This is a genomic window from Arthrobacter nitrophenolicus, assembly GCF_045833485.1.
Classification (GTDB): domain Bacteria; phylum Actinomycetota; class Actinomycetes; order Actinomycetales; family Micrococcaceae; genus Arthrobacter; species Arthrobacter nitrophenolicus.
In genome coordinates this window covers 1-113970 of sequence record NZ_CP174504.1, presented here as the reverse complement: position 1 = coordinate 113970, position 113970 = coordinate 1, and the positions used below count along the sequence as shown (strand labels likewise).

Annotated in this window: 107 protein-coding genes, 1 tRNA gene, 1 other RNA gene and 1 riboswitch (1 of these 110 only partly in view); of the genes, 74 read left to right on the top strand and 35 right to left on the bottom strand. The window is 66.6% G+C overall.

Going from position 1 to position 113970, the window contains the following annotated elements; translation table 11 throughout:
- A protein-coding gene (locus tag ACJJV6_RS00545) for a GH25 family lysozyme (RefSeq protein ID WP_407709671.1) crosses the window boundary here: on the bottom strand, positions 1–2082 show its 5' portion. Its footprint begins 819 nt before the window's first position; the window shows 2082 of its 2901 coding nt (coding positions 1–2082); the start codon lies at positions 2080–2082; its stop codon lies off the left edge, out of view.
- A gap of 286 nt (positions 2083–2368) precedes the next feature.
- On the opposite strand from ACJJV6_RS00545, the gene ACJJV6_RS00540 reads away from it, so the two are divergent.
- The 14 genes from ACJJV6_RS00540 (at position 2369) to ACJJV6_RS00475 (ending at position 13771) form a co-directional block, all read left to right on the top strand.
- Positions 2369–3592 (top strand): CpaF family protein, encoded by a 1224-nt coding sequence (locus ACJJV6_RS00540; RefSeq protein ID WP_407709670.1) that lies wholly within the window; start codon positions 2369–2371, stop codon positions 3590–3592.
- A complete protein-coding gene (locus tag ACJJV6_RS00535; protein ID WP_407709669.1) occupies positions 3589–4446 on the top strand; it encodes a type II secretion system F family protein in 858 nt (285 codons plus the stop codon). Before ACJJV6_RS00540 ends, ACJJV6_RS00535 begins: the two co-directional genes overlap by 4 nt.
- Entirely contained in the window at positions 4443–5384 is a 942-nt protein-coding gene (locus ACJJV6_RS00530) for a type II secretion system F family protein (protein ID WP_407709668.1), read from the top strand. Before ACJJV6_RS00535 ends, ACJJV6_RS00530 begins: the two co-directional genes overlap by 4 nt.
- A 78-nt stretch (positions 5385–5462) precedes the next feature.
- Positions 5463–5672, top strand: a complete 210-nt coding sequence (locus ACJJV6_RS00525; protein ID WP_009356857.1) for a hypothetical protein — start codon at positions 5463–5465, stop codon at positions 5670–5672.
- A 5-nt stretch (positions 5673–5677) separates the two neighbouring features.
- Entirely contained in the window at positions 5678–6094 is a 417-nt protein-coding gene (locus ACJJV6_RS00520) for a TadE/TadG family type IV pilus assembly protein (RefSeq protein ID WP_009356858.1), read from the top strand.
- A gap of 145 nt (positions 6095–6239) precedes the next feature.
- Positions 6240–6569, top strand: coding sequence for a hypothetical protein (locus ACJJV6_RS00515; protein WP_407709667.1), 330 nt, complete (start codon positions 6240–6242; stop codon positions 6567–6569).
- 29 nt (positions 6570–6598) lie between these two features.
- Positions 6599–7012: a pilus assembly protein TadG-related protein gene (locus ACJJV6_RS00510; protein ID WP_407710445.1), complete on the top strand. Its 414-nt coding sequence runs from the start codon at positions 6599–6601 to the stop codon at positions 7010–7012.
- 87 nt (positions 7013–7099) lie between these two features.
- Positions 7100–8215, top strand: a complete 1116-nt coding sequence (gene prfB / locus ACJJV6_RS00505) for a peptide chain release factor 2 (RefSeq protein WP_133346183.1) — start codon at positions 7100–7102, stop codon at positions 8213–8215.
- A 184-nt stretch (positions 8216–8399) separates the two neighbouring features.
- Entirely contained in the window at positions 8400–9188 is a 789-nt protein-coding gene (ftsE, locus tag ACJJV6_RS00500) for a cell division ATP-binding protein FtsE (protein WP_133346185.1), read from the top strand.
- Positions 9185–10099 (top strand): permease-like cell division protein FtsX, encoded by a 915-nt coding sequence (ftsX, locus tag ACJJV6_RS00495; RefSeq protein WP_009356863.1) that lies wholly within the window; start codon positions 9185–9187, stop codon positions 10097–10099. Before ftsE ends, ftsX begins: the two co-directional genes overlap by 4 nt.
- A gap of 26 nt (positions 10100–10125) precedes the next feature.
- The gene (locus tag ACJJV6_RS00490; RefSeq protein ID WP_407709666.1) at positions 10126–11550 is read left to right on the top strand and encodes a peptidoglycan DD-metalloendopeptidase family protein; all 1425 of its coding nucleotides are present in this window, start codon (positions 10126–10128) and stop codon (positions 11548–11550) included.
- An 88-nt stretch (positions 11551–11638) separates the two neighbouring features.
- Positions 11639–12112, top strand: coding sequence for an SsrA-binding protein SmpB (gene smpB / locus ACJJV6_RS00485; RefSeq protein ID WP_009356865.1), 474 nt, complete (start codon positions 11639–11641; stop codon positions 12110–12112).
- Positions 12113–12185: 73 nt separating this feature from the next.
- Positions 12186–12554, top strand: a transfer-messenger RNA (tmRNA) gene (gene ssrA, locus ACJJV6_RS00480).
- Positions 12555–12787: 233 nt separating this feature from the next.
- Positions 12788–13771: a S1C family serine protease gene (locus ACJJV6_RS00475; RefSeq protein ID WP_407709665.1), complete on the top strand. Its 984-nt coding sequence runs from the start codon at positions 12788–12790 to the stop codon at positions 13769–13771.
- 30 nt (positions 13772–13801) lie between these two features.
- On the opposite strand, the gene ACJJV6_RS00470 is transcribed toward ACJJV6_RS00475, so the two are convergent.
- From ACJJV6_RS00470 to ACJJV6_RS00425, 10 genes are all read right to left on the bottom strand, one after another.
- Positions 13802–14179, bottom strand: a complete 378-nt coding sequence (locus ACJJV6_RS00470; protein ID WP_133346193.1) for a hypothetical protein — start codon at positions 14177–14179, stop codon at positions 13802–13804.
- A 76-nt stretch (positions 14180–14255) separates the two neighbouring features.
- A complete protein-coding gene (locus ACJJV6_RS00465) occupies positions 14256–14657 on the bottom strand; it encodes a fluoride efflux transporter FluC (protein ID WP_407709664.1) in 402 nt (133 codons plus the stop codon).
- Complete coding sequence (locus tag ACJJV6_RS00460; protein ID WP_407709663.1) at positions 14654–15082, bottom strand: fluoride efflux transporter FluC; 429 nt, start codon at positions 15080–15082, stop codon at positions 14654–14656. The genes ACJJV6_RS00465 and ACJJV6_RS00460 overlap by 4 nt, the downstream gene beginning before the upstream one ends.
- A 1-nt stretch (position 15083) precedes the next feature.
- Positions 15084–15797 (bottom strand): metal-dependent transcriptional regulator, encoded by a 714-nt coding sequence (locus ACJJV6_RS00455; RefSeq protein ID WP_009356870.1) that lies wholly within the window; start codon positions 15795–15797, stop codon positions 15084–15086.
- A 43-nt stretch (positions 15798–15840) separates the two neighbouring features.
- Positions 15841–16599 carry a class I SAM-dependent methyltransferase gene (locus ACJJV6_RS00450; RefSeq protein ID WP_407709662.1) on the bottom strand — a complete coding sequence of 253 codons (759 nt, stop codon included), beginning with the start codon at positions 16597–16599 and terminating at the stop codon, positions 15841–15843.
- A 63-nt stretch (positions 16600–16662) separates the two neighbouring features.
- Positions 16663–18081, bottom strand: a complete 1419-nt coding sequence (locus tag ACJJV6_RS00445) for an aminotransferase class V-fold PLP-dependent enzyme (RefSeq protein ID WP_407709661.1) — start codon at positions 18079–18081, stop codon at positions 16663–16665.
- Positions 18082–18119: 38 nt separating this feature from the next.
- Positions 18120–18233, bottom strand: a riboswitch (SAM riboswitch).
- A 161-nt stretch (positions 18234–18394) separates the two neighbouring features.
- Positions 18395–19207: a histidinol-phosphatase gene (gene hisN, locus ACJJV6_RS00440; protein ID WP_009356872.1), complete on the bottom strand. Its 813-nt coding sequence runs from the start codon at positions 19205–19207 to the stop codon at positions 18395–18397.
- Positions 19208–19255: 48 nt separating this feature from the next.
- The gene (locus ACJJV6_RS00435) at positions 19256–20371 is read right to left on the bottom strand and encodes a ribosome small subunit-dependent GTPase A (RefSeq protein ID WP_009356873.1); all 1116 of its coding nucleotides are present in this window, start codon (positions 20369–20371) and stop codon (positions 19256–19258) included.
- 2 nt (positions 20372–20373) lie between these two features.
- Entirely contained in the window at positions 20374–21753 is a 1380-nt protein-coding gene (gene aroA, locus ACJJV6_RS00430; protein WP_407709660.1) for a 3-phosphoshikimate 1-carboxyvinyltransferase, read from the bottom strand.
- A 6-nt stretch (positions 21754–21759) separates the two neighbouring features.
- On the bottom strand, positions 21760–22308 hold the full coding sequence (locus tag ACJJV6_RS00425) for a DoxX family protein (RefSeq protein ID WP_407709659.1): 549 nt from the start codon (positions 22306–22308) through the stop codon (positions 21760–21762).
- A 294-nt stretch (positions 22309–22602) separates the two neighbouring features.
- Between ACJJV6_RS00425 and ACJJV6_RS00420 the strand changes: the two genes are divergently transcribed.
- Entirely contained in the window at positions 22603–23367 is a 765-nt protein-coding gene (locus ACJJV6_RS00420; protein ID WP_407709658.1) for a sigma-70 family RNA polymerase sigma factor, read from the top strand.
- Positions 23364–23624, top strand: a complete 261-nt coding sequence (gene rsrA, locus ACJJV6_RS00415) for a mycothiol system anti-sigma-R factor (protein ID WP_009356877.1) — start codon at positions 23364–23366, stop codon at positions 23622–23624. The genes ACJJV6_RS00420 and rsrA overlap by 4 nt, the downstream gene beginning before the upstream one ends.
- Positions 23625–23728: 104 nt before the next feature.
- On the opposite strand, the gene ACJJV6_RS00410 is transcribed toward rsrA, so the two are convergent.
- The 5 genes from ACJJV6_RS00410 to ACJJV6_RS00390 all read right to left on the bottom strand — a co-directional run bounded on the left by ACJJV6_RS00410 (position 23729) and on the right by ACJJV6_RS00390 (position 29977).
- A complete protein-coding gene (locus ACJJV6_RS00410) occupies positions 23729–23803 on the bottom strand; it encodes a 50S ribosomal protein bL37 (protein ID WP_369299106.1) in 75 nt (24 codons plus the stop codon).
- A 119-nt stretch (positions 23804–23922) separates the two neighbouring features.
- Complete coding sequence (locus ACJJV6_RS00405) at positions 23923–24537, bottom strand: PadR family transcriptional regulator (protein WP_009356878.1); 615 nt, start codon at positions 24535–24537, stop codon at positions 23923–23925.
- The gene (locus ACJJV6_RS00400; RefSeq protein ID WP_407709657.1) at positions 24537–25364 is read right to left on the bottom strand and encodes a DUF4097 family beta strand repeat-containing protein; all 828 of its coding nucleotides are present in this window, start codon (positions 25362–25364) and stop codon (positions 24537–24539) included. The genes ACJJV6_RS00405 and ACJJV6_RS00400 overlap by 1 nt, the downstream gene beginning before the upstream one ends.
- A gap of 80 nt (positions 25365–25444) precedes the next feature.
- Complete coding sequence (locus ACJJV6_RS00395; RefSeq protein WP_009356880.1) at positions 25445–26044, bottom strand: GDSL-type esterase/lipase family protein; 600 nt, start codon at positions 26042–26044, stop codon at positions 25445–25447.
- 129 nt (positions 26045–26173) lie between these two features.
- The gene (locus ACJJV6_RS00390) at positions 26174–29977 is read right to left on the bottom strand and encodes a multifunctional oxoglutarate decarboxylase/oxoglutarate dehydrogenase thiamine pyrophosphate-binding subunit/dihydrolipoyllysine-residue succinyltransferase subunit (RefSeq protein WP_354175335.1); all 3804 of its coding nucleotides are present in this window, start codon (positions 29975–29977) and stop codon (positions 26174–26176) included.
- A gap of 524 nt (positions 29978–30501) precedes the next feature.
- Here ACJJV6_RS00390 and ACJJV6_RS00385 point away from each other — a divergent pair.
- The 5 genes from ACJJV6_RS00385 (at position 30502) to ACJJV6_RS00365 (ending at position 35707) form a co-directional block, all read left to right on the top strand.
- Positions 30502–31839, top strand: coding sequence for a hemolysin family protein (locus ACJJV6_RS00385; RefSeq protein WP_407709656.1), 1338 nt, complete (start codon positions 30502–30504; stop codon positions 31837–31839).
- Positions 31836–32906, top strand: coding sequence for a hemolysin family protein (locus ACJJV6_RS00380; protein WP_133346220.1), 1071 nt, complete (start codon positions 31836–31838; stop codon positions 32904–32906). The genes ACJJV6_RS00385 and ACJJV6_RS00380 overlap by 4 nt, the downstream gene beginning before the upstream one ends.
- 129 nt (positions 32907–33035) lie before the next feature.
- Positions 33036–34016 (top strand): metal ABC transporter solute-binding protein, Zn/Mn family, encoded by a 981-nt coding sequence (locus ACJJV6_RS00375; protein WP_407709655.1) that lies wholly within the window; start codon positions 33036–33038, stop codon positions 34014–34016.
- Positions 34017–34832 (top strand): metal ABC transporter ATP-binding protein, encoded by an 816-nt coding sequence (locus tag ACJJV6_RS00370; protein ID WP_407709654.1) that lies wholly within the window; start codon positions 34017–34019, stop codon positions 34830–34832.
- On the top strand, positions 34832–35707 hold the full coding sequence (locus ACJJV6_RS00365; RefSeq protein ID WP_133346226.1) for a metal ABC transporter permease: 876 nt from the start codon (positions 34832–34834) through the stop codon (positions 35705–35707). The genes ACJJV6_RS00370 and ACJJV6_RS00365 overlap by 1 nt, the downstream gene beginning before the upstream one ends.
- A gap of 19 nt (positions 35708–35726) precedes the next feature.
- Here ACJJV6_RS00365 and ACJJV6_RS00360 read toward each other — a convergent pair whose 3' ends face one another.
- Complete coding sequence (locus ACJJV6_RS00360) at positions 35727–36188, bottom strand: Fur family transcriptional regulator (protein ID WP_009356885.1); 462 nt, start codon at positions 36186–36188, stop codon at positions 35727–35729.
- Between the two features lie 95 nt (positions 36189–36283).
- Here ACJJV6_RS00360 and ACJJV6_RS00355 point away from each other — a divergent pair, with 95 nt between their 5' ends.
- The gene (locus tag ACJJV6_RS00355) at positions 36284–36940 is read left to right on the top strand and encodes an MBL fold metallo-hydrolase (RefSeq protein ID WP_407709653.1); all 657 of its coding nucleotides are present in this window, start codon (positions 36284–36286) and stop codon (positions 36938–36940) included.
- Here ACJJV6_RS00355 and ACJJV6_RS00350 read toward each other — a convergent pair.
- Positions 36937–37983: a PLP-dependent cysteine synthase family protein gene (locus ACJJV6_RS00350; protein ID WP_354175380.1), complete on the bottom strand. Its 1047-nt coding sequence runs from the start codon at positions 37981–37983 to the stop codon at positions 36937–36939. The genes ACJJV6_RS00355 and ACJJV6_RS00350 overlap by 4 nt on opposite strands.
- Before the next feature lie 175 nt (positions 37984–38158).
- On the opposite strand from ACJJV6_RS00350, the gene ACJJV6_RS00345 reads away from it, so the two are divergent.
- Genes ACJJV6_RS00345 through ACJJV6_RS00335 form a run of 3 tightly spaced genes read left to right on the top strand, consistent with a single transcriptional unit; the run spans position 38159 to position 40610 of the window.
- Positions 38159–39043: a sulfurtransferase gene (locus ACJJV6_RS00345; RefSeq protein WP_407709652.1), complete on the top strand. Its 885-nt coding sequence runs from the start codon at positions 38159–38161 to the stop codon at positions 39041–39043.
- Between the two features lie 2 nt (positions 39044–39045).
- Positions 39046–40185 (top strand): NAD(P)-dependent alcohol dehydrogenase, encoded by a 1140-nt coding sequence (locus ACJJV6_RS00340; protein ID WP_407709651.1) that lies wholly within the window; start codon positions 39046–39048, stop codon positions 40183–40185.
- The gene (locus ACJJV6_RS00335; RefSeq protein WP_009356889.1) at positions 40182–40610 is read left to right on the top strand and encodes an HIT family protein; all 429 of its coding nucleotides are present in this window, start codon (positions 40182–40184) and stop codon (positions 40608–40610) included. Before ACJJV6_RS00340 ends, ACJJV6_RS00335 begins: the two co-directional genes overlap by 4 nt.
- Positions 40611–40659: 49 nt before the next feature.
- On the opposite strand, the gene hrpA is transcribed toward ACJJV6_RS00335, so the two are convergent.
- Positions 40660–44667 (bottom strand): ATP-dependent RNA helicase HrpA, encoded by a 4008-nt coding sequence (hrpA, locus tag ACJJV6_RS00330; RefSeq protein ID WP_407709650.1) that lies wholly within the window; start codon positions 44665–44667, stop codon positions 40660–40662.
- Positions 44668–44746: 79 nt separating this feature from the next.
- Positions 44747–44914: a hypothetical protein gene (locus ACJJV6_RS00325; RefSeq protein WP_009356890.1), complete on the bottom strand. Its 168-nt coding sequence runs from the start codon at positions 44912–44914 to the stop codon at positions 44747–44749.
- 81 nt (positions 44915–44995) lie between these two features.
- Here ACJJV6_RS00325 and ACJJV6_RS00320 point away from each other — a divergent pair, with 81 nt between their 5' ends.
- Positions 44996–45964: a GlxA family transcriptional regulator gene (locus tag ACJJV6_RS00320; protein WP_009356891.1), complete on the top strand. Its 969-nt coding sequence runs from the start codon at positions 44996–44998 to the stop codon at positions 45962–45964.
- A 50-nt stretch (positions 45965–46014) separates the two neighbouring features.
- On the opposite strand, the gene ACJJV6_RS00315 is transcribed toward ACJJV6_RS00320, so the two are convergent.
- Together ACJJV6_RS00315 and ACJJV6_RS00310 are read right to left on the bottom strand one after the other, a co-directional pair.
- The gene (locus tag ACJJV6_RS00315) at positions 46015–46350 is read right to left on the bottom strand and encodes a protealysin inhibitor emfourin (RefSeq protein WP_009356892.1); all 336 of its coding nucleotides are present in this window, start codon (positions 46348–46350) and stop codon (positions 46015–46017) included.
- A gap of 60 nt (positions 46351–46410) precedes the next feature.
- Positions 46411–47463 (bottom strand): M4 family metallopeptidase, encoded by a 1053-nt coding sequence (locus ACJJV6_RS00310; RefSeq protein ID WP_407709649.1) that lies wholly within the window; start codon positions 47461–47463, stop codon positions 46411–46413.
- A gap of 444 nt (positions 47464–47907) precedes the next feature.
- On the opposite strand from ACJJV6_RS00310, the gene ACJJV6_RS00305 reads away from it, so the two are divergent.
- Positions 47908–50037 (top strand): DUF222 domain-containing protein, encoded by a 2130-nt coding sequence (locus ACJJV6_RS00305; protein WP_407709648.1) that lies wholly within the window; start codon positions 47908–47910, stop codon positions 50035–50037.
- Positions 50038–50203: 166 nt separating this feature from the next.
- On the opposite strand, the gene ACJJV6_RS00300 is transcribed toward ACJJV6_RS00305, so the two are convergent.
- The 4 genes from ACJJV6_RS00300 to ACJJV6_RS00285 all read right to left on the bottom strand — a co-directional run bounded on the left by ACJJV6_RS00300 (position 50204) and on the right by ACJJV6_RS00285 (position 53292).
- A tRNA-Arg gene (locus tag ACJJV6_RS00300) sits at positions 50204–50279 on the bottom strand.
- Between the two features lie 122 nt (positions 50280–50401).
- A complete protein-coding gene (locus tag ACJJV6_RS00295; RefSeq protein ID WP_407709647.1) occupies positions 50402–51946 on the bottom strand; it encodes a ferredoxin--NADP reductase in 1545 nt (514 codons plus the stop codon).
- Positions 51943–52815: an FAD:protein FMN transferase gene (locus tag ACJJV6_RS00290; RefSeq protein WP_407709646.1), complete on the bottom strand. Its 873-nt coding sequence runs from the start codon at positions 52813–52815 to the stop codon at positions 51943–51945. The genes ACJJV6_RS00295 and ACJJV6_RS00290 overlap by 4 nt, the downstream gene beginning before the upstream one ends.
- A 3-nt stretch (positions 52816–52818) precedes the next feature.
- Entirely contained in the window at positions 52819–53292 is a 474-nt protein-coding gene (locus ACJJV6_RS00285; RefSeq protein ID WP_407709645.1) for a hypothetical protein, read from the bottom strand.
- A gap of 190 nt (positions 53293–53482) precedes the next feature.
- Here ACJJV6_RS00285 and argS point away from each other — a divergent pair, with 190 nt between their 5' ends.
- The 10 genes from argS (at position 53483) to ACJJV6_RS00235 (ending at position 66346) form a co-directional block, all read left to right on the top strand.
- Positions 53483–55147, top strand: coding sequence for an arginine--tRNA ligase (gene argS / locus ACJJV6_RS00280; protein ID WP_407709644.1), 1665 nt, complete (start codon positions 53483–53485; stop codon positions 55145–55147).
- 5 nt (positions 55148–55152) lie between these two features.
- A complete protein-coding gene (gene lysA / locus ACJJV6_RS00275; RefSeq protein ID WP_354175349.1) occupies positions 55153–56646 on the top strand; it encodes a diaminopimelate decarboxylase in 1494 nt (497 codons plus the stop codon).
- 1 nt (position 56647) lies between these two features.
- Complete coding sequence (locus ACJJV6_RS00270) at positions 56648–57964, top strand: homoserine dehydrogenase (RefSeq protein ID WP_407709643.1); 1317 nt, start codon at positions 56648–56650, stop codon at positions 57962–57964.
- Positions 57965–59071, top strand: a complete 1107-nt coding sequence (gene thrC / locus ACJJV6_RS00265) for a threonine synthase (RefSeq protein WP_009359560.1) — start codon at positions 57965–57967, stop codon at positions 59069–59071.
- Between the two features lie 2 nt (positions 59072–59073).
- Positions 59074–60048: a homoserine kinase gene (thrB, locus tag ACJJV6_RS00260; RefSeq protein WP_407709642.1), complete on the top strand. Its 975-nt coding sequence runs from the start codon at positions 59074–59076 to the stop codon at positions 60046–60048.
- Positions 60049–60342: 294 nt separating this feature from the next.
- Complete coding sequence (gene rho, locus ACJJV6_RS00255; RefSeq protein WP_407709641.1) at positions 60343–62472, top strand: transcription termination factor Rho; 2130 nt, start codon at positions 60343–60345, stop codon at positions 62470–62472.
- 254 nt (positions 62473–62726) lie between these two features.
- Positions 62727–63800 carry a peptide chain release factor 1 gene (gene prfA / locus ACJJV6_RS00250; protein ID WP_009356475.1) on the top strand — a complete coding sequence of 358 codons (1074 nt, stop codon included), beginning with the start codon at positions 62727–62729 and terminating at the stop codon, positions 63798–63800.
- Positions 63801–63812: 12 nt separating this feature from the next.
- A complete protein-coding gene (gene prmC, locus ACJJV6_RS00245) occupies positions 63813–64685 on the top strand; it encodes a peptide chain release factor N(5)-glutamine methyltransferase (protein WP_407709640.1) in 873 nt (290 codons plus the stop codon).
- 12 nt (positions 64686–64697) lie between these two features.
- On the top strand, positions 64698–65591 hold the full coding sequence (locus ACJJV6_RS00240) for an L-threonylcarbamoyladenylate synthase (protein ID WP_407709639.1): 894 nt from the start codon (positions 64698–64700) through the stop codon (positions 65589–65591).
- Positions 65588–66346, top strand: a complete 759-nt coding sequence (locus ACJJV6_RS00235; RefSeq protein WP_407709638.1) for a WecB/TagA/CpsF family glycosyltransferase — start codon at positions 65588–65590, stop codon at positions 66344–66346. Before ACJJV6_RS00240 ends, ACJJV6_RS00235 begins: the two co-directional genes overlap by 4 nt.
- A 38-nt stretch (positions 66347–66384) precedes the next feature.
- Here ACJJV6_RS00235 and ACJJV6_RS00230 read toward each other — a convergent pair whose 3' ends face one another.
- Positions 66385–67281, bottom strand: a complete 897-nt coding sequence (locus tag ACJJV6_RS00230) for a glycosyltransferase (protein WP_407709637.1) — start codon at positions 67279–67281, stop codon at positions 66385–66387.
- Positions 67282–67567: 286 nt separating this feature from the next.
- On the opposite strand from ACJJV6_RS00230, the gene ACJJV6_RS00225 reads away from it, so the two are divergent.
- The 14 genes from ACJJV6_RS00225 to ACJJV6_RS00160 all read left to right on the top strand — a co-directional run bounded on the left by ACJJV6_RS00225 (position 67568) and on the right by ACJJV6_RS00160 (position 81023).
- The gene (locus ACJJV6_RS00225) at positions 67568–68680 is read left to right on the top strand and encodes an MraY family glycosyltransferase (protein ID WP_009356480.1); all 1113 of its coding nucleotides are present in this window, start codon (positions 67568–67570) and stop codon (positions 68678–68680) included.
- A gap of 109 nt (positions 68681–68789) precedes the next feature.
- Positions 68790–69272 (top strand): hypothetical protein, encoded by a 483-nt coding sequence (locus tag ACJJV6_RS00220; RefSeq protein ID WP_133346265.1) that lies wholly within the window; start codon positions 68790–68792, stop codon positions 69270–69272.
- The gene (locus tag ACJJV6_RS00215) at positions 69265–69603 is read left to right on the top strand and encodes an AtpZ/AtpI family protein (protein ID WP_009356482.1); all 339 of its coding nucleotides are present in this window, start codon (positions 69265–69267) and stop codon (positions 69601–69603) included. The genes ACJJV6_RS00220 and ACJJV6_RS00215 overlap by 8 nt, the downstream gene beginning before the upstream one ends.
- 81 nt (positions 69604–69684) lie before the next feature.
- Positions 69685–70485 carry a F0F1 ATP synthase subunit A gene (gene atpB / locus ACJJV6_RS00210; protein WP_035751787.1) on the top strand — a complete coding sequence of 267 codons (801 nt, stop codon included), beginning with the start codon at positions 69685–69687 and terminating at the stop codon, positions 70483–70485.
- Between the two features lie 107 nt (positions 70486–70592).
- Positions 70593–70796, top strand: a complete 204-nt coding sequence (gene atpE, locus ACJJV6_RS00205; RefSeq protein WP_009356484.1) for an ATP synthase F0 subunit C — start codon at positions 70593–70595, stop codon at positions 70794–70796.
- Between the two features lie 52 nt (positions 70797–70848).
- Positions 70849–71400 (top strand): F0F1 ATP synthase subunit B, encoded by a 552-nt coding sequence (locus ACJJV6_RS00200; protein WP_009356485.1) that lies wholly within the window; start codon positions 70849–70851, stop codon positions 71398–71400.
- On the top strand, positions 71400–72227 hold the full coding sequence (locus ACJJV6_RS00195) for a F0F1 ATP synthase subunit delta (RefSeq protein ID WP_407709636.1): 828 nt from the start codon (positions 71400–71402) through the stop codon (positions 72225–72227). The genes ACJJV6_RS00200 and ACJJV6_RS00195 overlap by 1 nt, the downstream gene beginning before the upstream one ends.
- A gap of 78 nt (positions 72228–72305) precedes the next feature.
- The gene (atpA, locus tag ACJJV6_RS00190) at positions 72306–73943 is read left to right on the top strand and encodes a F0F1 ATP synthase subunit alpha (RefSeq protein ID WP_407709635.1); all 1638 of its coding nucleotides are present in this window, start codon (positions 72306–72308) and stop codon (positions 73941–73943) included.
- Positions 73944–74015: 72 nt separating this feature from the next.
- On the top strand, positions 74016–74906 hold the full coding sequence (locus ACJJV6_RS00185) for a F0F1 ATP synthase subunit gamma (protein WP_009356488.1): 891 nt from the start codon (positions 74016–74018) through the stop codon (positions 74904–74906).
- 78 nt (positions 74907–74984) lie between these two features.
- Entirely contained in the window at positions 74985–76439 is a 1455-nt protein-coding gene (gene atpD / locus ACJJV6_RS00180; protein WP_407709634.1) for a F0F1 ATP synthase subunit beta, read from the top strand.
- Position 76440: 1 nt separating this feature from the next.
- Positions 76441–76725, top strand: coding sequence for a F0F1 ATP synthase subunit epsilon (locus ACJJV6_RS00175; protein ID WP_407709633.1), 285 nt, complete (start codon positions 76441–76443; stop codon positions 76723–76725).
- Between the two features lie 10 nt (positions 76726–76735).
- Entirely contained in the window at positions 76736–77167 is a 432-nt protein-coding gene (locus ACJJV6_RS00170; protein WP_009356491.1) for a DUF2550 domain-containing protein, read from the top strand.
- Between the two features lie 5 nt (positions 77168–77172).
- Entirely contained in the window at positions 77173–78486 is a 1314-nt protein-coding gene (locus ACJJV6_RS00165) for an alpha/beta hydrolase (RefSeq protein ID WP_407709632.1), read from the top strand.
- Positions 78468–81023, top strand: a complete 2556-nt coding sequence (locus ACJJV6_RS00160; protein WP_407709631.1) for a bifunctional lysylphosphatidylglycerol flippase/synthetase MprF — start codon at positions 78468–78470, stop codon at positions 81021–81023. Before ACJJV6_RS00165 ends, ACJJV6_RS00160 begins: the two co-directional genes overlap by 19 nt.
- 154 nt (positions 81024–81177) lie before the next feature.
- Here the strand turns inward: ACJJV6_RS00160 and ACJJV6_RS00155 are convergent, their stop codons facing one another.
- Positions 81178–81381 (bottom strand): cold-shock protein, encoded by a 204-nt coding sequence (locus tag ACJJV6_RS00155; protein WP_133346276.1) that lies wholly within the window; start codon positions 81379–81381, stop codon positions 81178–81180.
- Positions 81382–81679: 298 nt separating this feature from the next.
- Entirely contained in the window at positions 81680–82375 is a 696-nt protein-coding gene (gene nucS, locus ACJJV6_RS00150; RefSeq protein ID WP_407709630.1) for an endonuclease NucS, read from the bottom strand.
- A gap of 105 nt (positions 82376–82480) precedes the next feature.
- On the opposite strand from nucS, the gene ACJJV6_RS00145 reads away from it, so the two are divergent.
- Together ACJJV6_RS00145 and ACJJV6_RS00140 are read left to right on the top strand one after the other, a co-directional pair.
- On the top strand, positions 82481–82837 hold the full coding sequence (locus ACJJV6_RS00145; protein WP_009356496.1) for a hypothetical protein: 357 nt from the start codon (positions 82481–82483) through the stop codon (positions 82835–82837).
- Between the two features lie 44 nt (positions 82838–82881).
- On the top strand, positions 82882–83682 hold the full coding sequence (locus ACJJV6_RS00140; protein ID WP_354175361.1) for an alpha/beta fold hydrolase: 801 nt from the start codon (positions 82882–82884) through the stop codon (positions 83680–83682).
- A 52-nt stretch (positions 83683–83734) separates the two neighbouring features.
- On the opposite strand, the gene ACJJV6_RS00135 is transcribed toward ACJJV6_RS00140, so the two are convergent.
- Entirely contained in the window at positions 83735–85048 is a 1314-nt protein-coding gene (locus ACJJV6_RS00135) for an AI-2E family transporter (protein ID WP_354175363.1), read from the bottom strand.
- 191 nt (positions 85049–85239) lie between these two features.
- On the opposite strand from ACJJV6_RS00135, the gene ACJJV6_RS00130 reads away from it, so the two are divergent.
- From ACJJV6_RS00130 to ACJJV6_RS00090, 9 genes are all read left to right on the top strand, one after another.
- Entirely contained in the window at positions 85240–86952 is a 1713-nt protein-coding gene (locus tag ACJJV6_RS00130) for a hypothetical protein (RefSeq protein ID WP_052013997.1), read from the top strand.
- A gap of 52 nt (positions 86953–87004) precedes the next feature.
- Positions 87005–87997, top strand: coding sequence for a tetratricopeptide repeat protein (locus tag ACJJV6_RS00125; protein ID WP_133346284.1), 993 nt, complete (start codon positions 87005–87007; stop codon positions 87995–87997).
- Positions 87997–89094: an NADH:flavin oxidoreductase/NADH oxidase gene (locus ACJJV6_RS00120; protein WP_407709629.1), complete on the top strand. Its 1098-nt coding sequence runs from the start codon at positions 87997–87999 to the stop codon at positions 89092–89094. The genes ACJJV6_RS00125 and ACJJV6_RS00120 overlap by 1 nt, the downstream gene beginning before the upstream one ends.
- Before the next feature lie 14 nt (positions 89095–89108).
- Positions 89109–89375, top strand: a complete 267-nt coding sequence (locus tag ACJJV6_RS00115; RefSeq protein WP_407709628.1) for a DUF3253 domain-containing protein — start codon at positions 89109–89111, stop codon at positions 89373–89375.
- Positions 89376–89476: 101 nt separating this feature from the next.
- On the top strand, positions 89477–90316 hold the full coding sequence (locus ACJJV6_RS00110; protein WP_009356502.1) for an ABC transporter ATP-binding protein: 840 nt from the start codon (positions 89477–89479) through the stop codon (positions 90314–90316).
- The gene (locus tag ACJJV6_RS00105; protein ID WP_407709627.1) at positions 90298–91869 is read left to right on the top strand and encodes a transporter; all 1572 of its coding nucleotides are present in this window, start codon (positions 90298–90300) and stop codon (positions 91867–91869) included. The genes ACJJV6_RS00110 and ACJJV6_RS00105 overlap by 19 nt, the downstream gene beginning before the upstream one ends.
- A gap of 26 nt (positions 91870–91895) precedes the next feature.
- Complete coding sequence (nagB, locus tag ACJJV6_RS00100) at positions 91896–92675, top strand: glucosamine-6-phosphate deaminase (protein ID WP_407709626.1); 780 nt, start codon at positions 91896–91898, stop codon at positions 92673–92675.
- A 119-nt stretch (positions 92676–92794) separates the two neighbouring features.
- Positions 92795–93136: a DUF3039 domain-containing protein gene (locus ACJJV6_RS00095; RefSeq protein WP_133346554.1), complete on the top strand. Its 342-nt coding sequence runs from the start codon at positions 92795–92797 to the stop codon at positions 93134–93136.
- Positions 93136–94914: a DEAD/DEAH box helicase gene (locus ACJJV6_RS00090; protein ID WP_009356507.1), complete on the top strand. Its 1779-nt coding sequence runs from the start codon at positions 93136–93138 to the stop codon at positions 94912–94914. Before ACJJV6_RS00095 ends, ACJJV6_RS00090 begins: the two co-directional genes overlap by 1 nt.
- 59 nt (positions 94915–94973) lie before the next feature.
- Here ACJJV6_RS00090 and ACJJV6_RS00085 read toward each other — a convergent pair whose 3' ends face one another.
- On the bottom strand, positions 94974–95600 hold the full coding sequence (locus ACJJV6_RS00085) for an isochorismatase family protein (RefSeq protein WP_407709625.1): 627 nt from the start codon (positions 95598–95600) through the stop codon (positions 94974–94976).
- Complete coding sequence (locus tag ACJJV6_RS00080; protein ID WP_407709624.1) at positions 95600–96928, bottom strand: nicotinate phosphoribosyltransferase; 1329 nt, start codon at positions 96926–96928, stop codon at positions 95600–95602. The genes ACJJV6_RS00085 and ACJJV6_RS00080 overlap by 1 nt, the downstream gene beginning before the upstream one ends.
- Positions 96929–97085: 157 nt before the next feature.
- Between ACJJV6_RS00080 and clpS the strand changes: the two genes are divergently transcribed.
- The 6 genes from clpS (at position 97086) to rdgB (ending at position 101430) form a co-directional block, all read left to right on the top strand.
- The gene (clpS, locus tag ACJJV6_RS00075; RefSeq protein ID WP_407709623.1) at positions 97086–97469 is read left to right on the top strand and encodes an ATP-dependent Clp protease adapter ClpS; all 384 of its coding nucleotides are present in this window, start codon (positions 97086–97088) and stop codon (positions 97467–97469) included.
- A complete protein-coding gene (locus ACJJV6_RS00070) occupies positions 97462–98028 on the top strand; it encodes a DUF2017 domain-containing protein (protein WP_133346298.1) in 567 nt (188 codons plus the stop codon). Before clpS ends, ACJJV6_RS00070 begins: the two co-directional genes overlap by 8 nt.
- A gap of 105 nt (positions 98029–98133) precedes the next feature.
- Positions 98134–99159, top strand: a complete 1026-nt coding sequence (gene murI, locus ACJJV6_RS00065) for a glutamate racemase (RefSeq protein WP_407709622.1) — start codon at positions 98134–98136, stop codon at positions 99157–99159.
- Positions 99156–99953, top strand: coding sequence for an MBL fold metallo-hydrolase (locus ACJJV6_RS00060; RefSeq protein WP_009356512.1), 798 nt, complete (start codon positions 99156–99158; stop codon positions 99951–99953). The genes murI and ACJJV6_RS00060 overlap by 4 nt, the downstream gene beginning before the upstream one ends.
- Positions 99954–100018: 65 nt before the next feature.
- The gene (gene rph / locus ACJJV6_RS00055) at positions 100019–100777 is read left to right on the top strand and encodes a ribonuclease PH (protein ID WP_354176731.1); all 759 of its coding nucleotides are present in this window, start codon (positions 100019–100021) and stop codon (positions 100775–100777) included.
- Positions 100774–101430, top strand: a complete 657-nt coding sequence (rdgB, locus tag ACJJV6_RS00050) for an RdgB/HAM1 family non-canonical purine NTP pyrophosphatase (protein ID WP_407709621.1) — start codon at positions 100774–100776, stop codon at positions 101428–101430. Before rph ends, rdgB begins: the two co-directional genes overlap by 4 nt.
- Before the next feature lie 86 nt (positions 101431–101516).
- Here the strand turns inward: rdgB and ACJJV6_RS00045 are convergent, their stop codons facing one another.
- Positions 101517–102293 carry a VTT domain-containing protein gene (locus ACJJV6_RS00045; RefSeq protein WP_407710528.1) on the bottom strand — a complete coding sequence of 259 codons (777 nt, stop codon included), beginning with the start codon at positions 102291–102293 and terminating at the stop codon, positions 101517–101519.
- An 83-nt stretch (positions 102294–102376) separates the two neighbouring features.
- Here ACJJV6_RS00045 and ACJJV6_RS00040 point away from each other — a divergent pair, with 83 nt between their 5' ends.
- Positions 102377–103399: an exonuclease domain-containing protein gene (locus ACJJV6_RS00040; protein ID WP_407709620.1), complete on the top strand. Its 1023-nt coding sequence runs from the start codon at positions 102377–102379 to the stop codon at positions 103397–103399.
- Between the two features lie 34 nt (positions 103400–103433).
- Here ACJJV6_RS00040 and ACJJV6_RS00035 read toward each other — a convergent pair whose 3' ends face one another.
- Positions 103434–104525, bottom strand: a complete 1092-nt coding sequence (locus tag ACJJV6_RS00035) for an ADP-ribosylglycohydrolase family protein (RefSeq protein WP_354176734.1) — start codon at positions 104523–104525, stop codon at positions 103434–103436.
- A 146-nt stretch (positions 104526–104671) separates the two neighbouring features.
- On the opposite strand from ACJJV6_RS00035, the gene ACJJV6_RS00030 reads away from it, so the two are divergent.
- From ACJJV6_RS00030 to ACJJV6_RS00015, 4 genes are all read left to right on the top strand, one after another.
- Entirely contained in the window at positions 104672–105637 is a 966-nt protein-coding gene (locus tag ACJJV6_RS00030; protein WP_407709619.1) for an aquaporin, read from the top strand.
- Between the two features lie 57 nt (positions 105638–105694).
- Positions 105695–106873 (top strand): exonuclease SbcCD subunit D, encoded by a 1179-nt coding sequence (locus ACJJV6_RS00025; protein ID WP_407709618.1) that lies wholly within the window; start codon positions 105695–105697, stop codon positions 106871–106873.
- Positions 106870–109965, top strand: a complete 3096-nt coding sequence (locus ACJJV6_RS00020; RefSeq protein ID WP_407709617.1) for an AAA family ATPase — start codon at positions 106870–106872, stop codon at positions 109963–109965. The genes ACJJV6_RS00025 and ACJJV6_RS00020 overlap by 4 nt, the downstream gene beginning before the upstream one ends.
- Positions 109966–110099: 134 nt before the next feature.
- Positions 110100–111431, top strand: a complete 1332-nt coding sequence (locus ACJJV6_RS00015; protein WP_407709616.1) for an MFS transporter — start codon at positions 110100–110102, stop codon at positions 111429–111431.
- A 9-nt stretch (positions 111432–111440) separates the two neighbouring features.
- Here ACJJV6_RS00015 and ACJJV6_RS00010 read toward each other — a convergent pair whose 3' ends face one another.
- Complete coding sequence (locus tag ACJJV6_RS00010; RefSeq protein ID WP_009356517.1) at positions 111441–112175, bottom strand: IclR family transcriptional regulator; 735 nt, start codon at positions 112173–112175, stop codon at positions 111441–111443.
- Between the two features lie 252 nt (positions 112176–112427).
- On the opposite strand from ACJJV6_RS00010, the gene ACJJV6_RS00005 reads away from it, so the two are divergent.
- Positions 112428–113759: an MFS transporter gene (locus ACJJV6_RS00005; RefSeq protein WP_009356518.1), complete on the top strand. Its 1332-nt coding sequence runs from the start codon at positions 112428–112430 to the stop codon at positions 113757–113759.
- The last annotated feature ends 211 nt before the right edge of the window (positions 113760–113970 follow it).

Genomic DNA, 113970 nt, shown 5'->3' with positions numbered 1-113970 from the left:
CATCGGTCCTGCCGCAACAGTTTCGGTAGGGGTGGCAGCTGAATAGGCGGCCACGCCTTGCTCAAATGACTGACGGCATTCGGTCTGGACGGCCCCGCAACTGGCGGGACCGGTCGGATAGCCGAGGCGGCCATTCTCGAATCCGGACTTCTGCCAGTAATCAAGGATCCGGCCGGTCAGTGTAAACGCCCCGGTAGTGGGGGAGAACAGCAGGGCGCCGCCCTGGAACAACTGGTAGCAGCCGCCCCCGCGCAGCCCGCACACCTCTCCCGCGACCGGGAAACCAATGGGCTCTCCCTTTGTACGGGAGGCTTTCCAGGTTTCACCCATGCCCATGAACACCGGCCAGGCGCCTGTGGTGGAGGTCCAGGCTACTACGCCGCCGCTGAAATTCTGGGTGCAGGAGGTACTGGTGCAGACGGCTTCCGCGCTCGGGTAGCCGAGCAACCCGTTCTCGAAGCCCGCCCGTCCCCACGCATCCAGCACCGGGCCGGTCTTGACCAGGCGTGCACCCGTCGCCGGGCTCCACATGACGGAACCGGCCTGGAAGAGCTGGAAGCATCCGCCGTTCTTGAGGCCACAGACCTGGTCGCTCAGCGGGTAGCCAAGGCTCCCGTTTTCGTAGCCCTGCGCCGCCCAATACTCACGGATAGCTCCGAATGGCACCAGCGCCGCTCCCGTTGCGGGTGACCACATGATGGACCCGCCCTGGTAATTCTGGAAGCAGCCGCCGTTCTTCAGTCCGCAAATGACCCCGGATACCGGATACCCCATCTGGCCGTTTTCGTATCCCTTGCGGGCCCAGGCATCGCGGATGGGTCCGGCGAGGCTGGGTTGCGCTCCCGCAGTGGGCGACCACATGACGATTCCGGTCTCGTATCCGCGGAAGCATCCGCCGTCGCGAAGCCCGCACACTGTGGATGAGATGGCAGCGCCCAAGGACGGCATGGACGCCCGAAGTGCGTCGATGGCCCGGGTGGCAGCCGGCGGCACCCCACTTGAGGCGAACGCCTTCAGCCCTGCGTAGTCGCCATTCCAGACATTCGAGTCACCGGCAAAGGGGCCTGTGCTGCTGTACTGCCAGATGCTGTATGTACCCCAGCTGGCCGAGGGGACCGGTCCTGCGTTGTTGGTGGGGGAGCTGGGGTAGGCGGCGACCCAGAGCGGGTAGTCGCCAAAGCCTGCCGGGTTGCCGAGGCACTGGTTCCACCAGTTTGTGTTGGTATAGATGACCGGCAGCCTGCCGGTCAGCGACTGCATTGTGGTGCCGAAGTCCCGCACCCAGGTTTGCAGCTGGGCGGGAGACATGTTGTAGCAGGTGTTGCCGAAGTAGAAGCCGTTGATGGTCCGGCCTTCGTAGGGGTTGAACTCAAAGTCCAGCACCGGCGGCATGGTGTATCCGTCGCTTGACCAACCACCGCCGTTCTGCACAAAGTACCGTGCCTGGTCCGCACCCGAGGACCAGTTGGGAATCGCGAAGTGGTAGGCGCCGCGGATCATGCCGACATTCCGCGAGCCCTGGAACTGGGAGCCGTAGTAGGGGTTCGTGTAGTAGTTGCCCTCCGTGGCCTTGACGTAGGCGAAACGCGCCCCCATGTTCCACTGGTGCTGCCAGTCCACGCTTGGCTGGTGCCCGCTGACGTCCAGTCCCTGCACCCCAAAGGTCGGCATCCAGGTGCCTTCGCTGGCCAGCGGTTCCGCGCTGAGTTTCGTCAGTGAGTCCGAGCGGCCAGAGGTTACCCGGGCGGACCGTTGCCCCATTTCCGCCCCGCCCACGCCGACCGCATCTGCCATCGACTGCGCCGTCTCGGGTGATGGAGTCGGGGCCGGAGGTTCGCTGGCTTGCGGGCTGGTTGCAGCCGGGGATGTGGCGCTTGCCTCCGGGGTCGACGTCGGAACCGGCGCCGGTGCCGAAGGCTCGGCAGTACCCGGCGCAGGCGAAGACGTGGCAGGGGCCGGAGCGGGTTCCACCGCCAAGGCAACACCCGAGACGCCTGGGCCGGTGACCAGGGCGGCCAACAGCAGTGCTATGCCCAGCGGTCTTCTGGCGGGGTGACGGGACTGAGACAGGTTCCGTTTCATTATGGCTCCGGAGACAATGAGGCGCTCCATGAGCCCTCATGCGGGTTGCTGTTCCGGCCGATCCCCCAGGAACAAACCGGACAGGTTTCTGATAATTAACGCGCTCACCATAGCACCGTGTTGCTGGTGTAAACAGTGGTACTGATGATGCATTTGATGATCTTGTGACTATCCTGCGCTTATCCACAGCTGATACTGAACACTTGTTGCAATGCTTTGGGCTCCTTAGGCTTTACCCAATCGCACTGCCGTCCGCTGGGGGAGGCAGTCATCTGGGGGAACACTTATGGATGCTCTGGCAATTGTCGAGGATGAAGTCCGCGAGCTCATCCGGCGCAGGGGACTCGATCCGTTGAGGCAGGCAGGCGAGGTCCGCAGGCTGGTAGAGGCCGCCGTCGTTGACTACGACGAGCGGGCGCTAACGGGACCACTGCCGCCACTTGGCCCCCTGGACACGGCCCGCCGGTTCCTCTTCGATGCAGTGGCCGGCTTTGGAATCCTGCAGCCACTCCTCGACGATCCCTCCATTGAAGAGATATGGCTCAACGCCCCCAACGAAATCTTTGTCGCCAGGAACGGCGAGTCCGAACTGACGTCCCTGAGCCTGTCCGACCAGCAAGTGCGGGACCTGGTGGAACGGATGCTCAAGAGCTCCGGCCGCCGCCTGGACATGTCCTCCCCGTTCGTTGATGCGGCTTTGCCGGACGGCTCCCGGCTGCATGTGGTGATTCCCGATGTCACGCGCCGGCACTGGGCCGTGAACATCAGGAAATTCGTCGTCAAAGCCAGCCGGCTCGAACATCTCGTCGAACTGGGCACCCTGACTCCGCAATCAGCGCGGTTCCTTGGCGCTGCTGTTTCAAGCGGGCTCAACATCCTGGTGTCCGGGGCCACGCAGGCGGGCAAAACCACCATGCTGAATTGCCTTGCCGCGGGTATTGGCAGCAGGGAGCGGGTTATCACGGTTGAGGAGATCTTCGAGCTGCAGCTTCCGCTGCGCGACGTTGTGGGGCTTCAGTGCCGGCAGCCGAACCTCGAAGGAGAAGGCGAGATTCCACTCCGCCGCCTGGTGAAGGAAGCCCTGCGCATGCGGCCGGACCGCCTGGTTGTTGGAGAAGTCCGCGAAGCGGAGAGCCTGGACATGCTCATTGCGCTCAACTCCGGCCTCCCTGGTATGTGCACCGTGCACGCCAACTCCGCCCACGACGCCGTGACAAAGATCTGCACCCTTCCCCTGCTGGCGGGGGAAAACATCTCGTCAGCCTTCGTTGTGCCCACGGTCGCCTCGTGCATCGACCTTGTGGTGCACTGCAGCCGGCAGCCAAACGGACGCCGGGAGGTTACCGAAATACTGTCCCTGGGCCGCCGGGTGGAAAACGGCGTCATCGAGTCATCACTTGTTTTCGCCATGGCGGACGGGGTCCTGCAGCCCCGCGCTAACAGCATGCCGGCCGCGGAGAAATTCTCGCGTGCAGGCTTCGACGTCGCCGCACTGTTGGATCCGCGATGATTTCCGCTTTACTGGGGGTTACAACAGGAACGGGACTATTCCTGATCTGGTGGTCGTTGTGGGAATCCCCGCAGGTGGGGCGCCGAATCCGTAAACCAAGCCGGGTCGCCGATCTCCTGGTTGCAGCCGGGGTGGACAAGGTATCCGTGAGCGGGCTGCTGGGCACCTGCGTGGGCCTTGGACTGTTTGTGGTCCTGGTCTTCTTCGCGGTCAGCCGCTCCTGGCCAATCGCGGCCTGCTTCGGGCTGTTTGCAGGGTGGCTTCCCGTCACTATCCTGCGCTGGCGTGCCAAAAAGAGGACGGCCATGCTCCGTCAGCTGTGGCCCGACGTTGTGGACCATCTGCGGTCCGCCATTCGGGCGGGACTGCCGCTGCCCGAGGCGCTGATCCAGCTTGGTGACAAGGGCCCCGAAGAACTGCGGCCGGTATTCCGTGAATTCGGCGCCGACTACCGTGCCGGCGGACAGTTCGACGGATCGCTCAACAAGCTCAAGCACAGGCTTGCCGATCCCGTCGCGGACCGGATTGTCGAAGCCCTGCGCCTGACACGGGAAGTGGGTGGCTCAGACCTCGGCAAACTGCTGGGCACCCTGGGCGAGTTCCTGCGCGAAAGCGCCCGCACCCGCAGCGAACTGGAAGCTCGGCAGTCCTGGACCATCAACGCGGCCCGGCTGGCTGTAGCGGCGCCATGGATCGTCATGATCCTGCTGGCTACCCGGCCGGAGGCGGTGCAGGCGTACAACACGCCTGCAGGAGCCGCGGTACTGCTCGGCGGCCTCGTCGTTTCCCTGGTCTGCTACTCCATCATGCTGAAAATAGGAGCCCTTCCCCAGGAAGAGCGGGTGCTCCGATGACTGCTCCCTCTCCCGCCGCCATCATCTGCGGAGCACTCCTGGGCATTGGCCTGTGGCTCGTCATCTTCAGGTCGCCGTATATGCGGGCAACGACGTTCGCCGAAAGGATCGAGCCCCAGCTCAAGTCCCAGAACCTGGAGTCGCGGCTGCTGCATACCGGAGAGCACACAGTTACTCCCTTCGGCCCGCTGGAAAGGATTCTGCGCCCCGTCATACGCGACTTGCTGACTGCGCTCGGAAGATTGAATCCCTCCCCGGGGGCCACGGTCCGGCGGCTTGCGCAAGCAGGACTCAGCAAGTCGCCCATCGATTTCAGGGCAGAACAACTTCTTTGGGCAGCAGCCGGCTTTGCCGCTGCCCTGGGTTTGACGTTTGTCGGTGCTGCCGCAGGCCGGTTCAACCCGCTGTTCGCAGCGGTGGCCGTCCTCGGCAGTGCCATCGGCGGTTTCATGCTGCGTGACTATTGGCTGGGGGTCCAGGTCCGGCGCCGGGAGGCCAGGATGATGGCTGAATTCCCCAGCCTGGCAGAACTCATGGCGCTGGCAGTGGGTGCGGGGGAGAGTGCGAGCGGCGCCCTGGATAGGGTCTCCCGGAGCGCACAGGGCGAACTGGCAAAGGAGTTTTCCAGGATCCTCGCAGAGACGAGGGCCGGCAAGCCACTCGTCCTCGCGCTGCAGGAGTTCTCGGCACGAACCGACCTGGCCGCACTGGGCAGATTCGTGGACGGCATCGTTGTGGCGGTTGAACGCGGCACGCCTTTGGCCGATGTGCTTCGTGCCCAGGCACAGGACGTGCGCGATACAGCCAAACGCGACTTGATGGAAACTGCCGGCAAGAAGGAAATCGCCATGATGGTGCCGCTCGTCTTCGGCGTGCTTCCGCTGACAGTGGTCTTCGCCGTCTTCCCCGGCATCGCGGCCATCAGCCTGGGCTTCTAGCGCGCGGAGAAACGCGGTGCCTTGGCAAATCCAGTGACATTGAAAAACCGGACTATCAAACAAGGAAGAGGAAGAAGGATGAAGAACCTGGGAATGCGCTGCGGGATGCTGCTTCTGGCGCTCGCCGCCGCGCGCCGCCCTGCCACCGACCACCCCGAGCGGGGCGACGTACCTGGCTGGGTGATGATCACACTGATGTCCGCCGTCCTTGTTGCCGCCCTCCTGGCGCTCGCGGGACCGGCACTGGAAACGATGTTTAACCAGGCGATGGACAAGGTGGGCAGCTAAAGCTCATGAGGAAGTCCGGCCGCCGGCGCCTGACGGCCCACCACGTACCTGCGCCGAGGGAACAGGGCTCGGCCGTGGTGGACTTTGTCCTGGTGGGCGGGCTGCTCACGATGTTTTTCCTCGCGGTCATTCAGCTGGCATTGGTTCTGCACGTCCGCAACACCCTCATTGATGCCGCAGCCTCCGGGGCCCGCTACGGGACCCTTGCTGACCGCACCGCCGCCGACGCTGAAGAGCGCAGCCGTGCCCTCATTGCCACGGCGCTGAACCCGGGCTTTGCCGAACAGGTCAGCACCAGCGAAGTGACTGTCCAAGGTATGCGGACGCTGGAAGTGACAGTGCGGGCGCCCATGCCGGTCATTGGCCTGATAGGTCCGCGGGACCTGCTGGAGGTGAAAGGCCATGCGGCCCTGCAGCCCTGACGCGATGCACCGTGTCCAAGGGCGTCTCCGGGATGCACTGTGCCTGGGGCCAAAGAAGGACAGGAGCGAGCAGGGGAGTGCCGTGGTTGAGTTCACTTTCCTTGCCCTTCTGCTGATGGTCCCGCTGGTGTAATTCATCATCACCGTGGGGCAGGTCCAGGGCGGTTCGTTTGCCGTCGTCGGCGCGGCGGACCAGGCCGCCAAAGTCTACGTAGCCCAGCCCGACGCATCCACTGCCCAAGCCGCCGCGGAACAGGCCGCGGCCCTGGCGCTTGCCGACTTTGGGCATGGCACGGAACAGGCCCAGGTTGCCATCAGCTGCAGCCCCGACGATTGCCAGGCCCCGGGAACCGCGGTCACCACAACCGTCAGTCTCTCCATCCCCCTGCCGTTCATCCCCTTCGGCGACGGCCTCCGGCTGTCCGCCACTGAGGTGGAAGCATCGGCGACCCAACTGGTGGGCCGGTTCCGGTGAGAAAAAGCAGGCCCAATGACGACGGCCAGATGATGGTGATGATCCTTGGATTCGTTGCGGTGGCCCTGCTGGTCGCAACGGTCATGATCGGCATCACCGCGGTCTACCTGGAGCACAAACGGCTGCTTTCACTCGCGGATGGCGCCTCCCTCGCGGCAGCAGACAGCTTCACGCTCGGCGAAGTCGAGTCCCACGGAGGAAGCCCGTCTGCCGTCCTCATTCCTGCCCGCGTCCGGAACGTGGCTGCCGACTTTGTTGCCAGGAGCCCGGCAGCGGAACGTTTTGATGCCCTTGCTGTAGCCGGGGCGACGGGATCGCCCGACGGTTCCACCGCCGTCGTGGTTCTCACCGCCGCCGTGCACCCGCCCGTGGTGAACTTCCTGGTCCCCGGCGGCATTCCAATCGAAGCGACGTCGACGGCGCGCTCCCGGCTGACTCGCTGACCGTTACCAGGGCAGAACCACGGGGCAGAGGGGCCGTACCACCATAGGACAAGGGCCAGGGGACGGATAGCGTAGGCTTAAACGACCATGGCCAATATTGATTTTTCCGCTGAAATCCGCGCGCTCCGCGCCACTTACGCTTCCATCGAACGCGTCACTGACGTTGAGGCACTCAAGGAAGACATCGCCGAACTGAGCGAGCGGGCAGGGGAGCCGGACCTGTGGGACGACCCCTCGGCGGCGCAGAAAATCACCTCGAGGCTCTCGCACCGGCAGTCGGAACTGGAGCGCCTCACCAGCCTGGAATCCCGTATCGACGACCTCGAGGTGCTGGTGGAACTGGGCCAGGACGAGGACGACGCCGACTCCATGGGAGAAGCGGCCACCGAACTGGAGTCCATCCGCAAGGCCCTCAAGGAACTCGAAGTCGTGACACTGCTGTCCGGCGAATATGACGAGCGCGAGGCCGTGGTTTCAATCCGCGCGGGAGCCGGCGGCGTGGATGCTGCCGACTTTGCCGAAATGCTGCTCCGGATGTATCTCCGCTGGGCCGAACGCCACGGATATCCCACCACGGTCATGGACACGTCCTACGCCGAAGAAGCCGGACTGAAGTCGGCCACCTTCGAAGTAAAGGCGCCCTATGCCTACGGCACACTCAGCGTCGAGGCCGGAACGCACCGCCTGGTCCGGATCAGCCCGTTCGACAACCAGGGCCGGCGGCAGACCTCGTTTGCCGCCGTGGAGGTCATCCCGCTGATCGAGCAGACTGACTCCATCGAAATTCCGGACAACGAAATCCGCGTTGACGTCTTCCGGTCATCCGGCCCGGGCGGCCAGTCCGTGAACACCACGGACTCGGCGGTGCGCCTCACGCACATCCCCACGGGCACCGTGGTGTCCATGCAGAACGAAAAGTCGCAGCTTCAGAACCGTGCTGCGGCCATGCGCGTCCTGCAGTCCAGGCTCCTCCTCCTCAAGAAGGAACAGGAAGACGCCGAAAAGAAGGCGCTCGCCGGCGACGTCAAGGCCTCCTGGGGTGACCAGATGCGCTCCTACGTCCTCAACCCGTACCAGATGGTCAAGGACCTGCGCACGGAGCACGAAGTCGGCAACACATCCGCTGTGTTTGACGGTGAGATCGACGACTTCATCGACGCCGGAATTCGCTGGCGGACGGACAACCGCAACGCCGAAAAGTAGGAGCCTTGCGGGCCCCGGCCCGCGGATCCGGCGACACGCCCCGTGAAAACGATGTAATGCGCGGGCCTTCCTGCGTATAGTCGAGGGGCCGGGGCCCTATTTCCCCAACAGAAACCCGTGCACCGGCTGCAGAACTGGGCTGCATTCGCAAGGATCGGCCATGCCCTGCAGGGTACTTAGGGCCATGATCCGATTCGAAAATGTCACCAAGGTCTACGACCAGAAAGCCCGGCCTGCGCTGGACTCGGTCACCCTTGAGATTGACCGTGGCGAATTCGCCTTCCTGGTCGGCGCATCAGGCTCCGGCAAATCCACGTTCCTCCGCCTGGTGCTGAAGGAAGACCGCGCCACGTCCGGCGCCGTCTACGTCGCCGGACAAAACGTTGCCAGGATTTCCAGTTGGCGGGTACCGCGGCTCCGGCGCGGCATCGGCGTCGTCTTCCAGGACTTCCGGCTGCTGCCCCAAAAGAACGTGTTCGCCAACGTGGCGTTTGCCATGCAGGTCATCGGCAAGAGCCGCAGCGTTATCCGGGACACCGTTCCCGAAGTGCTCAAGACCGTTGGACTGGAGGGCAAGGAACACCGCATGCCGCACGAGCTCTCCGGCGGCGAGCAGCAGCGCGTGGCCATTGCCCGCGCCGTCGTCAACCGGCCCGGCATCCTCCTCGCCGACGAGCCCACCGGAAACCTTGACCCCACCACGTCCATGGGCATCATGGGCATCCTGGACAAGATCAACCAGAACGGCACCACCGTGGTGATGGCCACGCACGACGACGACATCGTCAACGAGATGCGCAAACGCGTGGTGGAACTCAAGAACGGGGTGGTCATCCGTGACGAGGCCAAGGCCCTGTACACCTCAATGATCCCCGTGGTGGGACAGTCCCGCAGGCTTAAGGACGCCAGCGGCAGGGAAGAACCCGACGGCGGCCTGCCGGGCGACGGGCGCGAAGGCGGGGCACAGCGATGAGGCTCGCGTTCATCCTCTCCGAGATCGGCAGCGGCCTGCGCCGCAACCTGTCCATGGTGGTCTCCGTCATCCTGGTCACCTTCGTGTCGCTGACCTTTGTGGGCGCTGCCGGCATGCTGCAGATGCAGATCAATCAGATGAAGGGCTACTGGTACGACAAAGTCCAGGTGGCCATCTTCCTGTGCAGTGAAGGATCGACGGCGGCCGGTTGCGCGGGCGGGCCCGTCACCCCGGAACAGCAGGAGAGCCTGAACGGCCTCCTGGAGTCACCCGCAGTTGCGCAATACATCAACGACTTCCAGTACGAGTCCAAGGAAGAGGCCTACAAGCACTTCAAGGACCAGTTCTCCAACTCTCCCATCGTGGATTCCGTGACCCCGGACCAGCTGCCGGCATCGTTCCGGATCAACCTGAAGGACCCGGAGAAGTACCAGATCATCAGCGAAACCTTCTCGTCCCAGCCAGGCGTGGAAACGGTCATTGACCAGCGCCAGCTCCTGGAGCGCCTCTTCTCGGTCATGAACGGCGCCTCCCTGGTGGCTGTCAGCATCGCCGGTGTCATGATCGTCTGTGCCATCCTCCTGATCGCCACTACCATCCGGCTCTCCGCATTCAGCCGGCGCCGCGAGACCGGCATCATGCGCCTGGTGGGCGCTTCGAAGACGGTCATCCAGTTGCCCTTCATCCTGGAGGGCGTCATCGCCGCCGTGATCGGGGCGGCACTGGCCTCCGGAACATTGTGGGCCGTTGCCCACTTCTTCCTCGGCGAGTACATGTCCCGGCAATATCCGGACACCGCTTTCATCTCGTCAGGGCAAACCCTGATCCTCGCGCCTGCCCTGCTAATCCTTGGCGGATCCTTGGCTGGAATTTCGTCTCTCTTGACCTTGCGCCGATACCTTCGCGTCTAGGTATGCAAACCAAACAAGGAATGCCCATGAACTTCACGCAGCAGACGTCCCACCGCCCCCTCCAGAGGGGCCGCGGCAGGGCGCGCCGGTCAGGTGTCCTCAGCGGCGTGCTCGCCGTGGTCCTCGCGGCCGGTCTGGCAGCATCAACCCCCGCAGCGTTCGCTGACGAGCTTGAGGACCGCCAGAAAGCCCTCGAGGCGGAAGCTTCGCGGGTCCAGCAGTCGCTGGAGTTTGTGGATTCGCGCATTGCCAAGGCGGCGAGCGACCTGGTCATCTACCAGGGCCAGCTGCCCGGCGCGCAGCAGGCGCTCCTTGAGGCGCAGGGCCGTGTTGCCAGTGCTGTCAAAGAGGTGGAGGCCCTCTCGGCGCGCGTCGATATGGCGCAGCAGAACAAGGCGAAGATCACCCAGCAGCTGGAAACGGACAAGCAGAAGATCGCCGATACCAAGAAGCTCATTGGGCAGATTGCCACGCAGGCCTACAAGTCCGGTGGAGTGCCCTCCAACCTTTCCCTGTTTTTTGGCTCCAACAACGGCGGCAGCCTGACCGAGACCATGGACCTAGCGGACCAGGCCATGCGCAGCCAGAACGCCGCCATGGACAAGCTCTCCCAGCAGAGTGCCTCGAACGTCAACTCGGAAGCCCGGCTGCAGGCCGTAGAGGCGGAGATCAAGGACCTCAAGGCCAAGGCTGACGCGGCCCTTGAGCGGGAAAAGGCGGCGCGCGACGAGGCGGAGGCCAAGAAGGCTCAGGTGGACCAGCTCATTGCCGATACTGTCCGCCTCGACGCTGAACTCCAGGCCGCCAAGCCGGGCATCCAGTCGCAGCTGGCGAACGTGCAGGCGAGCCAGAACGCCGTCGCCGCCGAAATCCAGGAACGTGACCGGAGGCTCCGCGAGGCCTGGGAAGCCGAGCAGCGCAGGCTTGCGGAAGCAGCGGCCGCCGCGGCTGCGGCAGCTGCCGCAGCAAAGGGCCAGGCGCCCCCGCCCGCGCAGCCGTTCGTGCCGCCGGTGGGATCGCCGTCGGCCTTCGGACTCCGCCATCCGTTCAACGGCGGCGTCCCCATCACCTCCGGCTTTGGTTGGCGGGCCACACCTCCCGGAACCATCGACTTCTATGGCCAGGGCGGCTATATGCACACCGGTATCGACTTCGGCGCAGCCTGCGGTACGCCGGTTTATGCGGCAGCGGCCGGCGAAGTGTTCGGCTCGGGCTGGAGCTCCGCGGACGGCGGTGGATGGCGGGTGAAGATCTCCCACGGACTGGTGGAGGGCAACACCCTGAATACCATCTACTACCACAACGCCAGCATCGTGGTGTCGAACGGCCAGCGGGTTTCCCAGGGACAGCTGATTGCCTACTCCGGCAACACCGGCAACTCGACCGGCTGCCACTCCCACTTCGAGACGTGGCTTAATGGCAGTGCTGTGGACCCGATGGGACTGCTGTAGCCGCGTTACGGCGCTGCCGTAAACTGGTATGACTCCGGACCGGGCCGGCCTGGAGGACATCGCAACCTGAAAACTGAGGAGCTTTCCCGTGCCTAAAGAAAGTGGCCGTAAAGTGGTGGCCACCAACCGGAAGGCCCGGCATGATTACCACGTGCTGGACACCTACGAGGCTGGCATCGCGCTCATGGGAACTGAAGTGAAGTCCCTGCGCGAAGGACATGCATCGATGGTGGACGGTTTCTGTACCTTCTACAACGACGAGCTGTGGATGGAAGCCATCCATATCCCCGAATACAACCAGGGCAGCTGGACCAACCATGCCGCACGGCGGCGCCGGAAGCTGCTGCTGCACCGCGAGGAGCTCATCAAAATTTCCCACAAGGTGCGCGAATCGGGGTACACCATTGTGCCGCTGCAGCTGTACTTCGTGGACGGCAAGGCCAAGGTGGAGATCGGCGTCGCCCGGGGCAAGCGCGAGTATGACAAGCGCCAGACGCTGCGCGAACAGCAGGACAACCGGGAAGCGCAGCGGGAAATGCGGGAACGCAACCGGCGCAGGTAGGAATGAATCCCGGAGAACATGCGTTACTATAGATAGTCCGGTGGGCATGCCTGCCGGTTTGGTAACAAAATATGGGGATGATCGGTTTCGACGGTGTTTGTCGCGACAGGTGAAGCGGGCCGAGGATGCAGAATTATCTCGTTAACGCTTTCTGCAAAACAATAAGTGCCAAACAAACGCGCACTGACTTCGCTCTTGCTGCCTAAGCAGTAAGACAGTCCGTCAGCCCGGGGTTGCTATCGCCCCGGTTCCTGGCGTCATTTAGATAGCCACTGCTGTTTGCTCCCGTCATCGGAGTAAACGGGACTTTTAGATGACTGGGCCCGGATCAGCCAGCTGTTTGCAGCATGGCTGGGGCCGAGAAAATCCGACGCAAACTGCGCCCGGAGAAGCCCTGACAACACGACATCGGACGGGGGTTCAATTCCCCCCATCTCCACCAAAAAAGCCCCGGATTTCCGGGGCTTTTTTAGTGCCCTCCCGCGGGAGGAGGCCAGGGCGGGCGCCGCAGCACCCCGGCCCGCGGTCCGGGTGCCTTTCCTTTCCCGGGCCGGCGCTGCCCGTTCACCCACGGCGTAGCCTGCACGGGACTAGGAGGCCGCCGCCGCTCGTTGTGATCGGTAAGGCCCGGTACAAGCAAGGGCAGTCCGGGCGGGCACAACCAGGAGGTGCGCCGTGGACCAGGAGCGGGAACCGGCTTTCGTCGAGGACGACGGCGAGGTGCTGGATTCGTATTCACGGACAGTCATGCGCGTGGCGGCGGCCGTCACCCCGCACGTGGCGGCGATCGAGATGACGGCGCGGCGGCGCAACGCCAGGATGCGCATGGGAGCCGGCTCCGCAGTTCTCTTCACCCAGGATGGCTATCTCCTGACCAACTCCCACGTGGTGGCCGGGACGGAGAGGGGCCATGCGGTCTTCGCCGACGGCAGCCGGATGGAACTCGAACTGGTGGGCAGCGATCCCTTGTCCGATCTCGCCGTCGTCCATGGCAGGCGCCCGAAAGTTCCGCCCGCTGAATTCGGAGCCGCGGAAACCCTGCGCGTGGGACAACTTGTTGTGGCGGTGGGAAACCCGTTGGGCCTTGCCGGCTCTGTCACGGCGGGCGTCGTGAGCGGCCTTGGCCGTGCCATCCCTGTGTGGTCGGGCAACAACCGTAGGGTCATCGAAGATGTTATCCAGACCGATGCGGCGTTGAACCCCGGTAACTCCGGGGGTGCCCTCGCCGACACGCACAGCAGGATCGTGGGCATCAATACTGCAGTGGCCGGCGCTGGGCTGGGACTGGCGGTTCCGATTAACGCGACCACGCGGCGGATCATCTCCGCCCTGCTGTCCGACGGGCGGGTCCGGCGTGCCTACCTGGGCCTGGTCAGCACCCCGATCCGGCTGAACCCCAGCGCAGTGATCAGGACAGGCCAGCGGGAAGGGCTGCGGATCGTGGAGGTGCTGCCCGGCTCACCGGCTGACAGGGCGGGCCTGGCAGCGGGAGACATCCTCTTGACGGCAGGCGGGCGGCCCGTCAGCAACGCCGAAAGCCTGCAGCGGCTGCTCTTTGCGGATGCGATCGGCCAGCCGCTGGATCTCGCGGTACTGCGGGATGGAGCGGAGAGCCATCTGGTGGCCGTGCCGGACGAGATGACCGGCAACGGCAGCTAAATGCGCCGGAACAGCCAGGGAAAAGCCGCGTCAGCGCCCTGTGTCCGGCGCCGCAACGTCGGCGATGCCCACGAAACGCGTCCCGACGCCGTCGAACTCGCTGCGGACGAACCCCGGCGCGGCGGGCGGCACGTCCGCGGGTGCATGGTGATGGCAGACAACGTACGTGAAGTCCGGCCACCATTTCTTGGGGCGCGCCGCCTCCTCGTAGCCGCAGACCGCGCACTCAAGGTGGACCCAGACCGGCCGCTTGCCCGTCCGGTTGGCGCGGGACTGGACCAGCCAGGGCGGCGGGTTATCCAGGATCGCACCCAGTTCGGCCTCGGTCATCCATTTGGGAAGGCCGTGGCGCTGGGCCATTTCCAGCGGCACATCCAGGGCAATTGCCGCGTCACGTCTGCTAATCATCACTGTCCACCATACGGGAGCCCGCCAAATCATCGCCGGGCCCCGGCGGGGGGGACCGGCTAACCGGGCCGCATGACTAGCCTGTCAGCGCGATACCGGCAGCAGCCGCGGCGAAGCCGAGCACCAGGTTGACGGCGATATTGAGGACAGCCGCGCCGACGCGCGACTCCGCAAAGAGGCGCACTGTGGCTGTGGTCCAGGAACTGAAGGTGGTCAGCCCGCCCGCCAGGCCCGCCGACAGCCCGGCCTGCCAGTCAGGGCCCAGGCCAAGCCCCGCTGCCGCGCCATGGGACAGCCCGATGATGAAGCATCCCGCCACGTTCACCAGCAAGGTGGCCCACGGCCAGTGCAGCTTCTGCTTTCCCCTGCCGGTCCGGATACTGCGGGTGGAGCTGTGGTGCGCGAACCAGCTGTCGACGCCAAAGCGCAAGAGCGCCCCCAGCACGCCGAAGACGCCCACCAGGACGGCGCCGATCACGGCCGGCCGCCGGAAACAGTGTCCATTGGCTGGCGGGTGAGCCGCTTGCCCAGCCGCCACCCCGCGGCTGCGGCAGCCAGGCCCAGAAGCAGCGATAGTGCCAGGTAGGCGATCCACACCGGGTGCTGGCCCGCCCGGGCCAGCTGGTCCACCGCGAACACCACGGCGGAGAACGTGGTGAAGGAGCCAAGCAGTCCGGGTCCCAGCCCGGCGCGAAGCCAGAACGCAGTCCGGGGCCTGGCCATCCACGCGGTGGTCAGCGCGGCCAGGACGAAGCTGCCGGCAACGTTGATCCACAGCGTTGCCCACGGCAGCGACGCGGGCTGGTCGGGGAACGCCAGCGCGAGGCCGTACCGGAGTTCGCTGCCCACCAGGCCACCGGCGCTAACGGCAAGCCAGGCCCGCCAGGCGGGCGCCGGCCCCACGTCAGCTGTCTCCCAGCAGGCAGCCGGGATGGGGATGGTCGCTGTGGACCCAGAGGGCGGAGGTGACCTCATCCGCCAGGTCGTAGTCCCTGGTGTGGCCGGAGTTCCGGATCCGCACCATCAGGGCCCCGCCGAACGGCCGGCGCCCCACCACCTCGACCTCGGCGTCAAGGTCGATCTCTTCAGCCGACAGATAGCGGAGCAGGTCCGGGTTGTCGTCGCTGATGCGGGTGATCCTGCCGGTGTGCCCCTGATCCAGCTCGCCCATCAGGTGGGCCCGGGGCATCAGGACCTTGCCGTCTGCGGTGGGGATGGGATCCCCGTGCGGGTCCCTGCTTGGATCGCCGAGTTTCGCGGCGACACGCTCAATGAAAGTGTCCGACACCGCGTGCTCGAGCAGTTCGGCTTCGTCGTGGACCTCATCCCAGCTGTAGCCGAGCTGCTGGACAAGGTAGGTTTCGATCAGCCGGTGGCGCCGCACCATGGACAAGGCAAGCCGCAGGCCTGCATCCGTGAGGGTGATGGCACTGTACGGCTTGTGGTCAACAAGGCCCTGGTCCTTGAGCTTGCGGACCATTTCCGACACCGACGAATTCGCCACGCCCAGCCGTTGGGCCAGCTGCGAGGACGTGATGGGCTTGTCCTGCCATTCGGTAAAAGAGTAGATGACCTTGACGTAGTCCTCGATGGAGGAGGAGGGCGCGCTGGTCTTCACAGGACCAAGCCTACCGAATGGCCAGGGTGCGCGGCGGAACCGCTCATACTTTGACTGCCCGCCACGACAAGGTCAGGTACGGCAGCCCGATGGCTTCGTCCGCGGCATGCCCCAGGTGTTCATGCAGGTACCAGTCGAGGTTGGCGAGGACCTTGGCGCGGGTGGCTTCGCCGGCACGGAGGTAATAGCTGCGCGATTTGGTCAGTTCGATCAGGTCTTCGGTGCTGACGGTGTCGTGCCAGTGCGTCACGTGGCCCTCCAGTTGGCCGAATTCCGGACCCACCACTGGCCGGTGGCCGGGCTTGTAGACGTCCCCGGCGTGCATGATCCGCGAGAGCCGGTGTACCCAGGGGACGGTGGTGTCCAGTTGGTTCCAGACAAGCCCGAGGATGCCGTGCGGACGGAGGACGCGTGCCAGTTCAGTGCTCGCGGCAAGGGGATCACACCAGTGCCAGGCCTGGGCAACGGTGACGACGTCGAAGGCGGACGGCGGGAGGCCGGTGGCCTCGGCGGTTCCCAGGACCGCGGTGGCGCCGGGATAGTGTGCCTTCAGCTGGTCAAGCATGTCCGCTGACGGGTCGACGGCGGTGACGGCCAGGCCGCGTTCCAGCATCAGTTCGGTGAACTTGCCGGTTCCTGCGCCGGCGTCGAGCGCATCCCGCGCACCGGCGGGGATCAGCCAGTCCGCAGACTCCGCGGGATAACCGGGCCGGACCCGCTGGTAGTGCCGGCCGCCCTGCTCGAAGCTCTTTCCCAGCTCCCTGCGCCGCCCGTGATCCAGTCTGGGGCCACCCCGAACCACCTGCGGCCTCCTTCAGTCAATGCCTTGCGGTACCTTCCGAATTTACCGCATCAGCCGGACCGGTCAGTCGTCGGTGCAGGGAGCAGCGCCGGCGGTGCCCGGCGTGTTCGGGGCCCAGTGCGGGTAGGTGCGGGTGTCGTTGGCGGGAACCCAGCGTCCGGCGTCCACCACGTAGTCCCAGCCGAGCCCGTCCCGGCGCAGCTTGGCGATCCCGGCCAGGAGCCGCTCGGCATCCTCCAGCCGGGAACCCACGCCGAAGCTGGCGCGGAGCGAACCGGAAGGCAGGCCCAGCCGCTTCAGCAGGGGGTGTGCGCAGAAGCGCCCGTCCCGGAGGCCCACGCCGTGCTCGGCCGAGAGGTACGCAGCCACCAGGCCGGCGTCGTAGCCCTCAACGGAGAAGTTGACTACACCGATGGTGTCCGTGTCCGGGTTGGTGTCCTTGAAGATCTGGTGCACCGTGACGCCGTCGATCTCCTGCAGGCCCTCCACCAGGAAGGAACGGATGGCGGACTCGTGCGCGTGCCAGCGTTCCTGGTCCAGGCCCGCGATGACCTGGGTGGCCTTGGCCAGCGTGGCGGCACCCAGGACGTTGGGGGAGCCGCCCTCGTGGCGGGCCGGTCCGGTTGCCCAGCTGACGCCGTCGAGCCTGGCTTCCTTGACGGCGCCGCCGCCGGCAAGGTGGGGGGTCCCGGCGTCGAGCCAGTCCGGCCTGCCCACCAGGACGCCGGCGCCGAAGGGCGCGTACAGCTTGTGGCCGGAGAAGGCGACGTAATCGACGTCGTCCGCGCTGATGTTGATGCGCCGGTGCGGCGCCAGCTGGGCCGCGTCCACCACGATGCGGGCCCCGTGCTGGTGGGCCAGGGCAGCAAGGGCTCGGACCGGCAGGATCTCGCCCGTGACGTTGGAGGCACCCGTGATGGCCAGCAGGCTGACGCCACCCTGTTCCAGTTCGGCGCGCACGGCGTCGATGGTGCCGGCGATGGTGTCGGCAGCAACGATGCTGCGGTGGGGAACGCCCTGCCACGGCAGGAGGTTGGCGTGGTGCTCGATGTCCAGGTACAGGACGTCGCCGGCGGGCCGGCCGTCGGTGAGGGGCAGGCAGCCGGCCAGCAGGTTGAGCGAGTCCGTGGTGTTCCGCGTGAAGATCACGGAGTCGTCCGGGCGGCCGCCCACGAAGTCGCGGACGATGCTGCGGGCGTTTTCGTAGACCGAGGTGCTGATCTGGGACGCGTAGCCGGCACCGCGGTGGACGCTGGCATAGAAGGGCAGGATCTCGTTCAGGTAGGCGGAGACCACCGAGAGGGCGGGGGCCGAAGCGCCATAGTCGAGGTTCGCGTAGCGGATGTGGCCGCCCGAAATCAGCGGTGCCTGGATTTCCGCTCCGGTGACGGCTGCAAGCGGACGGCCGGCCAGCGCCTGGCGCTCGTCGAAGACGGATTCGGCGGTAATGGCGGCGTTGGGGGAGACGGTGGCAGTTGTCACAGAGACCTCACTTCAAAACAGGACTCCGGTATCAAGGGAATCCGCGCTTGCCGCATCCGCTCCGGACCGGCCTGGTCGTCACCCGGGGCACCCCACCGCGAATGGAGGGTTGCCGGCCAGCAAACCGGGGTTTTGCGCTGGCACTCGTGACCTGGTTAAGAGCGTAGAACATGGGGCGGCCAGGACTGAAGCCGGCGCAATTGTTAAGGCTTTTGTTACGTGCGGATGGAAATCTCGCCTTTCGGCGAAGAACACGACGGCGGACACCTCCTTCCGGAGGTATCCGCCGTCGTTTGTTCGGTTGCCGGGGTCTTTAGAGCAGGTCGTCCAAACCCGGGTTCAGCCGCTGCAGCACTTCCGAGTGCAGGATGGAGTTGGTGGCCAGGGCGTTACCGCCGAAGGGGCCGTCCTCACCCTCCAACGAGGTGAAGCGTCCGCCGGCCTCCACCACGATCGGCACCAGGGCTGCCATGTCGTACAGGTTCAGCTCCGGCTCGCAGGCGATATCCACCGAGCCCTCGGCCACCATGCAGTAGGACCAGAAGTCGCCGTAGGCGCGGGTCCGCCACACCGACTCGGTGAGCCCCAGGAACTCGTCCAGGTTTCCCCGCTCCTTCCAGCCGGAGAGGCTTGAGTAGGACAGCGAAGCGTCGGACAGGCTGGAAACGTTGGAGACCCGGAGCCTGGTGGCCGCGGCGAGTGAACGCCCCATGTAGGCGCCCATGCCCTTGGCGGCCCACCACCGCTTGCCGAGGGCCGGGGCGCTGACGACGCCGACCACCGGCTCGCCCTCGTCGACGAGGGCGATCAGGGTGGCCCAGACAGGGACGCCGCGGACGAAGTTCTTGGTCCCGTCGATGGGGTCGATGATCCAGCGGCGCGAGCCGTGGCCGGTACTGCCGAACTCCTCACCCAGGACCGCGTCGCGCGGACGGGAGCGGGAGAGCTGGCCGCGGATGGCTTCCTCGGCGGCCTTGTCCGCGTCGGTGACCGGCGTCAGGTCGGGCTTGGTCTCCACGTGGAGGTCCAGTGCCTTGAAGCGGCTCATGGTCTGGTCATCCACGGAGTCGGCCAGGACATGGGCCAGGCGCAGGTCATCGTTGTAGCTCGAAGCGGGTTGGATCATGGTTCCAAACTACCGTCTGCAGGCAGTTCTGCTGGGAGATCGGCGTTGTCAGTTGACGCTGCCGAGCTCCTTTGCCTCCTGCGCTTCCTCCCGCGGATCCGCTCCGAGCAACCGGCGCAGCGAGGCCAGCCGCGCTTCTCCGGTGGGTCCGGCATGGCCCGCGGCGACCCATTCATCCAGGCCGCAGTTAACGGCAGTTGCCGTGTGCTTGCAGCCGCGTTCGCAGGCGTCGGTGCCGGGTGAGAGGTCGGGGAAGGACCGCAGGATCCGGTCCGGGTCCACATGCGCCAGGCCGAACGAACGGATGCCGGGGGTGTCGATGATCCAGCTGCCCGGCGGGGCGTCCACCAGCCGCAGGGCCAGGGCGGACGACGACGTGTGCCGGCCCCTGCCGGTGACCGCGTTGACGCCGCCGGTGGCCCGCTCGGCTCCCGTGAGCGCGTTGACCATTGTTGACTTGCCGACACCGGAGTGTCCGAGCATGACGGTGACCTTGCCGTCCAGGTAGGACCGGAGCGCGGCAACTGCCGCGCTGTCCAGCCGGGCGGACAGGCCGTCGTCGGAGCGGGCGTCGATGCCGGACGCCTGGGTGTCGGCGGTGCGGCTGATGATCACGGGAAGGTCGAGGTGCGTGTAGTTGGACAGGAGCTCCGCTGGATCCTTGACGTCCGCCTTGGTCACGAGCAGGACCGGGTCGATGCCGGCGTCGTAGGCCGCCACCAGTGCGCGGTCGATGAAGCCCGTGCGGGGTTCCGGGTTGGCGGCGGCCACCACGATCACCAGCTGGTCGGCATTGGCCACCACGGCCCGCTCCACCGGATCCGTGTCGTCGGCGCTGCGCCGCAGGAGGGTTTTGCGGTCCTGGATCCGCACCAGCCGGGCCAGGGTATCGGGGTCGCCGGAGACGTCCCCCACGAGGGAAACGAAGTCGCCCGCCACCACGGGGGAGCGGCGCAGTTCCCGGGCCCGGGCGGCGATAACCGTACGCTCGTTCGCGGAGTCCTCGCCCACCACGGCCGTGTATCGCCCCCGGTCAACGGTGATGATCCGACCGGTCACGGCGTCGTCGTGGCTGGGACGGTCCTTGGTGCGGGGCCTGGAACCCTTCTTGTTGGGCCGGATCCGGACGTCCGATTCGTCCCAGGAGTCAGTGCGCCTGGCCACCGCTAGCCTTCCGCCCCGGTGCGGGCCTCCTGCTGCGGGGCACCGCCCTGGGCGAGCATGTCCGCCCAGATCCGGGGGAACTCGGGCATGGTTTTCGCCGTGGTGGCGATGTCCTCCACCTGCACTCCTTCCACCGCCAGGCCCAGGATTGCCCCTGCAGTGGCCATGCGGTGGTCAGCGTAGCTGTGCACGACGCCGGCATGCAGCGGGGCGGGCCGGATCACCAGGCCGTCGCTGGTTTCCTCGGCATCACCGCCCAGGCGGTTGATTTCCGTGACCAGCGCGGCCAGCCGGTCCGTTTCGTGCCCGCGCAGGTGGGCGATCCCGGTGAGCCGGGACGGGCCCGACGCCAGCGCGCAGAGCGCCGCTACCGTGGGTGCCAGTTCGCTGGTGTCGGCGAAGTGGGCGCCCTTGATTTCCGGGCCGCCCGTGACCGTGAGGACGCCATCCTCCAGTGTCACTGTGGCGCCCATCTCGGTCAGGATGTTGCGCCACAGGTCACCCACCTGCTGGGTCTCCTCCGGCCAGCCGGGAATCCGGACAGTCCCGCCAGAAGCCAGCGCTGCCGCGAGGAAGGGACCGGCGTTGGAGAGGTCCTGCTCAATCCGCTGGTCGAAAGCGCGGATGGGACCAGGTTGGACAACCCAGTGGTTGGGCACCGAGTCGTCAACCTGGACCCCCGCCCCGCGGAGGACGGCGACCGTCATGTTGATGTGGTCCAGGCTGGGTACCGGCTTGCCCACGTGCTCAAGATGCAGGCCTTCCGTGAACCGTGCCCCCACCAGGAGGAGCGCCGAGACGAACTGGGAGGACGCGCTGGCATCGATCACCAGGTGCCCGCCACGGACCTCTCCGCTGCCTTCCACCACGAACGGAAGCGACGACGGCGTGCCCCCATCCTCGGCGGATACCGCCACCCCCAGTGCCCTCAGCGCCTCGATGATGGTTCCCATCGGACGCTTGCGTGCGTGCGGGTCGCCGTCGAACACGCTGGCGCCGTTTCGAAGCGCCGCGATGGGCGGAACGAAGCGCATGACCGTGCCGGCCAGGCCGCAGTCGATCCTGGTGAGCGGCTGCTCCGCGTCCTGCCCCAGCGGGATTACTTCGAGGTCCGGCCCGAATGCGCCGTCGCCCGGCACTTCCGTGATGGTGGCGCCCAGCTGGCGGAGCGCCTCGATCATCAGGGCCGAGTCGCGGGAGTGCAGGGGTGCACGCAGGCGTGACGGTCCGTCGGCCAGCGCCGCGAGGACGAGGTACCTGTTGGTCAGGGACTTCGAGCCGGGGACCGTGACGGTGGCGTCAACGGGCCGCGAGGCGAAGGGTGCGGGCCAGTGGGGGACAGGAGTTCCGGAATTGTCCCGGGTGGCGGCTGCAGCGGTCATGCGTGCTTATGCCCCCGTGGCCTGTTCAACGGCGCGGCGGACGGCCTTGTCCGCCTTGGCCAGCTTCTTGTTCGTGGTCCTCCGGGCGTCGGAGGCAAGGTGCGATGCGCCCTTGCGGGCATCGGCTGCCAGGTGCTCGGCGCGCCAGGCCAGGCCCGGCTTGCCGGCCGTGTCCACCGAGGCGAGCAGTGCCCCACCGCTCAGGGACAGGTTCTTCAGCAGCTGGTTGCGGCGCGTCTCGCGGCCCTCCTTGCTGCTGATGTCTGCGCTGCGCCACTCCACGAAGGTGTTCAGCAGGGAGATGACGGTGAGCAGGGTGGCCGTAAGCCTGGAGAATTTGCCCAGCCCGAAAAGTACACCAGCGCCCACCTGGGTCCCGCCGATCACACGGGCCAGCATCTTCTCATCCGCCTGGAACGGCAGCGACGCTGCAGCCTTGCGCAGCAGGGGGGAGAGCTGCTGCGCCGTGTCGTCAGTGTTCTTGAGCTTATCCACTCCGGCAAGGACAAAGCTGGAGGCCAGCATGGGGCGGGCGAGCGTGCGTACAAAGGGCATGGATTTCCTCCTGGATGGACGAACCGCGTCTTCGGCGGGGAGTCCGTTCTAGTCTTGCACTTTTGGGGAATATTTGCCTGCGGCCGGCGGTTATGGAAAAGGCGGGTCGGCCAGGCCGGCTGCCATTCGAAACCATGGACCGATGTAACACGACATACAGAGCGGAGCTGGGCCTTGAGGCAGGTGTTGGACGGAGTGCAAGCAGTTGGCCCGGTGGGTGTTGGCCTGGTGGACGCGGATGCCTCCGGGTACGGCTCGCCGCGTGCGCGGAGCCTGACAGTAGACTTGAAGGCAATGAGCACCCTGGATCCGGCCGTCTCGGCCATGTATGAGGCTTCGAACAGCGAAGTGAAGGGCGCGCCCGGCGCGACGCCCCAGCCCGAAGCGGCCGGCGGCCCCGAGCCAGGGCCCGGGACCACGGAAACGCTGGTGGACGTCTCGACGGAAACCGCGGAACAGCGCCGCGTCCGCTTCGAGCGTGACGCCATGCAGTACGTGGACCAACTGTATTCGGCTGCGATGCGGATGGCCCGGAATCCCTCGGATGCCGAGGACCTCGTCCAGGAGGCCTACACGAAGGCCTTTTCGGCGTTCCATCAGTACAAGCCGGGAACCAACCTCAAGGCCTGGCTGTACCGCATCCTGACCAACACGTACATCAACCTGTACCGCAAGCGGCAGCGCGAACCGCTCCAGTCCAACTCGGACACGATCGAGGACTGGCAGTTGGCGCGCGCCGAATCACACACCTCAAGCGGGCTCCGCTCCGCCGAGGCAGAGGCGTTGGACCACCTCCCGGATTCCGACGTCAAGCGCGCGCTCCAGGACATTCCGGAAGAATTCCGCCTTGCGGTGTACTTCGCGGACGTCGAAGGCTTCGCGTACAAGGAAATCTCAGACATCATGAACACGCCCATCGGCACGGTGATGTCCCGGCTCCACCGCGGCCGGCGAATGTTGCGGGACATGCTGGCGGAATACGCCGCCGAGCGCGGATTCAAACCGGCCGCGGATGCACAGGACACGGCTGCAAGCACACAACAGGAGAGCAGGAAATGAGCGACTGCCAGGGATTGGGCGATTGCGACGACACCCGGATGCAACGCATCTACGAATACCTCGACGGAGCCTTGACCCGTGAGGACATCACGGAGATCAAAAACCACCTGGATGACTGCCCGGAGTGCACGGAGCAGTACGACCTTGAGTGTGTCATCCGGAACATGGTCAAACGCTCGTGCACCGAAGCTGCACCGGACAACCTGAAGAACGCCATCCTGGACCGGATCCACTCCATCCGCACAGTGGAGGCATAGGGCCCGCCCGCCGTCGCCGGACAGCTGCGAGTGAAAAGCGAAGGACCCCGGAAGCCGTTTGGCTTCCGGGGTCCTTCGCTTGAACCGTAGTCCCTGGCATTTGCCTAGGTGTTGGGGCGCTTCCCGTGGTTCGCGCCGCCACGCTTACGGTCACGACGCTTGCGTGCACGCTTGCTCATAGCTGGCCTCCTTACTGTCGGTACTCAAAAGAGCTGCCCTCAAGTCTCCCACAACATCAGACCGCCCGCGAACCGGGAACGCCTGCATGACCTGCGGCGGGGCACTGCATGCCGGCGTCTCAGGGCTTCAGGGAGTTCCGGACGGCGATGCGCGCCTGTTCCAGCACTGTCCGCATGGTCTCCAGGGTGACAGGGCCCAGGGGCTGGCTCCGGGCATGCAGCCGGAGTTCGGTGCGGAGATCGTCGCGGAACTCCTGGAGCATCAGCTCGGCCTCCTTCAGTGACCGTGATCCTTCCGGCGGCACCCTGCCGCCGGGAACCCGGAAGTCAGCTGCGTGCGCGGCTGTCCGCGCGGCCTCCGCCGTGGCAGCCAGGTCCGCCCGCAGGCCGCGCATATTGCTGCGGATGTCCTCCCGCAGCCCGTCGGCCAGCCTGCGCACAGAAGCCGAGATGTCGTTCTCCACCCCGGCGAGCTCGTCCCGCCGCCGGTTCAGCTCGGCGAGTCCTGCGGCGGTGATGTGGTAGTTGGTGCGGCGGCCGGCCGATTCCGTGGCCACGAGGCCCTCTTCCTCCAGCTTTCCCAACCGGGGATAGATGGTGCCGGCGCTGGGGGAATAGGTGCCGCCAAACCTGTCCTTCAGGGCCTTAATGAGTTCGTAGCCGTGTTTGGGGCCGGATTCAAGGAGCGCCAGCAGGTAGAGACGCAGTGCACCATGCGCGAATACCGGGGGCATCAGTGCCCCGTTTCCGCATTTCCGGCGTTGGAGCTGTGGAAGATGGAAGTCTTTCCGGATACGGAGTTTGTCCGGACCAGCATCAGTTGTTCGTCCGGTCCTGCGATAGTCTCCACTTTTCCGCCCACGGACGTGTAGCGCCGGTTGCCGATGACCACAGCTCCGCTGGCGGACTTGGCGACGATGTCCACTCCGACGTCGTGCGGCAACCGGATGGTGACGTCTCCGGAGACTGAGTTGGCCACGAAGTCGTTAGTGAAGCCGTGCAGGTCGAACGTCAGGTCGCCGCTGACGGTGTTGGCGCGGATGTTCGTGAAGCGGCCGGACGCGGTCACCTCGCCGGAAACGCTCCTGGCGGTGAGGACGCCGGTATGGCGGCGGGCAGTCACCTCGCCGCTGACGGTGTTGACGTGGAGTTCCCCGCTTGTTCCGTCCGCCATGACAGATCCGGAGACCGTGTTGAGCCGGGTGTGCCCGGCTGCTCCGGACACCAGGCCGTCGCCGCTGACAATGCCTGCCTCGACCTCCACGTTTCCGGGAACGGCAATGCTGACCACCGCCGAGTTTTCGCTGTTGTGGTTGACCGCTCCCATGAGGTTCTTGAACCACCCCTGGGGGCCATGCAGTTGGTGGCGCACTTCAAGGCGGCCGTTGCTAACGGAGACATCCACCGGGTCACCGTGGACGTCGGATATTTCGATGCGGGTGACGGGCTCCTGGTGGACAACGACATCAAACCTGCCATGGACCATGCCCAGCTTGAGGGACGTTACGCCGTCCACATCAATGGTCTGCGGGCTGGTGACGGTCCAGTTCTGCTCAGACATGGGAACCTCCAAAGGCGATATATCGTGTAACGGTCACGCTACTCCTGGGTAGGGAGGGCGTCAAGATATATCGCGAACTGCTAGGCGGGGGCGTCCAGTCCCAGCCACTGGAACCAGCCGCGGTGCAGCACCAGCCACGCCATGAGGCCATACCCGGCCTGGCCCGGCGTTCCGGCGTTGGCCGCCAGGTCCTGCCGCCACTGCTCGTGATTCAGCAGTGGGGAGAACGTATCGACGTAGAGGTGCTTGCGCCGCGTGGTGACGTCGGCGAATGCCGTGTTCAGCTCGTCCAGCCGGCGGTTCTGGGCAGGATCGAGGGTGGGCGGCGGACCCACGACGAACACCTCGATCCGGTTCTGTGAGGCCGAGTCCAGGATGTTTGCCAGATTCAGCCTGCTGCGCGCGGTGGAGAGGCCGAATTCGATGTCGCGGCCGGAGAGGCCGATCACCAGGCGGTTCTCGGCGTTGGTGCTGAACCTCCGCCCGGCCTCCTCCAGCCACCGGGCGGCCAGGCCCTCGGTGCCTTCCTGCGGGCAGGGGAGGGCGTAGCTTTCCAGGAGCAAGCCGTCCTGGGGAGTGCGGGCCAGGACACGGCCCAGCCAGCCGAGCGCCCGGGGATCTCCGAGTCCGGCCAGCAGTTCATCTCCTACAGCCGCAATGCGCAGCTTCCTGTCTTCCACACGATCCTCTTTACGTCGTTCCCTGGCCGCTGCCACCGTTGGTGCAAAGGGGCGGCGCTGTCCATCCATTAAACAGAACTGCCCGGCCGGAGTCTGGGATTTCGACGTCCGGCCGGGCAGCCTCAGTGCTTACTTCCGTGCAAATGCCTGCTTCAGGAGCACGTCCTGCTCCGCGGCGTGCCGCTTCATGGAGCCGGCTGCCGTGGAGGCCGACGCAGGCCGCGAGACCAGCCGGATGCGGCGGTCCAGGGCGTCCGGCAGGTTCAGGCCGATGAACGGCCACGGACCCTGGTTGGCGGGCTCGTCCTGGGCCCAGACAACCTCGGCGTTCGGGTACTTGGCAAGCTCGGCTGCGATCTCGGCATGCGGCAGCGGGTAGAGCTGCTCGACGCGCACGATGGCCGTGGTCTTGTCGCCGGTCTTCTGCCGGGTGGACAGCAGATCGTAGTACAGGCGGCCGGAGACCAGCAGCACGCGCTCGACGCCGTTGGCGTCCAGCTGCTCATGCTCACCGATGACCGGGCGGAACGTGCCGCTGGTGAAGTCCTCGACGGACGACGCGGCAGCCTTCAGGCGGAGGAGCTGCTTGGGCGTGAAGATGATCAGCGGCTTCCGCGGCCGGCTGTACGCCTGGCGGCGCAGCAGGTGGAAGTGCGAGGCGGCCGTGGTGGGGTTGGCCACGATCATGTTCTCTTCGGCGCACAGCTGCAGGAACCGCTCGATCCTGGCGGAGGAGTGGTCCGGGCCCTGGCCTTCGTAGCCGTGCGGAAGCATCAGTACCAGCGAGGACCGCTGGCCCCACTTCTGCTCGGCAGAGGAGATGAACTCGTCGATGATGGTCTGGGCGCCGTTGACGAAGTCGCCGAACTGGGCCTCCCAAAGGACCAGTGCGTCGGGCCGTTCCACCGAGTAGCCGTATTCGAAGCCCATGGCAGCGTATTCGGACAGCAGGGAATCGTAGATCCACAGCTTGGCCTGGTTGTCGGAGAGGTTGCCCAGGGGCAGCCATTCCTGGCCATTGGCGCGGTCGTGGAATACGGCGTGCCGCTGGACGAAGGTGCCGCGGCGGGAGTCCTGGCCGGCGAGGCGTACGGGCACGCCTTCCATGATCAGGGAGCCAAACGCAGCGATTTCGCCGAAGCCCCAGTCGATGCCGCCTTCACGGGACATCTGCTCACGCTTTTCGAGCAGCTGCTTGAGCTTGGCGTGGACCGTGAAGCCCTCGGGGATCTCGATGTGGGCCTTGCCGATGCGGGCCAGGGTGTCTGCCGAAATCGCCGTGGCGACCGGTGCGTTGGCGCCGGAGTCGGACTGCTGGGCAATGGGCCGCTCGATATCGGAAACTGCGGCGGAATCCGCCGTCACGATCGGGATCGGGGAGGTCTGGGCTGCGTGGGTCTCCGCGAAGACGCGCTCCAGCCGCTCCTGGTAGTCGCGGAGCAGCTGCTCTGCTTCTTCCTCGGTGATGTCGCCACGGCCGATCAGCGACTCGGTGTACAGCTTACGGACGGAGCGCTTTGCCTCGATGAGGTTGTACATCAGCGGCTGGGTCATCGAGGGGTCGTCGCCCTCGTTGTGCCCGCGGCGGCGGTAGCAGACCATGTCGATGACGACGTCCTTGTGGAAGCGCTGGCGGAACTCGTAGGCGAGCTGGCCGATGCGGACCACGGCTTCGGGATCGTCACCGTTCACATGGAACACGGGTGCCTGGATCATCTTCGCGACGTCGGTGGAGTACGTGGACGAGCGTGAGGAGGACGGTGCGGTGGTGAAGCCCACCTGGTTGTTGACCACGATGTGGATGGTTCCACCGGTGCGGTAGCCGCGCAGCTGGGACAGGTTGAGAGTTTCAGCAACCACGCCCTGGCCGGCGAAGGCGGCGTCGCCGTGCACGACGATGGGCAGCACGGGGAAGGATTCGCCCTGGTCCAGCCGGTCCTGCTTGGCGCGGACGATGCCCTCGAGCACGGGGTCCACGGCCTCAAGGTGGGACGGGTTGGCGGCCAGGTAGACCTTGGTCTCCTTGCCGGTGTCCGAGGTGAACGTGCCTTCGGTGCCCAAGTGGTACTTCACGTCACCGGAGCCCTGGACCGAGCGGGGGTCCTGGGTGCCCTCGAACTCGCGGAAGACCTGTGCGTACGTCTTGCCGGCAATGTTGGTCAGCACGTTCAGGCGGCCGCGGTGGGCCATGCCGATGGCAACTTCGTCCAGGCCGTCGTCGGCGGCGTCGGACATGATGGCGTCCAGGAGCGGAATCAGCGACTCGCCGCCTTCGAGGGAGAAGCGCTTCTGGCCCACGAACTTGGTCTGCAGGAACGTTTCGAAAGCCTCGGCAGCGTTCAGCTTGGAGACGATGCGCAGCTGCTCTTCACGACTCGGCTTGGAGTAGGGGTGCTCCAGCTGGTCCTGGAACCACTTGCGCTCGGCCGGTTCCTGGATGTGCATGTATTCGATGCCCGTGGTGCGGCAGTAGGCATCGCGAAGGACGCCCAGGATGTCGCGGAACTTCAGCTGCGGCTTGCCGCCGAAGCCGCCGGTGGGCCACTCGCGGTCCAGGTCCCACAGGGTCAGCCCGTAGGTCAGGACGTCGAGGTCAGGGTGCTTGCGCTGCACGTATTCAAGCGGATCGGTGTCCGCCATCAGGTGGCCGCGGACGCGGTAGGAGTGGATCAGCTGCTGGATCCGGGCAACCTTGTTGATTTCGTCGGCCGGGTCCACCTGCTTGTCGGCGCTCCAGCGGACGGGCTCGTATGGGATGCGCAGGGCTTCGAAGATCTCGTCGTAGAAGTTCTGGGCACCCAGCAGGAGCTGGTGGACAAGCTTGAGGAACTCGCCGCTGCCGGCACCCTGGATGACGCGGTGGTCGTACGTCGAGGTAAGGGTGAGGACCTTGCTGATGGCGTTCTGGGCGATGATCTTTTCGCTGGCACCCTGGAACTCGGCAGGGTAGTCGAGGGCGCCGACGCCGATGATGGCGGCCTGGCCCTTGGAGAGGCGGGGCACGGAGTGGACGGTGCCGATGCCGCCGGGGTTGGTCAGCGAAACCGTGGTGCCCTGGTGGTCCTCGGCGGTGAGCTTGCCGTTGCGGGCGCGCTTGATGAGGTCCTCGTAGGTGTGCCAGAACTCGGCGAAGTTGAGCGTCTCAGCCTTTTTGATGTTCGGAACCATCAGCAGGCGGGTACCGTCCGGCTTGGGCATGTCGATGGCGATGCCGAAGTTGACGTGGGCCGGCTGGACAGCGGAGGGTTTGCCGTCCACCTCGTCGTAGTACACGTTCATGGACGGGAACTGCGACAGGGCGCGGATCACTGCGTAACCGATGAGGTGCGTGAAGGAGACCTTGCCGCCGCGGGCGCGGGCGAGGTTGGAGTTGATGACAACACGGTTATCGATCAGCAGCTTGGCCGGAATGGCCCGGACGCTGGTGGCCGTGGGTACCTCGAGGCTGGTGACCATGTTGGTGGCGATGGCCTTGGCCGGTCCGCGGAGGACGGAAACAACGTCTTCTTCGGGGGCGGTGGGCGCCTTGACGTTCTTGGGCAGCTGGGCCGGGATCGGCTGTGATCCGGTGGTGCCCTCGGTCTTCTTGCCGCCGTCGCGGGCGACGGTGGCGGGAGCCTTCTTGACCGGCGCGGGCGCCGGTGCGGCAGCCGGCGCGGCCGGGGGAGTGGCAGGTGCTGCCGCCGGCGACGGTGCCGGAGCCGCAGGAGCCGCATTCACAACAGGCATTTCCCGGGTAGGAGGATGGGCAGTGGCCTGCCCCGAATTACCGTTGGAAGAAGAACTGCTGCCCGAGTCGAACGATTCAAACAGCGGCCACCACTTGGCATCCACAGCGTTCTTGTCCTGCTGGTACTGCTCGTACAGTTCGTCAACGAGCCACTCGTTTCCGCCAAATTCCTCTGGTAGACGGTGGCTTGGCTGCTCTGGCACTTGAAATACGCCTCTTCCATGAGTTTGATTTCTCTCCGGCCCCACGGTGCGTCAGCACTACGTTCGAACCAGTCTCTGCGTCCTCTGAACCCAGACCTTTGCAAGTCTAGTAACCATGTTGTGCTAACTGCCAATAAGGGTGATCCAAATCATGAAGTGACGCGGGAACCGCCAAATATGGCGGCCGGAAGCGTGTGAAGAAGGGGTTTTGGGGGTATCTCATTACGGCGCTTCCGGGCCGCCTTCGGAGCGCAGGGAGGCCCGGGGCGTACCTGTAGACTGAAGTTCTTATGGACAGTAAATCTAGGTGCCGGCCTGGGGGCTGTCAGCGGAGCACGAAGAACAGCGCCGCACAGTCCACCCGCAGAGCCGGCAAACCCCGAACACGCGCCCATCACCCGCCGGCGGCCCCTTCGGCCGCGGCCCGCCAGGAAAGAGGCTCGGCCTCCGCCGACCATCCTCCGCCGGGCAGACATACCGGTTATCCCGCTTCACGCCCGTGCACAGTACAGGCGGGATGCTGAATGGAATGGCTCTTCCTTGCCGCAGGCCTGCTGCTGATTGCGGGCACCGGCTTCTTCGTAGCCGTTGAGTTTTCCCTCATTGCACTTGACCAGCCGACCGTCCAGCGTGCCGTGGACGACGGCGATGCGGGAGCGGTCCCGCTGCTCGCCTGCCTCAAGTCCCTGTCAACGCAGCTCTCCAGCTGCCAATTGGGCATTACGCTCACCACGCTCCTCACCGGTTACGTGATGGAACCTTCGGTTGGGCAGCTCCTGGAAGCCCCGCTGGCCGCCCTCGGACTGCCCGACGTCGCTGTGGCCTCCATCTCGCTGGTCCTGGCCATGGTGATCGCCACCCTGCTCTCCATGCTGCTGGGGGAGCTGGTCCCCAAGAACATGGCCATTGCCCTGTCCTTCCGGGTGGGCAAGGCCCTTGCCCGGCCGCAGCTGGTCTTCACCGCGGTTTTCAAGCCGGCCATCGTGCTGCTGAACGGCTTCTCCAACCGGGTGCTCCATGTCTTCGGCCTGGAAGCGAAAGAAGAAATCTCCGGGGCGCGCACCCCGGCGGAGCTTGCCTCGTTGGTCCGCCGTTCGGCGGCAATGGGAACGCTCGACGCCGGAACGGCGAACTTCATCGCCCGCACCCTCAATTTCTCCACCAGGACGGCCGCGGACGTCATGACGCCGCGCATCCGCGTGGAGACGATCGACGCCGACCAGCCCGTCGCCGACATCGTCGCCGCTGCCCGCAGGACCGGCTACTCCCGGTTCCCGGTGATCGGCGACTCGGCGGACGACATCCGTGGCCTGGTCCACGTCAAGAAAGCCGTGGCCGTTCCGTGGGAGCGCCGCCAGAACCTTGAAGCCGGTGCCATCATGACGGAGGTGCTGCGGGTCCCGGAGACCATCCACCTGGATGCCCTGCTGGCCGAACTCCGTGAAGGAAACCTGCAACTCGCCGTCGTCCTGGATGAATACGGAGGAACTGCCGGCATCGCCACCCTTGAGGACCTGGTGGAAGAAATTGTCGGCGAGGTGGCGGACGAGCATGACAAGGTCCGCCCCGGCCTGCTGCAAAGCGCCTCCGGCGACTGGTATTTCCCGGGCCTGCTGCGCCCGGACGAGCTGTCCGAACAAATCCCCGGACTGACCGTGCCCGACGAGGCTGCCTACGAGACTGTGGGCGGCTATGTCATGAGCAAGCTCGGCCGGATCGGTGCGGTGGGAGACACCGTGCCCGTGGGCGGTGGAACGCTGAGCGTCACGCGTATGGACGGCCGCCGGATCGACCGGATCTGCTTCCGGCCGGTCCCGCCGGATGACCTGCCCGGGAACACGAACGACAGGAACGGCCGATGAGCGACTGGGCAGGAATCGTATGGCTCGGGGTCCTGCTGCTTGGCAACGCCTTCTTCGTGGGCGCGGAGTTCGCCGTCATGTCGGCCCGCCGCAGCCAGATTGAGCCACTGGCAGAGGCCGGCTCCAAGCGCGCACAGACAACGCTGAAGGCGATGGAGAACGTCTCGCTGATGCTGGCGTGCGCCCAGCTGGGCATCACCGTGTGTTCGCTCCTGATCCTCCTGGTGGCCGAACCCGCCATCCACCACCTGCTGGCTGTCCCGCTGGAAACCTTGGGCCTGCCGATCGAGGTGGCCGACGTGGCCGCATTCGCGGTGGCGCTGATGCTCGTCACGTTCCTGCACGTGACCTTCGGTGAGATGGTCCCGAAGAACATCTCCGTGTCCGTCGCGGACAAGGCCGCACTGCTCCTCGCACCGCCGCTGGTGTTCATCTCCCGGCTCGTCAACCCGGTGATTTCGGTCCTCAACTGGTCGGCAAACCACATCCTCAAGCTGCTGCGGATCGAGCCCAAGGATGAGGTCAACTCCTCGTTCACGCTGGAGGAAGTCCAGTCGATCGTCCAGGAATCCACCCGCCATGGCCTGGTGGACGACGACGCCGGCCTGATCACCGGCGCACTTGAGTTCTCGGAGCACACCGCCGGGGACATCATGGTGCCGCTGGAAAAGCTGGTCATGCTCAGGGCTGCCACCACGCCAGTGGAATTTGAAAAGGCCGTCAGCCGCACAGGCTTTTCCCGCTTCCCGATGCTGGACGACGAGGACATGCTCTACGGCTACCTCCATGTGAAGGACGTCCTGTCCATCCCGGAACCGGCGTATGGGCTTCCGATCGCCGAGAGCCGGATCCGGTCGCTGGCCAACCTGGCATTGGACGACGAGATTGAAAAGGCGATGTCAGTCATGCAGCGGACGGGCTCGCACCTGGCCCGCGTCATTGGACCTGACGGCAAGACCCAGGGTGTGCTGTTCCTTGAGGATGTCATCGAGCAGCTCGTGGGCGAGATCCGGGACGCCACCCAGGCCACCGGGATCCGCCGCCTCGGCCACCCGAACGGAGGCTGAGCGCCCGCGCCCTCCCGCCCGCCGCGGGGTGGGAGGGCCGCGGCACTGGGCTCTAGATAGGAATGATTCCTATTTAGGTATAGGCTTGGAGGGTTGTTTCTTCCCTCCCCAGTGAACCGAGGTCTTTCCGTGCGCCGTTCCGCAGCCGCCCGTTCGTCAGTTGCCGCCCTCGCCGGGCTCGGTCTCCTGCTGACCGCCTGCAGCCCCCAGGCCGAGCCCTCGTCAGAAGCCGCCGACGGCATCAACATCGTGGCTTCGACCAACGTTTACGGCGACATCGCCAAGACCATCGGCGGAGACAAGGTCAGCGTCACGGCAATCATCAGCAAAACCAGCCAGGATCCGCACTCCTACGAGGCGACCGCGCAGGACCGTCTGGCCGTGTCCAAAGCGGACCTCGTTATCGAGAACGGCGGGGGCTACGACGATTTCCTCCACACCCTTGCCGAGGACAGCAACCTCGACGGCGGCAAGGTGCTTAACGCCGTCGAACTCTCCGGGCTGGCCCATCCCGAAGGAGAGGAAGCTTCTGCCGGGACCTCCGCACCGGAATCCGAACCTGCCGATGAGCACGACCATGGCGAATTCAACGAGCACGTCTGGTACAGCCTGCACGCAATGGAGGAGCTGGCCGGCGACATCTCCGCCAAACTCTCGGAACTGGACCCGGCTTCGGCGCAGACGTTCGAGACCAATGCCGAAAACTTCACCTCCACCCTCGAAGGCCTGCACGGAAAGCTTGATTCCCTGAAGGGCACAGCTGCAGGGGCGCCGGTGGCAGTGACGGAGCCGGTTCCGCTTTACCTGCTGGAGGACGCCGGGCTGGTTAACGCAACGCCTGAGGACTACACTGCTGCGATCGAGGAAGGCTCAGACGTGCCGCCCGCAGTGCTCAAGGCCGCAACCGACCTCGTCGCCTCCAAGTCGGTCCGGTTCCTCGCCTACAACCAGCAGACCGAGGGCCCGCAGACGGAAGCGTTGAAGAAAGCAGCCGAGACGGCAGGAGTTCCCGTGGTGGATTTCAACGAAACCCTGCCTGAGGGCAAGACGTACCTGCAGTGGATGACGGACAATGTGGACAACATCGGCAAAGTTCTGGAGAGCAAATAGTTGAAACCCGTCGTCAGCCTCACCGGAGCGTCCCTTAAGTTTGGCAAGCGGGCGCTCTGGGAGGATTTGGACCTGGACATCAAGCCCGGAGAATTCTTCGCCGTGCTGGGTCCGAACGGAAGCGGCAAGACCAGCTTCCTCAAGGTCCTGCTTGGCCTGCAGGATTTGCACCAGGGGCGGGCTGCACTCGGTGGCCGTCCGGTTGAGCGCGGCAGCCGCCTGATCGGCTACATTCCGCAGCAGAAGTCCTTTGCCCAGGACACCCCGATGCGCGCCAGGGACCTGGTGGGGCTCGGGGTGGACGGCCACCGCTGGGGGCTGCGCCTGTCCCCGGCCAAGGCAAACCGCCGGATCGACGAGCTCCTGGACCTCGTGGGCGCCAGCGATTACGCCAAGGTGCCCGTGGGACAGCTGTCCGGCGGCGAGCAGCAGCGGCTCCGGGTTGCCCAGGCACTGGCCACTGATCCCCAGGTCCTTCTCTGCGACGAACCGCTGCTGTCCCTGGACCTGCACCACCAGCAGGCAGTGAGTGCCCTGATCAACAGGCAGTGCCGCGAGCGGAACAGCGCCGTTGTATTCGTGACCCACGAGATCAACCCCATCATCGACTACGTGGACCGCGTGCTGTACCTGGCCGGCGGCCGCTTCAAGGTGGGCACTCCGGAGGAAGTCATGACCACCGAAGTCCTCTCCGATCTCTATGGCAGCCACGTGGAGGTCATCCACGCCAACGGCCGGATCGTGGTGGTGGGGCTTCCGGATGCCACCACGCATCACCATGCCGAGTCGCATGCCCTGGCGGGGGAGGCCGCCTGATGGACGCAGACAGTATCCTCGCGGCAATCTTCAACTTCGAGAACTACGGCGAGCTGCTGGTCCTGGTCCAGAACTCCATCTGGGCCGGCGCCGTCCTGGGCCTCCTGGGCGGCCTGGTGGGCACCTTCGTTATGAAGCGGGACCTGGCGTTCGCCGTCCACGGCATTTCTGAACTCTCCTTCGCCGGGGCGGCCTTCGCCCTTCTGGTCGGCGCCGACATCGTGTTCGGGTCGCTTGTAGGGTCTGTGGCGGCGGCCCTCCTCCTCGGCCTGATGGGCGTCAAGGCCCGGGACAAGAACTCCACCATCGGCGTCATCATGCCCTTCGGACTCGGCCTGGGCATCCTGTTCCTGTCCCTGTACGAGGGCCGCGCAGCCAACAAGTTCGGCCTGCTCACCGGCCAGATCGTCTCGGTGGATACGGTCCAGCTCACGGCCCTCGCCGGAACGGCGCTGGCTGTGATCGTGGCGCTGGTGGCCATCTGGCGCCCGCTGAACTTCGCCAGCCTGGACCCCGAACTGGCCGAAGCCCGTGGTGTCCCCGTCCGCCGGCTGGGCATCGTCTTCATGGTCCTGCTGGGTATCAGCGTTGCCCTGTCCATCCAGGTGGTGGGAGCCCTCCTGGTCCTTGCCCTGCTGATTACCCCGGCGGCAGCGGCCCTGCGGGTGACATCGTCGCCGGTGGCCGTGGTGGTCCTGAGCGTCGTGTTTGCCGTCACCGCCACAGTGGGCGGCATCCTGCTGGCATTGGGCGGGCGTATCCCCATCAGCCCCTACGTCACCACGTTGTCCTTCATTATCTACGTGGTATGCCGCGCCATCGGTTCCGTCAGGGCCGGCAAAGGCATCAACGGCAGGGTCCTGCAGGCGCAGTAGCCGCTGCCGGCATGGCCTGCTACAGCTTGCCAGCAGCCTTCAGGGCCGTGCAGTCCGGGCAGAGGCCAAAGATTTCCACCGTGTGGGCAACCTCGCTGAAGCCATGTTCCGCGGCGGTGTGCGCTGCCCAGGTTTCGACGGCGGGCGCCTCCACCTCAACGGCCTTGCCGCAGTTCCGGCACAGCAGGTGGTGATGGTGGCCGGTCACGGCGCAGCGCCGGTAGACCGCTTCGCCCTCACCGTTGCGCAGAACGTCCACCAGGCCTTCATCGGCAAGCGACTGGAGGATCCGATAGGCCGTGGCGAGCGAAACGGACACGCCCTGGTTCTGCAGGATCCGGTACAGCTCCTGGGTGCTGACGAAGTCGTCCAGCTCATCCAGGGCGGCACTGACGGCCCGGCGCTGCTTGGTGACGCGCTGTTCCTTGCCGCCCGTTGCCGGGGATGGCGTAGTGGAATCAGCCTTGGCGCCGAGCGGCATGGATGGACTCGCTTCCGTGGGGATCATGGCAAAGATCCAGATTACCAGCCAAGCCCTCGTGGACACCGTTCCGGACAGGACCCTAGGCTGGCGCTATGAAGCTGACGAAATTCACCCACGCCTGCGTGCGCCTTGAAAAGGACGGCCGGGTTCTGGTCCTGGATCCCGGTAACTTCTCCGAAACCGGAGAGGCGCTGGCAGGCGCCGAAGCCGTGCTGATCACCCACGAGCACGCCGACCACATCGACGTTCCGGCTGTTGCCGGGGCGCTCCGAAGCGCCACGGACCTGGTGCTTTACGCCCCCGCGGGTGTGGCGGACCAGATGCGGACCGAAGTTCCGGAAGCAACGGCGCGGATCAACGCGGTGGACCCCGGAACGTCGCTGGATGTGGCGGGCTTCGAGGTGCGCAGCTTCGGGGGCCAGCACGCCCTGATCCATCCACAGATCCCGGTGGTGGCCAATATCGGCTACCTCATTGATGACAACGTCTACCATCCGGGCGACTCGTTCATCGTTCCGGACGGCATCAGCGTCAAGACCCTGCTGGTTCCGCTGCACGCGCCCTGGAGCAAGTCGGCCGAAGTAGTGGATTTCGTCGTCAGCGTCCGGGCGCCGCGGGCATTCCAGATCCACGACGGGCTCCTCAACGACAATGGCCTGAAGGTCGTCGAGGGCCACGTCAAAAGGATCGGTGCCAAGTACGGCACCGAGTACAACCACCTGCGCGCCGGGGAGTCCGTGGAGGTTTAGGCGACGCCCGGGTCCCACCGTCCGGTATCGAAGAATCTCCGGATCACCGCTTCGTACGGGGCGGGGTCCAGGCCCTGCACTGCCAGCCAGTCCTGGTTGTAGTAGTTGCCCGCATAGCGTTCCCCGCCGTCGCACATCAGCGTCACAATGCTGCCCTTGCGGCCTTCGGCGACCATCCCGGCGATGGTCTGCCATACACCCCACAGATTGGTGCCGGTGGAGGGGCCGGCGTGGAGCCCGGCAAGGTCGGACAAGTGGCGCATGGCTGCCACGGATGCGGCGTCGGGAACCTGGACCATCCGGTCGATCACGGACGGCACAAAACTTGGCTCCAGCCGCGGCCGGCCAATTCCCTCGATCCGGGACGGCAGGCCCGCCGGTACGCCGTCGGTCCCGCCTCGCCACCCCGGGTAGAACGCCGAGTTTTCGGGATCCACCACCAGCAGCCGGGTGGGATGGCTGTGGTAGCGCAGATAGCGGCCAATCGTGGCACTGGTCCCCCCGGTCCCGGCGCCCACCACGATCCAGTCCGGAACGGGATGCTCCTCCAGCTGGAGCTGGCCGAAAATCGACTCCGCGATGTTGTTGTTGCCGCGCCAGTCCGTGGCCCGCTCCGCGTAGGTGAACTGGTCCATGTAGTGTCCGTTGCAGGTGGCGGCCACCTCCTCCGCTGCTGCATACACGTCCGAGGCGTGTTCCACCAGCAGGCACGAGCCGCCGAACTGTTCGATCAGGTCAATTTTCTCCTGGCTGGTGGTCCGGGCCATGACGGCAATGAAGGGCAGTCCCAGCAGCTGGGCAAAGTATGCCTCGGAGACGGCGGTGCTGCCGCTGGACGCCTCCACGATGGTGGTGTCCGCCCGGATCCAGCCGTTGACCAGGCCGAAGAGGAACAGCGAGCGCGCCAGCCGGTGCTTCAGGCTGCCGGACCGGTGGGTCGATTCGTCCTTCAGGTACAGCTGCACGCCCCAGTGTTCGGGCAGCGGCACCGAGTAGAGGTGCGTGTCTGCCGAGCGGTTGTTTTCGGCCCGGATGGTGCGGATGGCCTGGTCCGCCCAGTCACGGTCGGACCACCCGCGGCCTGCCCAGTCCGTGTCCCTGCTCTTTCCGCCGTCGCCGTTGCCGTCGTCCTCAATCTTCACCAATCCAGCCTACCCGCGGGCGGACCTGTGGCGGCCTAAAGTGGAACCGACGGTATGACCACCCCGAAGGAGCCCGATGAACCCCCTGATGGACGTGACCACGCTGGGGAACCGCCTTGCCGGCGGGCAGCGTACGGTGCTGCTGGATGTCCGCTGGGCGCTGGGCGATCCGCACGGCCATGAGCACTACCTCGGCGGGCACTTGCCGGGGGCCGTTTTCGTGGACCTTGGCGCCGAGCTCGCGGCGCCGCCTGTTCCCGCGCGGGGACGGCACCCGCTGCCGGCGCCGGAGGACTTCCAGGCCGCCGCGCGCGGCTGGGGTATCAACAATGGCGACGTCGTGGTCGCCTACGACGACACTGCCAACATGGCCGCCGCGAGGGCCTGGTGGATGTTAAGGAACGGGGGGCTCCGGGAGGTCTACCTGCTCGACGGCGGCCTGGCCGCCTGGCGCGCGGAAGGCCTTGCGGTGGAGCAGGGCCCGGTGGTGGCGGAGCCCGGAAACGTGGTGCTGGCGGACGGCGGAATGCCCCGGCTCGACGCCGGTGCTGCCGCCGCCTGGCCGGACAGGGGCGTGCTGCTCGACGCGCGGGCGGGGGAGCGGTACCGCGGCGAGGTGGAGCCTGTCGACCCCCGGGCAGGCCACATACCAGGGGCGGCGAGCGCCCCGACGTCGGACAACGTGGACGCAACCGGACGCTTCCTTCCCGCTGATGAGCTGCGAAGCAGGTTCGAGGCGCTGGGCGTCCGGGACGGGAGGCCGGTTGCCGTCTATTGCGGCTCAGGGGTGACCGCTGCGCACGAGGTGGCGGCCCTGGAAGTGGCAGGGTTCAGCGCTGCGCTGTACGCGGGCTCGTTCTCGGAGTGGTCCAACAACCCGCAGCTTCCCGTGGCCACCGGCGCTGACCCCGGCGGATCTTTCCCGGCTGGCAAGTTGGCTGGCCGCAGCGGTAGCGTCTGACTATGACCCCAGGACGCCCCGTACCGCCGCCCCTTGCCACCCCGATCCTGCCCGACGCCGGCACCGGCACCCTTGCCGCCGCGTACGGTGCTGTGTCCCCTGACAGCGGACTGGTCCCGCTGACCGTGGCCCGGCGCGCGCCCAAACCCGACGACGTAGTGATCGCCATCGAGTTCTGCGGCCTGTGCCACTCGGATGTGCACGCGGCCCGCGGGGAGTGGGGCGGACAGGCCTATCCGCTGGTGCCCGGACACGAGATCGTGGGAACCGTCACCCGGGTGGGCTCAGCCGTCACCGGCTTTGCGGTGGGCGAGCGGGTGGGTGTCGGCTGCATCGTGGATTCGTGCCGCGAGTGCGAAAGCTGCCTGGACGGCCTGGAGCAGTACTGCGAAGAAGGAATGACCGGCACCTACGGGGCCATCGACCGGCGGAACGGCGACACGCTCACCCAGGGCGGTTACGCGTCCTCCATCGTGGTGGACCACCGCTACGTGGTCCGGGTGCCCGCGTCACTTGACCCGGCCGCCGTCGCGCCTTTGCTGTGCGCGGGGATCACCACGTTCTCCCCGCTGCGGCATTTCGACGTCGAAGAGGGCGACGTTGTGGGCGTGGTGGGCCTGGGCGGGCTGGGGCACATGGCGGTCAAGCTGGCCAAGGCCATGGGTGCCCGGGTGGTGGTGTTCACGACGTCGGAATCCAAGGTGCCCGCCGCGCTGGAACTGGGAGCCGATGAGGTTGTCCTGTCCCGGGACGAGGATGCGATGGCCGCCGCGAACCGCACCATTGACGTCATCATCGACACAGTTGCCGCCCCGCACGATCTCAACCCCCTGTTCCGCACCCTGCGCGTGGACGGTGCGCTGTTCCAGCTGGGCCTGCCGTCCGAGGCCATGCCGCCCGTGAATCCGAGCGCCCTCATCCGGCGCCGCATCGCGTACGCGGGCTCGCTGATCGGCGGGATCGCCGAAACCCAGGAGATGCTGGACTTCTGCGCAGAGCACGGCGTGGTTGCCGACATCGAGATGGTCGACGCCGGCCACCTCAACGAAGCCTATGACCGCATGGTCGCAGGAGACGTGAAGTACCGGTTCGTGCTGGACACCAGCACCTTGCAGGCACCCGCCAAGGAGGCAGACGCATGAGCACGCTCTTTACCAGGATCCTCAACGGCGAGATTCCCGGCCGGTTCGTCTGGCGTGAGGACGATGTGTCCGCCTTCCTCACCACCGGGCCGCTGGCCGACGGGCATACCCTTGTGGTTCCCACCGAGGAAGTGGACCGCTGGACCGACGCGTCACCCGAGACCCTGGCACGGGTGATGGAGGTGGCCCGCCGGATCGGCGCCGTCCAGGTGGACCTCTTCGACGCACCGCGGGCAGGGCTCATCGTGGCGGGATACGAGATCAACCACCTGCACGTCCACGTATGGCCGTCGCGCAGCATGGCGGACTTCAACTTCGCCTCAGCGGACCAGAATCCCGATCCCGCCGTCCTGGACGCGAACGCGGAGAAATTGCGCCGGGGGCTGCGTGACGCCGGCTGGGGCGAGTTCGTTCCCGCCGGTTAGCGCCTCAAAGATGTCCCGGCCCGTGCCGGGACATCTTTGTTTAAGGTCTTCAGGCCGGCGCCAGGGCCTTGTTGAGTACCGTGCGGATGCGCTTTTCGGACACCGAGTACGCCGTTCCAAGCTCGACGGCGAAAAGGCTCACCCGCAGCTCCTCGATCATCCAGCGCACCTGGGTTAACTCCCGGCCGGCGCGCCGTCCGGGAAGCAGGGCTGCCGCCGCATCGTCGTAGTCGTCCTCCAGCCGCTGCACCACTGCCATGTTGAGTCCGTCCCGCTGCACGTTGCCCGGCAGCCGTTCCAGGCGCTTTTCTATGGCAGTGAGGTACCGTGGCAGCTGGCTGAGCTGGGCGTAGCCCGTGCGTGCCACAAAACCGGGGTACACCAGTTGCTCCAGCTGGCTCCTGATGTCATTGAGCGCACTGATCAGGGCCAGGCTGGTGGTTCCCTTCAGCTGCTTTTCGATGCGCCGGGTGGCGGCCAGGATCCTTTCCACGACGGCAGTCACGCTGAATACGGTGTCAATCAGTTCCGCCCGCACCACCTCGTAGAGGGCGTCGAAGGCCTGCCGGTCCCAGGGCAGCTCCGCCGGGGTGAGCTTGTCGATGCCCGCGAGGGCGCAGTCGGCAATCAGCGCTGACACCGAGCCGTGCGGGTTCTGGCTGAAGGTCAGCTTCTCCGTGTTGCTCAAGTGCTCCAGCACGTAGCGGTCCGGCGACGGAACCCGCAGGGCCAGCATCCTGATGACGCCGCCGCGCATGGCGTCGAGCTGTTCCTCGGGTGTCTGGAAAACCCGGAGCGAGACGGAGGTGCCCTGGTCCACGAGTGCGGGGTACCCGGTGACGGTGTGTCCCTTCACCATGCTGCTGACTTCCCGGGGGACGCTACCGAAGCTCCACTCCGTCAGGCCGTCCTGCTCCCGGAATCCGGCAGGGGCGGAAGCCGTACTTCCCGCGCCGGGTGTGGGCACCTGGGACGTGCCGCCGTCGTCCGCATTGCCTCTGCCCTCTCCTTTACCTCGGCCCGGGCCCTTGGCTTTGTCCGGCCCCTGGCCCCCGGCCATTGCATTCCCGGGACCCGTCGTTGCAGGGGTGGCGCCGAGCGACTCGGCAATCGCTCGCCGGGTTGCGGGTGCGAGCCGTTCCTGGAGCGCGGCGAGATCCTTGCCCTCGTCCAGGACCTTGCCCTTGCTGTCCACCACCTTGAAGCTGACGCGCAGGTGCGGGGGCACGGCGTCCCAGTTCCAGGACCCGGGCGGGATGATGGCGCCGCGGATCCGGCGAAGGGCCAGCTCCAGTGACGGTTCCAGCTCGTCGGTGGCGGGATCGAAGTCCGATTCCAGGACGGCCACGGCCTGCCGGGCAACGTCCGGTGCCGGAACGAAATTCTTCCGGATCTGCTTGGGCAGCGACTTGATCAGCGCCGTCACCAGTTCCACGCGCTGGCCCGGAATCAGCCAGCGGAACGGGGCGTCGTCCAGCTGGTTGAGGAACAGGACGGGCACTTCCGCCGTGACGCCGTCGGACGGATTGGGCGGGGACCCCGGGGCCACCGGATGGAACTCGTAGCTCAGCGGCAGCTCAAAGCCCTTGTGCAGCCAGGTCTTGGGGAAGGCGGCCTCGTCCAGGTCATCCGCATCATCGCTCAGCAGGAGCGATTTATCGTAGTCCAGCAGGTCCGGGTTCGCTCTCCGGGCCTCTTTCCACCATTTGTCGAAGTGACGCTCCGACACCACGTCCGGGCCAATCCGGGCATCGTAGAACTCGAACAGGGTCTCGTCATCCACCAGCAGGTCCCGGCGGCGCATCCTGGCCTCGAGCTCCTCCACCTCCTGCAGGAGCGCCCGGTTGCGGTGGAAGAACTTGTGGTGCGTGCGCCAATCGCCTTCCACCAAGGCGTGCCGGATGAAGAGCTCACGGGCAACCACCGGATCCACCCGGCCGTAATTGATGCGCCGCTGGGCGATGATGGGCACGCCGTAGAGCGTGACCTTCTCGTAGGCCATCACCGCACCCTGGCGGGTGGACCAGTGCGGCTCACTGTAGCTGCGCTTCACCAGGTCCGGGGCCACCTGCTCCGCCCAGACGGGATCGAACTTGGCTGCCACGCGCGCCCAGAGGCGGCTCGTCTCCACCAGTTCGGCGGCCATGACGAACGTGGGGGACTTCTTGAACAGGGCGGACCCCGGGAAGATCGCGAACCGGCTGCCGCGGGCTCCGGCGTACTCGCGCTTGCGCTCATCGAGGATGCCGATGTGGCTCAGGAGCCCGGACAGCAGGCTGATGTGGATCCCGTCATGGTTGCCCACCGGGTCCGCCAGGCGTTTGTTGTCCAGGCTGATGCCGAGCGGACGGGCCAGCTGGCGCAGCTGGGCGAAGAGGTCCTGCCACTCCCGCACCCGCAGGTAGTTGATGAACTCGCTGCGGCACAGGCGGCGGAACGCGGACGAGGACAACTCCTGCTGCTTCTCCTGCAGGTAGTTCCAGAGATTCAGGTAGCCGGTGAAGTCCGAGTTCTCGTCCTTGAACCGGTTGTGCTTCTCGGCCGCCAGCTGCTGCTTGTCCGTGGGACGCTCGCGCGGATCCTGGATGGTTAGCGCCGCGGCCAGGATCATGACTTCCCGGACGCAGTTGCGCTTCCCGGCTTCCACGATCATCCGGCCCAGCCGGGGGTCCACGGGCAGCTGGGCAAGTTTCTGCCCGACGGCGGTGAGGCCGCTGCCGCTCCTGCCGTTACCTTCGGCGTTTTGCGGCTTCGGGGCAGCCAGGGCGCCGAGTTCGCGGAGCAGCGTGACGCCGTCGTTGATTGCCCGGGTTTCGGGGGGCTCGACGAACGGGAAGTCCTCCACGTCCTTGGGGCCGCGGGCCACGCCCATGGCGGTCATCTGCAGGATGACCGCGGCGAGGTTGGTCCGCAGGATCTCCGGATCCGTGAACTGCGGCCGGGACTCAAAGTCCTCCTCCGAATACAGGCGGATGGCGATACCGTCAGAAACACGGCCGCAGCGCCCGGAGCGCTGGTTCGCCGATGCCTGCGAGACGCGTTCGATGGGTAGCCGCTGGACCTTGGTGCGGTGCGAATACCGGGAGATGCGGGCCGTTCCGGTGTCAATGACGTACTTGATGCCCGGCACGGTGAGCGACGTCTCCGCCACGTTGGTGGCCAGCACAATCCGGCGCCTGCTGCCAGGGTGGAAGACCTTGTGCTGTTCCTGCAGGCTCAGGCGCGCGAAGAGCGGAAGCACTTCGGTGCCTGCAAGCCGGCGGTTGGACTGGATACGGGCGTGGAGGGCGTCCGCCGCATCCCGGATCTCGCGCTCGCCGGAGAAGAAGACCAGGATGTCCCCGGGCGCCTCACCGGCCAGTTCGTCGACGGCGTCGCACACGGCGTCCAGCGGGTCCCGGTCCTCCTCGAGTTCGTCGTCGGAGGCTTCTTCGTCATCGGCCCTGGGCTGGGTCAGGGGGCGGTAGCGGATTTCAACGGGGTAGGTCCGGCCCGAGACCTCGATGATGGGCGCGGGTTCTTCCGGTGTACCGAAGTGCTTGGCGAAGCGTTCCGGATCGATGGTGGCCGAGGTGATGATGACCTTCAGGTCCCGGCGCTGCGGCAGGATCCGCTTAAGGTACCCGAGGATGAAGTCGATGTTGAGGCTGCGCTCATGGGCCTCGTCAATAATGATGGCGTTGTACCTGCGCAGCAGTTTGTCCCGCTGGATTTCGGCCAGCAGGATGCCGTCCGTCATCAGCTTCACCTTGGTGGCCTTGCTGACCTCGCCGGTGAAACGGACCTGGAAGCCGACTTCCTGGCCGATCTCGACGCCCAGTTCCTCGGCGATGCGCTCGGCAACCGTGCGCGCTGCCAGCCGGCGCGGCTGGGTGTGGCCGATCAGCCCGTTCTCGCCGAGGCCGAGTTCCAGGCACATCTTGGGAATCTGGGTGGTCTTTCCGGAACCGGTCTCGCCGGCAATGATGGTCACCTGGTTGGCGGCAATGGCCGCCATCAGGTCCTCGCGGCGCTCGGAGACCGGCAGCTCAGCGGGATAGGAGATATGCAAAGTCATGGCTGCAGACAGTCTACTGCGGCGGGGCCGGCACCCCCGGTTCGACTGCCTGCGGCGTTCTTATGTGGTGCCGGGCCTGCTAGAAGATCCGGAGGGTGTAGCTGGTGCTGGGCAGGTCCAGGGCGGACCATTCCTCATGCGAGCTGACGGGAGGGGTGTGGCCCCGTCCGTCACGGAGGAGCGCTGCGATGGTGGCGGCAGCGAGGAGAAGGAGCAGGATGACGGTGATCGTTGCGAAGATTTCCATGGCTCCATGCTGCTCTTCAGGATTTCCACTCAACAGTGGCAGAAATGCCCAAAAAGCTAAAATTCCTGCCACAATGGAAGCATGCTGAAATCGGTAGCCGTCATAGTGGTTCCCAACTTTTCGATCTTCGAGTTCGGGACGGCCTGCGAGGTTTTCGGGATCGACAGGTCAGGCCGGGGCGCCGGAGTCCCCGCCTTTGATTTCCGGGTCTGCACCCCGGAACCGGGCAACGTTCCCATGAAGTCCGGGTTGTCCATGAACGTGAGCCATGGGCTGGAAGCCACTGAAGATGCGGACCTGGTGATCATGGCTCCCTTTGGACGGGACCAGGAGATGCCGGAGCCTGTGCTCGCTGCCCTCCGGGCCGCTGACGCCAGGGGGGCCTGGGTAATGTCGATCTGCTCGGGAGCATTCGCGCTGGCACGCGCGGGCCTGCTGGACGGCCGCCGCTGCACCACGCACTGGCATTTTTCCCGTGACCTGGCCGAGGCCTACCCGGACGTCCAGGTGGATGAAAACGTCCTCTACGTGCAGGACGGCAATATTATTTCCTCTGCCGGAACCGCTGCAGGAATCGACGCGTGCCTGCACCTGGTACGGCTGGAGTTGGGCGCGAACGTTGCTGCCTCGATTGCCCGGGACATGGTGGTCCCGCCGCACCGCGACGGCGGCCAGGCCCAGTTCATCGACCGGCCCATGCCCACCTGCGGCTCGGCGCCCATGGAAGAACTGCTGCGGTGGATGGTGCAGAGCCTCGACCGTGAACACACGGTCAACGAGTTGGCAGCGCGGGTCCACATGTCACCGAGGACCTTTGCCAGGAAGTTCCGTTCGGAAACGGGCGCCACACCAGCGGCCTGGCTCAACTCGCAGCGGGTGATCCGGGCACAGGAGTTGCTGGAATCGACCGATTTGAACATCGACGAGATCGCCCGGGAAGCCGGGTTTGGCCATCCGGTCCTGCTGCGGCACCACTTCGCCAAGGTCCTCGACACCAGCCCCCAGTCCTACCGCCGGGCATTCCGGGGGCAGCTGGCCGAAGTGGGCTAGCTGCCGCCTTCGACCTGACAGGTCGTTGCGGGGAGCGCGGCCTGGGCAGCCTATTCCCTGCTGTCCAGGGCAGGAGTGCCCTGTCCGGCCCCGGACTCCTGGGCTGCTGCCCGGGTCCGGTCCACCAGCACACGCCAAGGTCCGGTCACTGCCCGCTCAGGCAGGGCCGCCCGCCTGTCCCCGGCCCGGATTGAATAGATGAACCGGTCAGGCTGGCTCCCCGCGAAGTGTTCGGCGGCGGCCCTCGGCGTGCGGGGAACGGCATCCCACGGACAGGCTTCGACGATCGGCTCCCACTGGTTGATTGCCGTTTTAGAGCGCGCATCCACCGTCCACACCCGCGTCATCGCGGCAATCCCACCGGTACGTTCCACGCTGATTTTCATGGCCTGGTTCCTGGGCTTCCACGCAGCCTGGCGGCTGAAAGTCCGGCAACCAGGCATCCCTTAAAGCTTGACCTTCACAGTTTCCCACGCCTGCCGCACGGCGTCATGCTCTTGTGACCCGGAACCGAAAAGCTCCACGGCGGCAGCGGCGGTGGCCCGCGCGAAGACGCTGAAGGTCGCCGTGGTCGGCAGGGATCCGCCCGTCAGCGTTTCGTACCAGATGCGGCCGGGGGAGTCCCAGGCGTTCCCGCCCAGGGACTCCGCCACCAGGTAGAAGGCGCGGTTGGGAATGCCCGAGTTGATGTGGACCCCGCCGTTGTCCGCGCTGGTCCTGACGTAGGAGTCCATGGAGTCCGGCTGCGGGTCCTTACCCAGCACATCGTCGTCGTACGCGGTTCCCGGTGCCTTCATGGAACGCAAGGCACTTCCTTCCACCCCGGGGGTGAAAAGCCCCTCGCCGATCAGCCAGCTGGCCTCGGCAGCGGACTGGTTCTTCACATACTGCTCCACGAGGGCGCCGAAAACATCCGACATGGATTCGTTCAGGGCGCCGGCCTGGTTCCGGTAAGCCAGGGCGGCGGAGTGCTGGGTCACCCCATGGGCGAGTTCGTGGCCGATGACGCTCAAGGATGCCGTGAAGCGCCCGAAGACTTCACCATCGCCGTCGCCGAAGACCATCTGGGTGCCGTCCCAGAAGGCGTTGTCGTAGAGCTTGCCGAAGTGCACGGTGGCATCCAGCCGCAGTCCCTGCCCATCGATGGAGTTGCGGCCGAAAACGTTGGCATAGAGGCGGTGGGTGTGTCCCAGACCCTCGTACGCTTCGTCGGTGGCGGCATCTCCCGTTCCGGGTTCGCCTTCCTTGCGTACCAGCCGTCCCGGCAGGGTTTCCGAACCTTCGGCGTCATAGATAGTCCGGTTGGACGGACCCGGCTTGGCCTGGCGCAGTCCGGAAGGAACATCCGGCATGGCCTGGGTCCGGGACGCCTGGAATGAACCGACGTGGCCAAGGGCCTCCCTGGCAGCCCGGGCGGCCGCAGAATACTCCGGAGCATCCTGCCGGGCCAGGCGCCGCAGCAGGTAAGGCGGGACGATGGAACAAAACGGAACGTGCATGGCGTACCCCCTCAACTAGGTGATTTCAGACTACGAGGGGGCTCTGACAATCGGTGCCAGCACACGCGGCACGGGGAGCTTCGCGCGGGGGCCGGCAGCAGACAGAAGCACGACGACGGCCGGCCGCTTTGTTGGTTACCGCCGCCTTGGGCGGGATACACGAAGAATGTCTCACCCTCCCGCGATGATTCTGGTATGGGAAACGGCGTCAGCGGGAAGTCGGTCATTTCAGAGCTCTTTCCTGCCCCCGCCAGCACGTCCCTTGCCCATGGAACGACCGCAGCGCCGAGTGTCAGTCCCGTGGTGGATTCTGCTGGTATGCGGAAAGGCAGCCGAAGGGTCGGGGAATTGGCGCTGCCGCCCGCTGTCCCAGCCGCATCTCCGTCTTCAGAAGCGGCGCCAGCGCCAGCGCAAAATGTCACACCCTCCCGCGATGATTCTGGTATGGGAAACGGCGTGTTGACGGCAGCGGAGGTGGCGGGCATTCATGCCTCTGTCACGGCCCTCAACGCGTTGTTCCGTGATGACGCGCAGTTGCGAAATGTCGTCGACGGCACAGGGCCAGACGTCTTGCAGCGTGCTTACGAACTCCGCCTGGAACGGCTGGGTGTGGTGGCGCGGCTTGAAGCCCAGATCGCCGCATTGAAGGCCCGGGACGCGGCCGAAGCCGTCGAGCTTCAGAATGCGATGACTCCTCCGGACGCCAGGCTGCAAGAACGGACCTTCCGCGAGATCTCGGTTGTCGAGGAGATCGCCGGGATCCTGACCATCAGCTCCGGCGCCGCGGGGGCGTTCGTCACCCAGGCCCGGCGGGTCTGTTCCCTCCCCTCCGTGTACGGGGCACTGTCCACCGGGTCCTTGTCGTGGCAGGGCGCCAGGATCATCGCCGACGAAACCGAGAACCTGGACTATCCCGCCGCCGTCGCTTTGGCGGATCATTTTCTGGACCCGGACGCGCCGAATCCTGCGCGGGGCCGTCCGGCTGGGCAGCTGGTGCCTTCACGGTTAAGGTCGAAAGTGCGGGCCTGGCGCGAACGCCACCACCCCGAATCCATCGAGAAACGCCACGCGAAGTCCGCAGCCGACCGGCGGGTCGAATTCACCCCCGACCGCGACGGCATGGCCTGGTTCGCGATCTATATGCGGGCAGACTGCGCGTTGGCGGCCTGGAACAAAACCACGGCCATCGCCCGCGGACTGCAAGGCCCCAACGAAACCCGAACCCTCACCCAGATCAGGGCCGATGAAGTCGCCCGCCGCCTCCTCGCCCCCGCCCAAGCCATAACTACCACCACAGACGCCGGCACCGGCACCGGCTCCGGCTCCGGCTCCGGCTCCGGTCCGAGCATGGCCTCCCCGGCCGGCGGCGGGGACACGGAAGGCACCGGCGGACAACGCGGCAGCCAACCCGGCACCAGCACGCCTGCAGCCGGCGACGGCAGCGGCCGTCCTGACACCGGCGATGAGGTTCAACGCGTTGCCGGGGACCAGTTCCCTGATGAATTCCTCGGGCTCGCCACGCTCTTCGGGTCCGACGAGCTAACTGCGGACCTCGGCATCCCGGACAGCACTCACCTCGAAACCAACGATCACATCGACGCAGCCAGTAACCCCGGCACCCAGGACAACAGCACCGGCCAGGCAGGAACCAGCACCAACACCGCGGGCCCTGCCGCAACCAGCCCCGAAGCCGGGAAACTCCCCACACCCCGCGCCGACGTGCTGGTCACCGTCCCCGTGTTCGCCCTGCTCGGCCTAACCGACGAACCGGCCACCCTCGACGGCTACGGCCCCATCCCCGCATCCATGGCCCGCAAACTCCTCACCGACGGAGCCAACTCCTTCACCCGCGTCCTCATCGACCCGCGCGACGGAGCACCCCTCGAAATCGGCCGCACCAGCTACCGGCTCACCAAAGCCATGCGACAAGCCCTCACCCTTCGGGACGGCAAATGCACCTTCCCCGGCTGCAACAACAACGCCCTCGACAACGAAGCCGACCACCTCCAAGCCTGGAAACAAGGCGGCACCACCGGGATCAGCAACCTGGCACAGCTCTGCCCGAAGCACCACCGCCTGAAGCACAACAGCGGCTGGACACCCACACACGCAACAGAAACCGAACCGCCCTGCTGGACCTCACCCACCGGCCGCACCTACCCCGCCGAACAACCAGGCTGGGAACCACCACAGCTGCCGCCCGCCCTGGCTGCCCTGCTGACTGACGGCGCAGCACCTGGTGACTCCGTGGCGGGCTGGTCTGCCGCTACGAAGCGCTCGCCCGCTGCTGCCACTGATGAACACGTAATGGTTCTGTCTGATGCTCCGGACGAGCACTATCCCGCAGCAGCTGCGGCCGGTATGCCGGAAGCAGGCGAAGACTTGGTCTGTCCGCCGTGGTTGGAATGGGGTGACATCGAAATTACAGACGCGGATGTGCCGGACCCAGACATCTTTGGTGACACGGGCTTCCCGGATGATCCTGAATTGCTCGAATTCGATCCAGCACAATTTCCGGTCCCGGATTGGCTGCTGTGGCTGGAGGCTGAAGAAGCAGCATTGAGCCACCTGTAATAACCACGGGCGGCAAACAACGTTGTGTACTGACCCGGGCAAACGACGAGGTCCCCGCTGCCGGACTGCCCGGAAAAACAAACCGGAAAACAAATTCGTAAAACAAACCCGGAAAACAACCCGGGAAAACGAAAGCGGCCCGGTCAGTGACCGGGCCGCTTTCGGCTGGTGCCCTCGGTAGGATTCGAACCTACGGCCTTCTGCTCCGGAGGCAGACGCTCTATCCCCTGAGCTACGAGGGCAATCCGGATTTCCTGCCGTTCCCGGCGGGACGTCCTAGAGCTTAGCAGGAAGGTGGGCTCCAAGGGAAAACCGATCCTGATCCGGCGTTGCCAACGGGCCGGGAGCACACGGAACCGTCGCATCAGTACCCGGAGAACGAGTCCACGTGCACGCGCCGGGCCCCTGCTTTCCGGGCGGCACGGCGGAGTGCGGCAACGCTGGCGGGCGAACCGGAGACATACACTTCACGGCTATGAATGTCCGGAACAAGGGCCTTCAATCCTTCGTGGTCCAGCCGGGAAGCTCCGGCCGGAACAGCTCCGAAATCCACCGGGGGGTTAGAACCGTCCGCCAGCCGTACGAGGACCCGGATGCCCGCAGCGCGAAGTTCGTCAGCGTAGGCGATCTCGTCGGCGCTCCTGGCAAGAAGGAGAAGGACGGCGTCGCGTTCCCGGAGCCCTCCCGAGCCCAGGTGTGAGAGGAAAGGCGTAATGCCGATGCCGGCGGCAATGAGCAGCACGGGTTTGCGGGGGTCGCGGGGGAGGACAAAGTCACCGCCCACCGAGGTGGCCGTCAGCTCATCGCCGGGCTTCAGCGCCAGCAGCACCCTTTTGGCCGCGGACAATGGCTCGGCGGTCCGGATGCCGAATTTCACCAGGCGTTCCGCAGGTGAACCTGTCAGGCTGAACACCCGCCGTCGTCCCTTACCGTCGGACTTGGCGTGCGGCAGGTCAAGCTCCATGTACTGCCCCGGAAGGAAACGCACCGGCCGGGCAGGCTCGAACGAGAACTCTGTGGTGCTCGGAGTCAGCCTCCGGCTTCCTGCGAACCGCAGCCTGACGCCGCCCCGCTGGCCCAGCAGAAAGGCGAGGAAGTTGCCCAGCAGCAACGCGGCTTCGGGAGAATTCGCGATAAATCCGAGGTTGTAGGGGACCGCGAACACAACGCCGACAACGGCGGCCAGCGCCAGCTGCTGCCACCGCCGGGGCGGCAGCGTCAGGGGCTCGGTCAGCATGAAGCCGACGAAGAAGAGCACCGGCCGCTGCGCTAGTGCCTGGTAGATGCCCATCCCTGCAGTCATGCCGGCGCGGAGCAGCTCAAAGGTGATGATGCTCGTCGCTACGAGGGTGAATACTGTGGCCATCAGGACTTTCCTGGTCCGGTAAAGGACCAGCAGCACTCCGGGGACCAGCAGCCACAGCATGGCTGGCGTCGCCGCCCACCACGTGGCGATATTGAGCCCGGTAAGGCCGGTGACGAAGGCTCCGGCGGCCGCGGGGTTGAAGATGTGCCGGCCGCGCCAGGCAAGGGCGTACTTCGACGCGGATGCCAGCACGCAGGCCACGGCAACCCCCGCCACGTCCAAAGTCTGGAAGGACGGCCAGAAAAGGAAGTAGAGCAGCAGCCCGGTAATCAGCGACGATTCCGAGTGCGGCCGTACCCGGAACAGCGCCGCCAGGGCCCGGTTGGAGGCGTAGTTCAGGGCCAGGCACAAAGCCAGGTGGGCCAGCATCTCCGGGATGCCGAAGGTCAGCCAGCCCAGGACCTCAAGCAGCAGGCTGTACACGGCAAGGGCTGCCAATACCAGGAGGATGAGCCGGTACATGGTGAACCGGCCAAGCAGGGTATCCATGCGCCCCGTGGCAGATGCGGAAGAACCGGCCTGGGGGGTCCCGACGGGGCTCATGTGAACAGTGTCCCTTCAAATTCTTCGGAATAGCCCGCGCTGCCGTCGGAATACACCGTCAGCCAGGAGAAATCGAACGATTCCTGGAGCTGTGCGCCGGGAACAAAAAAGAGCGCCGTGGCCAGCGCGTCGGCAAGGACGGCCGTCTCCGCCAGGGCCCAGGTCGCGACGGCGGTCTGCACCGGCCTGCCGGTTGTTCCGTCCAGCACGTGGTGCAGCCCATCACCCCAGGCCCGCCGGTTGGCGGCGGAAGCGCACAGTGCACGCCTAGCCAGCCGGACCACACCAATCGCCTGGACCGGATTGTACGGATGCTCCAAGGCCACCGGTACGGCGGACGGGCCCCGTGCCAGGAGATCACCGCTGCCATCGATGACGTAGGCGTCAACCCCCGCCGCTTCCAGTTCGGCGGCCAGCAGATCCACCAGCAGCCCCTTCCCGGCGGCGCCTATATCCAGCACCACCGGAGCGCTGGTGGTGATGGACGTTCCATTCCAGTCCAGGACGTCGTCCCAGGCCGGAGCGGGCAGCGGGGAGCCGGCCGGCTGCAGCGAGTACGCAGCGTCATATCCCAGCCGCTCCAGGCTGGCGCCGATCAGGGGAGTCATGGTCCCGGCCGAGATTCCGTAGAGGGTCCGGTACAGCTTCCCGAGTTGTCCGGCCTCGTCCGGAAAGTCGTAGCGGCCAGGTGTCCGTGCCATTGCACTTACCAGGGAATCGCCACGGAAACGGGACCAGTCGGCGTCGAACTTTTCAACCCTGGCAAGGATGCGCTCCGTCAGGGACGGCGCAAGCGGAAGGGGCGAAGAAATTTCCCACTGAGTCCCGATGCCTTCGAACGATATGCCCTCCACGTCCCCTCCCGGCACCGGCTACCGGGCTTCCGACTTGATCTGCTCCACTGCCTGGTTGAAGCCGCCGCTGGTGAGTGAGGAGCCTGCCACCTTCGAAACATTGAGCTCGTCGATGTTCTTGCCCACTACCTGCGCCGCGATGCCGCCGGCAAACTCGCCCTGGAACTTGCGCGTATTGGGGTTGGAAGGGTGTTGGGTGATCTGGACATCCGTCACCGTGCCCGAAGCGAGGGACAGCTGGACGCCCACTGTCTCGGTACCGTTGGGCGAGACGTAGTTTCCGTCCGCGCTGTAGGTGCCGTCCTTGTAGGTGGAGCCGCTGCCGGCCAGGGAGGACGTGTTGGGCGATGGTGCGGCGGTGGTTCCGGCGGCGTTCCCGCCGGTGGTGGCCGGAGCCGTGTCGGTAGCGGACGGCGCACAGCCTGCCACGGTTCCCGCAAGGGACAGGCCGGCAATACCGGCGTAAACGCTCCTGCGTACGGAGGGTCTCATCAAGGCTCTCGTTTCGTCATAGGGATCACGGAGTTCAAGCGGTGGTTACGCTGATGTCAACGCTGGATCCAGCCTATTGGTTCAACCCTGTGCCGTATTTGGGTTTTCCTTGTGACCGTCCTGTGTAAGGCCGTCCCCTGGAGGGCGCGCAAAATTCTTTGCTGTCACTGGCCCCCGGTAGGCTAGAGGGGTGACTCCCGAAGAACTCTCCCTCGCCATATCCGCCTGCCTGAAAGACGCCGTTGCCGCCGGTGACATTGCCCTTTCAGCATCAGCTGTGCCTGATGAGGTGCGCGTGGAGCGACCCAAGAACCGGGAACACGGCGACTGGGCAACCAACATCGCCCTGCAACTGGCCAAGCAGGCAGGCACGAACCCGCGGGAATTCGCCACGATCCTCAGTGCCCGGCTGAAGTCGATCGACGGCGTCTCGGCCGTGGACATCGCCGGCCCCGGGTTCCTGAACATCACCGTTGACGCTGCCACCGCCGGCGCCCTTGCAAAGGTGATTGTCGAAGCGGGCCCGCACTACGGAACCAACTCCGCGCTCGCAGGCCGCACCGTGAACATGGAATTCGTTTCGGCGAACCCCACCGGCCCCCTCCACATCGGCCATACCCGCTGGGCCGCCCTGGGCGATTCCATCGCGCGTGTGCTCCGGGCATCGGGCGCCGACGTCACGGCCGAGTACTACATCAACGACGCCGGTTCGCAGATGAACACCTTCGCCAAGTCTGTCTACTCGCGGCTGCACGGCCTCCCCGTGCCCGAGGGCGGATACCCCGGCCAGTACATCGCCGACCTCGGCCACGAGGTCCTCACCGCGCATCCGGACATCCGCGAACTCACGGAAGTTGCCGCGCTTCCCGTCATCCGCGCCGCCGCGTACGAGGCACAGATGAAGGACATCAAGGCCACGCTGGCAGACTTCGGCGTCGAGTTCGACGTGTTCTTCTCGGAGCAGGAACTGCACGACGCCGGCGCTATCGAAAGTGCCGTGGCGCGCCTACGCGAGCAGGGCCACGTGTTCGACGACGGCGGTGCCGTCTGGCTGCGGACCACGGACTTCGGTGACGACAAGGACCGGGTGATGATCCGCGCCAACGGCGAGCCCACCTACTTTGCCGCGGACGCCGCGTACTACCTCTCGAAGAAGGACCGCGGCTTCACCGAGAAGATCTACCTGCTCGGCGCCGACCACCACGGCTACATCAACCGGCTGAAGGCCATCGCGGCGGCGGCCGGCGACGACCCTGAGAAGAACATCGAGGTGCTGATCGGCCAGCTGGTGTCCGTTAATGGCGCCAAGCTCTCCAAGCGTGCCGGCAACATCATCGAGCTCAAGGACCTGATCGACTGGCTGGGCAAGGACGCCGTGCGGTACTCGCTGGCACGCTTCCCTGCAGACTCGCCGTTGACCCTGGACCCCGAGCTGCTGAAGAAGCACAGCAACGAGAACCCGGTGTTCTACGTCCAGTACGCCCACGCACGCTCGCGCGGCGCAGCACGGAACGCCGTGGCAGCGGGAGTGGAGCGCACAGTGGACGGCGAAGACCGCTTCGACGCCTCGCTGCTGGACCACCCCACGGAAAACGAGCTGCTCGCGTACCTGGGCAGCTACCCTTCCGTGGTGGCCAAGGCCGCGGAACTGCGCGAACCGCACCGCGTGGCGCGGCACCTCGAGATCATCGCCGGCGCCTACCACCGCTGGTACGACGCCTGCCGCATGGCGCCCATGGGCGACGACCCCGTGACCGATGTCAACCGCACCCGGCTGTGGCTCAACGATGCCACCAGCCAGGTGCTGGCCAACGGCCTTGACCTGCTTGGCGTTTCCGCGCCGGAACGGATGTGAGCACCATGAGCGTGAAAGCTGAAACAACCGCGCACACCGGAAACGCCGCATCCCCCCTGGCACCCGGCTGGCTGGCCGTTCCGGCCGACCTCAACGCCCTGCAGGAACCAATGTGGGCGGGCAGCGTGGAACGGAACGACGCCGGGTCCCTCACCGTTGGTGGCGTCACCGTCCAGGAACTGAAAGAACAGTTCGGCACGCCCCTGTTCGTAATGGACGAGGCGGACTTCCGTGCCCGGGCGCGTGCTTTCAAGGACTCCTTTGATGCCGCCTTCGCGGAGATCTGCGGCGGCGTGGATGTCTACTACGCCGGAAAGTCCTTCCTCTGCACCGCCGTGGTGAAGTGGGTTGAGGAAGAAGGCCTGCGGCTGGATACCGCTTCAGGCGGCGAACTGGCTGTCGCTGCCCGCGCGGGCATCGCGGGGGAGCGTGTGGCCCTGCACGGCAACAACAAGTCCGACGCCGAGATCAACCGTGCCCTGGACATGGGACTGGGGCGCATCGTGGTGGACAGCCTGGACGAACTGGTGCGGGTGGGCGATATCGCCCGGGTCCGCGGGGAACAGGCAAAGGTGATGCTGCGGCTCACGCCGGGTGTCCACGCCCACACCCATGAATTCATCGCCACCGCCCATGAGGACCAGAAGTTCGGCCTCTCCATGGCGGCGGACACCACCGACCAGGCCGGCCTGTCCGCGGCGGAGGAAGCGGTGGCTGCCGCTTCGGCCCACCCCGGCATCGAACTCCTGGGCCTGCACTGCCACATTGGCTCGCAGATTTTCGAGCCGGACGGCTTCGCCCTGGCAGCGGAGAAGCTGCTGCGCTTCCTGGCAGCCATGCAGGAAAAGTACTCCATCGTTATGCCCGAGCTTGACCTCGGCGGCGGCTACGGCATCGCCTACACCCCGGTGGACACCCCCCGCCCCGCAGCCGAGATCGCGGAAGCGATGGCCGCCGTCGTGCGTTCCACCTGCGCGGAACTGGGCATCGCCTCGCCGCGCATCTCGATCGAACCCGGCCGCGCCATCGTGGGCAGCACCACCTTCACGCTTTATGAAGTGGGGACGCTGAAGACGGTGCGCGTCGACGCGCCGGCCGGCTCCGGCGCAGGTGAGGACGGTAACAACGTTACGTATCCGCGCCGCTATGTGTCGGTGGACGGCGGCATGAGCGACAACGCCCGTCCGGTGCTCTACGACGCGGATTACTCGGCGATTCTGGCCTCGCGCACTTCCACGGCGGCGCCGCAGCTGTCCCGCGTAGTGGGCAAACATTGCGAGAGCGGCGACATAGTTGTTAGAGATGTATATCTGCCCGAGGACGTGGCAGCCGGTGATCTGCTTGCTGTACCGGGAACCGGCGCCTACTGCTGGGCCCTCTCAAGCAACTACAACTATCTGGCCCGGCCGGGCGTAGTCGCGGTGCGCGACGGATCTGCCCGGCTGATTGTCCGCGGGGAAACCGAAGAAGATCTGCTGAACCGCGACATGGGAGCCTGAAGTGACGGAAATGCGAGCCCTGAAAGTGGCCCTGCTGGGCTGTGGCAACGTTGGGGCCCAGGTTGCGCGGATCCTGATTGAGGACGCCGACGCCCTTGCTGCCCGCACCGGAGCGCGCCTTGAGCTCAGCGGCATTGCCGTGCGCAACCTGGGCACCAAGCGCGACGTCGAGCTGCCGCAGGAACTGTTCACCACGGATGCCGAAACCCTGGTCAAGGACGCCGACCTCGTGATCGAGCTGATGGGCGGGATTGAGCCTGCCCGCACGCTGATCCTCTCCGCGCTGAGCAACGGCGCCTGCGTGGTCACCGGCAACAAGGCACTGCTGGCCCAGGACGGCCCCACCCTGTACGAGGAAGCGGACAAGGCCGGCGTGCAGCTGTCCTACGAGGCCGCCGTCGCCGGAGCCATCCCCATCCTGCGGCCCATCCGCGACAGCCTCTCCGGCGACCGGATCACCCGCGTGCTGGGCATCGTGAACGGCACCACCAACTTCATCCTTGACCAGATGGACTCCACGGGCGCCCAGTTCGCCGACGCCCTCGCCGAAGCCCAGCGCCTCGGCTACGCCGAAGCGGACCCCACCGCCGACGTCGAAGGCCACGACGCCGCGGCCAAGGCCGCCATCCTGGCCACGCTGTCCTTCCACACCCGGTTCGCCCTGGAAAACGTCCACTGCGAAGGCATCACCAAGGTCAGCGCCGCGGACATCGCCGCGGCCAAGGACGCCGGCTTCGTCATCAAGCTCCTGGCCATTGCCGAGAAGCTCACGGATGCCGACGGCGGCGAGGGCATCTCCGTCCGGGTCCACCCCACGCTCCTGCCCCGCGAACACCCGCTGGCCGCCGTCCGCGGCGCCTTCAACGCCGTCTTCATCGAGGCCGAGAACGCGGGCGAGCTGATGTTCTACGGCCAGGGCGCAGGCGGCACCCCCACCGCGTCCGCCGTGCTGGGCGACCTCGTCTCCGCGGCGCGCCGCCTGGTCCTCGGCGGACCGCAGCGTACCGAGACCACCACCGGCCATGTTCCGGCCCTGCCCATCGACGCCGCCGTGACCAGCTACTACATCGGCCTTGATGTTGCCGACCAGCCCGGCGTCCTGGCCAAGATCGCCCAGATCTTTGCCGAAAACGGCGTCTCCATCGAAATCATGCGGCAGACCATCCACCGCGACGCTGAGTCCAACGTGGAGTCCGCCGAACTGCGGATCGTCACCCACCGCGCGTCAGAGGCCGCCCTCGCGGCCACCGTCGAGGCCGTGAAGGGCCTTGACGTGATCAATTCAGTTACATCCGTTCTGCGGGTAGAAGGAGTCTAAGTGGCTCACCAATGGCGCGGCGTAATCCGCGAATACGCTGACCGTTTGCCCGTGACGGAGTCCACCAGGGTCATCACCCTCGGCGAGGGCGGCACCCCGCTGGTGCACGCGCAGAAGCTGTCCGAACTCACCGGTTCCGAGGTCTACCTCAAGGTGGAGGGCATGAACCCCACCGGCTCCTTCAAGGACCGCGGGATGACCATGGCCATGACGGCCGCCGTCGAAGCCGGTGCCCAGGCTGTTGTCTGCGCCTCGACGGGCAACACCTCTGCCTCCGCTGCCGCATACGCCACCGCAGCGGGCCTGAAGTGCGCCGTGCTGGTGCCCGAAGGCAAGATCTCCATGGGCAAGCTCAGCCAGGCCATCGCCCACGGTGCCACGCTGCTCCAGGTGGACGGCAACTTCGACAACTGCCTCGATATCGCCCGCAAACTGGGGGAGTCCTACCCGGTGTTCCTGGTGAACTCCGTCAACCCCGCCCGCATCCAGGGCCAGAAGACCGGCGCCTTCGAAATCGTCGACGCGCTCGGCGACGCCCCGGACATCCACGTGCTTCCCGTGGGCAACGCCGGCAACATCACCGCCTACTGGAAGGGCTACAAGGAGTACTCGGCTCCGTTCGAGTCGAAGACCGCCGGTACGCTTCCCGCCGTCGCCACCAAAACCCCTGCCATGTGGGGCTTCCAGGCCGCCGGTGCCGCGCCGTTCGTTGCCGGCCACCCCATCACCGAGCCGGACACCATTGCCACCGCCATCCGGATCGGCAACCCCGCCTCCTGGGACGGCGCCATCGGCGCCCGTGACGAGTCCGGCGGGCTCATCGGCGCTGTCACCGACGAGGAAATCCTGAACGCCCACCGCTGGCTGTCCTCCCGCGAGGGCGTGTTCGTGGAGCCCGGCTCCGCTGCCGGCGTCGCAGGCCTGCTCAAGAAGCACGCCGCCGGCGAGGTTCCCGCAGGAAAGACCATCGTCATCACCGTCACCGGGCACGGCCTCAAGGACCCGCAGTGGGCCCTGCGCACCGAAGACGGCAGCGACGTGCAGCCGGTCAAGGTACCCAACGACGTCGTGACCGTTGCTGCTGAACTGGGACTGGAAGAAAAATAACCTTGGACACCACCTCGCAGGCCGCCGTCGGACTGCAACTCATCGAGGCCGGCCAGCGCGTCACCGTCAGGGTCCCCGCCACTTCGGCGAACCTCGGTCCCGGCTACGACAGCCTGGGCCTCGCGCTGGCGCTGCACGACACGCTGACCGTGGAAAGCCTCGACACGGACGAACTCGTGTTCGACCTTCGCGGCGAAGGCGCCGACACCCTGCCGCGCGATGCCAGCCACCTGGTGATCCGCGCCATGGACGCTGCCTTCGAACGGCTGGGCTTCCGCCACGGCGGCCTCAAGGTGACGGCGGAGAACGTCAACCCGCACGGGCGCGGCCTCGGCTCGTCCGCCTCCGCTGTGGTGGCTGCCGTCTCCGCGGCCAACGCCATGGTTCCGGCCGGCAGCCAGCGCGGACAGGACTGGATCCTTCAGCTCACCAGCGAGCTGGAAGGCCACCCGGACAACGTCGCCCCCGCGATATTCGGCGGGCTGGCGCTGTCGTGGCAGGACAGTGACCAGTACAGCAGCACCAACGCCACCGTGGCCGGATCGGTGATCCCCATCGTGGCGGTTCCGGACTTCGAACTGTCCACCGAGGCCGCCCGCGCCTTGCTCCCGGCCAGCGTGGGACACCACGCCGCAGCCATGAACTCCGGCCGGGCGGCACTGCTGATCCATGCCCTCACGCAAAAGCCGGAATTCCTGCTGGCAGGCACCGAGGACTACCTGCACCAGAGCTACCGGGCGGAAGCCATGCGGCCAAGCGCAGCGCTGATCGCAGCACTTCGCGCCGCCGGCCATGCAGCGGTGGTTTCCGGTGCGGGGCCCACCGTCCTGGTTCTGGCAAACGGTGAAGATGAAGCCGCCCAAGCCCTCGCTTTCATCGAGAGCTTCACTGCGGCCAACACGCCGGATGTAGGCTGGCGCGTTCTGAAGCTGGCAGTGGACGTTGAAGGTGCTAAGGTGGACATGCACCGGCGGTAATTCCGCCTATCTGATCTGCTCCTGCATTCAGTTGCTATTTGATCTCCTACTGCGAATGCATTCCGGTGCCACCTGCTTGGTCTGACGCAGGAACCTGCAGCATCCAACTGCCCCTGAAAGCGTCAGCCCGGCGTTCCGCCATGGGCGGAGCGCAAGGTGAATCAGTATCCGGCCCTGCTGGCCGAAATCCAACCGGCAAGGCCGAAATCCCGGCTGCAGATCTGAACTGCAGCCCAGATCAAATCATCGCGTCCAGCTCCCAGTCTGGACGCCGTCGAGGGGGAAGGATCCTTCGTGACCGAAACCACTGAGCTGTCACCAGCTGTGGAACTATCTTCAGCAGCCGAATCGCCGGCAGCACCCGCCAAGAGCAGCGGCCTTGCCGGCCTGAAGCTCGCCCAGCTGCAGGCCCTCGCCAGCCAGCTTGGTATCTCCGGCGGTTCCCGCATGCGCAAGGGGGACCTGGTGACGGCGATTTCCGCCCATCGCGCCGGCACCCCCACCACCAAGGCGCCGGCCAAGGCTGCTGAAAAGGCCACGGCCACGGCTGCTCCTGTTGCTGCCGCGCCTGCTGCCGCACCGGAAGCTGCGGAGGCCCCTGCCGCTGAAGCCCCGCGGACCCGCGGCCGCGGCCGCAGCCGCCGGGCTGTCAGCGACGGCGTGGTTGCCCCGGCAGCAACCGAAACCGCTGCTGAGGCACCGGCAGCGCCCGCTCCGGTGGAGGCCCCCGCCGCCCCGGAAGCCGCCGAAGCGGAAGCCGCGCCCGAGCGCCGCCAGCCGCGCACCCGCAACCGCCGCCGCGGCGAAGCAGCCGCTGCCGTGCAGGAAGCCCCGGCCGAGGCTCCGGCCGAGCAGGCCGCACCGGAACAGGCTCCCGCGGACCAGCGCTCCGCTGAGCGTGCCGAAGCGCCCGCCGCAGACACCGCCGAAGCTGGCCAGCGCACCGACCGCCGCGAAGGCCGCACCCGCGGCGGGCGGGACACCGCAGGTCGCGATTCCGACGGCGGCCGCGACAACGCAGGCAGCCGCGAGGCCGGCCAGCGCGAAGGCACCCGCGACAACCGCCGCGACGACAACGACGATACCGACGGCGGCAGCCGCAGGAACCGCCGCAACCGCCGCGACCGGAACGACCGCAATGACCGCTCCGGCGGCCAGGACCGCGACAGCTCCCGCAACGAGCGCTTCCGCGACCGCAACGACCGCCGCCGCGGACGCGCCCAGGGACCCGACGTCGACGACGTCGAGATCACCGAGGACGACGTCCTGCTGCCCGTCGCCGGCATCCTGGACGTCCTGGAAAACTACGCGTTTATCCGTACCTCCGGCTACCTGCCCGGCCCGAACGACGTCTACGTCTCACTGGCCCAGGTCAAGAAGTACAACCTGCGCAAGGGCGACGCCGTCGTCGGCGCCATCCGCGCACCCCGCGACGGCGAGGACCGCAGCCAGCAGTCCAACCGCCAGAAGTTCAACGCCCTGGTCCGCGTCACCTCCGTGAACGGCAAGACCGCCGAAGAACTCAAGGACCGCGTCGAATTCGCGAAGCTGGTTCCGCTGTACCCGTCCGAGCGGCTGCGCCTCGAGACCGATCCCAAGAAGATCGGCCCCCGCGTCATCGACCTCGTGGCACCCATCGGCAAGGGCCAGCGTGGCCTGATCGTCTCCCCGCCCAAGGCCGGAAAGACGCTCATCCTGCAGTCCATCGCGAACGCCATCACCACCAACAACCCTGAGGTCCACCTCATGATGGTGCTGGTTGACGAACGCCCCGAAGAAGTCACGGACATGCAGCGCACCGTCAAGGGCGAGGTCATTGCCTCCACCTTCGACCGCCCCGCCGATGACCACACCACCGTGGCCGAACTCTCCATCGAACGCGCCAAGCGCCTGGTGGAAATGGGCATGGACGTGGTGGTCCTGTTGGACTCCATGACCCGCCTGGGCCGTGCCTACAACCTGGCAGCGCCGGCCTCCGGCCGTATCCTGTCCGGTGGTGTGGACTCTGCAGCCCTGTACCCGCCCAAGCGCTTCTTCGGTGCCGCCCGCAACATCGAAAACGGCGGTTCGCTCACCATCCTGGCCACCGCCCTCGTGGAGACCGGATCCAAGATGGACGAGGTCATCTTCGAAGAGTTCAAGGGCACCGGCAACATGGAGCTCCGCCTGTCCCGCCAGCTGGCCGACAAGCGTATCTTCCCCGCCGTGGACGTCAACGCGTCCGGTACCCGCCGCGAGGAGAACCTGCTCTCGCCGGAAGAAGTCAAGATCATGTGGAAGCTGCGCCGCGTCCTCTCCGGACTCGAGACCCAGCAGAGCCTTGAACTGCTCACCAACAAGATCCGCGAAACCCAGAGCAACGTCGAGTTCCTCATGCAGGTCCAGAAGACGACGCTTGGCGCGAAGTCGGATAACGACAAGTAACGCCCGTTTGAGCCGCTGATTCTGCTGCCCCCGCCCCTACGCCGGGTGGCTTGCGATCTACGATCCCAAGCCACCCGGCTTCGGCAGGCCCGATGCCACTCCCGGGGCAGCAGAATCAGCGGCTCGTTTCGTCTGTCCGTCACCTGTACGGGGCGGTCACCTCCGAACGGCACTTCGCTCCGATCGCCATCCCCGTTTGTCTACCTTCGCCCTCGGGTTACTAGACTTGTACAAGTCGAAAGAGGTTTTGAAAAATGTTTGAGTCCGTACAGGGCCTGCTTGATGAGCATGATTCCATCCAGGCGCAGCTGGGGGATCCTGCTGTTTATGCTGACCAGCGGCTTGCCCGGAAGCTGGGGCGGCGGTCGGCTCAGCTGAATGGCATTGTTGAGGCCTACCACCGGTGGGAGGCGCTCCGCGACGATCTTGCTGCCGCCAAGGAGATGGCTTCCGAGGACCCCGAGTTCGCTGCCGAGGTGCCCGAGCTTGAGGCTTCGCTGGAGGCTGCTGCTGCGAAACTCCGCCGCCTGCTTATCCCGCGCGATCCCGACGACGCCCGCAACGTGATCCTCGAGGTCAAGGGCGGTGAAGGCGGCGATGAGGCCGCGCTGTTCGCCGGCGACCTCCTGCGCATGTACACCCGGTACGCCGAGTCCCGCGGCTGGAAGACCGAAATCATCTCCGCCACCGAGTCGGACCTCGGCGGCTACAAGGACGTCCAGGTGGCCGTCAAGGGCAACTCGAACGACCCCGCCGAGGGTGTGTATGCCCGGCTCAAGTTCGAAGGCGGCGTGCACCGGGTGCAGCGTGTTCCCGTCACGGAATCCCAGGGCCGTATCCACACGTCCGCGGCCGGCGTCCTGGTCCTGCCGGAAGTCGATGAGCCCGAAGAGCTCGAGATCAACCAGAACGACCTCAAAATCGACGTGTACCGCTCGTCCGGCCCCGGCGGCCAGTCCGTGAACACCACGGACTCCGCCGTCCGCATCACCCACCTGCCCACGGGCATCGTCGTGGCTATGCAGAACGAGAAGTCGCAGCTGCAGAACCGCGAAGCGGGCATGCGTGTCCTCCGCGCCCGCATCCTGGCCCACCAGCAGGAGCAGATCGACGCCGCCAACTCCGAACAGCGCAAGTCGCAGATCCGCACCATGGACCGTTCTGAGCGCATCCGCACCTACAACTATCCGGAGAACCGCATCGCGGACCACCGGACAGGCTACAAGGCCTACAACCTGGACCAGGTCATGAACGGCGACCTGGAGCCCGTCATCCAGTCCGCCATCGAGATGGACGAGCAGGCGCGCCTGGACGCCCTGAACGATTAATTCCTGCCGGGTATGACCAACGGGCCGGGCCAGTCCCTTGCTGCAGCAGTCAGCGAGGCCACTGCCATCCTTCGCGACGCCGGTGTCCCCAGCCCGCGCGTCGACGCCGAACTGCTGGCCGACCACCTCCTGAAGGTGGGTCTTGGCCGGCTGCGAGCCATGATGCTGGGTGATGCGCCCGCTCCCGAGGGCTACGCGGAGCTGGTGGCGGAGCGGGCCGGCCGGGTCCCCCTGCAGCACATCACCGGGGTGGCGCATTTCCGCTACCTCGAACTGGCCGTGGGTCCCGGGGTGTTCATTCCGCGGCCGGAGACGGAGTCCGTGGCCCAGCTCGTTATCGACCACGTCAAGGGGATGCCCTCGCCCCGCATCGTGGACCTCGGCACCGGATCCGGGGCCATCGCCGGTTCCATCGCCCATGAGGTGCCCGGCGCGGAGGTCCACGCCGTCGAATACAGCCCCCTGGCGCATGCCTGGGCGGCCAAGAACCTCGCGCCCCTGGGCGTCCACCTGGTGCTGGGGGACCTGCGGACCGCACTGCCGGAGCTTTACGGAACCTTCGACGTCGTGGTTTCAAACCCGCCCTACATCCCCGCAGAAGCCATTCCCAACGAACCCGAGGTTGCGCTGCACGACCCTCCGGAAGCACTGTACGGCGGGGGAGCGGACGGCATGGAACTTCCGACGGCGGCAGCGGCTTCGGCTGCCCGGCTGCTGCGGCCCGGCGGCTTCTTTGTCATGGAGCACGCAGAGGTCCAGGCCGGCTGGATAGCCGCGATGATGGGCCGCGCGGGGATGTGGCGCAACATCACCACGCACATGGACCTGAACCACAAGGAGCGCGCCACCAGCGCCGTGCTCGCGGACCAGCACCATCCGGAATGAAAGAATAGGCCAGTGACCAAAACCTATGACTGCACCGTTGACGACCAGCGCGCCCAGGGGCTGGAGCATGCCCAGCGCGCCATCAGCGAAAAAAGGTGCGTGGTGTTTCCCACCGACACTGTGTACGGCATTGCCGCCGACGCCTTCTCGCCGCAGGCCGTCACCATGCTCCTGGTGTCCAAGGGACGCAGCCGCACCATGCCGCCGCCCGTCCTGATTCCGCGCATCAATGCCCTGGACGGCCTGGCCACCGATGTTTCCGCTGATGCCCGGAAGCTCGCCGAGGCGTTCTGGCCCGGCGGCCTGACCCTGATCCTGCACGCGCAGCCGTCCCTGGACTGGGACCTCGGCGAAACCAAGGGAACTGTTGCACTGCGGATGCCCGCGGACGACATCGCCCAGGAGCTCCTGACCCTCACCGGGCCGCTTGCCGTTTCCTCCGCCAACCGCACCGGGCACGCGCCGGCACAGACCGCCGCGGCCGCCCGCGAGCAGCTGGCCGACTCCGTGGAGGTCTACCTGGAAGGCGGCTTCCGTCCCGCCGAGGGCGAAGCGGCGGTGGCCTCGACCATCGTGGATGCCACCGGACCGCGGCTCCGGGTAGTCCGCAATGGCGCCATCAGCCTGGACCAGCTCCGCGAACACGTGCCGGGCGTTCTTGGACTCGGCGAGATTCCCATGGCGGAGGAGGAGCCGGCTGCTGAGGCGCCCGGTGCTGACGCGCCCGGTGCTGACGCGTCCGCTGATGCGGTGCCGGCCGCTGAGGAGCCCGCTGGGGCGGTGCCCGTGGCGGAAGAACGCGTTGGGGATGTGTCCGCCGCGGCAGGCTCGTCCGCCGTCGCTCCGGCACCAGGCGGTTCCCCGGCCCGGGACGAGGCTGCTCCGGACCAAGGCCAGCGGCCTTGACGACCCTGGAACGCCAGCAGATCCCGTTCCTGGAGGTCGATGCAACCCCGCTGCGGGTTCCCGAGCTGGTGGAGGCGCTCAGCCGCTACGTCCGGGACGGATCCACCCGGACGGTCCTTGGCCACAACCTGCATAGCGTCACCCTGGCGCTGTCCGACGACGGCTTCCGCACCCTGTACGAGCGCAGCGACGTGGTGCTCCTTGACGGTGCGCCGGTGCTGTGGCTGTGGGGGAGGACCGGCAACGCCGAGGGCCCGGTCATGGACTACCGCCTGGGATCAACGGACTGGCTACCCGCCCTGGACCAGGTGCAAGGACTGGAACGCATCGCCGTCGTGGGAGCCGGTGCCGAGGCGAATGCGGGTGCGGTAGCCAGGCTGAAGGCCATTGTTCCCGGCGCCAACGTGTCCGGGTTCCCGGGGGAGAACTGGAACCCCGGCCTGGAGGATGCGGCCGTTCAGTGGCTGCACCGCCAGCGGCCGCAGCTTGTCCTGCTGGGGCTTGGCATGCCGCTGCAGGAAGAAGTCCTCCAGCGCCGGCTGGAAGCGCTGCCTCCCGCCGTCTACTGTGCCGTGGGCGGTGCCATAGAGCAGCTGGCGGGTGTCCAGAAGCTGGCTCCCCGCTGGCTTGGCCGCCTTGGCCTCGAATGGGCCTGGCGCCTGCTCCTGCATCCCCGTCGTGTCGCCTACCGGGTCTTTGGTGAGCCGTGGGTGCTGCTGTGGCTGCTGGCCGGCCGGCGGTTGCGCAGGAGGTAAGGCCGCTGGGTCCGGCCGCAGGAACTGCAGGCCGTGGCCTAGAACTTCTGGTCCTCCAGCGGAGCAAAGCCCTTGCCCCGCAGGCCCTTGCTGAACGACGAGGCCCAGCCCAGGAATCCTGCCAGGTCCCGCCGCTGCAGGAAATAGCCCGCGTAACCGCCCACATCGGCCACCAGCGAACGGACACGGAAGTAGCGCCGGATCAGGTACCCGCGGTTGCGGTAGTAGTAGTACCGCTTGAACGCATTCTCGGGAACGATGACGTGCCAGCGGGCGCCGTAGACGTGCTGGGTCTCGGAAAAGGCATGCGGATGCGTAATGGCCGTGGTGGTCACCGTCCCGAAGCGGATGCCGGCTTTCCGGAGCCGGATGGTGAAGTCCACTTCGTCGCCGCGGATGAACAGGCGCATGTCGGGCAGGCCCACCTTGAAGAAGACGTCGGAACGGATCAGCGCGCCGTTGAAGAAGTGCCCGTCGTTGGGCAGGAACCCCAGCTTCTCAACCTCGGCCCTGCTGTGGGTGACTTTTCCGTCCAGGCGGAAGAAGAAGGACAGCCGGTCGGGATGGCCAGGGGCCGTCACCAGTGGGACCACCGCCTCAAGGTCGCGCGCCTCCGCCTCCCGCAGCAGGGTGGCGAGGCATTCGGGATCTGTTGGTTCGGCGTCGTCATCCATCATCCAGATCCACCTGGCACCGCTGGCCACCGCTTTGAGCGCGGCCAGCGCGAAGCCGCCTGCTCCGCCCAGGTTGGCCTCCGACCTGACGTAGTCGACATTGTCATGCCGGCTGGCAACCTCCCGCGACGGCTCCGTTCCGCTGTCCACCAGGCAGATGGTGTCCACCGCAGCCGTTTGCGCGTTGATCGAATCCAGCAGCACAGCCAGTTCCCGCGGGCGGTTGAAGGTGACGGCGGCAACTGCAATGCGGGGGGTCATGAAGGGTCCTTTCAGCATGGCTGTCAGGGAGTTCCCCGCTCGTAATGCGCCGTGTGGCGCGGAGCCATGAAGCCGGTGGCGCTAGTATCTTTGACTAGAGTCCACTGTAATACAGCCCTGTAAGGCACTGCGTACCAGCCATTTCGCACTGCCTGCTGCGCGCTCGGCGACGGAGAAGTTTCATTTATCGAAGAACAGAATCCCTGCCAGTGAGCCCACCCGCCGGGGTACAGCCGCCAACGCTGCTCCGCTGCATTTCCACTCCAGTTGAAACGGCCACCACCCCATGATCATGTACCTGCTCATGGGGCTGACGGCTGCCGTCGTGTCCTATGCCGCCACCTGGGGTGCCCGCGTGGTGGGCCACCGGCTCGAACTGCACCTGCCCATCCGCAGCCGTGACATGCATTCAACACCCGTCACGAGGCTCGGGGGAGTCGCGATCTTCCTGGGCGTGATGGTGGCGCTGATCGTTGCCAGCCAGTCTTTCTTCGTCAAGGACATCTACCGGAACAACTTTTCGCCGTGGGGCGTCCTCGCCGGCGCTGCCGTGATTGTCCTCGTGGGCGTGGCGGACGACCTGCTGGACATCCGGTGGTGGGTGAAGCTCATCGGCCAGAGTGCCGCCGCCCTGACCGTGGCGGTGTGGGGCGTCCAGATGACCATCGTGCCCTGGGTGCCGGAACCCATCTACCTGGAAAACGAAACCATCCGGGTGGTGCTCACTGCGGGCCTGATCGTCACCACCATGAACGCCTTCAACTTCATTGACGGCCTGGACGGACTTGCCGCCGGCGTGGCCATCATCGGCGGCACGGCGTTCTTCTTCACGGCGTACTGGGTGCACCGCAACGCTGTCCTCCTGGATTACTCGGACCTCGCCACCCTCATCACCGCAGTCCTTGTGGGCAGCTGCCTGGGTTTCCTGCCGCACAACTGGTTTCCCTCGAAAATCTTCATGGGGGACTCCGGCGCCATGCTGATCGGGCTGCTCATGGCCTCCGCCGGTGTTGTTTCCACCGGCCAGATCACCAGCGGGCTCTATGACCGGGCCAACGGTATTTCCACCGTTATTCCCATCCTGCTGCCGTTTGCCGTCCTGTTCCTGCCGCTGCTTGACCTGGGCCTTGCGGTGGTCCGCAGGACCGCGCGCGGCCGGTCGCCGTGGTCAGCCGACCGCGGCCACCTGCACCACAAGCTCATGGACATCGGCTACTCGCACCGCACTGCCGTAGTCCTGATGTACCTCTGGACCGGGGTGCTGTCGTTCGGGGGACTGGCCTTTGCCATCTTCCCGTGGCAGATCGTCCTTGCCGTGGACCTCTTCGCCACCCTGGTGATGGGCCTTGTCACGGCATGGCCCTACCTCGCGCGCCGTAACGAGGAAACTCCGGCGTAACCCCGGTGCGGAAACATTTCTATCTCATGTAGAATTTAGGGGCAGCCAAAGCTGCCCCTCCACCCCGCCTTGTGGTTTACAGCCTTGAGGTACCGACGATTGGGATCGCATGACCTCCAACGCCGAGTCCGGACCTGCGTCCGGCAAAGGACCCGTTGGTGCTTCCGGTCCCACCCGGTCCCTGTGGCTGCATCTCCTGAAGCTCAGCTCCGCGGCCGCGGCGGCGGGACTGGTGCTGTGCGCCGGGGCTGCCGCAATACTGGACGGCTCCGCCGGGGCGGTCTCCGCCTTGCTGGGCGGCCTGCTGGTGATGCTGTTCTTCGGAATAAGCCTCCTGGTGGGCCACTTCGTGGGGCGCAGCAATCCCTCCGGGGCCATCGGCGTGTTCGTTGCCACCTACTTCATCAAGGTGGTGGGGTTCGCCGCGGTCCTGTTCGTGGTGGGAGCCCCGCAATGGCTGCACGGCCGCTGGTTTGTTGCAGGTGCCGTGGCCGCCGTCGTTTTGTGGCAGGCCGCTGAGCTCTATGGTTTCAGCAAAGCCCGCCTGCAGATCTACAACGATCCAGAAACCAAGGAAGCCTCCGATGCGTGACCCCAAAAAGTCCGGAAAAGCCTCCGCCGGCAAGCCCGTATCCGGCCGCTCTGCCCCTGGTGTCTCCAGCGACAACTCCGACGGCGGATACAACGCCGGGATGGCCGTCTTCAGCTACATCATTGGCGGAATCATCGTCTGGAGTTTGATAGGGTGGGGACTGGATTATCTGTGGGGAACGCGCTGGATTGTGCTCGCAGGCGCTCTGCTTGGAGCCGTCGGAGGTTTTTACCTTTCCCACATGCATGGCCTCACCAGTTCTCGTAAAAATGCTGGTGAGCGTCCTGCTGCCAGCGGACCGTCCACGGACGGCGACACTAATGCCAAATAATTTCACAGGGGGAACAGCAGGCCGTCAGGCTGCCGGTCCCCGCCCAACGCCCAATGATGGACACTGCAGAGAGGAAACGCGTTGATCGCGCTTGCGCTCCCGGCCCAAGATTCAGGAGAGTTCGCTCCTCCTGGTATTAACGAAATGCATTTGCCGGCAATCCTGCCGTGGGGTGCCGCAGAAGGATTCTCCAAGCAGATGCTGCTGGTCCTCCTCTCTGTCGCCATTATCGCCACCTTCTTCGTGCTGGCCGCACGCAAGCAGCAGCTGGTACCCGGCAAGCTCCAGTTCGCCGGCGAGGCCGCATACGGCTTCGTCCGCAACGGAATCGCCAAGGACATCATCGGCGGCAGGGACTTCATCAAGTACGTCCCGCTGCTGTTCAGCCTGTTCTTCTTCATCCTGGTGAACAACATCTACGGCGCCATCCCGCTGATCCAGCTCCCCACCTTCTCCCACGTTGGTGGCGCGTACGTGCTGGCCGGACTCGTCTACTTCACCTGGATCGCCATCGGCGTCAAGAAGAACGGCCTGCGCTACTTCAAGCTGGCCACCGTTCCCTCGGGTGTTCCGTGGTTCATCCTTCCGATCGTCATCCCGATCGAGATCATCTCCAACTTCCTGGTCCGGCCCGTCACGCACAGCCTCCGTCTGTTCGCCACGATGCTCGCAGGCCACCTCATCGTGATGATCGCCGGCTCCGGCATCGAATACCTGGTCATGCAGGAGAACATCCTCCTCAAGGGAACCTCGGTCCTGGTCTTGGCAGGTGCCATCGCGATGTACATGCTCGAGGCCCTGATCATGGTCCTGCAGGCGTACGTCTTTACGCTGCTGACCGCGATCTACATCGAAGGCGCACTGCACGCCGACAGCCACTAGGCACTGCCGCCGGATCCAATTCCGGCAGGCACACAGACTTCCCCTTCGCGGGGGATGAAGCAACCCAAACAACCTGCCACTGAAGTGGCATCTTGAAAGGAAGAAAAATGGAAGGCAATCTCAACCTCGTAGGTTACGGTCTGTCCGCAATCGGCGGTGGTATCGGTGTTGGCCTCGTATTCGCTGCTTACATCAACGGCGTTGCCCGTCAGCCTGAAGCTCAGCGCGTGCTGCAGCCGATCGCATTCCTCGGCCTTGCGCTGACTGAAGCCCTCGCCATCCTCGGCTTGGTCTTCGCCTTCGTTCTCTAGTCCTGGAACGAAGCGAACTTACAGAACCGAGTAGAAAAGGACGGGTGAAAAAATGGCTCAGCTGATCATCTCAGCCGCCACTGAGGGCGAAGTCAATCCCCTGATGCCCAACATCTGGGAAATGGGCGTTGTCCTCGTGGGCTTTGCCATCCTCATGTTCATCGTGGTCAAGTTCGTTGTCCCGATGTTCGAAAAGACCTTCGCCGAGCGTGCCGAGGCTATTGAAGGCGGCATTGCAAAGGCTGAAAAGGCCCAGGCTGAGGCGTCTGCTGCACTCGAAGAGTACAAGCAGCAGCTGACCGACGCCCGCACCGAAGCCAACCGCATCCGTGAGGAAGCCCGCGCGGAGGGTGCCCAGATCCTTGCGGATCTCAAGGAGAAGGCAGCTGCAGAGTCTGCCCGCATCACCGCGCAGGCCCACGCACAGATCGAATCCGAGCGCCAGGCGGCCGTTGTGTCCCTGCGTTCAGAGGTAGGCACCCTGGCCACCACCCTTGCCGGCCGCATCGTGGGCGAATCGCTCAACGACGATGAGCGCGCAGCACGGGTAGTTGACCGTTTCCTGGCAGATCTGGAGACCCAGAACGCAGGTGCAGCTAAGTAATGGCAGGCGTATCGAGCGAATCGCTGGCAACAGCGCTGGTCGCGCTGGAAGCCAAGCTTCCCACCGCGTCGCTGCAGCTGGCAAAGGAACTCTTCGGAATTCTGGAAATGGTGGACAGCTCGGCTGGCTTGCGCCGCGCCCTGACTGACCCGTCGCGTTCCGGTGACGAAAAGTCGGCGCTGGTCAGGCAGCTGGTTGGCGGGAAAGTCTCCGCTGATGCTGCAGAGATCGCATCCGGACTGGCCAGTTCACGCTGGGCATCGGCGCGCGATATCGGCGATGCACTCGAGACTCTTGCCGCAACGGTGGTCATTTCCGTTGCTGAAAACAAGTCGGCCGTTTCTGCCTCCGGAATCACTGGCCTGGAAGAGCTGGAGAACGAACTGTTCTCCTTCAACCAGGCTGTTGCCTCCAGCCACGAGGTACAACGTGCTCTGTCCGAGCCGCAGGCCAGTGCAGCCGCTAAGGCTGCCCTCGCCGCGAAGCTGGTGCCCGGGGTGGGTGAGGAAGCAAAAGTCCTCATCACCCAGGCAGTTTCCCAGCCCCGGGGCATCAAGCCCACCCGGCTCGTTGAACGGTTCGCCGAACTGGCGGCCAAGCGGCAGCAGCGCTGGATTGCAACGGTCAGCGTGACCCGTCCCTTGACACAGACGCAGCTGGTACGCCTCCAGGCGGGCCTGAATGCCATGTATGGACGGGAACTGAAGATCAACGTCAACGTTGATCCAGCACTCATTGGCGGAATCCGCGTCCAGGTCGGTGACGAAGTGCTCGACGCTTCGGTCATCACCAGGCTGGGCGAGCTGCAACGCCAGCTGGCCGGCTAGCCGGACAAGCACCAACAAACTGATAGAAACCCCGGTCACCTTCACGGTGATCACAAAACAGGAGAGCAGGGACTGCAGATGGCCGAATTGACCATCAACGCCGACGACGTCCGTAATGCGCTGAACGAGTTCGCGGCGTCCTACGAACCCGGAAACGCAGAGCGCGTAGAGGTCGGCCGCGTAACCACCGCTAGTGACGGCATCGCCCGTGTTGAGGGCCTCCCCTCGGTCATGGCGAACGAGCTGCTGCGCTTCGAGGACGGCACCCTGGGCCTGGCCCAGAACCTTGACGTCCGCGAAATCGGCGTCATCGTCCTCGGCGACTTCACCGGCATCGAAGAAGGCCAGGAAGTCCACCGCACTGGACAGGTTCTGTCCGTGCCCGTGGGCGACGCCTTCCTTGGCCGCGTTGTTGACCCGCTGGGCGTGCCCATCGACGACCTCGGCGAGATCAAGGCCGAGACCACCCGCGCACTGGAGCTGCAGGCTCCCGGCGTGACCCAGCGCAAGTCGGTGCACGAACCGATGCAGACCGGACTCAAGGCCATCGACGCCATGATCCCGATCGGCCGCGGCCAGCGCCAGCTGATCATTGGTGACCGCCAGACCGGCAAGTCCGCGATCGCGATCGACACCATCATCAACCAGAAGGCCAACTGGGCTTCCGGCGACGTGAGCAAGCAGGTCCGCTGCATCTACGTGGCGATCGGCCAGAAGGCGTCCACCATCGCCGCCATCCGCCAGACCCTCGAGGACAACGGTGCGCTGGAGTACACCACCATCGTGGCGTCCCCTGCCTCCGACCCCGCAGGCTTCAAGTACCTGGCACCGTACGCCGGCTCGGCCATCGGCCAGCACTGGATGTACGGCGGCAAGCACGTCCTCATCGTGTTCGATGACCTGTCCAAGCAGGCTGAGGCTTACCGTGCAGTGTCGCTGCTGCTCCGCCGCCCGCCGGGACGCGAAGCCTACCCCGGCGACGTCTTCTACCTGCACTCCCGCCTGCTGGAGCGTTGCGCAAAGCTCTCCGACGAACTGGGTGCCGGTTCCATGACGGGCCTGCCGCTGATCGAGACCAAGGCGAACGACGTTTCCGCCTACATCCCGACCAACGTCATCTCCATCACCGACGGCCAGATCTTCCTCCAGTCGGACCTCTTCAACGCCAACCAGCGCCCCGCCGTTGACGTGGGTGTCTCGGTGTCCCGCGTTGGTGGTGCCGCGCAGGTCAAGTCCATGAAGAAGGTCTCCGGTACGTTGAAGCTGGATCTGGCCCAGTACCGCGACATGCAGGCATTCGCCATGTTCGCTTCGGACCTGGACGCCGCATCCCGCCAGCAGCTGACCCGTGGTGCACGCCTGATGGAACTGCTGAAGCAGGGCCAGTACTCACCGTTCCCGGTTGAGAACCAGGTTGTCTCCATCTGGGCCGGTACTAACGGCTACCTGGACGACGTTCCGGTTGAGGACATCAGCCGCTTCGAGCGCGAGTTCCTGGACCACCTGGGCCGCAAGTCCTCGATCCTCACCACGCTGGCCCAGACCAACGTGCTGGACGACGACACCGTAGCCGCTTTGAAGTCCGCCATCGTCGACTTCAAGAAGGGCTTCTTCGGTGAAGGCGACAACCACCTGGTAGGTGCCGGCCACGAGGAGTATGAGTCCATCTCCGAGGGCGACGTTGACCAGGAAAAGATCGTCAAGCAGAAGCGCTAGTTCCGCTCACCGGGTGTGCCGGGCCGCAGGGTCCGGCACACCCGGTTTACGGAATGTTAGGAAAGGATAAGTATGGGAGCCCAGATTCGGGTCTACCGCCAGAAGATCAGCTCGACCACGTCGATGCGCAAGATCTTCAAGGCGATGGAACTGATCGCTACCTCGCGCATCGGTAAAGCCCGTGCGCGCGTAGCAGCTTCACTGCCTTACGCGAACGCGATCACGCGTGCCGTTTCTGCTGTCGCAAGCCAAAGCGAAATCGACCACCCGCTGACCACCGAGCCCGAGCAGATCCGCCGCGCCGCAGTCCTGGTAATCACCTCGGACCGTGGCCTGGCAGGTTCCTACTCGGCCAGTGTCCTCAAGCAGGCGGAAGGTCTCAACGAGCTTCTCCACGCTGAAGGCAAGGAAGTCAAAACCTACCTGGTGGGCCGCAAGGCGCAGGCCTACTTCGATTTCCGGAACCGCGAGTACGCGCGGGTCTGGACCGGAGGAACCGACGCGCCCGAGTTCAGTACTGCCCGGGAAATCGGGGAGGCACTGCTGGCCGACTTCGCCACGGACTACGAAGACGGTGGCGTGGACGAGATCCACGTTGTCTACACGCGCTTCAAGTCGATGGTCACCCAGGAGCCCACGGTCATCCGCCTGCTGCCCCTGGAGGTAGTGGAAGAGGAAGCCGCCTCCGAGTCGGACCTGCTGCCGCTGTACGAGTTCGAGCCGGAAACCGAGCAGGTTCTTGATGCCCTGTTGCCGCGCTACATCGAATCGCGGCTGTTCGCAGCCATGCTGCAGGCCGCTGCATCCGAACTGGCCGCGCGCCAGCGCGCGATGAAGTCGGCAGGGGACAACGCCACGGACCTGATCAAGAAGTACACGCGTCTGCGCAACACGGCCCGCCAGGCCGAGATTACGCAGGAGCTCTCCGAGATTGTTGCCGGCGCCGACGCCCTCGCGTCATAGGCCTGGCCGCGGTTCCGTTGAACCTGCACCACACAGATAAACTTAACCCCACGCCATCTACTGAGTGAAGTGAGAGAGATGACTGCCACTGCTACCGAAAACGTAGCCGCAACGACCGGTGCCACCGGCCGTATTGCGCGCGTCATCGGCCCGGTTGTCGACGTCGAATTCCCGGCTGACGCAATCCCGTCGATCTACAACGCACTCACCACCGAGATTACTCTCAACGGTGAGACCAAGACCATTACGTTCGAGACCTCCCAGCACCTGGGTGACAACCTCGTCCGCGCCATCTCCCTGCAGGCAACCGACGGACTTGTCCGCGGCACGTCCGTGGTGGACAGCGGTGCCCCGATCTCCGTGCCCGTCGGCGACGGCGTCAAGGGCCACATCTTCAACGTCCTGGGCCAGCCCCTGGACGTTGCCGAGTCGGAACTGCAGATCAGCGAACGCTGGCCCATCCACCGCAAGGCACCGAGCTTCGCTTCCCTCGAAGGTTCCACCGAGATGCTGGAAACCGGCATCAAGGTCATCGACCTCCTCACCCCGTACATCAAGGGTGGAAAGATCGGCCTTTTCGGCGGCGCCGGCGTGGGCAAGACCGTTCTGATCCAGGAAATGATCACCCGTGTTGCCCGCAACTTCGGTGGTACCTCGGTATTCGCCGGTGTTGGCGAGCGTACCCGTGAAGGCAACGACCTCTGGGTTGAAATGGAAGAGGCAGGCGTCCTCAAGGACACCGCCCTTGTGTTCGGCCAGATGGACGAGCCGCCGGGAACGCGTCTGCGCGTGGCCCTGTCCGCGCTGACCATGGCGGAGTACTTCCGCGATGTGCAGAACCAGGACGTGCTGCTCTTCATCGACAACATCTTCCGCTTCACGCAGGCAGGTTCCGAGGTTTCGACCCTTCTCGGCCGTATGCCTTCCGCCGTGGGCTACCAGCCGAACCTGGCTGACGAAATGGGCCTCCTCCAGGAGCGCATCACGTCCACCAAGGGCCACTCCATCACCTCGATGCAGGCCATCTACGTTCCCGCAGATGACTACACCGACCCGGCACCGGCAACCACCTTCGCACACCTCGACGCGACCACGGAACTTTCCCGTGAAATCGCCTCCCGTGGTCTGTACCCGGCCGTTGACCCGCTGACGTCCACCTCCCGAATCCTGGACCCCCAGTACATCGGCCAGGACCACTACAACACGGCTGTCCGTGTGAAGCAGATCCTGCAGAAGAACAAGGAACTCCAGGACATCATCGCCATCCTCGGTGTTGACGAACTTTCGGAAGAGGACAAGATCGTCGTGTCCCGTGCACGCCGCATCCAGCAGTTCCTGTCCCAGAACACCTACACCGCCAAGCAGTTCACCGGCGTTGAAGGCTCCACGGTTTCCATCAAGGACACCGTCGAAGGCTTCGCTGCCATCTGCGACGGCGACCTCGACCACATCGCAGAGCAGGCGTTTTTCAACGTCGGCGGCCTGGATGACGTTGAGCGCCAGTGGGCCAAGATCCAGGAACAGACCAAGTAATATGGCTGAGCTTGAGGTTGAGATTGTCGCAGCGGACCACTTCGTGTGGTCCGGAGCGGCCAAGATGGTCAAGGCCCGCACCAGCGATGGTGAAATCGGAATCCTGCCCGGCCACTCGCCCCTGCTGGCGATCCTGGCCGAAGGTGAGCTGGCTATCCAGCCGGTGTCCGGTGACCGTATTGCAGTAGCTGTCGACGGCGGATTCTTCTCCGTTGACAACAACCGCGTGGTTATCGTGGCTGACAACGCCCACCTGGGTGAGTGGGCCACCGCTGGGATCCGCTAGCATCACCTTGATGGACGCATCTAGTCTTCCGTTCATCGCACTGGCAACCGCCTTTGGTTTGCTGATTTTTGCACTGTGCCTTTCGGGGGTGCGCCGCTTCAACCTGCGGCGTGCCCTCGGCACGGTGGACGCCTCCATCTGCATGGCTGGAAACAGCTGGCAGATGGGGGTTTGTCGTTATCAGGACAACGACCTGGAGTGGTTCCGGCTGCTCTCGCTCAGTGTCCGCCCCAAACACCGGTTCAAGCGCCACTCGCTTGAACTCCTGGGCCGCCGCAAGCCCACGGATGCCGAGGCCGTCAAGGTCCAGCCCGACGTCGTGATCGTTGAACTGCGTTATGAAGGCCAGGACCTCCGGCTCGCCATGAAGTTCGACGCCTACACCGGCCTGTCCTCATGGCTGGAGGCCGGCCCGGTCATCGGCGTGGGGACCTGGCGCTAGCCGGCGTGGACTGGTTATACGACGTCAGGCTGATTGACGGCCCCCTGTACTGGGCAGCCCTCATCCTGGGTTTGGCCGGCGCCGGCTACCTCCTGCTGCCGCCCCCTGCGTCCCCGAACGTCCGCCGGTGGATCTTCCGCATCATCGCGGCCGCGGCTGCCGCCTTTGCCCTGGTCGCCACCGTCCACTGGGCCCTCATCAACGTTTTCACAGTTTTCCCCGAGAACATTCCGGACACCGTCCTGCTCTGGGTGGTCCCCGCCGTCGCCGCCGTGCTCCTGGGCCTGATGCGCCTTCCGCACGCGAGCTGGCCGCGGCGTGGGACCGCCGTCCTGGCCGCACTCCTGGTGGTCGCATTGTCCTCAGTGCAGATCAACGCCTACTTCGGGCTGAACAGGACCGTCAGCGACCTCCTGGGAACAGCCCTGTCCCGGATTCCCACCCTCGAAGCCGGACTGATGCGCCAGCCCGGCCAGCCCGACGGCGCTTCCCTGGACAGCTGGAGCCCGCAGGGCGAACTTCCGGCCGGGGGAGCCCTCCGCAGGGCCTCCATTCCCGGCACGCTGTCCGGTATGGACACGCGGGAAGCCTACATGTACCTGCCGCCCGCGTACTTTGCCGCCAACCGTCCGGCCCTTCCGGTCCTGGTGCTGATCGCAGGGCAGCCGGGCGGCCCGGCGGACTGGCTCACGGGCGGGACCATCCAGGCCCACATGGACTCCTACGCCGCAGCACACGGCGGGGTGGCTCCGGTAGTGGTGATTCCCGACCCCAACGGTTCCCAGTCGGCCAACACCATGTGCATGGACAGCCGGATTGCCCGTGCCGATACCTACCTCACCAAGGATGTCACCGGCTGGATCAGCTCCACGCTGGTGGTGGACACCAACCACAGCCGGTGGGCGACGGGCGGTTTCTCCTTTGGCGGCACCTGCGCGGTGCAGCTGGCCACGAGGCACCCGGAGCTTTTCCCTGCAGCGCTGGCATTCTCGGCTGAAGCGGAACCGGCCATCGCCAAGGAACGGCAGAAAACCATCGACGCCGCCTTCCCCGGGGATCCGGAGGCCTTCAACCGGCAGACCCCCCTGGCCATCATGAAGCAGCAAAGGTTCGAAGGCAGCGGCCTCTACCTGACGGCCGGACAGAACGATCCAGAGTTCGTGGGGTACCTCCGGACACTGGTGACCGCAGCGGAAAGCGCAGGATTCACCGTTCGGGCGTATGAAGTGGAGAACACCGGCCATTCCTGGGATACGTCCTCGCGGCGGATTGCCGATGCCCTGGATTTCCTCATGGACAGATGGGGGCTTCGGCGGTGAGCCCCGAAAGGGAGGTCCGCACCACGGCACTGGCCTGGGACACCGTGCTCCGGCCCGCACTGGCCCGTGCCGCCGTCGAGCTGCGGTCCGTGCCGTTCAGCCTGGCCGTCCTTGCGGTGTTCGTGCTGGCCGGCGCGGTAACAGGCAGCTACCTGGCAGGGCCGCCGGAGCACCTCCTGGAGCTGGCCGGCGTCAGCGGGCAGGGTCTCCGTGACGGCAACTGGTGGCAGCTCTTCACCAGCCTCTTTTTCGCGACCAACCCCCTGGCGTACCTGGCAGCGTCACTCATGATCATCGTGTTCCTGGGGCTTGCGGAGCGGAAACTCGGGTCCAGGGCAGCGGCTGCCCTGCTGTTTGGCGGCCAGTTCGCCGCGGTGACGCTGTTCCTGCTCATCACCCAGCTGGCGGAGTACGCCGGCGACGGGTGGCTGGACCAGATGGCGGACGACATCCTGATCGGGCCCTATGGACCGGTCCTGGCAGCAGGACTGGCCGGAAGTGCACGGCTGCCGGTGCTGTGGCAGCGGCGGCTGCGGACGGCGGTGATCTCCGTTTCGCTCCTGCTGGTCCTTTACGTGGGACACGCCGAAACGGTCATCGGCCTGCTCGGCGCACTCCTGGGCCTGCTGGCGGGCTGGTGGATCCAGGGCGACCAGGGCCACCTGCACCGGCACCGGTCCACGGGCCGGGAGACGAGGAACCTCCTTGCCCTGACCGTTGCCGTCTTCGCCGTGGGGCCCATCCTCACCGGAATCGCGCGGTCGCCCACCGGGCCGCTGGCACTGTTGCGCGACGTGGTGCTGAACCCGATGCCCACGCTCAGCCAGCTTGCCCTGAACTGCGGGGCAACCGTTGAAGCCTCCTGCCTGGAAGCCGGACGTGCAGGGTTCGCCGGCCCGTTCGGGCTGGCGCTGGCCGTTGTCCCGGTTCTCCTGCTGCTGATCTGTGCCGACGGCATGCGCCGCGGCCGGAGGCTTGCGCTGAACATCGCAATCGCCATCCAGCTGGCCGTCACGGCACTGGCCGCCGTCTACCTCGCACTCTTTGCGCTGGTGCCCTCACGCCCGCAGGGGCCGCAGGCCGCACCCATGGGATCGGCCTTCGCCCACGTGCTGCCGCTCGTCGTCGTGCCCCTCCTGCTCGCCGTGGTCCTGTGGCTCAACCGGCGGCAGTTCCGGGTGCAGACGCTCCCTGCTGCCCGCCGGACGCTGGCCCTGGTGGCCGGCGGCACGTGGGGGGTCCTGGCCACCGCCTATGCCGGCGCATGGTTCTGGTCAGGCGGCCTGGAACGCGACGGCGGGCTGCTGGGACTTTTCGCCGAGCTCGCCAGGCAGTACGTCCCGGTTCCCATCCCGCAGCACTACCACCGGGTCTTTGCCGACCGGAACAGCGTGGAGGCGGTCCTGTTTGCCTACTCGGGTCCCGTGTTCTGGGTGGTGGCCCTGGTGGCGGTGTGGTGGGTGCTGATCGGACACCATGGCCACGACTCCGGGTGGCAGGACCGCGCCAGGGCCCGGGAACTGCTGCACCAGGGCGGCGGGCCGCTGTCCTGGATGGCACTCTGGGAGCCCAACACCTACTGGTTCAGCCCCGACGGGCAGGGTGCGGTTGCCTACCAGCGGCACGGCAGCGTGGCATTGACTTTGGGCGGGGCCATCGGACCGCGGCAGGCACAGCAGGCGGTCACCGAGGGGTTCCTGGCCTACTGCCGCAGCCAGGCCCTGATTCCGGCGCTGTACTCCTGCGACGACTCCATGTGGCCGGCGCTGCAGGAGCGCGGGTTCGCCCGGGTGCCGGTCGCGCAGGAGACCCGGCTTGCCATCCGGGAGCTGGAGTTCAAGGGCAAGGAATGGCAGAACGTGCGGACAGCGCTGAACCGGGCTGCAAAGCTGGGGGTTGAGGCGGTGTGGGGTCCCTACCACGCGCTGCCGGCTGCTTTGCGGTCAAAGCTCAACGAGGTCTCGGAGGAGTGGGCGGCCAACAAGTCCGTCCCTGAAATGGGCTTCACCCTAGGCGGGGTGGACGAGCTGGACGACGACGAGGTCCTGTGCTGCCTTGCCGTCGACGGTAACGGTACAGTCCACGGCGTGACCAGCTGGCTTCCCGTGTACGACGGCGGGCGGCTGGTCAGCAGGACGCTGGACGTCATGCGGCGGAGCACGGAAGGTTTTCCGGGCGTCATGGAATTCCTCATCGCCTCGGCCGTGTTGGAGCTGCGCGGATCGGTGGAGGTGATCTCCCTGTCCGGCTCGCCGCTGGCCAACCACGGCGGCGCCGACGACAGCAGCGGGGACCGGGACGGGGCCGAAAACCTGGTCCGCATCCTCGATCTCGTGGGGCATGCGCTGGAGCCGGTGTACGGCTTCCGTTCCCTGGCCGCGTTCAAGTCTCGGTTCAAGCCGGAGTACCGCGCGCTGTACCTCTACTATCAGGACCCGCTGCACCTGCCGGCCATCGGCCGCGCCCTGACCCGCGCGTACCTGCCCGGGCTTTCCCTGCCGCAGGGTGCACGGCTGGTCAGCAAACTGGTCAAGTAAAGGCAATTGGCAATAGACATAAAACTTGCCGCCGGGATGCGGGAAAAAGCATTCCGAAAACGAAAAAAGAAGCAGCAATAAAATGATCCCCGGCAGTAATTGCCGGGGATCATTTTATTGCTGCATACCGCCGAAGCGGGTTTGCGGCGGGGGACTAGACCAGCGTCACGCCGGTAGCCTGGGGGCCCTTGGCGCCCTGGCCGATCTCGAACTGAACGCGCTGGTTCTCGTCGAGGGTCTTGAAGCCGTTGGTCTGGATCTCCGAGTAGTGAACGAAGACATCACCGTCGGAGTCATCCGGGGTAATGAAGCCGAAGCCCTTTTCAGCGTTGAACCACTTGACGGTTCCCTGTGCCATTTATTTCTCCTCATTGTGGAACTTTTTTAAGATCGGCACACCTCGTACCGGCCTTGGTCACTCCGCGAGAAGAATCCTGAATTCCGGGCCCTATTCAGGGGTCCGGGTTGCAGGAGCTTCGCGCTCGCAACATGTCTTGCGAGCATGAAAAACACCTACACAAAGACTGAGACAAGAATTTCATGCCTCTCCGCGCCGGTCAACGGTTTTGGCGGTGAAACGGCCAAAATTTAGGTTAAAACCCGGTTAAATGCCTTGTCAGGCGGCTTTGGCGTTGCCCGGGCGTTAATGCGGCAGGTCAGAAAAGGCGTGATTCGCTGTCATCGACGCCGCGCATTGCGTCATAGTCCAGGGTGATGCAGTCGATGCCGCGGTCCGTTGCCAGCACCTTTGCCTGCGGCTTGATCTGCTGGGCAGCAAAGATCCCCCGCACGGGCGCGAGCAGCGGATCGCGGTTGAGCAGTTCCAGGTAGCGCGTCAGCTGCTCCACGCCGTCGATGTCGCCCCGGCGCTTGAGCTCGATGGCCACGGTACCGCCGTCCGCGTCCCGCGCCAGGATGTCCACCGGTCCAATGGCGGTGAAGTACTCGCGGCGGATCAGCGAGTAGCCGGTGCCGAGGGTTTCGATCTGTTCGGCGAGGAGCCGCTGGAGGTCGGCCTCGACGCCGTCCTTGATGAGGCCGGGGTCCACGCCGAGGTCGTGGGACGACTCGCTCAGCTTTTCGTGGATGTTGATGATGAGCCGGTCGTCGGTTTTCGCCGACTGCACGGTCCACTGCTCCACCACGCCCAGCTCCAGGTCCACGTCCTCCGGGGAGGAGACCCGCAGGGTGGCGGGCGGGCTCATCCAGTTGAGCGGCTTATAGGATCCGCCGTCCGAGTGGACCAGGACGGAGTCGTCCGCCTTGACCAGGAGGAGCCTGGTGGCGAGGGGGAGATGGGCTTTGAGCCGGCCAACATAATCAACGGAGCATCGGGCTATGACAAGTCGCACGCCGTACAGACTACCGCCTGCAGCCTTGCGGCCCGGTCCCGACGCCGGCTCGCACGGCGGTTGCGCGGGTGCGGGAGCCGTGCCGGGCTGGGGCAGAATGGATGCATGCCGCGTTCCAACCGTCCCCGCCGTCCTGTCTCCGGGAAAGGTGCAGGCCCGGGAAAGCGGGGTGCCGGCAAAAAGGGCGGCGGGGACGTTCCCGAGCTGGACCTGGAACGCGCCCGGGCCGGCATCGCCCGGCGTGAAAGCGCGCCGGACGGCGAATGGATGGTCCGCACCATGACCGCCAAAAACGCCGAAAAGACCTACATCTGCCCTGAGTGCTCCACGGCCGTCCTGCCCGGCGTCGCGCACCTGGTGGTCTGGAAGGACGACCATCTCTTCGGGGCGGCCGCCGGCCTGGCGGAGCGGCGCCACTGGCATACAAACTGCTGGATGTCGCGCAGTTACCGCTACCGCTGACATCCGCGGGCGGCAGCACCCCTGCTGTCGCTAAGCTGGCAGGCATGACTTTTCATCCGTCGTCGTACGAATTCACGCCCTCCGGGGGACCTGTTCCCATCCGTGCCTCCACCGTCCTGCCCGCCCGGCGCGAAAACGTGGAGCTGCAGACGGACGACGGCCACACCCTGGTGGGTGAACTCGCGCTGCCGGAATCGGGGCCCGTCCACGCTACGCTCATCACCCTGCACCCCCTGCCCACGCACGGCGGGTTCATGGATTCGCACGTCTACCGCAAGGCCTCCTACCGCCTGCCGGCGCTGGCAGGTGTCGCGGTGCTCCGCTTCAACACCCGGGGCACGGCATCCCCGCGCGGCACCAGCACGGGCGCCTTCGAGGAGGGCATCGGCGAGCGGTACGACGTGGAGGCGGCGGTGCGGTTCGCGGTGGAACGCGGCCTGCCCAACCGGTGGCTGGTGGGCTGGTCCTTCGGCACGGAACTGGCGCTGATGTACGGCGCGGTGGAGCCGGTGGCATCGCAGGTGGAAGGCGCCGTGCTGCTGTCGCCGCCGCTGCACCGTGCCACGGACAAGCACCTCCAGCAGTGGGCGGAATCGGGCAAGCCGCTCACCGTCCTGGTCCCCGAGCACGACGACTTCCTCCAGCCCGCCGAGGCGGCCGCACGGTTCAGCCTGGTGCCGCAGGCGCGGGTGGTGGGCGTCGACGGCGCCAAGCACCTGTGGGTGGGGGAAAAGTACGCGGCCCGGGTCCTGAACGAAATCGTGGATGACGTCACCGGGGCCGGCTCCGGCCCTGCCGGGCTGCCGACGGAATGGGACGGCCCGTCGGCCACCGCTCCGGCCTAGGCCGCCGGGGGAGCGGCGCGGACCAGGGCTGGTCCTGTCAGTGCTGGTCCTGTCAGTGCTGGTCCTGCCGCACGATGTAGATCTCCCGGATCAGCAGCAGGACGGCCGCTGCGGTGGGAATGGCGATCAGCGCGCCAAGGATCCCCAGCAGGCTGCCGCCCGCGATGACTGAAATGACTGCCACCGCTCCCGGCACTGCAACCGCCTTTTGCATGATGCGCGGCGAGATGAAATAGGCCTCGAACTGCAGGTAGGCGAAGTAGCAGATGGCGTAGATGGCGGCCGTCTGCCAGCCCTCCGTCAGGGAGACGAGCAGCACCACCACGGCGGCTATCATGCCGCCCACCAGCGGGATGAACGCGAGCAGGGCGACGACGAAGGCCAGCAGCAGGGCGAACGGGATGCCCAGGATGGACATCACGATGAAGGCGAAGGTGGCATTGAGGAGCGCCACGCAGGCCTGGCCGATCACGTAGTTGCCCACAGACCGGGTGATCTCCTCGGACAGGGCTTCCACGCGGTGGCGGCGGGAGCGGGGCGCCAGCCGGTAGCCCCACTTCTTCATCGCCGGCAGGGCGGCCAGGAAGTACAGGCTCAGCACCAGCACGATCAGGGCCCCGAACAGGCCGTTGGCCACGGTGGAACCGAAGCCCACCACGCCGCCGAAGATACCGCCCACCGCGGCGGGGTCGTTCACGAACTTGTCCAGTTCCTCCGCCACCCGGTCACGGACGCCGAACTGGTCGTCGAGGCTGCGGAAGAACTCCGAATCGATGAAGTCCCGGATCCACACCGGCGCCTGCTCCACGATTTCCGTCACCTGCTCCACGATGGTGGGGATCAGGGTGGCGAAGAAGCCGACGACGGCGCTCACCAGGACAGTCACGGACACCAGGATTCCTGCCGGCCGCGGGATCTTGCGGTTCTCCAGCCAGCCCACCACCGGTTCCAGGCCCAGGGCGATGAACAGGGCCGCCACGATCCACAGCAGCAGCTGCGTGGTGTTCGAGCCGATCCAGTAGACCAGCAGCGCAAGCCCCACGCCGACGGTTCCCATGAAGCCCATATAGAGGGGATGCTGCGGCGACATCCGGGGACCGGGCCGGCCGAACTGCGGCCTTACCTCGCCGTCCGGGTCAGTGGTCAAAACCTCTTGCTCCTGGACGTACTCCGGCGGCATCTCGAACCGCAGCCTGGGCTGGGCTCCTGGCAGCGGCTGGCGAAGCCGGCGGGCCACAAAACCGAGCGCCGCCGCGGCGGTGCCCTTCCTGCGGGCGTGCGGGGCCCCCTCGGGTGCGGCTGCCGGTGGCTCCTGGCCTCCGGAATTGTTGGCTGCCGAGGAAGACTCGTCCGTCTTGTCAGTCACTGGTTTTGAGGGCCTGTTCCGTACGTGGCGCCGCGTCAACGGGCCAATGTGATGATCATCGCAAACACTATCAGCAGCCTTGTCAACAGCTGCGGACGGGGGTGGTCCGGGGCATTTTCCCGGGGCGGCAGGCCCACCCAATCCGGGGCCCTGGTAACAAAACGGTTACTATGGAAGGCAAACCCCCGCTGATGATAGGTGTTCCCTTGCGTTTAAAGACTGCAGTCGCACTCGTGCTGCTCGGCCTCCTGACACTTTTGGCCGGCATCGGCCAGAGAACCATCTGGGCCCCTTCCGAGACCTTCACGGCAGCCGCGCCGGCCGACACGGCGGAAGCGCCGCTGACCGTCATTGACCAGAACCTGCGCACCCTGCACGGCGGTACCGTCAAGATCAGCATCGAGGGCGACGGCAACTTCCTGCTCGCCGCCGGCCGTCCGGACGACGTCGACGCCTGGGTTGGACAGGCCGCGCACAACACCATCAGCGGTGTTTCTGAGGACGGCAAGTCCCTGCAGGTTGAGCACACCGACGGCGAGGCCACCACCCCCAACCCGGCCGGCTCCGACCTTTGGGTTTCCAGCGAAAACGCCAGCGGTGAACTGGAATACTCCTGGACGCCTCCGGCAGACGGCGACTGGAGCCTCCTGCTCGCCTCCGACGGAACCAAGGCCGCGCCGGCGTCCGTCTCCATGACATTCCCCAACGACACATCCACACCGTGGGCCATTCCCCTCATCGTGCTTGGCTCCCTCCTGATCCTTGGCGGCATCGCGCTGGCACTGATCTCCGCGCGCAAGCGGAACGGTGAAGGCGATGGGCAGGGCAGCGGCTTTGCGCAGCGGGCCCGTGCCCGGAGCCAGTCGGGAGCCGGATCTTCCAAGGCATCCTCGCGTGCCGGCATGGTGGCTGCGGGCATCACTGCAGCAGTCCTCGCGGGGTCCGGCACGGCTGCGTACGCTGCCACGCCCGCTCCGGAAGCCACCGGTTCGCCGTCGGCACCGGCTGCCCCGGAGGCCGGATCGCCGGTCCTGCTTGATGCCCAGTTCCGCAGGATCCTGGAGCAGGTTTCCAGCGCCGTCGACGCCGGTGATGCCGCCAAGGACGCGGGCCAGCTGGCCGAGCGTGTGGGCGGCACCGAGCTGGAAGTGCGCACCCAGAACTACAAGATCCGTTCCCAGGTGGGCTCCTACGAAGCCAGGATGCCCGTCCGCTCCACCAAGCTGCTCACCACCGTGGTCACCAGTGACCGCGACTGGCCCCGCTCCGTCCTTGCCGTCACCCAGGGCGACGGCAACGTGGTGCCCCAGCTGCTGACCCTGGTCCAGCCCTCGCCGCGCGAGAACTACAAGCTGGTGGAAACCACCCCGCTCCAGCCCGGCGCCACGTTCCCCACCATCAGCCGCGGCGGCACGGACACGCTCGCCGCCGGCGACAAGACCGGCCTGCTGTACAGCGGGGAAGAGGCCCTCTCGGGCCTCGCCGACCGCCTGACCACTCCCGATTCCGCCTTCAAGGACAAGCTTGTTGAGGGCGAGTCCTCGCCGTACATCGCGGACACGCTGTCCTACCAGGCAGAAGTGGTCAAGGCCGGAGAGAACGGCAACTTCGCCTTCACCCACAAGGTGGTTCCGGAAAGCACGGTGGTCTTCCGCACTGACGACGGCGGGGCCCTGGTCCTGGGCCGGATCAACTTCGGTTTTGAAGGCACGCCGAAGGCTGCCGGCGACAAGCTGACCATCGGTGATGACGCAGCAGCCCTGGCCGGCGGCAAGGAAACCACCACCGGCATGGTGCTCAACTTCGCCGAGTCCATGGCGGTGTACATACCGCCTGCCGGCTCCAGCGACCCCATGAAGCTCGTCGCCGCAACCCGCGGCCTGGTCGGCGCCAGCTTCAAGTAGCCCCGGCACCGCATTACTTCCGGCAGCGGCCGGAGTGGCTAAAGTGGAAAGCATGAGTTCGCCTGCTTCCCGCCCAGTCCCTCCAGCCGCTGCCAGCCTGCTTAACCTGCGCGGCGCCGTCGACCTTTCAACCCTGAAGCAGCGCCCGGCCGCGCCTGCCGGAACCGGCGCCGCCGGTGGTGCCGTCGCACCGGACGGGTCGCAGTCCGGCGGAACTGCAGGCGGACCGGACCTGCGGGTCAACGTCACCGAGGCCAATTTCCAGCAACTGGTGGAACTGTCCGCGCAGGTCCCCGTGGTGTTCGCCCTGTGGGCCCCGTACTCGCCGGAGTCCAGCGGGATGCTGCAGACGCTGGACAGCGTGGTGAAGAGCTACGGGGGCCGGCTTGTCCTCGGGGCCGCCGATATCGAGGCGTTTCCCCAGCTGGCCCAGGCGTTCCAGGTGCAGGCAGTGCCCACCGCCGTGGCCGTCCTCAAGGGGCAGCCTGTGCCGCTCTTCCAGGGCGGCGCGGACGAGCAGCAAGTGCGCGCGCTGTTCGATGAGCTGCTGAAGGTGGCTGCGGCGAACGGCGTGACCGGCAGCCTGAACGCGGGCGCCGGTGAGGAACCCGAGCCCGCGCCGCTGCCGCCACTTCACCAGGCCGCCTACGATGCCATCGAGGCGGGCGACTTCGACGCAGCCGCGGATGCCTACCGCCAGGCGCTCAAGGAGATGCCCTCGGACCACGAGGCCAAGGCAGGGCTTGCCCAGGTGGAGCTGATGGCACGCCTGCAGCCGCTCTCGGCCCAGGACGCCGAGTCCGTCCGCACGCTCGCCGCCAACGAGCCGGACAACCTGGAAGCCCAGCTTGCTGTCGCGGACCTGGACATCGCCGGCGGACACGTTGACGACGGCCTGAACCGGCTGGTGGCGTTCATTGGCAGGAACTTCGGTCCGGAGCGTGAGACCGCCCGCGTCCGCCTGCTGGAACTCTTCGACGTGGTGGGCGCATCCGACGAACGCGTTTCTAAGGCGCGCCAGGCACTGGCGAGGGTCCTCTTCTAGTGCCGGGCCTCTTCGATCCGCTGAAGCTCCGTTCCCTGGAGCTCCAGCACCGCGGCTGGCTGTCGCCCATGTGCCAGTACAGCTGCGATCCCGACGCCGCGCCAGGGGTTCCCAACGACTGGCACCTCATGCATCTGGGTTCCTTTGCCGCCGGCGGGGCCGCGCTGCTGCTCACCGAGGCGGCAGCGGTGGCTGCCGAGGGCCGCATCAGCCCCCGCGACGCCGGGCTCTACAACGATGACCAGGCCGAGGCGTGGCAGCGGATCACCACCTTTGTGCACCGCCATGGAGCGGCCGGCGCGAAGATCGGAGTGCAGCTGGCGCATGCCGGCCGGAAGGCCTCCACGTGGTGGCCGTTCTCCGGCAGGCATGGCAGTGTGGCAGCCGCCGACGGCGGCTGGGGCACAGTGGGTCCTTCAGCCGTGGCCTACGACGGCTACGAGGTTCCCGCCGAGATGACAGCCGGGCAGATCCGGGCGGTGATCTCGGACTTCGCGGCAGCGGCGCAGCGCGCGGTGGACGCAGGCTTTGACACCGTGGAGATCCATGGCGCACACGGCTACCTGCTGCATCAGTTCCAGAGCCCGCTGACGAACCTGCGCACCGACGAATGGGGCGGGGACGAGGCCGGCCGCAACCGCCTGATGCTTGCCGTCGTCGATGCCGTGCGCGACGCCATCCCCGACTCGATGCCGCTGCTGCTGAGGATTTCCGCCACCGACTGGGCCGAGGGCGGCGTTGACCTGCCGGCTTCCATCCGCCTGGCACGGCAGGCAGCGGAACGCGGCGTGGACCTGGTTGACGTGTCCAGCGGGGGAGCAGTGGCCCACCAAAGGATTACGCCCGGCCCCGGATACCAGACCGGTTTTTCCGCGGCCATCCGCAAAGAGGCCGGCATTCCCACCGGGACAGTGGGCCTGCTGACCTCCGCCGGGCAGGCCGGGCACGCCATCGCCAGCGGACAGGCCGATGCCGTGCTGATTGCCAGGGCCGCGCTCCGCGACCCGCACTGGTGGCTCCGTGCAGGGTTCGAACTGGGCCACGAAATCGGCTGGGCTCCCCAGTACGAGCGGGCAATGCCGCGGCGCAGCTTCTGAGTACGGGAGCAGCAATGTCGCCCCGTGATTCCGCCGGCATCGACCAGCAGCTGGAAGCCACAATCCTTGGGCTCCTGGCTGCCAGGGCCGCCACGTCCACCATCTGTCCGTCCGACGCGGCACGGGCCGTCGGCGGCGAACGCTGGCGCGACCTCATGGAGCCGGCCCGGCGTGCGGCGCGGCGGCTCGTCGACGCCGGCGAGGTTGTGATTACCCAAGGTGGTTCGGTGGTTGATCCGGCCACTGCGAAGGGGCCCATCCGCATCCGCAAGGCCCCTTAGGAAGGGCGGGAAGTCTGGCGGGGCGGACAGCAGCCGTACGCCTTTATTTCTACTCCTCCCGGAGGACCCCGCAGCCGTGTTCCGGGGGCTAGTCTGGCTTCATGACCGCCCAGCATCCCGATCCCGCGGGCGTGCCGCTGCATCCCGCCGAGGCCGCCGCACCCCCTTCCCCTGCCGCCGCCGGCGCAGTTCCGGCCCTGGCCATCCGTGGCCTGGCCAAGCGGTTCGGCCAGAAAATCGCGGTGGACGGCATCAGCCTGGACGTGCCTGCCGGCTCCTTCTACGGCATCGTGGGCCCCAACGGCGCAGGCAAGACCACCACGCTGTCCATGGCCACCGGACTGCTGCGGCCGGACTTCGGGACAGCGTTTGTCCACGGCATCGACGTCTGGGCGCACCCTCTCGAAGCCAAGAAACTTATGGGCGTCCTGCCTGACGGCGTCAGGCTGTTCGACAGGCTGACCGGTGAGCAGCTGATCACCTACGCCGGACTGCTGCGCGGCATGGACAGGGCCGTGGTGGCCTCCCGCGTGGGCGACCTGCTGGAAGCCATGGACCTGACGCAGGATGCGGGAACGCTGGTGGTGGACTACTCCGCCGGCATGACCAAGAAAATCGCGCTCGCCTCCGCCCTGATCCATGCCCCCCGGTTGCTGGTCCTCGACGAACCCTTCGAGGCCGTGGACCCGGTCTCGGCGGCGAACATCCACTCCATCCTGGACGGCTACGTGGCGTCGGGCGGTACGGTCATCATGTCCAGCCATGTCATGGACCTGGTCCAGCGCATGTGCGATCACGTGGCTGTGGTGGCGGGCGGCCGGCTCCTGGCTGCCGGCACTGTTGACGAGGTCCGCGCCGGTGCATCCCTCGAAGACCGGTTCGTCCAGTTGGTCGGCGGACGCAGCCGCACGGAAGGGCTGGAATGGTTGCGCACCTTCTAAGGCTGAAACTGACCCTGCTCCGCAACGGCCTCCGCCGCAGTCCCTGGCAGCTCGTGGGCCTGGCTTTCGCCGGACTCTACGCGCTGGGCCTGATCTTCACCCTGGTGTTGGCTCTGGTCCTGCTGCGCTCCGCGGACGCTGAAATCGCGCAGACCGCGGTGGTGCTCGGCGGCTCCGCTGCCGTCCTGGGCTGGGGAATCATCCCGGTAGTGGCCTCAGCCACGGACATGACCCTGGACCCGTCCCGTTTCACCACCTTCGCCATCCCGATGCGGCAGATGCTGGCCGGCCTGGCCCTCGGCGGGCTGATCGGCATCCCGGGCCTTGCCACTGCCCTGGTGGCGCTGTCCACGGTGGTGACCTGGTTCCGTGGGGTGCTGCCCGTGCTCGGCGCACTGCTGGGGGCGGCGCTGGGCGTGATGACATGCATCGTGCTTTCAAAGGTGGTGACCACGGCCACCGCCAGCCTTGCAGCCTCCCGGCGGTTCAAGGACATCAGCGCCATTGCCTTCATGGTTCCGCTCGTCCTCCTCGGACCCATCATCGCGGGCGTCGGCCAGGGCATCTCGAACTCGACCGCTTTCCTGCCGGACTTCGCCGGGGTGCTCTCCTGGACCCCGCTCGGGGCCGCCTGGTCCCTGGGCGGCGAGCTCCACGCAGGGCAGTTTGGTCCGGCCGCGGTCAAGCTCCTGATGGCGGTGGCCTCGCTTGCTGCGCTGGCCTGGTGCTGGAAGGTGCTCCTGGAAAGGGCGCTCGTCACGCCGCCGTACGCCGGCAGCGGCAAGCGCAAGGGAAGCAGGCTTGGGCTCCTGGGGATCCTGCCGCCCGTACCGGCGGGCGCCGTCATGGCGAGGTCGCTCACCTACTGGGTCCGGGACCCCCGCTACTCCGGATCGCTGGTGGTCATCCCGCTGCTGCCCGTTGTCCTGGTCTTCCAGGGCGCCCAGACCGGAGAGTACTCCAGCCTTGCCTTCCTGGCGCCGATCTCCGCGTTCATCATCGCGTGGTCGATTTCGGCCGACGTGTCCTATGACAACACCGCGTTCGCCCTGCACCTGGCAACAGGGGTGTCCGGCGTGGCTGACCGGCTGGGCCGCGCCCTGGCCTGCCTGTCCTTCGCCCTTCCGGTGGTGGTCATCTTTGCCGTGGGCTCCGCGGCGTTCACCGGCGACTGGTCCGGACTGCCCGGCCAGCTCGGGCTGGGACTGGGCATCCTCTTCACCTGCCTGGGGCTGGCGTCCGTGGTTTCCGCCCGCTACACCGTGGCGGTTCCGCTCCCCGGGGACAGCCCGTTCAAGAAGCCGCCGGGCAACGTGGGGCAGACCCTCGCCGTGCAGTTCGGCGGGATGCTGGTCCTGGTGGTGCTGGTCCTGCCCGAGGCGGCGCTGATGGTCGCGCAGCTGGTGACCGGCAACAGCCTCTTTGGCTGGCTCAACCTCGCGGTGGGAACGGTGCTGGGCCTCGTCCTGTTCGTGCTTGGTGTGCGGCTGGGCGGGAAATGGCTCGATGCCCGCGGGCCGGAACTCCTGGCCCAGGTGGCTGTTAATAAGTAACGGCGCGTACGGCGGAAGGAAACAGCATGGAAGTAGTCATCCTGGGCGGACGCAGGCAGATCGGAAAGCTGGCGGCGGATGCCATCGAGGAACTGCTCAGGCGGAAGCCGGACGCAGTGCTTGGCCTTGCCACGGGGTCCTCGCCGCTGCCGGTCTACGACGAGCTGGCGGAACGGAACAGCCGGGGCCTGGACTTCAGCCGGGCCACGGCGTTCACGCTGGACGAATATGTTGGCCTGCCCTCCGGGCACCCGGAGTCGTACCGGGAAGTCATCCGGCGGGAGTTCACGGACCGGGTCAACATCGCGCCGGAGAACGTCCATGGCCCCGACGGGTCAGCCGGCGACATCCCGGCAGCCTGCCAGGCCTATGAGGATGCCATCGCCGCAGCCGGCGGCGTGGACCTGCAGCTCCTGGGGGTGGGTACCGACGGGCATATCGCGTTCAATGAGCCAGGGTCCTCCTTTGCCTCGCGCACGCGGATCAAGAGCCTGATTGAACAGACACGCCGGGACAACGCCCGTTTTTTCAAGAGCCTGGCCGAGGTCCCGCACCACGTCCTGACGCAGGGCCTCGGCACCCTCATGGAGGCCCGGCATGTGATCCTGATCGCCACCGGGGCGCAGAAGGCACAGGCTGTGCGCGAGTTCGTCGAGGGGCCGGTCTCCGCCATCTGCCCGGCGTCGATCCTGCAGTTCCACCCGCACGCCACCGTCCTGCTGGACGAAGCGGCGGCTTCGGCGCTCAAGCTCGCGGATTTCTACCGGCACACCTACGACAACAAGCCCGCCTGGCAGGGGCTCTGACCCGCTGCACGGGAGGCGGGACGGCAGAAAAAGGCACGACGGCGGTGGGCGCCGCACAGCCGCATCCGGCCGCACGCGCCGGGGCCGCCGTCGGACTCCCGGCCACCGGAACAGCTAAGATGGTTGGCATGACTAGCATGACGGACCCCCTCGACAACGACCCGATGCGCGAGCTTTCCGGGGCTGGATCGTCCACAGCCACCATTGAGCGCGAGGAACTGCGCCAGGAAGTGGAGCCCGGGGACCGGGAGCGCTTTTCGCACTACGTGCGCAAGGAAAAAATCATGGAGTCCGCGCTGACCGGCGAGCCTGTCATCGCCCTGTGCGGCAAGGTCTGGACGCCGGGCCGGGATCCGCAGAAGTTCCCGGTATGCCCCACGTGCAAAGAGGTTTATGACGGCCTCCGCCCGGGCAACGACGGCGGCAAGGGTCCCGGAGGGGACTCGGGCAACAACAAGTAGTGACGGAGACGCTCTTTGGCGGCCCCACCCTGCCTCCGGCTTACCCGGAACGCGCAGCCTGGGGAACCGCCCCGAAACTCCGTGCCTGGCAGCAGGAAGCCCTCGACCTTTATCTCCGGAACAGCCCCCGCGACTTCCTGGCGGTGGCAACCCCCGGCGCCGGTAAGACCACCTTCGCCCTGCGGATCGCGTCGACGCTGATCGATTCGGGCGCCGTGAACCGGGTGACCATCGTGGCGCCCACGGACCACCTCAAGCGGCAGTGGGCCGACGCTGCCGCGCGGGTGGGCATCGCCATCGACCCCAACTTCAAGAACTCCGACGGCCAGCACGGCCGCGGGTTCATCGGGGTTGCCGTCACGTACGCCCAGGTGGCCAGCAAACCGCTGCTGCACCGGGCCAAGACGGAAGCAGCACGCACGCTGGTGATCCTGGACGAAATCCACCACGGCGGCGAGGCCCTCTCCTGGGGCGACGGCCTCCGCGAAGCCTTCGACCCGGCGGTGCGCCGGCTGTCCCTGACCGGTACCCCGTTCCGCTCCGACACCTCGCCCATCCCGTTCGTTGAGTACGCGGAGGACAGGGACGGCATCCGCCGTTCCAAGGCCGACTACACCTACGGCTACGGCAACGCCCTGCGGGACCATGTGGTCCGGCCGGTGATCTTCATGGCCTACTCCGGCCAGATGCGCTGGCGCACCAGCGCCGGTGAGGAAATGGCGGCGTCGCTGGGCGAGGCCGCCGTCACCAAGGACATCACGTCCCAGGCCTGGCGGACTGCCCTGAACCCGGCAGGCGAGTGGATTCCTGCCGTGCTGGCCGGGGCTGACAAGCGCCTGACCGAGGTCCGGCGCACCGTCCCCGACGCCGGCGGCCTGGTCATTGCCACGGACCACGAGGACGCCCGGGCCTACGCCGGCCAGCTGAAGAGGATCACGGGGGAGTCACCCACCGTCATCCTCTCCGACGACGCCAAGGCCTCGAGCAAGATCGAGGAGTTCTCGGCGGGCGAGACCCGCTGGATGGTGGCGGTCCGCATGGTGTCCGAAGGCGTGGACGTTCCCAGGCTGTCCGTCGGCGTCTACGCCACCTCAACCTCCACGCCGCTGTTCTTCGCCCAGGCCGTGGGCCGCTTCGTGCGCGCACGGAAACGGGGTGAAACGGCGTCAGTCTTCCTGCCTTCGGTGCCACAGCTGATGGCACTGGCCAACTCCATGGAGGCGGAACGGGACCATGCCCTGGACCGTCCGGAGAAGGAGGACGGGGACGGCCTGTTCAACCCCGAGGACTCGCTGATGGCGGAGGCCAACCGCGAGGACAAGGCCTCGGACAGCCTCACCAAGGGCAAGTTCGAGGCGCTGGACTCACAGGCCTCCTTCGACCGCGTGCTCTTCGACGGCGGCGAGTTTGGCACGGGCGGCGAGGTGGGGTCCGACGACGAGCTGGACTTCCTGGGCATCCCCGGCCTGCTGGACGCGGAGCAGGTGGGCACGCTCCTGCGCCAGCGCCAGCATGAGCAGCTCAACCGGAAGAACCGGAAGGCACCCGCGGCCGAAGCTGCCGCACCTGCCGTCCCGGACCACCGGATGCTCATGGACCTGCGGAACGAGCTCGCCAAGAACGTGGCGGCCTGGTCCGCGCGGACCGGCACGCCGCACGGTGTCATCCACACCAAGCTCCGGACCGTGTGCGGCGGCCCCGCCGTGGCGCAGGCCAACGAGGAGCAGCTGCAGGCGCGGCTGAGGAAGCTCCAGGACTGGTTTATCGGCCGCAAGTAGCGGTGATTTGAGACACGAGTGGCCCGGCGCAGCGCACCGGGCCACTCCTGCGTTCAGCTTCAGGAAACGTCGACGCCGCCGAGTTCCATCTCGGCAACAGCCTCTTCAAGGTCCTCGGCAATGCCGGCGGTCAGGGACCGGATCACCGTGACGGAGTAGCCCGCCTGGACGGCGTCCAGTGACGTGGCCCGGACGCAGTAGTCGGTGGCGATGCCCACCACCACAACGTCCTCGACGTCGTGGCTTTGCAGCCAGTCATCCAGGCCGATCGCGTCCTCGTCGGGGGCGAACCGGCTGGTGTCGGCGCCGCCGGGCTGGCGTTCGCCGGTGGGGACAGCATCCTCAGGCGCCAGGAGCCCTTCGAAGCCTGAATAGGCAGCCGCGTACTGGCCCTTCTGGAAGTACGCCTGGATGTACTCCGTGTCCAGGTCCGGATGCAGTTCGGCGCCCCGGGTGCCCGCGACGCAGTGCGGCGGCCAGCTGTCCTTGTAATCGGGGGTGTCCGAGAAGTGGCTGCCCGGATCGATGTGCCAGTCCTGGGTGGCAACGATGTGGTCGAACTCGTTGTGGTGGGCGTCCACGTATTCGCTGATGGCCCCCGCCACGGCAGCGCCGCCCTGGACAGCCAGGGAACCGCCCTCGCAGAAGTCGTTCTGGACATCGACGATGATTAGCGCACGCGACATCAGTTCTCCTCGTAGATGGTGGGGATGGCGGCCTCGCCGCGCTGGAGGCGGTTGACCACCGGCGGCAGTTCGGCCATCGAGTCTGCGTGCCGCTGGCGCGCCCGGAGGACGCCTTCATGGCCGGTCCACCCGGGGACCAGTTCACCGTTCTTCATGAACTGCTGCAGCAGCGGCCGGTCGTTGCCGTCATCATCCGGCCGGCGGCCGACGCCCACAATCTCGGCGGTGGCAATGCCGTGTTCGTTCATTTTCCGCAGCGCGTACTTGCGTCCGCCTACGCTGGCCTTGTTCTTGGCGGCCTTGGCCACCGAGACGAAGTTGCCGTCGTCGTCCGTGCGGCTCACGAGCTTGTAGACCATGCTGGCTGTGGGCGCACCGGAGCCTGTCACGAGGGACGTTCCCACGCCGTAGGAGTCCACCGGCGCGGACTGCAGCGCGGCGATGGCGTACTCGTCCAGGTCCGAGGTGACCACGATCTTGGTGTCCTCGTTGCCGAGGTCGTCCAGGAGCCGGCGCACCCACTGCGCCTGGTCCACGAGGTCGCCCGAGTCCAGCCGGACGGCGCCCAGCCGGTGACCCGCCAGGTCCACGGCCGTGCGGACGGCGGCCTCGACGTCGTACGTGTCCACAAGGAGGGACGTGCCCTCGCCGAGTGCCGCGATCTGGGCCTCGAAAGCGTCCCGCTCGGTGTCGTGCAGCAGGGTGAAGGAGTGCGCGGCGGTGCCGACGGTCTTGATGCCGTACCGGGCGCCCGCCTCGAGGTTGGACGTGCTGTCGAACCCGGCAATGACGGCGGCGCGGGCGGCGGACGCCGCAGCTTCCTCGTGGGTGCGGCGGGAGCCCATCTCGATGCAGGGGCGGCCGTGTGCGGCGCTGACCATCCGCGAGGCGGCCGAGGCGATGGCGCTGTCATGGTTGAGGACTGACAGGATGTAGGTCTCCAGCATGCACGCCTCGGCGAACGTGCCCTCCACGATCAGGATGGGCGAGTTGGGGAAGTACGCCTCGCCCTCGGCGTAGCCCCAGATGTCGCCGGAAAAGCGGTAGGACGCCAGGTACTCCAACGTCTGGTCGTTGACCACTCCGGTGCGGGCCAGGAAGTCCAGTTCCGTCGCGCCGAACCGGAAGTTGGCGATGCCCTCCAGGAGCCGGCCCGTACCGGCCACGATCCCGTAGCGCCGCCCGTCCGGCAGCCGCCGGGCGAACGCCTCGAACACGGACTTGCGGTGCGCAGCTCCGGAATGGAGCGACGCCTGCAGCATGGTCAGCTCGTAGTGGTCGGTGTAAAAAGACGTGCGGGGATGGTCCCAGCCGGCAGTGGTACTCACGAAAGTCACTCTAGTCCCCACCGGCTCCCACGTCTTGCTCCGCTTCGCCGCGGGTCCCTCGCCAGTGTGGGCCCACCCACCGGCTCCCACGGCTCCCACGCGCTTCGCGGGCGGGGCCCTCGGCGGCGTGGGGTCCGCATCCCCATAGAATGGACAGATGACCTTAAGCGTTGCGCTCGGCCCTGAGACGCAGGAGGGCACCCGGACCGGAACAGCGGAGGCCACAGACTCCCTGACCGCCCCGGACATCCCCTGGAACCTGGTGATCTGGAACGATCCCGTCAACCTCATGAGCTACGTCAGCTACGTGTTCCAAAGCTACTTCGGCTACTCGGAGAGCAAGGCGAACAAGCTCATGATGGAGGTCCACAGGAAGGGCCGCTCGATCGTTGCGCACGGCAGCAAGGAACAGGTGGAACGGCACGCTGTGGCCATGCACGGGTTCGGCCTGTGGGCCACAGTGGAGAGAGCGAGCGGCGGCCCCGGCGGCAACTCCGGGAAGTCCGGCGGACCGGGCCAGGGCAAGGGGAAACGTGGCTAAGGCATTCAAGTATGGCCTCAAGGGCATTACCGGCTACCTCGAACCCGCCGAACGCGAGCTCCTGCGCAGCCTGATCGACGACGTCATCTCCATGCTCCAGCCGGAGGAGCGCGCAGGCCAGGATCCGCTGGCAGCGCTCATCGGGCTGGACATGGACGTTGCCGAACCGACGGACCGGGCCGTCAAGCGCCTGCTCCCCAACGTGGTGAAGGACGACGGCGCCGCCTCCCTCGAGTTCCGCCAGCTCACCGAGCGCTCGCTCCGGGAAACGAAGATCGGCGCGCTGCGCGCGGCCGCGCTGGACCTGGACAAAGACGAAATCGTGCTGACTCCCGAGGGGGCGAAGCACTGGTCCATGGCACTGAACGATGTCCGCCTGGTCCTGGCCGAGCGCCTGGACATCCGGGACGAGGAGGACGCCGAACATGTCCACCTGATGCAGGACTGGTCCCAGGCCGAGGACGTGGAGAGCTATCTGGCCCTGGTCTACAACTTCGCCACCTGGCTGCAGGAATCACTGGTGCAGGCGATGCTGCAGTCGCTGGAAACGCGGCGTTGAGGAATCCGGGCCGCCCGGTCCCGGCGCCGTGTGACAAATTAGACATGAGTCACAGGCCACAAGATGATGGCTGAGGCATCGGGGAGCACCTATCCTCGAATAATCATGACAACAGCCTCGAGCATGGATCCGCCGGCAGCCGGGCAGGCATCCGAAGCGGACGACCTACAGGCCGCCGCCCTGGAAGCGCGCCCCATCGGTGTATTCGATTCCGGTGTAGGGGGCCTCACCGTGGCCCGCTCCATCATCGACCAGCTTCCCAACGAGTCCATCCTGTACGTGGGGGACACCGCCAACGGGCCCTACGGTCCCCTGCCCATCGCGGAAGTCCGGGCCAACGCCCTGGGCGTGATGGACGAACTGGTGGACTCCGGCGTCAAGCTGCTGACCATCGCCTGCAACTCGGCGTCGGCCGCGGTGCTCCGGGACGCCCGCGAACGGTACACGGCCAAGTACGGCATCCCGGTCATCGAAGTGATCCAGCCGGCGGTCCGCCGCGCCGTTGCCGCCACCCGCACCGGACGCGTGGGCGTCATCGGGACGTCTGCAACCATTGGATCGCGGGCGTACGAGGATACTTTCGCTGCCGCCCCGGACCTCTCCATCACGTCCGTGGCCTGCCCGGAGTTCGTCAGCTACGTGGAGGCCGGCATCACCACCGGGCCCGCCCTGCTGGCAGTCGCCGAGGAATACCTGGCGCCGCTGAAGGCCGCGGAGGTGGACACCGTGGTGCTGGGCTGCACCCACTACCCCCTGCTCACCGGCGTCATCTCCTACGTCATGGGGGCCGACGTCACGCTGGTCTCCAGTGCCGAGGAAACCGCCAAGGACGTGTACCGTGCTCTGGCGACGCACAACCTCCAGCGCAGCGCCGGAACACCGCCGGAGCACCACTTCGTGGCAACGGGCGACGCCGGCCAGTTCGAGTCCCTGGCCCGCAGGTTCCTCGGCCCCGAGGTGCTGTCCGTCCGCCACGTGGACCATGTGGCGGCGCAGTACCCCACCGGCAGCCTGGCGCGCATCACGCCGGAAATGATCGCCGCAGCCCGGAGCGCCGCCAGCCGGCCCCGGATCTCCAACTTCGTGGGAGGCCTCGCGGACGCAGGCCGCGCCGGGGGTCCGGCGCTGTGAAACTGACCATCGTGGGCTGTACCGGCTCGTTCCCGGGGCCCGGTTCGCCGGCGTCGTGCTACCTCCTGACCGCCACGGACGGGGAGCGGACGTGGAAGGTGGTGATGGACCTCGGCAGCGGCGCGCTGGGGGCCATCCAGCGCTACACGGACCTCGAAGACATTGACGCGATCTTCCTCACCCACCTGCACCCGGACCACTGCATGGACCTGTGCGGCCTGCACGTCGCCATCCGCTGGAAGCCGGGCGGCTGGGGACGCGGGCGGATTCCCGTCTGGGGGCCTGCCGCCACTGCCGACCGGATGGCCACGGCCTATGGCCTGGACCTTGACCCCGGCATGCACGAGGAATTCGACTTCACCAACTGGACCGAGCGCGAGCCGGTGACCGTGGGCCCGTTCACCGTGACGCCCTTCGCCGTGAACCATCCCATCGAGGAGGCCTATGCCCTCCGGGTGGAGGTGGTGGAACCGGACAAGGACGGCACCATGGTCTCCCGCACCCTGACCTATTCCGGCGACACCGATTCGTGTGCCGGGCTGGAGGAGGCAGCCAAGGACGCGGACCTGTTCCTGTGCGAGGCCGCCTTCGAGGAGGGCCGGGACAACGGCATCAAGGATGTCCACCTGACCGGCAAGCGCGCCGGCGAGGCCGCCACGGCGGCGGGTGCCCGCCGCCTCCTGCTGACGCACATCCCGGTGTGGACGTCCCAGACCACCGTGATGGCGGAGGCGCGTCCGGTGTTTGCAGGGGACGTGGCCGTGGCGGTCGCCGGAGTGCATTACACCATCTGACCCCCCGCCTGCCGGGCTGCCCTGCGGGAACTGCCGGTGCAGGCAGCAGTGGATAAGCTAAAGGCATGACTTCTGAAGCAACTGCAGTGCCCATCGTGCGTGCCGACGGCCGCGCCCCGGACCAGCTCCGGCCCATCAGCATCACGCGCGGATGGTCCAACCAGGCTGAGGGTTCGGCGCTGATCGAATTCGGCAACACCAGGGTCCTGTGCACCGCCTCCCTGACCGCCGGCGTCCCCCGCTGGCTGAAGGGTGAGGGCCGGGGCTGGGTCACGGCCGAGTACGCCATGCTGCCGCGGGCAACGAACACCCGCTCCGACCGGGAGTCCGTCAAGGGAAAGATCGGCGGCCGCACACACGAAATCTCGCGGCTCATCGGCCGGTCCCTGCGGTCCATCATCGACACCAAAGCCCTCGGCGAAAACACCATCGTGCTGGACTGCGATGTCCTGCAGGCTGACGGCGGAACCCGTACGGCCGCCATCACCGGCGCGTACGTGGCCCTTGCCGATGCCATCCGCTTCGCCCGCGACAACAAGCTCATCGCCAAGAGCGCGCAGCCGCTGATCGACACCATCGCAGCCGTCTCCGTGGGCATCATCGACGGCGTGCCCATGCTGGACCTGCCGTACGTCGAGGACGTCCGTGCGGAGACCGACATGAACGTGGTGGTCACCGGTTCCGGCAAGTTCGTTGAGGTGCAGGGCACTGCCGAGGGCGCGCCGTTCGACCGCGAGGAGCTGGACAAGCTCCTGGACCTGGCCCTGCTGGGCACCACCCAGCTTGCGGCCATCCAGCGTGAGACCCTGGCAGACACCCTGTGAGCGCGGCCGGCGCCGGCCCCCGGCTGGTCCTCGCCACGCACAACAAGGGCAAACTCCGGGAGCTGCGTGAGCTGCTGCGCGGCCAGGTTCCGGGGCTCGACGTCGACACGCAGGTGGTGGACGCGGCGGCGGCAGGTGCCCCCGACGTCGTCGAAACCGGCGTGACGTTCGCCGAGAACTCGCTGCTGAAGGCACGGGCCGTTGCCGATGCCACCGGCCTGGTGGCCATCGCGGACGATTCCGGGCTCGCCGTCGACGTCATGGGAGGGGCTCCGGGCATCTTTTCCGCGCGGTGGTCCGGCAGCCACGGCGACGACGCCGCGAACCTTGCGCTCCTGCTCAACCAGCTTTCGGACGTTCCGGACCGGCACCGTGGTGCGGCGTTCGTGTGCGCGGCCGCCCTTGCCGTGCCGGCAACGGACGGCAACCCGGGGCGGGAAGTGGTGGAGTACGGGCAGCTCGAAGGCATCCTGCTCCGCGAGCCGCGGGGCGGGAGAGGCTTCGGCTACGATCCCGTGCTCCAGCCGACGGGGGAGCAGCGCAGCTGCGCGGAGCTCTCCGCAGAGGAGAAGAACGCCATCAGCCACCGCGGCAAGGCCTTCCGTGCGCTGCTGCCGTCGATCGTGGAGGCCCTGCAGGCCGCGGATTCCTGACGTGACCCTGCCTTAGCCGCTGAATTAAAAGCAGAGGGTTCGTTTCCCCGGCCGGGGAAACGAACCCTCTGCTTTAATTGGCTCTTTTAGGGAAGGCGCCGCGTCTTTTGCTCGTCCTCGGGAGCATGCTCCTCGATGAATTCGTCCACGGGGTCGGTACCGTAGGCTGCTGCCTGGCGCCTGGCGGACAGGCCGCGGAGTACCTCGATGCCGATCGGCAGGACCGAAACTAGCACGATGGCGATGAAGATGATGTCCAGGTTGTCCCGGATCCACGGGATGCGGTCGCCCAGGATGTAGCCCAGCAGGGTGACGCCGCCGCCCCAGAGCAGGGCACCAATGACGTTGTAGAGGAAGAACTTCTTGCGGCTCATCTGGGCCACACCCACGATGACCGGGACGAACGTACGGATGATGGGAACGAACCGGGCAAGGATCAGCGCCTTCCCGCCGTGCTTCTCGAAAAAGGCGTGTGCGTTCTCAACGTTCTCGCGCTTGAAGAGCCTGGAGTTGGGCTTGTTGAAGATGGCCGGGCCCGCTTTGGAACCGATGAAGTAGCCGGTCTGGTTGCCGATGATGGCGGAAATCACAATCAGCAGTGCGAACAGCCAGATGTTGAACTTGATGGTGTCGGTGGCCACCAGCAGGCCGGCGGTGAACAGCATGGAGTCGCCGGGCAGGAAGAACCCCACCAGCAGGCCGGTTTCCGCGAAGACGATGCCGCAGACCAATAGGACCACCCACGGGGCAAGGGCTGGATCGGCCAGGAAGACTTGGGGGTTCAGCCAGTCGGGCAGGAAGGAGGCCAGCTGCGGCTGGACCGGTCCTGCCCCGCCCAGCATGGACACGGCGAGGTCGTTCATCACAGGAAAGTTCACCCTTCAAGGGTACTTGACGGGCCTGTGCCTGCAGGGCCCCGGGGGCAGGCGGCGGTAAGGTGGGGGCCGTGGGTTTGGACTTTACTGCGATCGACTTCGAGACGGCGAACGGCTTCAGGGGCTCTCCCTGCGCAGTGGGGCTCACCAAGGTGCGGGGCGGCCGGATCGTGGACGAGGCCTCGTGGCTGATGCGCCCGCCGCGGAACCACGACCATTTCGATTTCCACAACGTCCGGATCCACGGCATCAGTGCCGCGGACGTCGCGGACCGGCCGCGGTTCGGGGACGTGTTCGCCGAAATTGGTGCCTTCATCGGCGACGACGTGCTGGCGGCCCACAACGCGGCGTTCGACCTGGGCGTGATCCGCTCCGCCCTGGAGGTCTCCGGCCTTCCCGGCCCGGCCTACGATTACGTCTGCACCGTGATGCTCTCGCGGCGGTGTTATTCACTGGTGTCCAACTCGCTGCCGTTCGCCGCGGAAGAAGCCGGCGTGCCGCTGGTCAAGCACCACGACGCCGCGGAGGACGCCCGGGCCTGCGCCGGCATCCTCATCGACATCGCCCGCCGGAACAACGCCAACAGCATCGCCGAACTTTACCTCTCCCTGGGCCTCGCGGTGCCGCGCCAGCAGGCCTTTGACCCCGCAGTGGATCCGCTCTCCAAACCCAGCCTTGCCGCCGTCGCCGGCATGTCCCTGCCGGGAGCAACCGGCAACGGTGCGGCGCTGGCCCGCCCGTTCCGCGCCGGCTGGCCCGAGGAAGGCATCAACCCCGAACCCAACCCCGACGCCGGGCCGGGCCATCCGCTGTTCGGCCAGACCGTCGTCTTCACGGGTCAGCTGTGCATCGGGCGCCCGGAGGCCAAGGTCATGAGCGCCGAAGTGGGGGCACGGACCGAAAGCCGGGTGACCGGGCGTACCACCGTCCTGGTGGTCGGTGACGGCTTCGTGGCCTCGGACCTCCGCTCGGGCAGGCTGACCGGCAAAGCGCGCCGCGTCCTGGAGCTCCATGAGCGGGGCCAGGCGATTGAGGTGCTGTCCGAGGGCGAGTTCCTTCAGATGGTGGCCGGCGCAGAACCAGCCACCGTTTAGGTGGAACATGCGGCTGGTCCGGCGGCCGCCGGCATCAGCCTTCGCCGGTGGTGACGCGCACCAGGAGGTCGGCCATCCCGCGGATAACGTCAGGGGCCTCCAGCGCTTCAAGCCAGTCGCCGGGCAGGCAGTCCTCGCCGTAGTAGGCGCCGAGGATGTTGCCGGCCACGGAGGCGGTGGAGTCGCTGTCGCCGCCATGGTTGACGGCCAGGGTTATGGCGTCGCGAAAGTGCCGGACCGCCGGTGTGTCCGGCCCGTCAGAGTCATCCGGCGTGGTGGCCAGCACGGCGTACAGTGCGAGAGCGAGCGCCTCCTCGGCCACCCAGCCTCCGCCCAGCACCTGCGTCAGTTCCTCCGGCCGGACGATGCCTTTGTCCGCAAGCTGGAGCGCCGCCTGCAGCCGTTCCGGCAGTTCGGGGGCCACTCCGGTGATGGTTGCGGCATGGGCCGTGACGCCGGCCGCCGCCTCCGCCAGGCCTTCGCCCGAGACCAGCCTGTGGACCAGGAGGCTGAAGATCCCGGCGCTCTGCCGGGCGGACGGATGGCCGTGCGTGAGGGAGGCGGCATCGGCACTTAGCTTGTACACGGCGTCGGGCGTGATGTGCGGGACCAGCCCGAACGGTGCCGACCGCATCACCGTGCCGCACCCCTTCGACTCCGGATTGACGGGGCGCACCGCGGTACCCATCTCGCCGGTCGCCAGCCCTGAGATGCAGGCCCTGCCCGGGTTCCGGCGCTGGTGCAGCACGGTGTGTCCATCGATCCAGCGGGGCTGGGGCACGGGAGCCGAGGCGGGGGCTGGTTCGCCCTGTGTGGCCAGCCACCGCAGGTAGGCGAGCCAGAGGCACGCATTGACGTCCGCCCCCACGCCCGAGTTGGCCCATTCCAGCGCCTCCACCAGCCCGTCCACGGTGTAGAGCGTCAGTTGGGTATCGTCGGAGAAGTGGCTGCCGCCGGACAGTGCTTCGAAACCGGTGAGCCCGTCAGCGCCGAAGCGGCGCCGGATCTCGTCCATGCCGTCGAACTCCACCGCGTAACCCAGCGCGTCACCCAGCGCGCCGCCCAGCAGGGAACCGTGGATGCGTGACTTCAAAGTGGGCGCGGGTGCCCCGGTGTGGATGCTCATGCAGTAAATTTACCGTGGCGCCCGGGCCGGTCCCGCCGGCGTCTTGTTCGCTCCGGGGCCCCCAGCAAACCTCCAGCCTGGGCTGGAATAATGCTCAGGTTGCCCGGCGGCAGCACCCGCATGAACACCGACCTGAAGGTTCCACGATGAGCACCCCCGTTCCAGCCCGACCCGACGCCCTGACCGGCAGCCCGGACGCTTCCCGGCCCGGCCTGTTCCCCAGGCTCGCCGCCGAGGGATTCGGCAGCCTGATCCTGGCCGTCACCGGCCTGGGGGTGCCGCTGTTCAGTATCCCGCAGTCCAGCCCGATGCCTGCAGCCCTCGCCGCCGGCCTGGCCGTGACCGCCGCAATGCTGGCGTTCGGACACGTCTCTGGCGGCCACTTCAACCCGGCCATCACCCTGGGCCACCTCCTGGCGGGACGCATCCGCGCCGGGGCTGCGGCCGCCTACGTGGCGGCCCAGCTTGCCGGGGCGTCACTCGGAGCGCTGGCGCTTTACGCGGTCCTGCGGACCCTTCCCGGGATCGCGGACAGCCGCACGGCGTTCGACACAGTCACCGCCGGCTTCGGCGAGCACTCCATCGTCCAGGCGCCACTGGCCGCTGTGCTGCTGCTGGAGGTCATCGGCGCCGCCATCATCGTCTCCGTGTTCCTCGGCGCGGCCGCCCGCGGCCGGGCCAACAGCGCCGCCGCGCCGGTCGCCGTGGGTTTGACGTTTGCGGCCCTGCTGCAGCTGGGACAGGCGGTGGGCAATCTCCCGTTCAACCCGGCACGTGCCGCGGCATCCGCGTTCTTCAGCTCCGGCTGGGCGCTGGAACAGCTGTGGGTTTTCCTTGCCGCGCCGCTGGCCGGTGCCGCCGTCGCCGGCCTGGTGTTCCGCACTTTCCGGGCGGGTGAGCAGGCAGGCGAACACGCAGTCCCGGCTTCGGGGCCGGGCGCAGAATCCGGCGGGTCCACCGGGTCCGACGTGTCCGACGTGTCCGACGTGTCCGACGACGAAGGCGACGCGGCGCCCGTGGCTGCCCCGACGGGGGGCGTGGCAGTGTCCCGGAAGGACAGCGACGGCGGCGCCAGCGAGGCGCAGGAATTCTTCGAGGGCAAGAGGGGCTGAACGCGGGCAGCTGCGGCGGTGACGCAAACTGTCAGTGGCTCCGGATAGCTTGGGAATATGCGGTTACTACACACATCGGACTGGCACCTGGGCCGCTCCTTCCACGGCGTGGGCATGCTGGAGTCCCAGCGCGCCTTCATCAACCAGCTCGTGGAGGCGGTGGCCGGGCACCAGGTGGATGTCGTCCTGATCGCCGGTGATGTCTACGACCGCGCACTGCCGGGCGTGGACGTGGTCCACCTGCTGGACGAGGCCCTGGTCCGGCTGACGTCGGCCGGCGCCAAGGTGGTCCTCACCAGTGGAAACCACGACTCCGCCATCCGCCTTGGCTTTGCCGCCCGGCTGCTGGAACGCGGGGGAGTGCACCTCCGGACCCGCGTGGAGAACCTGGACGAGCCGTTGCTGCTGCCACTCGGCGCGGACCGGGCAGGGAAGGAAGCCACTCTGGCCATCTACGGCATCCCCTGGCTTGAACCCCGGCTTGTCGCGGGGCAGCTGGGCGTGCAGACGGCCAGCCACTTCGAGGTCACCCGGGCTGCCACAAGCCTGATCCGTGAAGACATCGCGCGCCGTGCGGCCAGTGCCCCCATCCAGTCGGTGGTATTGGCCCACACGTTTGCCAGCGGCGGCATCAGCTCGGACAGTGAACGCGACCTCAGCATCGGGGGAGTGGGTGCCGTACCCCTGGACCTCTTCGAGGGCTTCAGCTACACCGCCCTCGGCCACCTGCACGGCCGCCAGGCGTTGTCCCCTGAAGTGCGGTATTCCGGATCCCCGCTGGCCTATTCGTTTTCGGAGGCGCGGCACCGGAAAGGGGCCTGGCTGGTGGACATCGGACCGGACGGGGTCGAGGCAGTGGAGGAAGTGCTGTTCGAAGCGGCACGCTCCCTGGCCGTCCTGCGGGGTCCGCTGCAGGACCTCCTGGAGTCGCCGGAACACGCGTGGGCTGAAACCGCCTACTGCCAGATCACCCTCACGGACGCGCAGCGGCCTGTCCGGGCAATGGACCGGCTTCGGGAACGGTTTCCGGACACCCTGGTCCTGGGCTTCGAGCCTCAGGGCGGGACTGCCGCCAGTGCCGCCACCTACAGCAGCAGGCTGGCCGAGGCGCCGGACGATCTCGCCGTGTGCTGCGGGTTCCTCGAGCACGTGCGCGGCCGCGTCCCGGACGCGGCTGAGGAAGCGGCCCTCGCCGCCGCCCTTGAGAACGTGCGCTTGCTGGAGGGCTTGCGATGAGGATCCACCACCTGAGCATTTCCGGATTCGGCCCCTTCGCCGGCACGGAAGACATCGACTTTGACCGGCTGAGCGGCCACGGGCTGTTCCTCCTCAACGGGCCCACCGGCGCCGGAAAGACCAGCGTCCTGGACGCCATCTGCTTTGCCCTGTACGGGTCCGTTCCCGGGGCCCGCCAGGACGGCAAGCGCCTGCGCAGCGACCATGCTGAACCGGGCCGGGAGCCGGCCGTCAGCTGTGAATTCTCCGCACAGGGGCGGCGGTTCGAAGTGACGCGCTCGCCGGCTTGGGACAAGCCCAGTGCGCGGGGCAGGAACGGGTTCACCACCCAGCAGGCCAAGACCCTCCTTCGGGAATTCGTGGATGGCGCATGGGTGGAGAAATCGGCGCGGAATGACGAGGCCGGGGCCGAAATCCTGGCCCTGCTCGGCATGGACCGGGAACAGTTCACCCGGGTGGTGATGCTCCCGCAGGGGGACTTTGCCGCATTCCTGCGGTCAAAGGCCGCAGACCGGCTGGAACTGCTGCAAAAGCTGTTCGGCACCCAGCGTTTTGAGGCCCTGGAACAGGAACTTTCCCGCCAGGCGGTTGAGGCAAGGGAGAAAGTCTCCGCCCTGGCCGGACAACTCGAAGTCCTCGCTGCACGCGCTGAATCCGAAGCAGCCGCCGTGGAACTGGACGCGGCAGACGCTCCACTCGCCGAGAATATGGCTGCCCGGCTGGAATGGCTGCGCCATGCGGCGAGGCAACGTCTGGACCACCTGAGGGACGTGGCAAAGGCGGCCGAAACGGAAAGCAGCGCGCAAGCCCGTGCCGTTGATGAGGAAAGCGCCAGGATAGGGCGGTGCCGCCGGCTTGACGCCGCCGGATCCCGCCGGGCGGCCGTCCAGGAAGCCGCGCCCCGGCTGGAAAGCCTGGCCCTCCGCCTGGCGCGCCACCGGCAGGCAGCCGTCCTCGACGGGCACCTGAAGGGTGTTGATGCAGCGGAGGCCAGGGTGCGGAGCGCCGCCGGCGCCGCAGAGTCTGCCAATACCCTGCTCCGCCTCGCCGTGGAAGACAGCACTGAAATTTCCCGGCTGGAACTGGGCTGGGCCGAAGCACCTGGCCGGGACAGTGCTGGTGTGCAGGATGCGGGGCTGGCCGGTGCAGGCGCTGCGGCTGCAGCCGGGGAGCTGGGCCGTCTGCGCTCGCTTCTGGCCGTCGTCGAGGCAAGGTTGCCGGACGAGGACAGGCTGCAGGCCCTCCGCGGGCAGCAGAACCGGCTGGCCGGGAAGCAACAGGAACTGGAAAGTGGGATCTCGGGACTGGACGGCCGGATGGCGGCGCTCCAGGAAGAACGCGACCGGCTCGCCGGGGGCAGGGACGAGCTGGTCCAGCACGCTGGCACTGCCGCGCTGCGCACCAAGGAAGCCGCTGCCGCCACCGAATTGCTGGACGTTGTCCGCCGGCATGCGGCGGCTGCCGCAGCCCGTGACGCCGTAAAGCTGCGGTATGACGCCTGCCGCGAGAACCAGCTGGAAGCCAAACGCCGCTGGCTGGATCTTCGGGAAGAGCGGCTGGCGAACGCAGCTGCCGAGCTGGCCGCGCAGCTGGCCGAGGGAGCTCCGTGCCCGGTCTGCGGCAGTGAAGACCATCCAGCCCCCGCCGCCGCCGGGCCTGGAGGTCCGGGCCTCGCCCAGGAGGAGGACGCAGCCCACGCCGGGTATGAAGCCGCAGAAGCCGCCTTCACCCTGGTCAGTGCCGAACTGGCTGAAGCAAACCAGCACGTGGCAGTCCTCGCGGGCCAGGGCGGGGACACCCCCGAAGCCGACGCCCTTGGAAGCGCGGACGTGGCCCGTGCCGCCGCCGCCGAAGCAGACGCTGCAGTCAAGGAGCTTGCGGCAGTCCGGACCCGCCTGGATGCCCTGGACGCAGGCCTTGCAGCGGCCCAGTCGTCAAGGGCCGGGATGGACGCGGAACTGCATCAGGTGAAGGCCTCGCTGGCAGACCTGTCCGGGCAGGCTTCCTCCCTGGACAAGGCCCTCTCGGAGCTGCGCGGCGGGCACCGCACCTTGTCCCGCCGGCTGCGGTCCTTGGAGGATGCGGTGGCTGTCCTGGACAAGGCAGTGGAGGCCGGGGCGCAGCTGGATCGTGCCCGGGCGCAGGCTGCCGAGGCCCGGGCACAGCTGGAGCTGGCATTGCCGGAGGCCGGCTTCGCCACTACCGGCGAAGCCAGGGAGCAGCTGCTTCCGTCCGCCCAGGCAGCCGCCATTGAGGATGAGGTCCGTGCCGCCCGGGATGAGGCAGCCAGGGTTGACGAGCTCTTCGCCTCGGAGGACATCGTGCTGGCGCTTGAGGAACAGGCCGCAGGATTCAGCGTTGACGAGCAACGTTTTGCCGCCTTGCGTAACGCCGCGGACGCTGCCCGCCAGGAAGCGCGGGATGCCCAGCTCGCAGCCGGCATGGCGGGCCGCTGCCAGGAATCATTGGCCGCGATCAGCGTGGAGTATGAGACATTGACGGAATCTGTCCGCGGACCGGCCGAGCATGCGCAGATGCTCGCGGGCCTGGCCGATGCCGCGGCCGGCCGGGGGGAGAACACGTACAGGATGAGCCTGAACAGCTACGTCCTGGCGGCGCGGCTTGAGCAGGTGGCCCTCGCGGCGTCCGAACGCCTGGTGGCGATGAGTGATGGCCGCTACCTGCTGCAGCACACTGATGCCAAGGCCGCCAGGGGTGCCAGGTCCGGGCTGGGCCTGGAAGTGGTGGACCAGTGGACCGGCTGCCGCCGCGATACCTCCACCCTCTCCGGCGGCGAGTCCTTCATGGCATCCCTGTCCCTGGCGCTTGGCCTCGCCGACGTCGTGCAGCAGGAAGCGGGCGGCGTCGAGATTGAGACACTTTTTGTGGACGAGGGATTCGGAAGCCTGGACGAGCAGTCGCTGGAGCAAGTCATGGACGCGCTGGAGGGCCTGCGCGACGGCGGGCGCGTGGTGGGGCTCGTCAGCCACGTCGGCGAAATGAAGCAGCGTATCGGCACCCAGCTGCAGGTGCTGAAAGGCCGGAACGGGTCCACTCTGCGGATTTCCGAGGCTGCGGATCTGGGAGCCTGATCCGCCAGTCCCGCCTGAAGCGGGTGCCCGGCGGCATTCGGGGGCGCACTATGACTTCCACGCTATAATTTTCCAGTTACCGGGTTGCGCGCATCGGGAGGAGGGACGATGCGCATGAACTGAACGAGCCCGCAATGACATCACCAACCTCCCCGTCCACAGACACCTCCAGCACCCGCGGCCAGGTTTCCCCTTCAGGCACTGAACGTACACGAACTGCACCGCAGGGGCGCTTCGCCAGGCTCTCCCACCTGGCCGGCCGCAGCTTCATCCCCATCGGCCTCTTCGCCCGGCTGCCGCTGGCCATGCTCACCGTCGGCACGCTCACCATGGTCACCTCCGTCAGCGGCTCCTACGCCGCGGGCGGGACGGCCGCCGGAGCGGTCGGCATCGGCTCAGCCCTTGGTGCCCCCGTGCTTGGTGCCCTGGCCGACAGGCGGGGGCAGCGTCCCGTCCTGATGGTCTCTGCGCTCATCAACACCGCAGCAGTGGTGGCTTTGATCCTCACGGCCACGGGCCTGGGCAGCTCCGGGGGCTTCCACCCGGCAATCCTTGCCGCCGCGTTCGCCGCCGGCGCCAGCTGCCCGCAGGTGGGCCCGCTCGCGCGGGTCCGCTGGATGGCCCTGACACTGCACGGGCCCGCAACGGCCAACAAGCGGGACCTGGATACCGCATTGTCCTACGAAAGCACCGCGGATGAGGTGACTTTTGTCCTGGGGCCGGCACTGGTGGGCATCCTCGCCAGCCTCGTGGCTCCATGGCTCCCGCTGGCGCTCGCTGCGGCGATGACCATCATCCTGGTTCCCGCCTTCGCCGCCCATCCCACCCACCGGTCGGTCCGGCCAGGCCAGGGACGGACCAAGGGCGACAACGGGACCAAGGGCAACCAGGGCGCCGGCAGGATCCCCGCGGCAGTAGCCCTGCCCGTGGCGGCCATGGTCTGCATGGGAACCTTCTTCGGCTCCACGCAGGCTGCCTTGAGCTCCTTTTCGGCCGGCCAGGCAGGATCCGAACTCGCCGGACTGCTGTATGCCGTCATGGGCCTGAGCTCCGCCGCTGCTGCCCTCTCGGTTGCCTACTGGCCCCAGCGGTTCGGGCTCTCCCGGCGGTGGACCCTGTCTGCGGCGCTGATGGCGCTGCTGGCGCTGCTGCTGCTGGTTCCGTCCTCGCTCGCCGGCATGGTGGCCGTCCTGCTCATCCTCGGGCTGCCGGTGGGCCCGGTCATGGTCACGGTGTTCGCAGCCGGCGGCGTGCTGGCACCTGCGGGCCGGCTGGGAACCGTCATGACTGCCCTGGCCAGCGGGATTGTGGCGGGAACAGCGCTTGGCTCCTCCATCGGCGGCTACCTGGCAGAAGCCGGCGGCCACCATGCGGCCTTCGTGGTTCCTGTCGGCGCTGCCGTGGTGCTGGCGCTGCTCGGGGCCGCGGCCGCCCGGGTCCTGCGGACCCGGCAGGCCGCCAACTGACAGCTGCCGTTAGGCCAGCTGGCGCTCGATCCGGGCGGCACTTTCGGCAAGGGCGGCCCCCACGGTCTCCGGATCATGGGCGGAACGGATATAGACGACGGCGAGTGCGGCCGGTCGTCCGCCAGGTACCCGGACCGGGGCTGCCAGCGAGGAGACGCCCGCAATGACTTCGTCATGGCTGGCCGAGTAGCCTTTCCGGCGTGCCTCGCCCGCCTCCGGGCGGTAGGGGATCCCCGTGTCCAGCCGGTCCCATTCGGCTTCCGTGAGTGCCGACTGGATGGCGATGCCCGGGGCGCCGGCGTTGATCGGGTGCCGGGTGCCCGGATGCTGTGCCACTGTAGCGCCTGAATGCCTGGGCTCGACGGTCACAAGGGTGATGCAGTCGTGGTGGTCCCACACAGCGACGAAGGCTGTCATGTCCAGGGTGTTGGCCAAATGGGTCAGCTCGGGAAGCGCCGCCGCCTGGAGGTTCCGCGAAACCCCACGCGCCAGGACGGCCAGCCCGGGCCCCGGCTGGACCTTGCCGGCGTCGTCCCGCACCAGCAGCGAATGGTCCTCAAGGGTGCGCAGGATCCGGTAGGCAACCGACCGGTGCACGCCCATGGCGTCGGCCAGTTCCGCGATGGTCAACGGCCCGGGGGCGGCGGCGAGGATTTCCAGGGCGCGGATGCCCCTGGACAGCGTCTGGGACGCGGAAGCCTGCGCCGGCGCGGCTCCTGAAGGGGCTGCAGCGGGGGGAGTCATGGGTTCCATCCTAGGTGGCCGGCTGATTGCGTTCCGTAGCTCCTATTGTGACCCAGTCCCCGCACTTTTCCGGAATGTGAACCCGGGATTCCCATATGGAACGCCGGCGTCATCGGCCTCCCCTCAACGAAAGTTCACGCAGGGCGTGTCTTGTCTCACAATTTCGTAGTACCCTACTAACTAACTGACCGTTCTGTCGGTAATACTGAAGGCGTCCCGGCGGCACTGCTGCCAATGAACAATGGAGTTTCAATGACCACACCGTCCAAGGTGGACACCCTTGCCGGCCCCAGCACCCGCCGGGAGGAACGCAAGGTCCTCGCCGGAACCCTCGTAGGCACCACCATCGAGTGGTACGACTTCTTCATCTTTGCCCAGCTGACCGCAACGCTGCTGTCACCTCTGTTCCTTGCGCCGCTGAACGCATCGAATCCCGGCCTGGCCCAGATCCTCTCCTTTGCCCTGATCGGCATCAGCTTCCTGTTCCGGCCGCTTGGCGCCGTCGTCGCGGGACACCTGGGCGACCGGTTGGGACGCAAGGCCATGCTCGTCTTCACGCTGGTGATGATGGGCGCGGCAACGGCGCTGATCGGCATGCTGCCCACCTACGCGCAAATTGGCGCCTGGGCCCCCATCCTGCTGATCCTCCTTCGGATTGTCCAGGGCTTCTCGGCCGGCGGCGAATGGGGCGGTGCGGCGCTGATGGCCGTGGAGCACGCACCCCTGAACAAGCGTGGCCTGTTCGGCGCCTATCCGCAGATCGGCGTTCCCGTGGGCATGATCCTGGCCACGGGCCTGCTGTTCTTCCTGAACAGCAGCATGTCCAAGGAAGACTTCGCCGCCTGGGGCTGGCGGGTGCCGTTCCTGCTGTCCATCGTGCTGATCGTGGTGGGTTACCTCATCCGCCGCGCCGTGGCGGAAAGCCCGGTCTTCCAGGAGATGGCGGCCCGCAAGGCGGAGAGCAAGGCGCCGCTGGGTGAACTGGTCCGCAGCCACAAGAAGCCGGTCCTGTACTCCACCATGATCTTCATCGCCAACAACGCCGCCGGCTACCTGCTGATCGCGTTCTTCATCGCCTACGCAACCCGCACGCTGCAGATGCCTGCCCCGCCGGTCCTGCTGGCCACCACCCTGGCCTCCTTCGGCTGGCTGATCTTTACGCTGGTAGGCGGGTGGCTCTCGGACCGCATCGGCCGCGTCAAGACCTTCCTCACCGGCTATGCCATCGTCTTCGCCTGGATGATTCCGATGTTCGCCCTGATCGACACAAAGAACATCTGGCTCTACGGCGTGGCGCTGTTCGTCCTCACGATCGGCCTCGGCCTCTCCTACGGCCCCATGTCCGCGATGTACGCGGAAATGTTCCCGGCGAATGTCCGCTATTCGGGTATTTCCATTGGGTATGCCTTCGGCGCGATCCTGGGCGGCGCGTTCGCGGCCACCATCGCCGAGTTCCTGCTGCAGACCACCAAGTGGGCCGGTTCCATCGGTATCTACATCATGGTGCTCTGCGTCATCTCCGCCATTGGCGTGGTGCTCGCAAAGGAAACCAAGGGCAGGCCGCTCGGAGTCAGCCACCACTAGCGACCAGGGCAGCCAAAAGCGCCGCAATAATCAATAGGCCGGCAGCGGGGGGGGGCCCCCGGGGGGGGGGGGCCCCCCCCCCTAAAAATTTGCCGGGCGGGGCCCCGGGCCGGGCCGGGCCCGGGGGGGGGCAGGGGCCCGGGGGGGCCCGGGGGGCCCCCGCGACGGGTGGGGGGCCGAGGGGGTTGCGCGCCCCCCCGCCCCCCCCCCC

Coding starts and splice junctions, on each gene's coding strand:
- ACJJV6_RS00540 (WP_407709670.1), top strand. CDS start 2,369: ATGGATGCTCTGGCAATTGTCGAGGATGAAGTCCGCGAGCTCATCCGG.
- ACJJV6_RS00535 (WP_407709669.1), top strand. CDS start 3,589: ATGATTTCCGCTTTACTGGGGGTTACAACAGGAACGGGACTATTCCTG.
- ACJJV6_RS00530 (WP_407709668.1), top strand. CDS start 4,443: ATGACTGCTCCCTCTCCCGCCGCCATCATCTGCGGAGCACTCCTGGGC.
- ACJJV6_RS00525 (WP_009356857.1), top strand. CDS start 5,463: ATGAAGAACCTGGGAATGCGCTGCGGGATGCTGCTTCTGGCGCTCGCC.
- ACJJV6_RS00520 (WP_009356858.1), top strand. CDS start 5,678: ATGAGGAAGTCCGGCCGCCGGCGCCTGACGGCCCACCACGTACCTGCG.
- ACJJV6_RS00510 (WP_407710445.1), top strand. CDS start 6,599: ATGATGGTGATGATCCTTGGATTCGTTGCGGTGGCCCTGCTGGTCGCA.
- prfB (WP_133346183.1), top strand. CDS start 7,100: ATGGCCAATATTGATTTTTCCGCTGAAATCCGCGCGCTCCGCGCCACT.
- ftsE (WP_133346185.1), top strand. CDS start 8,400: ATGATCCGATTCGAAAATGTCACCAAGGTCTACGACCAGAAAGCCCGG.
- ftsX (WP_009356863.1), top strand. CDS start 9,185: ATGAGGCTCGCGTTCATCCTCTCCGAGATCGGCAGCGGCCTGCGCCGC.
- ACJJV6_RS00490 (WP_407709666.1), top strand. CDS start 10,126: ATGAACTTCACGCAGCAGACGTCCCACCGCCCCCTCCAGAGGGGCCGC.
- ACJJV6_RS00470 (WP_133346193.1), bottom strand. CDS start 14,179: ATGATTAGCAGACGTGACGCGGCAATTGCCCTGGATGTGCCGCTGGAA.
- hisN (WP_009356872.1), bottom strand. CDS start 19,207: ATGATCCAACCCGCTTCGAGCTACAACGATGACCTGCGCCTGGCCCAT.
- aroA (WP_407709660.1), bottom strand. CDS start 21,753: ATGACCGCTGCAGCCGCCACCCGGGACAATTCCGGAACTCCTGTCCCC.
- ACJJV6_RS00425 (WP_407709659.1), bottom strand. CDS start 22,308: ATGCCCTTTGTACGCACGCTCGCCCGCCCCATGCTGGCCTCCAGCTTT.
- ACJJV6_RS00420 (WP_407709658.1), top strand. CDS start 22,603: ATGAGCACCCTGGATCCGGCCGTCTCGGCCATGTATGAGGCTTCGAAC.
- rsrA (WP_009356877.1), top strand. CDS start 23,364: ATGAGCGACTGCCAGGGATTGGGCGATTGCGACGACACCCGGATGCAA.
- ACJJV6_RS00405 (WP_009356878.1), bottom strand. CDS start 24,537: ATGCCCCCGGTATTCGCGCATGGTGCACTGCGTCTCTACCTGCTGGCG.
- ACJJV6_RS00400 (WP_407709657.1), bottom strand. CDS start 25,364: ATGTCTGAGCAGAACTGGACCGTCACCAGCCCGCAGACCATTGATGTG.
- ACJJV6_RS00385 (WP_407709656.1), top strand. CDS start 30,502: ATGGAATGGCTCTTCCTTGCCGCAGGCCTGCTGCTGATTGCGGGCACC.
- ACJJV6_RS00380 (WP_133346220.1), top strand. CDS start 31,836: ATGAGCGACTGGGCAGGAATCGTATGGCTCGGGGTCCTGCTGCTTGGC.
- ACJJV6_RS00365 (WP_133346226.1), top strand. CDS start 34,832: ATGGACGCAGACAGTATCCTCGCGGCAATCTTCAACTTCGAGAACTAC.
- ACJJV6_RS00360 (WP_009356885.1), bottom strand. CDS start 36,188: ATGCCGCTCGGCGCCAAGGCTGATTCCACTACGCCATCCCCGGCAACG.
- ACJJV6_RS00355 (WP_407709653.1), top strand. CDS start 36,284: ATGAAGCTGACGAAATTCACCCACGCCTGCGTGCGCCTTGAAAAGGAC.
- ACJJV6_RS00345 (WP_407709652.1), top strand. CDS start 38,159: ATGAACCCCCTGATGGACGTGACCACGCTGGGGAACCGCCTTGCCGGC.
- ACJJV6_RS00340 (WP_407709651.1), top strand. CDS start 39,046: ATGACCCCAGGACGCCCCGTACCGCCGCCCCTTGCCACCCCGATCCTG.
- ACJJV6_RS00335 (WP_009356889.1), top strand. CDS start 40,182: ATGAGCACGCTCTTTACCAGGATCCTCAACGGCGAGATTCCCGGCCGG.
- hrpA (WP_407709650.1), bottom strand. CDS start 44,667: ATGACTTTGCATATCTCCTATCCCGCTGAGCTGCCGGTCTCCGAGCGC.
- ACJJV6_RS00325 (WP_009356890.1), bottom strand. CDS start 44,914: ATGGAAATCTTCGCAACGATCACCGTCATCCTGCTCCTTCTCCTCGCT.
- ACJJV6_RS00320 (WP_009356891.1), top strand. CDS start 44,996: ATGCTGAAATCGGTAGCCGTCATAGTGGTTCCCAACTTTTCGATCTTC.
- ACJJV6_RS00315 (WP_009356892.1), bottom strand. CDS start 46,350: ATGAAAATCAGCGTGGAACGTACCGGTGGGATTGCCGCGATGACGCGG.
- ACJJV6_RS00310 (WP_407709649.1), bottom strand. CDS start 47,463: ATGCACGTTCCGTTTTGTTCCATCGTCCCGCCTTACCTGCTGCGGCGC.
- ACJJV6_RS00305 (WP_407709648.1), top strand. CDS start 47,908: ATGGGAAACGGCGTGTTGACGGCAGCGGAGGTGGCGGGCATTCATGCC.
- ACJJV6_RS00295 (WP_407709647.1), bottom strand. CDS start 51,946: ATGAGCCCCGTCGGGACCCCCCAGGCCGGTTCTTCCGCATCTGCCACG.
- ACJJV6_RS00285 (WP_407709645.1), bottom strand. CDS start 53,292: ATGAGACCCTCCGTACGCAGGAGCGTTTACGCCGGTATTGCCGGCCTG.
- lysA (WP_354175349.1), top strand. CDS start 55,153: ATGAGCGTGAAAGCTGAAACAACCGCGCACACCGGAAACGCCGCATCC.
- prfA (WP_009356475.1), top strand. CDS start 62,727: ATGTTTGAGTCCGTACAGGGCCTGCTTGATGAGCATGATTCCATCCAG.
- prmC (WP_407709640.1), top strand. CDS start 63,813: ATGACCAACGGGCCGGGCCAGTCCCTTGCTGCAGCAGTCAGCGAGGCC.
- ACJJV6_RS00230 (WP_407709637.1), bottom strand. CDS start 67,281: ATGACCCCCCGCATTGCAGTTGCCGCCGTCACCTTCAACCGCCCGCGG.
- ACJJV6_RS00225 (WP_009356480.1), top strand. CDS start 67,568: ATGATCATGTACCTGCTCATGGGGCTGACGGCTGCCGTCGTGTCCTAT.
- ACJJV6_RS00220 (WP_133346265.1), top strand. CDS start 68,790: ATGACCTCCAACGCCGAGTCCGGACCTGCGTCCGGCAAAGGACCCGTT.
- ACJJV6_RS00215 (WP_009356482.1), top strand. CDS start 69,265: ATGCGTGACCCCAAAAAGTCCGGAAAAGCCTCCGCCGGCAAGCCCGTA.
- atpE (WP_009356484.1), top strand. CDS start 70,593: ATGGAAGGCAATCTCAACCTCGTAGGTTACGGTCTGTCCGCAATCGGC.
- ACJJV6_RS00200 (WP_009356485.1), top strand. CDS start 70,849: ATGGCTCAGCTGATCATCTCAGCCGCCACTGAGGGCGAAGTCAATCCC.
- ACJJV6_RS00195 (WP_407709636.1), top strand. CDS start 71,400: ATGGCAGGCGTATCGAGCGAATCGCTGGCAACAGCGCTGGTCGCGCTG.
- atpA (WP_407709635.1), top strand. CDS start 72,306: ATGGCCGAATTGACCATCAACGCCGACGACGTCCGTAATGCGCTGAAC.
- ACJJV6_RS00185 (WP_009356488.1), top strand. CDS start 74,016: ATGGGAGCCCAGATTCGGGTCTACCGCCAGAAGATCAGCTCGACCACG.
- atpD (WP_407709634.1), top strand. CDS start 74,985: ATGACTGCCACTGCTACCGAAAACGTAGCCGCAACGACCGGTGCCACC.
- ACJJV6_RS00175 (WP_407709633.1), top strand. CDS start 76,441: ATGGCTGAGCTTGAGGTTGAGATTGTCGCAGCGGACCACTTCGTGTGG.
- ACJJV6_RS00170 (WP_009356491.1), top strand. CDS start 76,736: ATGGACGCATCTAGTCTTCCGTTCATCGCACTGGCAACCGCCTTTGGT.
- ACJJV6_RS00160 (WP_407709631.1), top strand. CDS start 78,468: ATGGGGGCTTCGGCGGTGAGCCCCGAAAGGGAGGTCCGCACCACGGCA.
- ACJJV6_RS00155 (WP_133346276.1), bottom strand. CDS start 81,381: ATGGCACAGGGAACCGTCAAGTGGTTCAACGCTGAAAAGGGCTTCGGC.
- ACJJV6_RS00145 (WP_009356496.1), top strand. CDS start 82,481: ATGCCGCGTTCCAACCGTCCCCGCCGTCCTGTCTCCGGGAAAGGTGCA.
- ACJJV6_RS00140 (WP_354175361.1), top strand. CDS start 82,882: ATGACTTTTCATCCGTCGTCGTACGAATTCACGCCCTCCGGGGGACCT.
- ACJJV6_RS00130 (WP_052013997.1), top strand. CDS start 85,240: ATGATAGGTGTTCCCTTGCGTTTAAAGACTGCAGTCGCACTCGTGCTG.
- ACJJV6_RS00125 (WP_133346284.1), top strand. CDS start 87,005: ATGAGTTCGCCTGCTTCCCGCCCAGTCCCTCCAGCCGCTGCCAGCCTG.
- ACJJV6_RS00115 (WP_407709628.1), top strand. CDS start 89,109: ATGTCGCCCCGTGATTCCGCCGGCATCGACCAGCAGCTGGAAGCCACA.
- ACJJV6_RS00110 (WP_009356502.1), top strand. CDS start 89,477: ATGACCGCCCAGCATCCCGATCCCGCGGGCGTGCCGCTGCATCCCGCC.
- ACJJV6_RS00105 (WP_407709627.1), top strand. CDS start 90,298: ATGGTTGCGCACCTTCTAAGGCTGAAACTGACCCTGCTCCGCAACGGC.
- nagB (WP_407709626.1), top strand. CDS start 91,896: ATGGAAGTAGTCATCCTGGGCGGACGCAGGCAGATCGGAAAGCTGGCG.
- ACJJV6_RS00095 (WP_133346554.1), top strand. CDS start 92,795: ATGGTTGGCATGACTAGCATGACGGACCCCCTCGACAACGACCCGATG.
- ACJJV6_RS00085 (WP_407709625.1), bottom strand. CDS start 95,600: ATGTCGCGTGCGCTAATCATCGTCGATGTCCAGAACGACTTCTGCGAG.
- clpS (WP_407709623.1), top strand. CDS start 97,086: ATGACCTTAAGCGTTGCGCTCGGCCCTGAGACGCAGGAGGGCACCCGG.
- murI (WP_407709622.1), top strand. CDS start 98,134: ATGACAACAGCCTCGAGCATGGATCCGCCGGCAGCCGGGCAGGCATCC.
- rph (WP_354176731.1), top strand. CDS start 100,019: ATGACTTCTGAAGCAACTGCAGTGCCCATCGTGCGTGCCGACGGCCGC.
- ACJJV6_RS00045 (WP_407710528.1), bottom strand. CDS start 102,293: ATGAACGACCTCGCCGTGTCCATGCTGGGCGGGGCAGGACCGGTCCAG.
- ACJJV6_RS00035 (WP_354176734.1), bottom strand. CDS start 104,525: ATGAGCATCCACACCGGGGCACCCGCGCCCACTTTGAAGTCACGCATC.
- ACJJV6_RS00030 (WP_407709619.1), top strand. CDS start 104,672: ATGAGCACCCCCGTTCCAGCCCGACCCGACGCCCTGACCGGCAGCCCG.
- ACJJV6_RS00025 (WP_407709618.1), top strand. CDS start 105,695: ATGCGGTTACTACACACATCGGACTGGCACCTGGGCCGCTCCTTCCAC.
- ACJJV6_RS00020 (WP_407709617.1), top strand. CDS start 106,870: ATGAGGATCCACCACCTGAGCATTTCCGGATTCGGCCCCTTCGCCGGC.
- ACJJV6_RS00015 (WP_407709616.1), top strand. CDS start 110,100: ATGACATCACCAACCTCCCCGTCCACAGACACCTCCAGCACCCGCGGC.
- ACJJV6_RS00010 (WP_009356517.1), bottom strand. CDS start 112,175: ATGACTCCCCCCGCTGCAGCCCCTTCAGGAGCCGCGCCGGCGCAGGCT.
- ACJJV6_RS00005 (WP_009356518.1), top strand. CDS start 112,428: ATGACCACACCGTCCAAGGTGGACACCCTTGCCGGCCCCAGCACCCGC.